The organism is Neisseria sp. P0008.S010, assembly GCF_051962715.1.
Taxonomy (GTDB): Bacteria; Pseudomonadota; Gammaproteobacteria; order Burkholderiales; family Neisseriaceae; genus Neisseria; species Neisseria elongata.
The window spans coordinates 1-115343 of sequence record NZ_JBQCVA010000002.1 but is presented as its reverse complement, the minus strand read 5'-3'; the positions used below and the strand labels follow the sequence as shown (position 1 = coordinate 115343).

Annotated in this window: 104 protein-coding genes, 3 tRNA genes and 3 pseudogenes (1 of these 110 running past the window's edge); 47 read left to right on the top strand and 63 right to left on the bottom strand. The window is 54.8% G+C overall.

Annotated elements, in window-relative coordinates; genetic code table 11:
* The 5 genes from ACTHSL_RS01435 to ACTHSL_RS01415 all read left to right on the top strand — a co-directional run.
* Positions 1–403, top strand: the 3' portion of a protein-coding gene (locus ACTHSL_RS01435; protein WP_440380061.1) for an aspartate/glutamate racemase family protein. Its footprint begins 290 nt before the window's first position; only the last 403 of its 693 coding nucleotides appear in the window; the start codon falls outside the window, past its left edge; its stop codon occupies positions 401–403.
* Positions 404–510: 107 nt separating this feature from the next.
* A complete protein-coding gene (locus tag ACTHSL_RS01430) occupies positions 511–1623 on the top strand; it encodes an ABC transporter permease (protein WP_308023664.1) in 1113 nt (370 codons plus the stop codon).
* An 89-nt stretch (positions 1624–1712) separates the two neighbouring features.
* On the top strand, positions 1713–2393 hold the full coding sequence (locus tag ACTHSL_RS01425) for a GNAT family N-acetyltransferase (RefSeq protein WP_440380060.1): 681 nt from the start codon (positions 1713–1715) through the stop codon (positions 2391–2393).
* 38 nt (positions 2394–2431) lie between these two features.
* Positions 2432–3322, top strand: a complete 891-nt coding sequence (gene ppk2 / locus ACTHSL_RS01420; RefSeq protein WP_440380059.1) for a polyphosphate kinase 2 — start codon at positions 2432–2434, stop codon at positions 3320–3322.
* Between the two features lie 94 nt (positions 3323–3416).
* Positions 3417–4883, top strand: coding sequence for an efflux transporter outer membrane subunit (locus ACTHSL_RS01415; RefSeq protein ID WP_440380058.1), 1467 nt, complete (start codon positions 3417–3419; stop codon positions 4881–4883).
* Positions 4884–5132: 249 nt separating this feature from the next.
* On the opposite strand, the pseudogene ACTHSL_RS01410 reads toward ACTHSL_RS01415, so the two are convergent.
* A pseudogene (locus tag ACTHSL_RS01410) lies at positions 5133–5276 on the bottom strand (DUF3616 domain-containing protein); the annotation flags it as partial.
* Complete coding sequence (locus tag ACTHSL_RS01405) at positions 5261–5425, bottom strand: hypothetical protein (protein WP_159070374.1); 165 nt, start codon at positions 5423–5425, stop codon at positions 5261–5263. The gene ACTHSL_RS01405 and the pseudogene ACTHSL_RS01410, both read right to left, overlap by 16 nt.
* A gap of 69 nt (positions 5426–5494) precedes the next feature.
* Between ACTHSL_RS01405 and ACTHSL_RS01400 the strand changes: the two genes are divergently transcribed.
* From ACTHSL_RS01400 to ACTHSL_RS01375, 6 genes are all read left to right on the top strand, one after another.
* Positions 5495–7312 carry a SurA N-terminal domain-containing protein gene (locus tag ACTHSL_RS01400; protein ID WP_440380057.1) on the top strand — a complete coding sequence of 606 codons (1818 nt, stop codon included), beginning with the start codon at positions 5495–5497 and terminating at the stop codon, positions 7310–7312.
* 130 nt (positions 7313–7442) lie between these two features.
* Complete coding sequence (locus ACTHSL_RS01395; RefSeq protein WP_440380056.1) at positions 7443–8024, top strand: hypothetical protein; 582 nt, start codon at positions 7443–7445, stop codon at positions 8022–8024.
* An 81-nt stretch (positions 8025–8105) separates the two neighbouring features.
* Positions 8106–9056 (top strand): thioredoxin-disulfide reductase, encoded by a 951-nt coding sequence (gene trxB / locus ACTHSL_RS01390; protein ID WP_440380055.1) that lies wholly within the window; start codon positions 8106–8108, stop codon positions 9054–9056.
* A 76-nt stretch (positions 9057–9132) separates the two neighbouring features.
* A complete protein-coding gene (locus ACTHSL_RS01385; protein ID WP_440380054.1) occupies positions 9133–9624 on the top strand; it encodes a peptidylprolyl isomerase in 492 nt (163 codons plus the stop codon).
* 96 nt (positions 9625–9720) lie between these two features.
* Positions 9721–10791 (top strand): recombinase RecA, encoded by a 1071-nt coding sequence (gene recA / locus ACTHSL_RS01380; RefSeq protein WP_440380053.1) that lies wholly within the window; start codon positions 9721–9723, stop codon positions 10789–10791.
* A gap of 238 nt (positions 10792–11029) precedes the next feature.
* Positions 11030–11758 carry a sugar ABC transporter permease gene (locus tag ACTHSL_RS01375; protein ID WP_440380052.1) on the top strand — a complete coding sequence of 243 codons (729 nt, stop codon included), beginning with the start codon at positions 11030–11032 and terminating at the stop codon, positions 11756–11758.
* A 308-nt stretch (positions 11759–12066) separates the two neighbouring features.
* Here the strand turns inward: ACTHSL_RS01375 and ACTHSL_RS01370 are convergent.
* Together ACTHSL_RS01370 and argH are read right to left on the bottom strand one after the other, a co-directional pair.
* A tRNA-Ser gene (locus tag ACTHSL_RS01370) sits at positions 12067–12157 on the bottom strand.
* 241 nt (positions 12158–12398) lie between these two features.
* Entirely contained in the window at positions 12399–13778 is a 1380-nt protein-coding gene (gene argH / locus ACTHSL_RS01365) for an argininosuccinate lyase (RefSeq protein WP_440380051.1), read from the bottom strand.
* A gap of 40 nt (positions 13779–13818) precedes the next feature.
* Between argH and ACTHSL_RS01360 the strand changes: the two genes are divergently transcribed.
* Entirely contained in the window at positions 13819–14868 is a 1050-nt protein-coding gene (locus ACTHSL_RS01360) for a sensor histidine kinase (protein ID WP_440380050.1), read from the top strand.
* 126 nt (positions 14869–14994) lie between these two features.
* Complete coding sequence (gene trxA, locus ACTHSL_RS01355; RefSeq protein ID WP_440380049.1) at positions 14995–15327, top strand: thioredoxin TrxA; 333 nt, start codon at positions 14995–14997, stop codon at positions 15325–15327.
* A gap of 115 nt (positions 15328–15442) precedes the next feature.
* Here the strand turns inward: trxA and ACTHSL_RS01350 are convergent, their stop codons facing one another.
* Positions 15443–16009, bottom strand: coding sequence for a peptidylprolyl isomerase (locus tag ACTHSL_RS01350; protein WP_214037399.1), 567 nt, complete (start codon positions 16007–16009; stop codon positions 15443–15445).
* Between the two features lie 209 nt (positions 16010–16218).
* Here ACTHSL_RS01350 and ACTHSL_RS01345 point away from each other — a divergent pair, with 209 nt between their 5' ends.
* The 3 genes from ACTHSL_RS01345 (at position 16219) to ACTHSL_RS01335 (ending at position 17779) form a co-directional block, all read left to right on the top strand.
* The gene (locus tag ACTHSL_RS01345; protein ID WP_440380048.1) at positions 16219–16677 is read left to right on the top strand and encodes a pyruvate kinase; all 459 of its coding nucleotides are present in this window, start codon (positions 16219–16221) and stop codon (positions 16675–16677) included.
* Positions 16678–16735: 58 nt separating this feature from the next.
* A complete protein-coding gene (locus ACTHSL_RS01340) occupies positions 16736–17149 on the top strand; it encodes a hypothetical protein (RefSeq protein ID WP_440380047.1) in 414 nt (137 codons plus the stop codon).
* Between the two features lie 87 nt (positions 17150–17236).
* Positions 17237–17779: a 5' nucleotidase, NT5C type gene (locus tag ACTHSL_RS01335; RefSeq protein WP_440380046.1), complete on the top strand. Its 543-nt coding sequence runs from the start codon at positions 17237–17239 to the stop codon at positions 17777–17779.
* 142 nt (positions 17780–17921) lie between these two features.
* Here the strand turns inward: ACTHSL_RS01335 and rnc are convergent, their stop codons facing one another.
* From rnc to recB, 7 genes are all read right to left on the bottom strand, one after another.
* Positions 17922–18650, bottom strand: a complete 729-nt coding sequence (gene rnc, locus ACTHSL_RS01330) for a ribonuclease III (RefSeq protein ID WP_440380045.1) — start codon at positions 18648–18650, stop codon at positions 17922–17924.
* 192 nt (positions 18651–18842) lie between these two features.
* Positions 18843–21260, bottom strand: a complete 2418-nt coding sequence (locus ACTHSL_RS01325) for a TonB-dependent receptor (protein ID WP_440380044.1) — start codon at positions 21258–21260, stop codon at positions 18843–18845.
* Positions 21261–21570: 310 nt separating this feature from the next.
* The gene (locus ACTHSL_RS01320) at positions 21571–22365 is read right to left on the bottom strand and encodes an ABC transporter ATP-binding protein (RefSeq protein ID WP_003770738.1); all 795 of its coding nucleotides are present in this window, start codon (positions 22363–22365) and stop codon (positions 21571–21573) included.
* On the bottom strand, positions 22362–23267 hold the full coding sequence (locus ACTHSL_RS01315; protein ID WP_003770739.1) for an ABC transporter permease: 906 nt from the start codon (positions 23265–23267) through the stop codon (positions 22362–22364). Before ACTHSL_RS01315 ends, ACTHSL_RS01320 begins: the two co-directional genes overlap by 4 nt.
* Positions 23268–23476: 209 nt before the next feature.
* A complete protein-coding gene (locus tag ACTHSL_RS01310; RefSeq protein ID WP_440380043.1) occupies positions 23477–24502 on the bottom strand; it encodes an ABC transporter substrate-binding protein in 1026 nt (341 codons plus the stop codon).
* Between the two features lie 100 nt (positions 24503–24602).
* Positions 24603–24875, bottom strand: coding sequence for an accessory factor UbiK family protein (locus ACTHSL_RS01305; RefSeq protein ID WP_003770747.1), 273 nt, complete (start codon positions 24873–24875; stop codon positions 24603–24605).
* A 78-nt stretch (positions 24876–24953) separates the two neighbouring features.
* On the bottom strand, positions 24954–28523 hold the full coding sequence (gene recB / locus ACTHSL_RS01300) for an exodeoxyribonuclease V subunit beta (RefSeq protein WP_440380042.1): 3570 nt from the start codon (positions 28521–28523) through the stop codon (positions 24954–24956).
* Positions 28524–28659: 136 nt separating this feature from the next.
* On the opposite strand from recB, the gene greB reads away from it, so the two are divergent.
* On the top strand, positions 28660–29148 hold the full coding sequence (gene greB / locus ACTHSL_RS01295) for a transcription elongation factor GreB (protein WP_049253613.1): 489 nt from the start codon (positions 28660–28662) through the stop codon (positions 29146–29148).
* A 72-nt stretch (positions 29149–29220) separates the two neighbouring features.
* Here greB and ACTHSL_RS01290 read toward each other — a convergent pair whose 3' ends face one another.
* The 4 genes from ACTHSL_RS01290 to pgeF all read right to left on the bottom strand — a co-directional run bounded on the left by ACTHSL_RS01290 (position 29221) and on the right by pgeF (position 33583).
* On the bottom strand, positions 29221–29676 hold the full coding sequence (locus ACTHSL_RS01290) for a WG repeat-containing protein (protein ID WP_107853346.1): 456 nt from the start codon (positions 29674–29676) through the stop codon (positions 29221–29223).
* Between the two features lie 92 nt (positions 29677–29768).
* Positions 29769–30629 (bottom strand): phosphoribosylaminoimidazolesuccinocarboxamide synthase, encoded by an 861-nt coding sequence (locus ACTHSL_RS01285; RefSeq protein ID WP_440380041.1) that lies wholly within the window; start codon positions 30627–30629, stop codon positions 29769–29771.
* A 203-nt stretch (positions 30630–30832) separates the two neighbouring features.
* Positions 30833–32152: a DUF445 domain-containing protein gene (locus ACTHSL_RS01280; RefSeq protein WP_440380040.1), complete on the bottom strand. Its 1320-nt coding sequence runs from the start codon at positions 32150–32152 to the stop codon at positions 30833–30835.
* A gap of 642 nt (positions 32153–32794) precedes the next feature.
* Complete coding sequence (pgeF, locus tag ACTHSL_RS01275; protein ID WP_440380039.1) at positions 32795–33583, bottom strand: peptidoglycan editing factor PgeF; 789 nt, start codon at positions 33581–33583, stop codon at positions 32795–32797.
* A 127-nt stretch (positions 33584–33710) separates the two neighbouring features.
* Between pgeF and ACTHSL_RS01270 the strand changes: the two genes are divergently transcribed.
* From ACTHSL_RS01270 to ACTHSL_RS01255, 4 genes are all read left to right on the top strand, one after another.
* Positions 33711–34460, top strand: coding sequence for a GNAT family N-acetyltransferase (locus ACTHSL_RS01270; RefSeq protein ID WP_440380038.1), 750 nt, complete (start codon positions 33711–33713; stop codon positions 34458–34460).
* 74 nt (positions 34461–34534) lie between these two features.
* Positions 34535–35281: a lysophospholipid acyltransferase family protein gene (locus tag ACTHSL_RS01265; RefSeq protein WP_440380037.1), complete on the top strand. Its 747-nt coding sequence runs from the start codon at positions 34535–34537 to the stop codon at positions 35279–35281.
* A 385-nt stretch (positions 35282–35666) separates the two neighbouring features.
* Positions 35667–38123, top strand: a complete 2457-nt coding sequence (locus ACTHSL_RS01260) for a TonB-dependent hemoglobin/transferrin/lactoferrin family receptor (protein ID WP_440380036.1) — start codon at positions 35667–35669, stop codon at positions 38121–38123.
* Positions 38124–38481: 358 nt separating this feature from the next.
* Positions 38482–39099: a biliverdin-producing heme oxygenase gene (locus tag ACTHSL_RS01255; protein WP_440380035.1), complete on the top strand. Its 618-nt coding sequence runs from the start codon at positions 38482–38484 to the stop codon at positions 39097–39099.
* A gap of 423 nt (positions 39100–39522) precedes the next feature.
* Here the strand turns inward: ACTHSL_RS01255 and ACTHSL_RS01250 are convergent, their stop codons facing one another.
* From ACTHSL_RS01250 to ACTHSL_RS01230, 5 genes are all read right to left on the bottom strand, one after another.
* Positions 39523–41055 carry an L-lactate MFS transporter gene (locus ACTHSL_RS01250; RefSeq protein WP_440380034.1) on the bottom strand — a complete coding sequence of 511 codons (1533 nt, stop codon included), beginning with the start codon at positions 41053–41055 and terminating at the stop codon, positions 39523–39525.
* Between the two features lie 197 nt (positions 41056–41252).
* Positions 41253–42053, bottom strand: a complete 801-nt coding sequence (locus tag ACTHSL_RS01245) for an NUDIX domain-containing protein (RefSeq protein ID WP_440380033.1) — start codon at positions 42051–42053, stop codon at positions 41253–41255.
* A 103-nt stretch (positions 42054–42156) separates the two neighbouring features.
* A complete protein-coding gene (locus ACTHSL_RS01240) occupies positions 42157–42753 on the bottom strand; it encodes a type II secretion system protein GspG (RefSeq protein ID WP_283140173.1) in 597 nt (198 codons plus the stop codon).
* Positions 42754–42834: 81 nt separating this feature from the next.
* Complete coding sequence (aroC, locus tag ACTHSL_RS01235; RefSeq protein ID WP_440380032.1) at positions 42835–43935, bottom strand: chorismate synthase; 1101 nt, start codon at positions 43933–43935, stop codon at positions 42835–42837.
* A 743-nt stretch (positions 43936–44678) separates the two neighbouring features.
* Complete coding sequence (locus tag ACTHSL_RS01230) at positions 44679–46472, bottom strand: ABC transporter ATP-binding protein/permease (RefSeq protein ID WP_440380074.1); 1794 nt, start codon at positions 46470–46472, stop codon at positions 44679–44681.
* A gap of 379 nt (positions 46473–46851) precedes the next feature.
* On the opposite strand from ACTHSL_RS01230, the gene ACTHSL_RS01225 reads away from it, so the two are divergent.
* The gene (locus ACTHSL_RS01225) at positions 46852–49065 is read left to right on the top strand and encodes a TonB-dependent receptor (RefSeq protein ID WP_440380031.1); all 2214 of its coding nucleotides are present in this window, start codon (positions 46852–46854) and stop codon (positions 49063–49065) included.
* Positions 49066–49525: 460 nt separating this feature from the next.
* On the opposite strand, the gene tehB is transcribed toward ACTHSL_RS01225, so the two are convergent.
* From tehB to ACTHSL_RS01200, 5 genes are all read right to left on the bottom strand, one after another.
* Entirely contained in the window at positions 49526–50386 is an 861-nt protein-coding gene (tehB, locus tag ACTHSL_RS01220) for an SAM-dependent methyltransferase TehB (protein WP_440380030.1), read from the bottom strand.
* A gap of 57 nt (positions 50387–50443) precedes the next feature.
* Positions 50444–51898 (bottom strand): TrkH family potassium uptake protein, encoded by a 1455-nt coding sequence (locus ACTHSL_RS01215; protein ID WP_440380029.1) that lies wholly within the window; start codon positions 51896–51898, stop codon positions 50444–50446.
* Positions 51899–51945: 47 nt separating this feature from the next.
* Positions 51946–53340 (bottom strand): Trk system potassium transporter TrkA, encoded by a 1395-nt coding sequence (trkA, locus tag ACTHSL_RS01210; RefSeq protein ID WP_049249577.1) that lies wholly within the window; start codon positions 53338–53340, stop codon positions 51946–51948.
* Positions 53341–53494: 154 nt separating this feature from the next.
* Positions 53495–53570: transfer RNA gene (locus ACTHSL_RS01205), tRNA-Asn, on the bottom strand.
* An 80-nt stretch (positions 53571–53650) separates the two neighbouring features.
* Positions 53651–54193, bottom strand: coding sequence for a type IV secretion protein Rhs (locus ACTHSL_RS01200; protein ID WP_440380028.1), 543 nt, complete (start codon positions 54191–54193; stop codon positions 53651–53653).
* 183 nt (positions 54194–54376) lie between these two features.
* On the opposite strand from ACTHSL_RS01200, the gene ACTHSL_RS01195 reads away from it, so the two are divergent.
* The 6 genes from ACTHSL_RS01195 (at position 54377) to ubiD (ending at position 62261) form a co-directional block, all read left to right on the top strand.
* Complete coding sequence (locus tag ACTHSL_RS01195; RefSeq protein ID WP_440380027.1) at positions 54377–55726, top strand: GTPase/DUF3482 domain-containing protein; 1350 nt, start codon at positions 54377–54379, stop codon at positions 55724–55726.
* A gap of 130 nt (positions 55727–55856) precedes the next feature.
* Entirely contained in the window at positions 55857–58487 is a 2631-nt protein-coding gene (gene leuS, locus ACTHSL_RS01190; RefSeq protein ID WP_440380073.1) for a leucine--tRNA ligase, read from the top strand.
* An 86-nt stretch (positions 58488–58573) separates the two neighbouring features.
* Positions 58574–59152: an acyltransferase gene (locus ACTHSL_RS01185; RefSeq protein WP_440380026.1), complete on the top strand. Its 579-nt coding sequence runs from the start codon at positions 58574–58576 to the stop codon at positions 59150–59152.
* A 39-nt stretch (positions 59153–59191) separates the two neighbouring features.
* On the top strand, positions 59192–60277 hold the full coding sequence (locus ACTHSL_RS01180; RefSeq protein ID WP_440380025.1) for a DegT/DnrJ/EryC1/StrS family aminotransferase: 1086 nt from the start codon (positions 59192–59194) through the stop codon (positions 60275–60277).
* 121 nt (positions 60278–60398) lie between these two features.
* The gene (locus ACTHSL_RS01175) at positions 60399–60719 is read left to right on the top strand and encodes a hypothetical protein (RefSeq protein WP_074894372.1); all 321 of its coding nucleotides are present in this window, start codon (positions 60399–60401) and stop codon (positions 60717–60719) included.
* Between the two features lie 63 nt (positions 60720–60782).
* Entirely contained in the window at positions 60783–62261 is a 1479-nt protein-coding gene (ubiD, locus tag ACTHSL_RS01170; protein ID WP_440380024.1) for a 4-hydroxy-3-polyprenylbenzoate decarboxylase, read from the top strand.
* Positions 62262–62379: 118 nt separating this feature from the next.
* Here the strand turns inward: ubiD and ACTHSL_RS01165 are convergent, their stop codons facing one another.
* Positions 62380–62646: a SemiSWEET family transporter gene (locus ACTHSL_RS01165; protein WP_040665672.1), complete on the bottom strand. Its 267-nt coding sequence runs from the start codon at positions 62644–62646 to the stop codon at positions 62380–62382.
* Between the two features lie 209 nt (positions 62647–62855).
* Here ACTHSL_RS01165 and ACTHSL_RS01160 point away from each other — a divergent pair.
* Positions 62856–62942, top strand: a pseudogene (locus ACTHSL_RS01160) (IS1595 family transposase); the annotation flags it as partial.
* Between the two features lie 172 nt (positions 62943–63114).
* Positions 63115–63477 carry a hypothetical protein gene (locus ACTHSL_RS01155; protein ID WP_040665674.1) on the top strand — a complete coding sequence of 121 codons (363 nt, stop codon included), beginning with the start codon at positions 63115–63117 and terminating at the stop codon, positions 63475–63477.
* A gap of 251 nt (positions 63478–63728) precedes the next feature.
* On the opposite strand, the gene ACTHSL_RS01150 is transcribed toward ACTHSL_RS01155, so the two are convergent.
* Complete coding sequence (locus ACTHSL_RS01150; protein ID WP_440380023.1) at positions 63729–65525, bottom strand: bifunctional chorismate-binding protein/class IV aminotransferase; 1797 nt, start codon at positions 65523–65525, stop codon at positions 63729–63731.
* Between the two features lie 247 nt (positions 65526–65772).
* On the opposite strand from ACTHSL_RS01150, the gene ppk2 (ACTHSL_RS01145) reads away from it, so the two are divergent.
* Positions 65773–66702 carry a polyphosphate kinase 2 gene (gene ppk2, locus ACTHSL_RS01145; RefSeq protein ID WP_107918563.1) on the top strand — a complete coding sequence of 310 codons (930 nt, stop codon included), beginning with the start codon at positions 65773–65775 and terminating at the stop codon, positions 66700–66702.
* Positions 66703–66830: 128 nt separating this feature from the next.
* A complete protein-coding gene (locus ACTHSL_RS01140; RefSeq protein WP_440380022.1) occupies positions 66831–67583 on the top strand; it encodes an endonuclease/exonuclease/phosphatase family protein in 753 nt (250 codons plus the stop codon).
* A 114-nt stretch (positions 67584–67697) separates the two neighbouring features.
* On the opposite strand, the gene ACTHSL_RS01135 is transcribed toward ACTHSL_RS01140, so the two are convergent.
* The 5 genes from ACTHSL_RS01135 to ACTHSL_RS01115 all read right to left on the bottom strand — a co-directional run bounded on the left by ACTHSL_RS01135 (position 67698) and on the right by ACTHSL_RS01115 (position 72193).
* Positions 67698–68072, bottom strand: a complete 375-nt coding sequence (locus ACTHSL_RS01135) for a hypothetical protein (protein ID WP_440380021.1) — start codon at positions 68070–68072, stop codon at positions 67698–67700.
* Between the two features lie 67 nt (positions 68073–68139).
* Entirely contained in the window at positions 68140–68961 is an 822-nt protein-coding gene (locus ACTHSL_RS01130; protein ID WP_440380020.1) for a CPBP family intramembrane glutamic endopeptidase, read from the bottom strand.
* A 134-nt stretch (positions 68962–69095) separates the two neighbouring features.
* Positions 69096–70742 (bottom strand): phosphatase PAP2/dual specificity phosphatase family protein, encoded by a 1647-nt coding sequence (locus ACTHSL_RS01125; protein WP_440380019.1) that lies wholly within the window; start codon positions 70740–70742, stop codon positions 69096–69098.
* Between the two features lie 4 nt (positions 70743–70746).
* The gene (locus tag ACTHSL_RS01120) at positions 70747–71340 is read right to left on the bottom strand and encodes a hypothetical protein (RefSeq protein ID WP_440380018.1); all 594 of its coding nucleotides are present in this window, start codon (positions 71338–71340) and stop codon (positions 70747–70749) included.
* A 64-nt stretch (positions 71341–71404) separates the two neighbouring features.
* Positions 71405–72193 (bottom strand): tetratricopeptide repeat protein, encoded by a 789-nt coding sequence (locus tag ACTHSL_RS01115; RefSeq protein ID WP_440380017.1) that lies wholly within the window; start codon positions 72191–72193, stop codon positions 71405–71407.
* A 322-nt stretch (positions 72194–72515) separates the two neighbouring features.
* Between ACTHSL_RS01115 and ACTHSL_RS01110 the strand changes: the two genes are divergently transcribed.
* Positions 72516–72878 carry an ACP-like domain-containing protein gene (locus ACTHSL_RS01110; RefSeq protein WP_440380072.1) on the top strand — a complete coding sequence of 121 codons (363 nt, stop codon included), beginning with the start codon at positions 72516–72518 and terminating at the stop codon, positions 72876–72878.
* A gap of 231 nt (positions 72879–73109) precedes the next feature.
* Here ACTHSL_RS01110 and murB read toward each other — a convergent pair whose 3' ends face one another.
* The 7 genes from murB to hscB form a co-directional block, all read right to left on the bottom strand.
* Positions 73110–74132 (bottom strand): UDP-N-acetylmuramate dehydrogenase, encoded by a 1023-nt coding sequence (gene murB / locus ACTHSL_RS01105; protein WP_440380016.1) that lies wholly within the window; start codon positions 74130–74132, stop codon positions 73110–73112.
* Positions 74129–75508, bottom strand: a complete 1380-nt coding sequence (locus ACTHSL_RS01100) for an MATE family efflux transporter (RefSeq protein WP_440380015.1) — start codon at positions 75506–75508, stop codon at positions 74129–74131. Before ACTHSL_RS01100 ends, murB begins: the two co-directional genes overlap by 4 nt.
* Positions 75509–75599: 91 nt before the next feature.
* Positions 75600–75797, bottom strand: a complete 198-nt coding sequence (iscX, locus tag ACTHSL_RS01095; protein ID WP_440380014.1) for a Fe-S cluster assembly protein IscX — start codon at positions 75795–75797, stop codon at positions 75600–75602.
* 216 nt (positions 75798–76013) lie between these two features.
* A complete protein-coding gene (gene fdx / locus ACTHSL_RS01090; protein ID WP_049248467.1) occupies positions 76014–76355 on the bottom strand; it encodes an ISC system 2Fe-2S type ferredoxin in 342 nt (113 codons plus the stop codon).
* 77 nt (positions 76356–76432) lie between these two features.
* Positions 76433–76795: a TIGR02328 family protein gene (locus ACTHSL_RS01085; RefSeq protein WP_440380013.1), complete on the bottom strand. Its 363-nt coding sequence runs from the start codon at positions 76793–76795 to the stop codon at positions 76433–76435.
* 238 nt (positions 76796–77033) lie between these two features.
* On the bottom strand, positions 77034–78887 hold the full coding sequence (gene hscA / locus ACTHSL_RS01080; RefSeq protein ID WP_440380012.1) for a Fe-S protein assembly chaperone HscA: 1854 nt from the start codon (positions 78885–78887) through the stop codon (positions 77034–77036).
* 41 nt (positions 78888–78928) lie between these two features.
* The gene (hscB, locus tag ACTHSL_RS01075; protein ID WP_107884181.1) at positions 78929–79429 is read right to left on the bottom strand and encodes a Fe-S protein assembly co-chaperone HscB; all 501 of its coding nucleotides are present in this window, start codon (positions 79427–79429) and stop codon (positions 78929–78931) included.
* 198 nt (positions 79430–79627) lie between these two features.
* Here hscB and arfA point away from each other — a divergent pair.
* A pseudogene (gene arfA, locus ACTHSL_RS01070) lies at positions 79628–79866 on the top strand (alternative ribosome rescue factor ArfA).
* On the opposite strand, the gene iscA reads toward arfA, so the two are convergent.
* The 6 genes from iscA to iscR all read right to left on the bottom strand — a co-directional run bounded on the left by iscA (position 79826) and on the right by iscR (position 83488).
* Entirely contained in the window at positions 79826–80146 is a 321-nt protein-coding gene (gene iscA / locus ACTHSL_RS01065) for an iron-sulfur cluster assembly protein IscA (protein WP_440380011.1), read from the bottom strand. The pseudogene arfA and the gene iscA overlap by 41 nt on opposite strands.
* Positions 80147–80192: 46 nt before the next feature.
* A complete protein-coding gene (locus ACTHSL_RS01060; protein WP_440380010.1) occupies positions 80193–80447 on the bottom strand; it encodes a recombinase RecA in 255 nt (84 codons plus the stop codon).
* A 141-nt stretch (positions 80448–80588) separates the two neighbouring features.
* The gene (gene iscU, locus ACTHSL_RS01055; protein ID WP_003770455.1) at positions 80589–80975 is read right to left on the bottom strand and encodes a Fe-S cluster assembly scaffold IscU; all 387 of its coding nucleotides are present in this window, start codon (positions 80973–80975) and stop codon (positions 80589–80591) included.
* A 69-nt stretch (positions 80976–81044) separates the two neighbouring features.
* Complete coding sequence (locus tag ACTHSL_RS01050; protein ID WP_002234986.1) at positions 81045–81173, bottom strand: hypothetical protein; 129 nt, start codon at positions 81171–81173, stop codon at positions 81045–81047.
* 633 nt (positions 81174–81806) lie between these two features.
* Entirely contained in the window at positions 81807–83021 is a 1215-nt protein-coding gene (locus ACTHSL_RS01045; RefSeq protein ID WP_440380009.1) for an IscS subfamily cysteine desulfurase, read from the bottom strand.
* Positions 83022–83044: 23 nt separating this feature from the next.
* Positions 83045–83488: a Fe-S cluster assembly transcriptional regulator IscR gene (gene iscR, locus ACTHSL_RS01040; RefSeq protein WP_204812377.1), complete on the bottom strand. Its 444-nt coding sequence runs from the start codon at positions 83486–83488 to the stop codon at positions 83045–83047.
* Between the two features lie 200 nt (positions 83489–83688).
* Here iscR and ACTHSL_RS01035 point away from each other — a divergent pair, with 200 nt between their 5' ends.
* Positions 83689–84861 (top strand): alpha-hydroxy acid oxidase, encoded by a 1173-nt coding sequence (locus ACTHSL_RS01035; protein WP_440380071.1) that lies wholly within the window; start codon positions 83689–83691, stop codon positions 84859–84861.
* 128 nt (positions 84862–84989) lie between these two features.
* On the opposite strand, the gene ACTHSL_RS01030 is transcribed toward ACTHSL_RS01035, so the two are convergent.
* The 3 genes from ACTHSL_RS01030 to mnmA form a co-directional block, all read right to left on the bottom strand.
* Positions 84990–86027: a histone deacetylase family protein gene (locus ACTHSL_RS01030; RefSeq protein ID WP_440380008.1), complete on the bottom strand. Its 1038-nt coding sequence runs from the start codon at positions 86025–86027 to the stop codon at positions 84990–84992.
* 267 nt (positions 86028–86294) lie between these two features.
* Positions 86295–87980, bottom strand: a complete 1686-nt coding sequence (locus tag ACTHSL_RS01025; RefSeq protein ID WP_440380007.1) for an AMP-binding protein — start codon at positions 87978–87980, stop codon at positions 86295–86297.
* 78 nt (positions 87981–88058) lie between these two features.
* Positions 88059–89162, bottom strand: coding sequence for a tRNA 2-thiouridine(34) synthase MnmA (gene mnmA, locus ACTHSL_RS01020; protein WP_440380006.1), 1104 nt, complete (start codon positions 89160–89162; stop codon positions 88059–88061).
* 182 nt (positions 89163–89344) lie between these two features.
* Between mnmA and ACTHSL_RS01015 the strand changes: the two genes are divergently transcribed.
* Positions 89345–89420, top strand: a tRNA-Ile gene (locus ACTHSL_RS01015).
* Positions 89421–89679: 259 nt separating this feature from the next.
* Here the strand turns inward: ACTHSL_RS01015 and pntB are convergent.
* Together pntB and ACTHSL_RS01005 are read right to left on the bottom strand one after the other, a co-directional pair.
* Positions 89680–91065 (bottom strand): Re/Si-specific NAD(P)(+) transhydrogenase subunit beta, encoded by a 1386-nt coding sequence (gene pntB / locus ACTHSL_RS01010; protein ID WP_440380005.1) that lies wholly within the window; start codon positions 91063–91065, stop codon positions 89680–89682.
* A gap of 98 nt (positions 91066–91163) precedes the next feature.
* Positions 91164–92705, bottom strand: a complete 1542-nt coding sequence (locus ACTHSL_RS01005; RefSeq protein WP_440380004.1) for a Re/Si-specific NAD(P)(+) transhydrogenase subunit alpha — start codon at positions 92703–92705, stop codon at positions 91164–91166.
* 289 nt (positions 92706–92994) lie between these two features.
* Between ACTHSL_RS01005 and gloA the strand changes: the two genes are divergently transcribed.
* Positions 92995–93402 carry a lactoylglutathione lyase gene (gene gloA, locus ACTHSL_RS01000; protein ID WP_440380003.1) on the top strand — a complete coding sequence of 136 codons (408 nt, stop codon included), beginning with the start codon at positions 92995–92997 and terminating at the stop codon, positions 93400–93402.
* 84 nt (positions 93403–93486) lie between these two features.
* Here gloA and serS read toward each other — a convergent pair whose 3' ends face one another.
* The 11 genes from serS to ACTHSL_RS00945 all read right to left on the bottom strand — a co-directional run bounded on the left by serS (position 93487) and on the right by ACTHSL_RS00945 (position 106079).
* Complete coding sequence (gene serS / locus ACTHSL_RS00995; protein ID WP_440380002.1) at positions 93487–94779, bottom strand: serine--tRNA ligase; 1293 nt, start codon at positions 94777–94779, stop codon at positions 93487–93489.
* A gap of 122 nt (positions 94780–94901) precedes the next feature.
* The gene (locus tag ACTHSL_RS00990) at positions 94902–96314 is read right to left on the bottom strand and encodes an SLC13 family permease (protein ID WP_440380001.1); all 1413 of its coding nucleotides are present in this window, start codon (positions 96312–96314) and stop codon (positions 94902–94904) included.
* Between the two features lie 184 nt (positions 96315–96498).
* Positions 96499–97215, bottom strand: coding sequence for a DUF6882 domain-containing protein (locus ACTHSL_RS00985; RefSeq protein ID WP_440380000.1), 717 nt, complete (start codon positions 97213–97215; stop codon positions 96499–96501).
* 60 nt (positions 97216–97275) lie between these two features.
* Positions 97276–98058 carry a WGR domain-containing protein gene (locus tag ACTHSL_RS00980; RefSeq protein WP_440379999.1) on the bottom strand — a complete coding sequence of 261 codons (783 nt, stop codon included), beginning with the start codon at positions 98056–98058 and terminating at the stop codon, positions 97276–97278.
* A gap of 64 nt (positions 98059–98122) precedes the next feature.
* Positions 98123–99748 carry an ABC-F family ATPase gene (locus ACTHSL_RS00975; protein ID WP_440379998.1) on the bottom strand — a complete coding sequence of 542 codons (1626 nt, stop codon included), beginning with the start codon at positions 99746–99748 and terminating at the stop codon, positions 98123–98125.
* Between the two features lie 100 nt (positions 99749–99848).
* Complete coding sequence (locus ACTHSL_RS00970; protein ID WP_283113191.1) at positions 99849–100340, bottom strand: DUF456 domain-containing protein; 492 nt, start codon at positions 100338–100340, stop codon at positions 99849–99851.
* A gap of 137 nt (positions 100341–100477) precedes the next feature.
* Positions 100478–101584: a rod shape-determining protein RodA gene (gene rodA / locus ACTHSL_RS00965; RefSeq protein ID WP_440379997.1), complete on the bottom strand. Its 1107-nt coding sequence runs from the start codon at positions 101582–101584 to the stop codon at positions 100478–100480.
* The gene (gene mrdA / locus ACTHSL_RS00960; RefSeq protein ID WP_440379996.1) at positions 101581–103635 is read right to left on the bottom strand and encodes a penicillin-binding protein 2; all 2055 of its coding nucleotides are present in this window, start codon (positions 103633–103635) and stop codon (positions 101581–101583) included. Before mrdA ends, rodA begins: the two co-directional genes overlap by 4 nt.
* The gene (gene mreD / locus ACTHSL_RS00955; protein ID WP_440379995.1) at positions 103632–104135 is read right to left on the bottom strand and encodes a rod shape-determining protein MreD; all 504 of its coding nucleotides are present in this window, start codon (positions 104133–104135) and stop codon (positions 103632–103634) included. The genes mrdA and mreD overlap by 4 nt, the downstream gene beginning before the upstream one ends.
* A gap of 6 nt (positions 104136–104141) precedes the next feature.
* Positions 104142–105017, bottom strand: a complete 876-nt coding sequence (gene mreC / locus ACTHSL_RS00950) for a rod shape-determining protein MreC (RefSeq protein WP_440379994.1) — start codon at positions 105015–105017, stop codon at positions 104142–104144.
* A gap of 18 nt (positions 105018–105035) precedes the next feature.
* Positions 105036–106079, bottom strand: a complete 1044-nt coding sequence (locus ACTHSL_RS00945) for a rod shape-determining protein (RefSeq protein ID WP_049248438.1) — start codon at positions 106077–106079, stop codon at positions 105036–105038.
* A gap of 196 nt (positions 106080–106275) precedes the next feature.
* Between ACTHSL_RS00945 and gatC the strand changes: the two genes are divergently transcribed.
* The 10 genes from gatC (at position 106276) to ACTHSL_RS00895 (ending at position 114925) form a co-directional block, all read left to right on the top strand.
* Entirely contained in the window at positions 106276–106566 is a 291-nt protein-coding gene (gene gatC / locus ACTHSL_RS00940; protein WP_040665683.1) for an Asp-tRNA(Asn)/Glu-tRNA(Gln) amidotransferase subunit GatC, read from the top strand.
* Positions 106567–106591: 25 nt separating this feature from the next.
* Positions 106592–107080: a hypothetical protein gene (locus ACTHSL_RS00935; protein ID WP_440379993.1), complete on the top strand. Its 489-nt coding sequence runs from the start codon at positions 106592–106594 to the stop codon at positions 107078–107080.
* An 84-nt stretch (positions 107081–107164) separates the two neighbouring features.
* A complete protein-coding gene (locus ACTHSL_RS00930; RefSeq protein ID WP_440379992.1) occupies positions 107165–107917 on the top strand; it encodes a WGR domain-containing protein in 753 nt (250 codons plus the stop codon).
* Between the two features lie 242 nt (positions 107918–108159).
* Positions 108160–108738, top strand: coding sequence for a hypothetical protein (locus ACTHSL_RS00925; RefSeq protein WP_440379991.1), 579 nt, complete (start codon positions 108160–108162; stop codon positions 108736–108738).
* Positions 108739–108806: 68 nt separating this feature from the next.
* Positions 108807–110264: an Asp-tRNA(Asn)/Glu-tRNA(Gln) amidotransferase subunit GatA gene (gene gatA, locus ACTHSL_RS00920; RefSeq protein ID WP_440379990.1), complete on the top strand. Its 1458-nt coding sequence runs from the start codon at positions 108807–108809 to the stop codon at positions 110262–110264.
* Positions 110264–111136: a VirK/YbjX family protein gene (locus ACTHSL_RS00915; protein ID WP_440380070.1), complete on the top strand. Its 873-nt coding sequence runs from the start codon at positions 110264–110266 to the stop codon at positions 111134–111136. Before gatA ends, ACTHSL_RS00915 begins: the two co-directional genes overlap by 1 nt.
* A gap of 496 nt (positions 111137–111632) precedes the next feature.
* On the top strand, positions 111633–112253 hold the full coding sequence (locus ACTHSL_RS00910; protein WP_440379989.1) for a trimeric intracellular cation channel family protein: 621 nt from the start codon (positions 111633–111635) through the stop codon (positions 112251–112253).
* A gap of 22 nt (positions 112254–112275) precedes the next feature.
* Positions 112276–112728, top strand: coding sequence for a hypothetical protein (locus ACTHSL_RS00905; protein ID WP_440379988.1), 453 nt, complete (start codon positions 112276–112278; stop codon positions 112726–112728).
* 74 nt (positions 112729–112802) lie between these two features.
* Positions 112803–114248 carry an Asp-tRNA(Asn)/Glu-tRNA(Gln) amidotransferase subunit GatB gene (gene gatB / locus ACTHSL_RS00900; RefSeq protein ID WP_440380069.1) on the top strand — a complete coding sequence of 482 codons (1446 nt, stop codon included), beginning with the start codon at positions 112803–112805 and terminating at the stop codon, positions 114246–114248.
* 140 nt (positions 114249–114388) lie between these two features.
* Positions 114389–114925, top strand: coding sequence for a peptidoglycan-binding protein (locus ACTHSL_RS00895; RefSeq protein WP_440379987.1), 537 nt, complete (start codon positions 114389–114391; stop codon positions 114923–114925).
* 269 nt (positions 114926–115194) lie between these two features.
* On the opposite strand, the gene ACTHSL_RS00890 is transcribed toward ACTHSL_RS00895, so the two are convergent.
* Positions 115195–115343, bottom strand: a 149-nt coding sequence (locus ACTHSL_RS00890) for an integrase core domain-containing protein (RefSeq protein ID WP_440380068.1), incomplete at its 5' end; no start/stop codon positions are given.

The following is a 115343-nucleotide window of genomic DNA, read 5'->3' as shown; positions in this document are numbered from 1 at the left end:
CGGCATCCCCTTGCTGCACGTCGTCGATGCCACCGCCGCCGCCATCAAGTGGCAAGGCTTGTCCGCCGTCGGCCTGCTCGGCACGCGCTTTACCATGAGCGACGGTTTTTATACGGAGCGCATGGGTTCGCAGGGTGTGCAAACCATAGCTCCTACCGCCGCCGAACAAGACGAAATCCACCGCATTATTTTTGACGAACTGTGCCTGAACCGCATCCGCCCCGAATCCGCCCGCTACTTTTACGACGTGATAGGCCGTCTGAAAAACGAAGGCGCGCAGGGCGTAATACTCGGCTGCACCGAAATCTGCCTGCTTGTGAACGAAACCGACAGCCCGCTGCCCGTGTTCGACAGCACCGCCATCCATGCGCTCTCGGCGGTAGATGCGGCGCTGGCGGAATAACACGGCAAACGCCGTTTTGTTTAAAGGAACAGGCTGTAAAGCCGAAAAAACAGCCGGACGGTTTTTCAGACGGCCTTTGAGAAAGCAAGCTATCAACAGGAATCCCCATGCGTACCCTGAAAAACATTCTGACCCTGATGCTCAAAGAGTTCCGCAGCGTGCTGACTGATCCGGTGCTGATGGTGCTGATTGCGTATATCTTTACCGCTACGATTTATCAGATGGCGCAGGTCGGGGCGGATTTGAAAAATGCCACCGTCGGCATCATCGACCAAGACCGTTCGGTTTTGTCCATGCGTATCCGCGATGCCGTGCAACATCCGTTTTTCAAACCGGTAGAGGACGTGCGGCGCGAAGATTCGGACGAATTGATGGATAAGGGCGAGTTCACCTTTATTTTGGAAGTGCCGCCCAATTTCCAGCGCGACATGGCGGCGGGGCGCAATCCTGATTTGCAGCTTTTGGTTGATGCGACGTCGATGACGCAGGCGGGGGTGGGCGCGTCTTATCTTTCGCAAATTATCAACCGCGAAATTTACGAATTCACCGGCGTGACACGGCCGGAGTTAATCAGCCCCGTCATTAACACTTATTACAATCCCAACGGCGAAAGCGCGTGGTTTATGCCGACTTCGCAAATCGGTTCGATGTCGTGTATGTTGCTGATTTTATTGACGGGGGCGGCGGTTATCCGCGAACGCGAACGCGGCACAATCGAGCATTTGCTGGTGATGCCGGTCAATGCGTTCGAACTGATGATGGGCAAAGTGCTGGCAAATGCCGCCGTGATTTGGGTGGCGGCGTTGTCGTCGCTGTGGTTTATCGTGCATTTGAGCATAGGCGTGCCGCTTATCGGCTCGGTGCCGCTTTATGCGGTAGGGCTGGCGTTGTTCCTGTTTTCGGTGGCGTCGCTGGGCATCATGATTGCCACGTTCGCATCGACGATGGGGCAGTTCGGTATGCTGATGTTGCCGGTGTATATCGTGATGAACCTGTTTGCCGGCGGCGCATCCCCGCGCAGCAATATGCCGCACGCGGCGCAACTGATCAGCGAATATTGGCCGCTGACGCAGTTCGTCAAATTCTCGCAAGACATCCTGTTCCGCGGCGCGGGGATTGAAATCGTGTGGGGACATATGCTGATTATGGGCTGTATCGGCGTAGGATTCTTATGGCTGGCATTGCTTCGGTTTCAAGGGATGTTGGAGAGGCAGGGTTAGATAGGCCGTCTGAAAATGAGCAGCGAAGTGAGTTTCGCTAAAATTACAAAGCGAACTTCTTCACAATCTATTCTTGAAAGATTGAAAAGATGATTGAAAACGAATACGGCCAGCCGGTCGGTGAAATCGTGGAAAAATTGAGTGCGGGCAGCCTGCCGCAGGTGCAATTATTGCAGGGACGTTTCTGCCGTTTGGAAAAGCTGTCGGCAGAAAAACACGGCAGCAGTTTGCGGGAAGTATATGCTTCACCGCCGGAAAATTGGACTTATCTTTCCATAGGCCCGATAACGGATGCAGACGGCTTGGCGGCTTATTTGGCCAAGCTGGAGCAATCTGCCGACCCGTATTGGTTTGCCATCGTCGAACAGGAAAGCGGACGGGCTGTCGGCACGGTTGCCCTGATGCGTACCGACACCGCCAACCGCACGATTGAAGTCGGCTGGGTGGTGTACGGGGAGAAACTGAAACGCACCCGCGCGGCTACCGAAGCGCAATTCCTGCTGATGCAGTATGTATTCGAAACCCTGCATTACCGCCGCTATGAATGGAAGTGTGACGCGCTGAACGCACCTTCCTGCCGTGCTGCCGAACGGCTGGGTTTCACTTACGAAGGCACTTTCCGCCAAGACCGCATCAACCGCGGCCGCAGCCGCGATACCAATTGGTATTCGGTAATCGACAGCGAATGGCCGGAACGCAAACGGTGTTTCCTTGACTGGCTGTCCGATGATAATTTCGATGCACAAGGCAGGCAGAAAAAACCGTTATAGCGGATAGGGTGGCCGGCATAATCAAAGGAGACCGAAAAATGAACCAGAAAACCGAAGGCAAACCCGCCAAAATCAGCCTGAAAAAATACCTGCGAGAATTGAAGTATCTGCATGGCGAACTGGTCGCCCTGCAACGCTGGGTACAACGCGAAGGCCTGAAAGTCTGCATTATCTTCGAAGGGCGGGACGGCGCGGGAAAGGGCGGCACAATCAAGGCGATTACCGAACGCGTCAGCCCGCGCGTCTTCCGCACCGTCGCCCTGCCCACGCCCACCGAGCGCGAAAAAAGCCAGATTTACCTGCAACGCTACATCCCGCACCTGCCCGCCGCCGGCGAAGTCGTCATCTTCGACCGCAGCTGGTACAACAGGGCCGGCGTGGAGCGCGTGATGGGCTTCTGCACCGAAGAAGACTGCTTCAAATTCCTGACCATCATGCCGTTTTTTGAAAAGGCGCTCACCGACAGCGGCATCATCCTGCTCAAATATTGGCTGGAAATCGATATGGGAGAACAGGAACGCCGTCTGAAAAACCGCATCGCCGACCCGCGCAAAGTCTGGAAACTCTCGCCCATGGACACCGAGTCCTACCGCCGCTGGTACGATTATTCCCGCGCCCGCGACGAAATGATGGCCGCCACCGACACATCATGGGCACCGTGGTTCGTGGCCGACAGCAATGACAAACGCACCGCCCGCCTGAACATCATCCGCCATTTGTTGAGCCAAATTCCCTACGAACACCTGCCCATGCCCGAAGTCGAATTTCCGCCGCGTCAAAAGGCAGACGGCTACCGCGAAACCGATCGCAGCCGCCGCATGGTGGAGGACTGGTACGGCAAACAGGCGCAAGCCGACAGAGAATATAAAGAACAACGCAAAAAACAAAAACGGCAGACAAAAGCCGACAATGCAGTCTCGGAAGAGTAGGGATGAATAAATCTAAAGGCCGTCTGAAAACGGTAAAACACCTTGCCCCGATTTGCTTTCGCCGCCGTCAAAAGCAACAAACAAAGGAAAACCCATGTTCCGACCGCAAAAAACAGCCTTGGCTTTGGCCGTCTGCATCCTGACTGCCTGTCAAAGCACGCAAATCCCCCTGAAAAGCGAAATAAACCTGCCCGAATCCTACGGCCAAAACCGGGCCGCCCAAGGCAGTGCCGAAACCGCCCGCTGGTGGCGGAATTGGCACGACCCCGTATTAAACCGCCTGATAGAACAAGGCTTGGCGCAAAGCCACGACATCCGCATCGCCCGCAGCCGTCTGGACGAAGCCCGCGCACAGGCAAGGCTGGCCGCTGCCGACACGGGCATCAACAGCGGCATCAGTGCCGAAACCCGCGCCACGCACAGCGAAATAAACAACCCATTGGATGACGGCATACGCGGCCGGCTGGCGCAAAACCCCCAAACCGAAAAACTCGGCCGCGACACTTTGAGCGGCAGCCAAAACCTGCTTGCCACAGGCATACAGGCATCTTGGGAACTCGATATTTTCGGGCGTAAACGCAGCGACGCCGATGCCGCAAACTATGCCGCACTGGGGCAGCAGGAAGCCTTGTACGGCGCGCAACTCCTGCTGAGCGGCGAAATTGCCGCCAATTACCTGAACGCCCGCGCCGTGCAGGCGCGGCAGCAGACTGCCGCCGCCAACATCGCCGTCCTGCAGAAAATGCTGCAATATGCTGAAGGACGCTTCCGCGCCGGACACGTTGATGCCCATGCTGTCAAACAGGCGCAAAGCGCGTTGGCCGCGGCCCAAGCCGCACAAAGCACACTTGATGCCGAATATGGCGCATACGTCCGCAACATCGCCGTATTGACCGGCCAAGTGCCGCAACACTTCCGGCTGCCCGACAGCCCCGCCGACATCCTGTCCGCCCAGCCTGCAGCGCCAAGCGGGCAGACACCGCAGGGATTGATCGAACGCCGTCCCGACCTTCGGGCCCGCGCCGCCGAAGTCCGCGCCTATGCCGCCAAACTCGCCGGCGCGAAAGCCGACCTGCTGCCGCGTTTCACCATACAGTTTCTGGGGCAGGGCGGCCGCATCGAACTCGAAGGCGACCACGGTCTGCACGGTTGGAACAGCCTGCTCAAAATCGGCATCAGCATCCCGCTGTTTACCAACGGCCGCATCAAGGCCAACATCGATGCCGCCGATGCCCGCCTAAAAACCGCCCTGCTGAATTACGACCGCACCCTGCTGACCGCTTTGGGCGAAGTCGATTCCGCCTACCAAAGCCAAACCGCCCTGACGCGGCAAAGCAAACTGCTGCAACAATCCCTGCAACAGGCGCAAAGCCGTGCCGACGGGGCGCAAAAATTATTCCGTTACGGCAGCCTGACGCTGGACGAGGCCCTGCGTGCCAGGCTGGACGAACAAGAAGCCCGCGAACGCCTGATACGTTCCCAACTGGCTAGGGCGCAGGCGGCGGTAGGCCTGTACAAGGCATTGGGCGGCGGCTGGGAAGAAACGGCTCAGGCGGATTAGCGGATGGTGTCAGAAGATGGTAACGCCGCAGCCGGGCAAATGAATCCGAAACGATTCGTCAATTTTTGCGGATGATGTCTTTCAGACGGCCTCCTGCCTGAAAATGCACGGCTGGCTGGCTGGTTTGTCCCGTCTTTCATCTATGGCCGATGGCATCATTGCCGCCATCATCCGTCCGCAGAACGAAAGGCCGTCTGAAAACCGATATTATGGTTTTCAGACGGCCTTTATCTGCATCGCCTGCTTGGCTTAATCCTTGCTCAGCGTGCTGTAATCGACCATCAGGAATTTGGCGGTCAGTTTTTTCGAGGCGTTGCCCTCGTCGCCCATCACAATCAGACGCGGCTTGCCGTTTACGGTAATGGAATCAATAGTTTCTACGGTTTTGATGTGCGGTGTTTGGTATTGCGTTTTTTGCGTTTGCTTTTTTGGGAGGGCTGCATTTTGGGAGCAGGTTCGGCTGCATGGGAATCCGCACCGTCGGGCTTATGTTCGGGTTTGTTGCCGAAAACACCGCCGATACCGTTTTCAGACGGCCTCACGCTATTTCTGCCGTGGGTAAAATCAGTTACAATGACGGCCTTTTTATTCTTTGATTTTACTTGGAAGCTATGTTTTCAGCCGTAGAGAAATACAACGGCCCGGCCAAGATAATGCTGGGTTTGATTGCACTGACTTTTATCGGTTTCGGCGCATCTACCGTCGCCGCTCCCGGTTCGGACTACATCGTCAAAGTGGGAGACGAAAAAATCAGCACGCAAAATGTGCAGGCCGCCGTGCGCGAAGAGGGATTGGAGTCCAATCAGGACGCGCTGACCGTGCTGACCGACCGTGCCTACCTTTACGAAGGCGCGCGCGCAATGGGCATCAATGTTTCGCTGGAGCAGTTGAAGCAGGTCATTATGGACGACAAAGGCTTTCAAGACGAAAACGGCCGTTTCAACGAGCAGAAGTTCCGAAATTTTCTGGCGCAAAGCGGCATGACCGAAGACCAGCTGATTGAAAAACTGCGCCATCAGTTTGAATTGCAGAATGTGGCCAACCTTGCCGCCAACGGCAATATCGTCAGCAGCCAGCAGCTTGAACGTATCGCCAAACTGATGCAGGCCGAGCGCGAAATCCGCACCGCCGTGGTCGACCCGCGCAATTTTGCCGCCGGAATCAAAGTGGACGATGCCGCGCTGAAGGCCTATTACGATAAAGACAAAAGCAAATACCTCATCCCGAAAGCGGTGAAATTTGAATATATCGAATTGTCGGCCAAAACTTTGGCCGACAGGCAGACCGTCAGCGAAGAAGAAGTGAAAAAAGCCTTCGCCGAACAGCAGTCGTCCGCGCAGCCGAAGCAGGAAGTGTCGCACATCATGTTTGCCCTGACTCAGGGCGGCGACAAAGCCAAAATCAAAGCGGAAGCGGAAAAAGTGCTGGCAGAAGTAAAAGCTTCGCCTGACAATTTTTCCGCCCTGGCGCAAAAATATTCGCAAGATACCGCCACGGCCCAATCGGGCGGCGCATTGGGCGTGGTGGATAAATCTTCCGCCCTACCGGAAGAGTTTAAAGCTGCAATCGCCAAGCTGAACAAAGGCGACATCACCCTGGTGGAAAGCACGGCGGGTTTCCATATCGTCCGCATCACCAATACGCAGGGTCAGCAGAGTTTTGACGAAGCCAAAGCCTCGCTGGAAGCGGAATTGAAGCAGAAAAAAGCGCAGCAGGCCTTGGCGCAGATGCGGCAAACCCTATCGCAAACCACGTTTGACTTCCCCGACAGCTTGAAGGCTGCAGCCGAGAAAACAGGGCTGCCCATCCAAAGCCACAACGAATGGTTGAGCCGTCAAAATGCCGTGCAGCAAAATATTCCTGCCGAATGGCTGGAGGTGTTGTTCAGTGATGAAGTGTTTAAGAAGAAACACAATTCCGACGTGATTACGGTTGGCGATACTTCTTGGGTGCTTCGTGCCACGGAAACGCGGGAAGAAAGCACGCCGGCTTTCGAGCAGGTAAAAGAACAGGTACGCACGGCCTATGTAAACAGCGAATCAGCCAAAGCGGCGATGGAGCAGGCGAAAAAACTGTTGGCGGAACTGCAAAAAGGCGGCAAGCCCGAACTGGCATGGTCGGAAAAAGAAACACTGAGCGCGTCCGACGCACGATTGCGCCTGTCTCCCCAAGCATTTGCCGTGCTGGCAAAAGCACACCCGACAGACGGAAAACCCGCTTACGTGCTGCTGGAAGGACAGCCTGCGCCACTGTTGGTGGAAGTCTTGTCGTCAAAAGTGCAGAAAGCCGATGCGGATGAAAGTAAAAAACTGAAAAACGAATTGGCGCAGCGTACCGGAATCGGCATGTATACCGGCCTGCTGACCTATCTGAAAACCAATATTCCCCTGAAGCAGGGCGCGCAAAAGTTGGATTCAGACAGACATTAAGCATGATGCCGCAACCATTTCAAAGGCCGTCTGAAAATACCTTATGCCGGATTTTTCAGACGGCCTTGATTTTCCCGCCTCCCGCCTAATATTAGGCCTTCGTCCACATCCGTCATCACAAAGGAAAACGATGAAAAAATCCCGCCTGACACTGCTTGTTTTCACTGCATTCGCCTTGGCTGCCTGCGGTAATGACAAACAGGCCGAACTCGAACAACAGCTTAAAGCGCAACAGGAGCAAATCGCCCAATTGAAGGCGCAGGCTGCCTCGGCCGCCGACCAAACCGTTTACCAGCTCCTACCCGATGCCGTTAATGAAACCCTGTCGCCCGAAGCCCAGCAGCAGGGCAAAAACGGCGAAATCGTAACCGGCAAAGACGGCCAGCAATATATGTATGACTCCTCAACAGGAAGCTGGTTCCTGCAAAGCCTGGTCGGAGCGGCGGCCGGTGCCTTCATCGGCAACGCGCTGGCCAACAAATTCGCCCGCGCCCCGGCCAACAGCCCGGCCGCGCAACAAGTACGCAGCCGCTACGAGCAGCAATACAAAGGCAAACGCCCCACCGCGCCGACCAGCCTGCGCCCGCAAAATGCCGGACAACGCGGCCAACAGACCGGCGGCTACCGGCCGACAGACCGCACCCAATCCAACTATCAGCAGCCGCGCCGTCCCACCATGCCGCGCCGCAGCGGATTCGGCCGCCGCCGCTAACCGTTTTCAGACGGCCCCTTAACAGATGAGGCCGTCTGAAAAACATTGCACCGCATCCCTAGATACAGCAAGGAATAAACCATGAGCAGCAAGCACCACAAACTCATCATCCTCGGTTCCGGCCCCGCAGGTTACACCGCCGCCGTTTATGCCGCCCGCGCCAACCTCAATCCCGTCATCATCACCGGTTTGGAACAAGGCGGCCAACTCATGACTACCACCGAAGTGGACAACTGGCCTGCCGATGCCGACGGCGTGCAGGGCCCCGAACTGATGGCGCGCTTCCTCGCCCACGCCGAACGCTTCGGCACGGAAATCGTTTTCGACCACATCCACACCGCCCAACTGCGGCAACGCCCGTTCAAACTTATCGGTGATGCGGGCGAATACACCTGCGACGCGCTGATTGTGGCCACCGGCGCATCGGCCAAATACCTCGGCCTGCCGAGCGAAGAAACCTTTGCGGGCAAAGGCGTTTCCGCCTGCGCCACCTGCGACGGGTTCTTCTACAAAAAACAAGACGTAGCCGTAGTCGGCGGCGGCAACACCGCCGTGGAAGAAGCACTCTACCTGGCCAATATCGCCAATACCGTAACCCTGATACACCGCCGCGACAGCTTCCGTGCCGAAAAAATCATGGTGGACAAACTGATGCGCCGCGTGGAAGAGGGCAAAATCATCCTGAAAACCGAAGCCGTATTGGAAGAAGTATTGGGTGACGACAGCGGCGTAACCGGCGCGCGGTTGAAATTCAACGACGGCCGCAGCGAAGACATCGCCGTCAAAGGCGTATTCATCGCCATCGGCCACAAACCCAACACCGACATCTTCAAAGGCCAGCTCGATATGGACGACGCAGGCTACCTGAAAACCAAAGGCGGCAGCGGCGGCGACGTCGGCGCAACCAACATCGAAGGCATTTGGGCAGCGGGCGACGTGAAAGACCACACCTACCGTCAGGCCATCACCAGCGCGGCCTCCGGCTGCCAAGCCGCTCTCGATGCCGAACGCTGGCTCGACGGCCAACACTGATTTCCACGCCGTCTGAAAAAACCTTTACACGGAAAAGTTTTCAGACGGCCTTTACCTCAACCGAAAGGATTGCAAAATGATTAAACTGACCACCAACAAAGGCGTGATTACCCTCGAACTGGATCACGACAAAGCCCCGATTACTGCCGCCAACTTCGAACAATACGTTAAAGACGGCTTTTACGACGGCGTGATTTTCCACCGCGTCATCAAAGGATTCATGATACAGGGCGGCGGCATGACCCCGGACATGAGCGAAAAAGCCACCCGCGACAGCATTCAGAACGAAGCTCAAAACGGCTTGAAAAACGACAAATACACCATCGCCATGGCGCGTACCCAAGCCCCGCATTCCGCATCCGCCCAGTTCTTTATCAACACCAAAGACAACGACTTCCTCAACCACACCTCGCCCAGCCTGCACGGTTGGGGTTATGCCGTATTCGGCAAAGTAACGGACGGTTTCGATGTGGTTGATGCGATTGAAAACGTCGCCACCAAACGCCACGGCTACCACGACGACGTGCCGGTCGAACCTGTTATCATCGAGAAAGCGGAAATCGTTTAATCCGCACATATAGGCCGTCTGAAAACTTGGGTTTCAGACGGCCTCCCCTTATGAGATAATCGCCCCATTTGACAAACCTCAACGAGAATACCCACCATGGCAGACGAGAAAAAAAGCAGCAAATCGGAAGACAAAAGCAAAGCCCTGGCCGCAGCTTTGGCCCAAATCGAAAAACAGTTCGGTAAAGGTTCCATTATGAAAATGGACGGCAGCCATCAGGATGAAGACCTCGAAGTCGTCTCTACCGGCTCGCTCGGCCTCGACTTGGCGCTCGGCGTCGGCGGTTTGCCGCGCGGCCGCATTGTTGAAATTTTCGGGCCGGAATCTTCCGGTAAAACCACCCTGTGTCTGGAAACCATCGCCCAATGCCAGAAAAACGGCGGTGTGTGCGCCTTTATCGATGCCGAAAACGCCTTCGACCCGATTTATGCGCGCAAGCTGGGCGTGAAAGTGGAAGAATTGATGGTTTCCCAGCCGGATACGGGCGAACAGGCATTGGAAATCTGCGATATGCTGGTGCGTTCCGGCGGTGTAGACATGGTGGTTATCGACTCGGTTGCCGCGCTTGTACCGAAAGCGGAAATCGAAGGCGATATGGGCGACAGCCACGTCGGCCTGCAAGCCCGCCTGATGAGCCAGGCACTGCGCAAACTGACCGGCCACATCAAAAAAACCAATACTTTGGTGGTGTTCATCAACCAAATCCGCATGAAGATTGGCGTCATGTTCGGCAGCCCGGAAACCACCACCGGCGGTAACGCCCTGAAGTTCTATGCATCCGTCCGCCTCGACATCCGCCGTGGCCTCCAAATTAAAAAAGGCGACGAGGTTATCGGCAACGAAACCAAAGTCAAAGTCATTAAAAACAAAGTTGCCCCGCCATTCCGCCAGGCCGAATTCGATATCCTCTACGGCGAAGGCGTGAGCTGGGAAGGCGAATTGATAGACCTCGGCGTGAAATACGATATTGTTGAAAAATCAGGCGCATGGTACAGCTACAACGGTGCGAAAATCGGACAAGGCAAAGATAATGTACGCGTTTGGCTAAAAGAAAATCCCGATGTTGCAAACGAAATTGACAGCAAAATCCGGGCTGCCGCCGGTACCAATATCGAAATTACCGAAGGCGTGCGTGATGAAACCGACGGGGAAGAACCGGAAGAATAAACTTTGGGTTCGGTTTGAATAGAATCGGTATCGGCAGTCTGTCTGATTCAAAACGACCACTCCCCAATATGGAAGCGGTTGTTTTAAATTCAGACAGGCCGTCTGAAAAGCATGAATCGGAGTCCGAAAACGGCTGTTCAAACAAACAGGCAATTGCCTCTGCAATTGCCTGTTTTAACATAACTTGATAGAATTACGCCAAATATTATATTGTCAATTACTCACTTTATCTAAAATCATGTCTAAATTTTCTAATTCATTAACCAAGTCGCGCAATCCTTTCGATCAGCAAAAAAACAAAAAAAATGCCGCGCCGGGCAGTACGGCGGGTGCATTGGGATTGTTGTTGTCCATTCTTGCCTTTGCCGTTTTGCCGCTGTTGAAAACGCTTGAGTTAGGCAGCGTTGTTACCGACTTGGGCGTGCCGCTGTATGTATTGCCGATCGCTTTGGCAGTCTTAGCGGTAGTGTGTGGATTCAAAGGACGGGGCGGAGTGGCCGCAATCGGATTGTTGCTGGGCATCGCGTGCCTGTTGTTGGCGGGTGTCTGTGTCGGCATCGATCGCTTTGCACCGCAGTTTAATACGGCATTGAAGCCTGTTTACGAATTGTCCGGTTTGGAAATGCCGACAGCCGTTTCCCCGGTAACAGGAACCCCCGTCCCCAATATCGAACAGAAAAGCAGCCCTAATCCTGATTCTGCTGCCGATGCCTTGATTTTTACGCAAAACCTAATTGCTTCCAAGCTATCGGAAGGTTTGGAGTTGAATCAGATTACAGAAGCATTGATGTTGAATGAAACGCAGCATAAGTATTGGCAAAATATCAGCATCCTGCAGGGCACGATTACCGCCATTCCGGTTGGCAGCGATCAGGCTTTGGCCATGCTGCCGTTGCAGGAAGGCAATAAAATTACATGGGCATGCAGTGGCAATATTCCCGAGAGTGTGAAAGAGTTATGTGAATAACTTGCTCGCAAACTCGATTTAAATCAGGCCGATTCAATAAAAAGCTTGTGGCTCATAAACCAAACAGTGCTGGATAATCTACTTTGATTGTTCAGCATTTTGCATGAAGAAAATGATTTTCTTTGGATGTGTGCAAACGGCTGGATTTTCTGAATTTTAAAGTTAATGTATAGATTTACTGACTACCTATTGTCGGTTTATCTTGCCTACATTCTTTATATTGTCAAAGGTTAGAACTTTGTGTCAGTTGATTAAAATGGAGATAAACAAAAAGCAGACTGTATAAAACAGTCTGCTTTTTAAATTTGTGGCGGAAAGGAAGGGATTCGAACCCTCGATACGCTATTCACGTATACACGCTTTCCAGGCGTGCGACTTCAACCACTCATCCACCTTTCCTGACATAAGAGGCGCATTATAGGGAAATTTATTGTTGAAGGCAATACTTTTTTCAGACGGCTTTAAACAGGGAGTATCTAAATATGAAAATAATCAGGCCGTCTGAAAATCAGCTCAAATGATGCCTCTGGCTTTTTCACATAAATCATCAGGATTTTCCCAATATTGCCCGTCTAAATCCTTCAGGAAATATAAAAGGCCGTCTGAAAAAGTTTTCAGACGGCCTCTTCCATTACTTGAATCAAGCCAACAATTCCCGCCAGCGTTTCACTTGGAAGCGCACTTGCTCCGGCGCGGTCCCGCCCAAGTGGTTGCGCGCGTTCAGGCTGCCTTCGGGTGTCAGTACGCCGTACACGTCTTCTGCAATCAGGTTGCTGAATCCTTGCAGGACTTCGAGCGGCAGTTCGCTCAAATCGACGCCCGCTTGATCGGCGTGGCGCACGGCTTGGGCGACAACTTCGTGGCTGTCGCGGAAAGGCATGCCTTTTTTCACCAAGTAATCCGCCAAATCGGTGGCGGTAGCGAAGCCCTGCATCACGGCGACGCGCATATTGTCGGGTTTGACGGTCACGCCGCGCATCATGTCGGCGTAAATCCGCAGGGTGTCGATGAGCGTATCGGCGGTGTCAAACAGCGGTTCTTTGTCCTCCTGATTGTCTTTGTTGTACGCCAAGGGCTGCGATTTCATCAGGGTAATCAGGCCGATAAGGTGTCCGATGACACGGCCGGATTTGCCGCGCACGAGTTCGGGCACATCGGGATTTTTCTTCTGCGGCATGATGGACGAACCCGTACAGAAACGGTCGGCAATGTCGATAAAGCCGAAACGCGGACTCATCCACAAAATCAATTCTTCAGACAAGCGGCTCAGGTGAACCATAACCAGCGAGGCGGCAGCGGTGAACTCGACGGCAAAATCGCGGTCGGATACGGCATCAAGCGAGTTTTGGCAGATTTGTTCAAAGCCCAGCAATTCGGCAGTGATTTCGCGCTGAATCGGATAGGTTGTACCGGCAAGGGCGGCAGCGCCGAGCGGCATACGGTTGACGCGTTTGCGACAGTCGGTCATACGCTCAAAATCGCGTCCGAGCATTTCGACGTAGGCGAGCATGTGGTGTCCGAAACTGACGGGCTGGGCGACTTGCAGATGGGTGAAACCGGGCATGACGGTTTCGGCGTTTTGTTCCGCCAAATCGACCAAGGCCGTCTGAAGGCTCCGAATCAGGTCTTGAATAACGGTAATCTGGTCGCGCAGCCACAGGCGGATGTCGGTGGCAACTTGATCGTTGCGGCTGCGGCCGGTATGCAGGCGTTTGCCGGCATCGCCGATTTTTTCGGTCAGGCGGCGTTCGATGTTCATGTGGACGTCTTCCAAATCCAGCGACCATTCGATTTTGCCGGCTTCGATTTCTGCCAAAATCTCGGCCATACCCTGTCGGATGGCATCCAAGTCGGATGCGGGCAACACGCCGGATTGGCATAACATTTCGGCATGAGCGAGTGAGCCTTGGATGTCCCATTGTGCCAAACGTTTGTCGAATTCGATGGAGCCGGTGTATTTTTTTACCAGTTCGGATACCGGCTCGTTGAATCTTCCCGACCATGTTTTGTTGCTATTCATATATAATCCGCAGTTTACGTTGGTTAATGATAATAAAGAAATGGGTATTATACGTCAAATGGGCAGCTGGTTTGCAGTTCCCGATATGCGCAATTTGGGTACGACGATCAGGATAGTCGCATTCGGTATCATTGCAGCGTTGATACTGCCTTTGGTGTCCGGCGACGGCGGTTCGTATTTCAATAAAGTTTTGAAGGAGCTCGAATGGATTGCCCCGGTTATTCTGATAAACGGATTGGTCGGCTGTTTTACAGACCGTTTTTTAGTCAGGTACAGTCATGGCGTGTTGATTAAAATCATTGCCTGCATGGCCCAGTTTTTCATTGTCGATTACATATTCCTGGGCACGCGGGGTGAGTTTGTCAGGCATTTGGTTCTGTATGGGACGGGATTGCTCTTCATGATGTATGTCGAGGCCAACCGTTTGCGCGCGTTGTCTCCCGCAGTATCGGAAGCACGATTAACGGCCTTAACGGCGCGTATCCGGCCGCATTTTCTGTTTAACAGCCTCAATGCCGCCATCAGCCTGATACGTTTGCGGCCTTATGATGCCGAAACCCTGCTGGAAAACTTGGCCAACTTGTTCCGCGCCCAGTTGCGCGACGGCAGCCAGTACAGCACGTTGGGGCAGGAAATCGAATGGGCGCAGGAGTATATCGCCATCGAGCAAATCCGTATGGGGCACCGCAGGGTTCAGGTGGAGTGGCATCATGATGCGCCGGATGATGCGGAAACTCCGCAGCTGCTGTTGCAGCCGTTGCTGGAAAATGCGGTTTTCCACGGCGTGGAAACCACCCACAGGCCGGGCAATATTGTGGTTCAAACCGCTTTGCAGGGGCATTGGCTGTATATCCGCATTGAAAATCCCTTTACACCGCATGAAAATATGGAGAATACTCAGAAAGTCCACCGCAGTAATTCTATGGCCTTAAAGAATCTGAAAGAACGTTTGGACATTATGTATGACAATGATGCCCAGCTGAAATTGGAAGCATTGGACGAATTGGGTATTTACCGCGTCGATATCCGATTGCCTTACCGCAGCAAGGACAAAGAAACGGAATACCAAACCCTGTTCGGCGGCGATTAAGCCGTTGATAAAGCGTATGGCTGCCATACGCGAAAACTATTGTTTAATCCCGGGGCTTGAAATCGGCGGTCTTTCCCCATATTCTGTGCGCCGTATCATTCACAACTGAAAAGAAAAGGATAAATCATGAGCAGCGAATTGATTGTGCATACCAGTGATGCCGATTTCGAACGCGATGTTTTACAGTCTGACGTTCCCGTATTGCTGGACTTTTGGGCACCTTGGTGCGGACCGTGCAAAATGATTGCACCGATTTTGGACGAAGTGGCTGCCGAATTTGAAGGCCGTCTGAAAGTGGTTAAAATCAATATTGACGAAAATGAGCAAGCTCCCGCCAAATTCGGCGTTCGCGGTATTCCGACTTTGATGGTGTTCAAAAACGGCCAAAACGTGGCAACCAAAGTGGGCGCGCTGGCCAAAGGCCAATTAACCGCTTTTGTTAATGCCTCCATCGCCTAAGCGGATTTTTATTCATTTGAAAAAAACGGTATGCCGAACAGCATACCGTTTTTCGTTGTGCGCCGTATTGATGGCGGCAAATCGGTTAGGAATACCGCCATGTTTTTCAGACGGCCTATTTCAAAATATTGACACGGCGGATGATGACAGGTTTAACCGGGACGTTTTGATGAATGGCCTGATCAGTAGTGGAAACTTTGCCGATATTGCGAACAACGTCCATACCGCCGATGACTTTGCCGAATACGGCATAGCCGTAGCCTTGCGGCGATTGGTCTTTATGATTTAAAAAATCGTTGTCGGCTAAATTGATGAAAAATTGGCTGGTGGCGGAATGCGGGTTGCCGGTGCGCGCCATGGCGATGGTGCCTGCCGTGTTTTTCAGGCCGTTTCCCGCTTCGTTGCTGATGGCTTTATCGGTACTTTTTTGTGCCAGGTCGGCAGTAAAGCCACCGCCCTGAATCATGAATCCGTCGATTACGCGGTGGAAGACGGTATTGTTATAAAAGCCTTTTTCGGCATAGCGGACAAAGTTGGCCACTGTTTTCGGTGCGCGCTGTTCATCCAGGCTGAGTTTGATGGTGCCGTAGTTGGTGTCTATCTCGGCCAAGGTTTCGGCTTGGGCGGTCAGGCCGGAAACGGCAAAAGCGGCGGCCAGCAGCAGTTTGGCGGTTTTATTCATAAAATGACTCTCGTGTGAAAAAGGTGCAATCATGCGCGATTTTTTTGTGAGGAAGGGTAAACGGCGGTTAAAACCTGTTTGAGGCCGTCTGAAAATAGGGAAACGGCAAAAAGTCGGGTTTCAGAAAAGCCAACGTGCAGCAAAAGTCCGAAAGCAGCCTGAAAGTCGGCTATACTGCAAACCCTTATCCGTAAACAAGGAAACAAACCGTGGCGGTGAAGAATTACTGGCACATGCAGATGCACCCGACAGCCGGATTGGCGGATTTCGGCTGCCATATCGATTGGATTTTGGAACACCGGAGCTTTATCGGCATGGGCGAATGGGAAGGCGGGCGCGATACGATTAACACATTTGTCAATGAGATGGCGGTAAACGACATCGTCGCCATCAAGCGCGGAGGCAAACTGGTGGCTTTGGTTCAAGTAATCGGCGATGCCTATTTCGTTCCGCGTGAAAGCGATGCCGACCCGCGCACGCAATGGATGGAAAACCGCCGCCCTGTCCGCGTATTGGATTGGGCAATCAACGGCGAAACCCTGCCGCAACGGATGGGTACGTTAAACCGCTGTGCCAACCAACAGGCGGAAACCACAAAGATTATCCAAAACTGGCACGCGCGCGTGAACGAATCATTGAAAAAACGCGGAATTCCGATCGAAGTCTGACTGGTTTTGAAACCACCTGTAAGATTGGGAACCGATTTACCGTTAAAGCGGGATTGTTATGGGCATGCTGACAACCTTCATCATTGCACTTTTTTCCACATCGGAACCTAAAATTGCCGAAATCCGGCACACGGCGGAGTACGGCGGTTTGCTGCAAATCCGGATTGCGGCAGATAATAATCAGCCATGCGGCAGCATACACATGACGCCGGAGAGCTTGGATTACATCATTACTTGCGGCCGATACGCAGGCAAAGCCCTGATGCCGCATCATGACATCATATTGAACCATACCGGACAGCAGCTTGTCGCGCACTACCGTTCAAACGGAAAAATATTGTTCAAAATCAACTGTTCTACCGACGAATACAGAAAAATCTCGGCCTTTCTGCCCGAATCGGCAGAGGATGGGCGGATGGAGATTGGAAAGGAAAGCCCGCATCCGCCCCGCAGTCATCCGTCAGACAAATAACGGCCAACCAACTTATAATGCCCAATTTCCAGGTATGGCCGTTTCATCCCGCCTGCCGCTGTCCGACACACACCTGAAAGCCACAATATGCTTATCCTGCTTGATCAAGACAACGTACTTGCCGATTTTGAAAGCGGCTTCCGCCGGCATTGGCGCAACCGCTTTGGCGAAGACGCGCCGATAGAAGGCAAAGAACATCTCTTTTATATCCGCGACCGCCTGCCCGAACACCTGCAAGCACACGCGGCGGAACTTTACGGCACAGTCGGTTTTTTCGAGAGCCTGCCGCCCGTCTCAGGCGCGGTGGAAGCCGCCCGCGCGCTCTTGGCTGCCGGGCACGACGTGCGCATCTGTACCGCGCCGGTAAACCAATACCGTTACTGTGCCGGCGAAAAAATTGCTTGGGTAGAACAGCATTTGGGCACGGAATGGACACGGCGCGTCATCATCGCCAAAGACAAAACCTGGGTACGCGGCGATATCCTTATCGATGACAAACCCAATATCGAGGGCACATTGCCGCCCCTATGGCAGCACCGTCTCTACGATGCGCCGCACAACCGTCATCTTGATGTGCCCCGCATCGTATGGGCACAGCCGGACACTTGGGCGGATTTGCTGGTCGGTTGATGCCGCTTTTGTGCGAATGGTCGATATGGCGGATTCGCCGGGGTTGGATTGGTATTTGATTGATTTTGTTTCGATTGAAAGATTATCCATATGCCGAGAGGCCGTCTGAAATGGTTTCAGACGGCCTCTCGCTGTATTCTGCCTATTTGTTTTTCTTGCGTTTCGATTTGGCGGGCGGGTGGTGTTGTTCCAGCCATTCGAACGCCGTTTTTGCGGTTTGCTGTTCGGCGGCACGGCGGCTGTGCGCTTCTGCGGTGGTGATGAAGCCGAGTTCGCCCAAGTCGCAGGAAACGGTGAAGCGGGCGGTGTAGCCTTCGCCTTCTTGGTGTTCGATGCGGTATTTGGGCAGTGCGAGGCGGCGTGCCTGCAGTGCTTCCTGCAACATGGTTTTGGCATCTTTGCCTTCGTTATCGAAGCTGATGTTGCCGACCCGGCGGGCAAACAGGTGGCGGACGACTTGTTCGGCAGCGTTGAAATCCGTGTCGAAGCTGACGGCGGCAAACATGGCTTCCATGGCGTCGGAGAGGATGGAAGGCCGTCTGAAACCGCCGCTTTTGAGTTCGCCGTTGCCCAATAGCAGGGCATCGCCGACTTTGAGTTCCGTTGCGATTTCGGCCAGTGTGTCTTGATTGACGAGGTTGGCGCGCAGGCGGGACAGGCGGCCTTCGGGCAGGTCGGGGAAGGTGTCGTAGAGCATTTTGGCTATGGTGTAGTTCAAGATGGCATCGCCGACAAATTCGAAGCGTTCGTTATGGCGGGAGGAGTAGCTGCGGTGCGTGAGGGCGCGGGTCAGCAGTTCGGGCTGTTTGAATCGGTATTGCAGTTTTTGTTGGATGTGCTGCAATGCGGCGGTATGCAGTTTCGGGTTCATTTCGGTATCCGTCGGGAGGCCCGAATGCTTTTCCATACTCGAGGGGAATACGGAAAAGGATTGGGACGGTTTGCGGCATCAGAGGCCGTCTGAAAAGGCGGTATTGTAACGGATTTGTATGCGGATGTGCCAAAGAGGGGCCGTCTGAAAAGCCTTAATCGGTTTTCAGACGGCCTTTTGTGCGGCTGTAGTTTAGAAATTCAGCCGCAGTCCGGTGCGCAGGGAGCGTCCGGGAAGCGGGGCAAGATATTTGAGGGTGGAGTTGTGCGGCCGTGCTTCGACGTTGCCTAAGTTGCGTGCATCGGCAAACCATTCAAGTGTGAGCTCTTTCGGCAGTTTGCGGGTGTAGGAGAGGTAGGCGTCCCATATGTTGTAGCCGCCGAGGTTGGGCTCTTCATATATGGCGCGGCCGCGACGTTTTTGTGCGGTGTAGCGCGTCAGGCTGCTGTCGAGCAGCCAGTTGCCTTTGCTCCATTCCAAGCCGATGCCGTAGCGAGAGGTAGGCATGGCGGGCATGTATTTGCCTTGGTTGTGGGAGCGGACGCATTTCAGCCATTTTTCATGGTTTCTCGAGTCTTCCGGGCTGCAAGAGCTGTGATTTTCAGCAGGGTAGTTTTTGACCAGGTCGGCAAAGAGGCGTGCTTTCAAATTACCCGCGCGGTTGAGGTCGAAGAGGTGGGTGAATTCCAGTTCGAAGCCTCGGATTTTGGTGTCCCCCTGCTGCCAGTAGCGCAGCGGCATCCATTCTACTTCTGCGCCGCTGTCGTTGAGGTAGATGTAGTTGTCGAAGGCGGTGTGGTAGTAGGCGGCTTTCAGGGTGATGTTTTTCCATTTGAATTCATTGGACAGCTCCCAGGTTTTCGCGGTTTCTTTTTTCAGGTCGGTATTACCGCTTTCGTTGGCAAAGACGGCAAAGTGGCGGTTGGCGGCAAACAGCTCGTTGATTTCGGGTGCGCGCTGCGAGCGGCTGTGGCGGATGCCGATGCGCCAGGCATCAAAGGGTTTCCAAGACAATGCGGCCTGATTGCTGTTGAGGCTGTAGCGGTATTGTTTGTTCTCAAGTGAACCGCCGTAGTTACGCATCGGTTTGAAGCCGTTGAAGTTTGGGGTATGGCTGACACGGCCTATCCGGCTGCCGATTTCGGCTTCCCAGTTGCGGTAGTTGAATTTTTCCAAGGCGAAGATGCCGTAGGATTGTGATCGGGTGTCAGGCATGAGGCGGTCGATTCCTTCGCCGCCGGTACGGCGTTTTTTCCAATCCAGTCCGGCACTACCCCGTACCAGGCTGCCGATTTTGTGGTTGAGTTCGACGCGCAACTGCGTACTGCGGCTGTCGATGCTGCTGACGAAGTGGTCGGCAAGCAGTTCGCGGTTTTCGGCATCGGTGTAAGCCAGTTGTGTTTTGACGTTATCCAGCCAGTTGTTGTTCGGCCGGTATTGGGCCTCGGCCGTCCAGCGGGTTTGGTCGGCGGAGATGTTGGTCGGCAATGAGCCGTCCAGATGGCTGCGGGTGCGGAGGAAGGAATAGCCGGGCATGCCGTAGTCTGTCAGGTAACGGCTGACGCCGATGCCCGCATAACCTTGGCTGCCGATATAGCTGGCGCCGACGGAAAAGTTACGGGTGTGTTGGTGGCTGTTGGTAAGTTTGCCGTGTTCGTTGGGTGTGATGTGGGTGATGCTTTTGACGGTTTGACCCTTGCCGCTGGTGATGCTCGGATCATACAGCGGGTTTTCCGCCCAATTTCCCCACTGAGGCCGTTCTGTCCTGTAAATGTCGGCGTAATCCAGCCCCATCATGTCGCGCCATGCTTCGCCGCGGTCAAGGTAATTCTGCATGACATAACGGTAGTAGCCTTTATTGAAAAAAAAGTCGTACTGTACGTCGAATTGGCAGGCTTTCCCAAGAGGGAAGTAGTGCCTTTCGCCGACGGAATTGTAGCAGGCATCGGCTTTGCTGTTGCCGGGTATGCGATAGTGGGAAATTTTGCTGTTGATGCCGTCTACATGCCAGGCTATTTTGCCAATTTTGCCGTCTAGAGACAGCAGCTCGGTGTGGGGTGTGTTGTAACCGCCGCTTACTTCGGCTTTGCCCGTCCAGTTTTTTTCAGGCAGTTCGTCCGGGATTTGTCCGGTTTCTACGTTTACCGCGCCGCCGATGGCGTTGCCGCCGTAAAGTACGGCGGTGGATGATTTATGTACGGTGATTTTATCGGCCATAAAGGGATGGACAGCGGTAGGCAGGTTGCCGCCGAAGGCTGCCGTATCCGAAATGCCCAAGCCGTTTTCCATCAGTTTCACCCGTGTACCGCCAAGGCTGCGGATTTGCGGTGTGCCGTTGCCCGGACCGAAGCTGCTGTTTTGTACGCCGCTGATTCTTTCTACTGTCTGCCCCAATGAGGTGCTGCGGGCGGATTTCAATTTTTGTCCGTCCAGAATGTCCAGCGAATCTTTGCTTCCGCTGTCCAAGCGGCTGCCGCTTTGCGCCGGCCGTTTGCCGGATACGGTTACTTCGGGAAGTTCCCCGGTTTGCACATCTTCGGCATATGAGAGCGCAGGAAAGGCGGCAATGGTGAGAAGTACGGATAATTTGATTTTATTTGAAGGGTTCATACTTTTCCTAATGCTATAATCTATCAAAAACAGTTATATTATATCATTTAGCGAAAAAAAAATGTTAATAGGGAAGTAAAAAATATTTCTCTGCAGATGAAAAGAGAGGCCGTCTGAAAACATGGTTGGATGCTTTCAGACGGCCTCTATCGTTGATTCGGCAAATAACTTTACAGAGAATGTTTATCTAATTATATGAATTTCCGAGTAAATAAATTTTTAATTGCGTGTGTTTACGGGAAGTGGTTTGCCGTCTGACATGACAGGCGCACACATTTCCGATAAGTGGTTAGGCACTTTATCCTTATCGTTAATCTAGTAATAAAGAGTCGTCAGATATTTGTTCGCCACGCGTCCGTTCGAACAGGTCGAGCAGGTCGGGAACGTCCATGCCCGCGCGTTTTTCCCCGCCGACATCGAGGACGACGCGGCCTTGGTGCAGCATGACGGTGCGGCTGCCGTGGTCGAGTGCCTGACGCATGGAATGGGTAACCATCATGGCGGTCAGTTTGTTGTCGGCGACGATTTGTTCCGTCAGCTCCATCACGAAGGCCGCGGTTTTGGGGTCGAGGGCAGCGGTGTGTTCGTCCAGCAGCAGGATTTTGCTTGGTTGCAGGCTGGCCATCAGCAGGCTGACGGCTTGGCGTTGGCCGCCGGAGAGCAGGCCGATGCGGTCTGTGAGGCGGTTTTCGAGGCCGAGTTTGAGCAGGGCGAGTTTTTCGCGGAAGAGTTCGCGGTTTTGGCGGTTCAGGGCGAAACCCAGCCCGCGTTTGCGGCCGCGGGAGTAGGCCAGCGCCATGTTTTCTTCGATGCTGAGTGCTTCGCAGGTGCCGGCAAGCGGGTCTTGGAAGACGCGGGCGACGAGGTGGGCGCGTTTGTGGGCGGGCAGGCGGGTAACGTCGCGGCCGTCGATATGTATGCTGCCGCTGTCCACCATCAGGTCGCCGCTGACGGCGTTGAGGAAGGTGGATTTACCCGCGCCGTTGCTGCCGATGACGGTAACGAATTCGCCGTCTCTGATGTGCAGGCTCATGCCGCGCATGGCAGGGTTTTCGATGGCCGTGCCGGGGTTGAAGGTTACTTTCAGGTTGTCGGCGCGCATCATGGTGTCGGTTTCCTTTTCAGACGGCGTTTGACGGCCGGCAGTTGCAGGGCGAATACGACCAGTACGGCGGTAATCAGGTTCAGGTCGGTGGGGCGCACACCTATGCTTTGCAGTTGCTCGTTGCCGAGTGCGAAGGCAATCATCAGGCGATAGACGATAGAGCCGAGGACGGCGGACAGGGTGATGAGGAAGATGCGTTTTGCTGGCAGCAGGTTTTCGCCGATGATGACGGCGGCCAGGCCGATGACGATGGTGCCGATGCCGCTGCTCATGTCGGCGCTGCCGCTGGTTTGGGCGAAGAGTGCGCCGCCCAGGGCGATAAGGGCGTTGGAGAGGGCCATGCCGAGGACGATCATTTTAGAGGTGGGCACGCCCTGGGCGCGCGCCATGCGGGCGTTAATGCCGGTGGCGCGTACGGCCAGGCCGGTTTTGGTGTTGAAGAACCAGTCGAGCAGGAGTTTTGCGGCGATGACGAAAAACAGGACAATGAGCGGCTGTACCCAGAATTGGTTGGAAAAATCGGGTGCGGTAAAGGGGGAAAAGACGCTGGGCGTGTCGATAAGGGGCAGGTTGGGCGTGCCGCCGGTAATGCGCAGGTTGAGCGAATAGAGGGCGACCATGACCAGGATGCTGGCCAAAAGGGGCAGGATGTTCAGTGAAACGTGCAGCCAGGCGGTAACGGTGCCGGCGGCCGCTCCGGCCAATGCGCCAAGCAGGCAGGCCAGCCAAGGATTTACGCCTGCTCCGACGGAGACGGCGAAAACGACTGCGCCGAGCGGGAAGCTGCCGTCGGCGGTTAGGTCGGGGAAGTCGAGGATGCGGAAGGAAATCAAAACGCCCAAGGCGACTAATGCGTAAATCAGGCCGGTTTCGATGCCGCCGAAAAAGGCGATCAAGGTCATTGCTGCGGTGTTTCTTTCTGGTTGTTTCCGATGTGCCGGTATGGCGGGACGGCTGTTGGCAGTGGCTGGATTGGGGACGGAATGCGTTGTGCCGCCCTGCCCCGATTTAAGTTTTACCCGTTATGCGGATTCGGCCACTTACGTTTTCAGACGGCCTTTTTTCGGGAGGCCGTCTGAAAACGGTGTGGCCGGATATTTTGCAGGAGGGTTTATTCTTTAACTTCTTTGGCTTCTTTCAGCAGCTCTTCCGGCAGGGTGATGCCCAGTGCGGCGGCGTGTTTTTTGCTGAGGTAGAGGTCGAGCTGGTCGAGTTTTTCAGACGGCATATCGCCCGGTTTGCCGCCTTTCAAAACGGCTGCGGCGAGCTTGCCTGCTTTTTGGCCCGTGCCGAAGGAGTCCATGCCCAAGGCGGCAACTGCGCCGCGCGTTACCGAGTCGGCATCGGAGGAGACCAGGGGGATTTTCAGTTCCATCGAGGCTTTATACATGGATTCGTAAGAGGAGACGACGTTGTTGTCGAGCGAGGTGAAAATCACGTCGGCTTTGCCGCCCAGGCTGCGCGCGGCGGTTAATACGTCGGCCGAACGCTGTGCGGGTGCGGCGGCTACTTCGATGTTTTGTTCGGCGGCTTTGGCTTTCAGGCGTTCGAGCACGGTGGTGGAATTGACTTCGCCGGGGCTGTAGACGTAGCCGATGGTTTTCAGGTTGGGCACCAGTTTTTTCATCAGGTCGATTTGCGGGCCGACGGGCAGTTCGTCGGATACGCCGGTGATGTTGGTGTGCGAGGGTTCGAGCGAGGGCACGAGTTTGGCGCCGACGGGGTCGGTTACGGCGGTGTAAACGAGGGGGATGTTTTTAGTGGCGGCGGCGACTGCCTGCGCGCTCGGGGTGGTGATGGCGATGATGGCGTCGGGGTTGGCACCGGCGAATTTTTTCGCGATTTGGGCGGCGTTGGCGGTGCTGCCTTGCGCGCTTTGGAAGTCTACGGTGAGGTTTTTGCCTTCTTCAAAGCCTTCGGCTTTCAGGCCGTCCAGAACGCCTGCGCGGATGGTGTCGAGCGCGGGGTGGTCGGCGATGGCGGTGATGGCGATTTTTTTCTGTTCCGCCGCCGAAGCAGCCGGGGCGGGGGCGGTTTGGCCGTTGTCGGCCTGTTTGTCCGCCGGTGTGCAGGCGGCGAGGATGGTGGCGGCAATGATGCCGAATATGGAGCTGGTGTATGCGGTGCGCGGGGTCATGGTCGGTTTTCTTTCGCTGAAAGGGTTAAATTATAGCGGGTTTTGTATGTTTTTGTAATGACGGCAGGCGTTTTGCCTGCCGTTTGCCGGATGAGTCTTTTCAGACGGCCTCTGTGCCGTTTTCGCTGCCGCCGGATGTTTCCTGCGGGTTTTCCAGTTTGGCCAGCCGGGCTTCGAGTTCGGCCAGTTTGGTACGGGTTTTGATGAGGACTTGCTGCTGGATGTCGAATTCTTCGCGGGTAACCAGATCCATTTTGTTAAACGCGCTGCCGAGCATGGCTTTGACGTTTTTTTCCATATCTTTGGCCGGGCTGTTGGCGATGGTTTCGCCGATTTTGGCGGATACTTCTTCTAAGATTTTCGAACCGAACATGGCTGTTTCCTTCTTTAAACTGAACAGGGCGGATGACGCGGCATTGTATAGGCAAACAGGCCGTCTGAAAAGTTTGCGCTACAGCCATTCGGCCAGTGAGGCGGTGGGGATGTCCCACGACCAGATGCCGTTGCTGCCGCCGGAATCGAGTCCGCGCAGGAAGAGGTAGCGGATGTGGACGGTGCGGGGCATCTGTCCGCGCTGTTTGAGGTGGCGGGCGGCGGCAAGGGCGTAAATCCAGGCTTGGAGGTAATAGTGGTGGTCGGCGACGGCTTGGTCGAGGGCGGATTGGGTGTAGCTGCCGGTGTCCATGCCCAGGTGGTTGGATTTGTAGTCGATGATGCAGGGGGTGCCGTCGGGCAGCAGGCAGGTCAGGTCGATGAAGCCGTTGAGGAAGCCTTGCAGGGTGTGGAAGTCCAGCCGTTCTGCGGCGGCGGTGCAGGCTTCGGGCAGGCCTACGGCGGCCAGATGGTTTTTCAGACGGCCTAATTCCAAACGGTCGAAGTGCATGACGAAGCCCATTTCCGCTTTGCGGCGGGCGGCGGGGAGGGCTGAGAGGGTGGTGCCGCCGTGCAGCGGTGCGGCGGCGGTTTGGTCGGCCATGAGGCAGACGGCATCCAGCCATTCGGTTTCGATGCCGTGTTTTTCCAATATGGCGGCGATGTTTTCGCGCTGTTGTCCTGCGGGGCGGGTGAAGTCGTGTTTTTCGAGGATTTCGTGCAGGCAGATACCGGCGGTCGCGCCGCGGGGAAAGTGGAAGATGTTGCGCGGGGCGTTGTCCGTGTCGGGAAGCGGCAGAAGGCTGTCGGCGGACAGTTCGGCCGGGTCGAGCGCGGGTTGCAGTCCGTCGTCGTCATCGGGCCGGGCCGGGCCGTGGCCAAGGTGGCGGGTGAGGCCGGTAAAGCTGGTGTGGCGGACGAAGCTGAAACGGCGCGGCGGGTAAACGGCGGCGCGGTATTCGGTGCCGCTGCTGCGGCGGGTTTGCACGGCTGCCGAAAGGGGTGCGCCTTCCTGCCATTCGATGCCTTCGGGGGCTGCGTTTATCCAGCGCAGCCAGTTGCGGCGCAGCATTTCGGTTTGGTTTTCTTTCTCGGCTTCGTAGGCTTGGCGGGTTTTCAGACGGCCGTCTGAAGGCAGGCCTTCGAGCAGGTAGGCAAAGGTGTTGCGCGGGGTGCTGCTGCAGCGGGCGGCATAGATGACGAGTTGTTCTTCGGCGCGGGTGAGGGCGACGTAGAGCAGGCGCAGGCGTTCGCCCAGGTCTTCGTCGTCGAGCTGTTCGCGGTCGGCTTCGTCGAGCTGGCTGTCGGCAAGCAGTTCGCTGCTGTTTTCACGGTGGAGGATGTGCCATGCTTCGTTTTTCTTTTCGGCGGTATCCCAGGAGAACGGGCAGAAGACGAAGGGATATTGCAGGCCTTTGGAGGCATGGATGGTTACGATTTTGACCAGTGCCTCGTCGCTTTCCAGCCGTAGGACGGCGTTTTCGTTTTGGGGCGGGTCTTGGATTTTGGCCAGCAGCCATTGGTGCAGGGCGGCGGGGGTGTGGCTGTTTTCGTTTTCGTCGGCCAAAAGTTCGGCCAGCTGCCAGAAGTTGGTCAGGGTGCGTCCGCCGTCTGCGGCCAGCAGGCGGCCTTCGAGGCCGTAGCGGCGGGCGAAGGCGGTCAGGGCGGCGTAGATGCCCTGCCGCTGCCAAATTTGCAGGAAATCTTCGGCAGCGGAGATGTATCCGGACAGCAGGGCTTCGTCGCAGTTGAGGGCATGGAGTTGTTCGGCGGTTTGGCCGAATAGGGTGCCTGCGAGGATGAAGCGCAGGGGTTCGGTGCGGCGCGGTTCGAGCCAGAAGCCGAGCAGTGCGGCCAGGGCTTTGGCTTCTTCGCCGGCAAATACGGATTCACGCTCTATGGAGACGCTGGGGATGCCGCGTGCGGCCAGGGTGCGCTTTATCATCGCACCTTGGTTGTGGCTGTGGACCAAAACGGCGATTTGGCCGGCTTCCACGGGGGTGTTTTTGTAATTCAGACGGCCTTCCGCCGCTTGGTTGATCAGGGCGGCGATTTCGTCGGCGCAGTATTCGGCTGCGCGGCTACGGAGGGTTTCTTTGTTGGGGTCGGGTTCGCCGCCGTCGTTCAGCCAGCGGATTTTCAATGCCGCCTGAGGCGGGGTGAGGCGGCTTGTCTCGCGCGGGGCGGTAACGGCCGGGTAGCCGATGTGTTCGAGGACGAAGGGGCGTTCTTTCTGTTGGAACAGGCGGCCGATGTTGTCGATGAGCAGGCTGTGGCTGCGGTAGTTGTGCGCGAGGGTGTAATGGACGGGGGTGTCGGCGGCGGCTTGGAGGTAGGCGTAGATGTCCGCGCCGCGAAAGCCGTAAATCGCCTGTTTGGGGTCGCCGACGAGGAAGAGCGGGTTGCCGTGGGCGGCAAAGGTACGGCGGAAGATTTCGTATTGCAGCGGGTCGGTGTCTTGGAATTCGTCTATCAGGGCGACGCGCCAGTTTTGCGAGACGGCTTCGGCGAGTTTGTCTTGGTGCACGCCGGCGGTGAGGGCGTGGTAAACGTCGAGCAGCAGGTCGTCGGGGCTGCGTTCCTGCCGCGTCGCCCGCTGTTCGGCGGCGGTGCGGCGGACGTATTGCAGGCAGTCGAGCTGCAGGGCGATAAGTGCCTGTTGTTCGGCATCGAGCAGGGCGGATGCCGCGGTTCGGACTTTGTGGAGGAAGGACAGTGCGGCCAGGTCGGCTTCGGGGGCGGTTTGGCCTTTTTTGACGGCAGCGGTCAGGTAGTCGGCGGAAAAAACGCTTTCCCCGTTGGTGTTGCCCAGGTTTGTTTCCAGCCATTTTGCAGGCATCGCCGTTTGTTGCAGCAGTTTTTCCAGTTCGGCCAGTTTGGCTTCGTAGGTGTTTTTGCGGAATTTGTTGCCGTTCAACATGGGATGCACCCGCCAGAACAGGTCTTTCAGTTCGGAGAAACGCTGTTGCAGTTCCGTCCAAATCGCCTGCGCCCGCTCCGTTTCGGCGGCCAAATCGGTTTGAGGCCGTCTGAAAAGCAGGTCGGGGCGGCCCAGGTAGCGGGAAAACTGTTGCAATACTTGGTCGGGCGTGAGGTCGGCATGAAAGGCGAGGCGGGCGTTTTGCGCGTCGTGCGACACGTTTTGCCGCCAGAAATCCTGCGCGTAGGTGTTCAGATCGCGTTTGTCGTTGTCGTCGGTGGAGGAGGTTTCAAACGGCACTTGGCAGAGGAAGGCGTAGTCGCCCAGCAGGCGTTGGCAGAAGCCGTGGATGGTGTAGATGGCGGCGTTGTCGAACTGCGACAGTGCGGCTTTCAGGCGCAGTTCCAGCCGTTCGGGCGTTTCCTGCCGCTCCGCCTGTTCGAGCAGGCCGCGCATGAAATCGTCGGCTTCTTCGTCCATTTTGTCGCCGCGTATCCGGCGGAAAGCTTCGTCCAAACGGCCGCGCAGGCGGGTTTTCAGTTCGGCGGTGGCGGCTTTGGTGAAGGTAACCACCAGCACTTTGTCCACAGGCAGCTTTTCCAGCAGGATCAGGCGGGCGAAGAGGGCGGCGATGCCGTAGGTTTTGCCGGTGCCGGCGGAGGCTTCGATTAAGGCGGTGCCTTGTACTGGGACGGTTAGCGGGTCGAACGGGAGGATGCTGCGGGACATGGCGGCGGGTCGGAAGTGTGGAAAAGGCGCATTATAGCAAGGCGGCCGTCTGAAACGTTGCGGCGGCGGGTTGAACTTGTGGTTTTTTCGCCGCCTTTCGCGCTAAAATGCCGCTTTTTTTCAGACGGCCTTTGCTATGAGCGACACTCCGAACTACATCACGCCCGCAGGCTGGCGCAGCTTGAAAGACGAGTTGTACCGGCTGGTCAATAAAGAACGGCCCGAAATCGTGCAGATTGTGAACTGGGCGGCTTCCAACGGCGACCGCAGCGAAAACGGCGATTATCTTTACGGCAAACGTCGGATGCGCGAAATCGACCGCCGTATCCGCTTTCTCACCAAGCGTTTGGAGGCGGCGCAGGTCGTCGATCCGGAAACGCGCGAGGCCACCGACCAAATCTTTTTCGGCGCTACCGTAACCCTGCTGCGCGGCAACGGTAGCGAGCAGACGGTAAAAATCGTCGGCATAGACGAAATCGACACCGCGCAAAATAAAATTTCCTGGATTTCCCCGCTGGCGCGCTGCCTGATTAAGGCGCGGGAGGGCGACGAAGTGTCGCTGAACACGCCGGAGGGACGCGAGGACATCGAAATCCTCGAAGTGGCCTATGTCAGAATCGATTGAGTCCGCCCGTGGCGGGATAAGCAAACAGAGCCGGAAAATATCCGGCTCTGTTTGCGTTTCGGCTTGTCGGTTTTATTGTTTGACTTCACGGCCTTTGAGGTCGATTGAAAAATCACGGCCGTTTTGCCGCACTCTGGCGGACGTGCCGTATTGATCGATAAACGGCTCGGCCTCCTGATAGCGGAACGGGATGCGGGTTTTGCCCGACAAATCGATGTAGCCCCAAAGCTTGCCTTTTTTTACCGGTATTAGCAGTTCTCGGTTTCTCGGAAACCTTTCCGCCGGTTTGTCGGCTGCATCTTGATATTGCGGCGGGATAATAATTTTTCCGTCCAATTCGGCATAGCCGTAAAGACCGTTTTTTTGAATCAGCATCACGACGTTGTCGTAGCAGCCTACTCCGTCGAAGCGGGCGGCGACATCGGGGTCGGGTTTGACGCAGATGGAGGGCATGGCGATGGCGGCGGCGGGCAGGGTGGCGGCTGCTAAAAAGGCGGCGGAAAACAGTGCGGCGGTTTTCTTGTTCATATCGGCTTTTTCTGTGCGGTTCGGGTGTAAACGGGGAGGGAAAATGTTTTCAGACGGCCTCTTAGCGAGGGGAGGCCGTCTGAAAAACAGGTTCAGCGGGTCAGCAGGGTCAGGGCTTCGCGGTATTTTTCCACGGTTTTGGCGATGACGTCGGCGGGAACGCGCGGGGCAGGGGCCTGTTTGTTCCAGCCGCTTTGCTCCAGCCAGTCGCGGACGAACTGTTTGTCGAACGAGGGCGGGTTGGTGCCGACCCGGTATTGGTCTGCCGGCCAGAAGCGGCTGGAGTCGGGGGTCAGCACTTCGTCCATCAGGGTCAGCGTGCCGTTTTCGTCGAGGCCGAATTCGAATTTGGTGTCGCAGATGATGATGCCGCGCGATTTGGCGTATTCGGCCGCTTCGGTGTACAGGCGGACGGCTTTGTCGCGCACTTCTTCCGCCAGCTCTTTGCCGATGATGTTTCGGCATTCTTCGAAGCTGATGTTTTCGTCGTGGTCGCCGACGGCGGCCTTGGTGGACGGGGTGAAGATGACTTCGGGCAGCTGCTGGGCTTCCTGCAGGCCGGAAGGAAGCGGGATGCCGCATACCGCGCCGGTTTGCCGGTAGTCTTTCCAGCCGCTGCCGGCCAGGTAGCCGCGCACGATGGCTTCCACTTTGACGGGGGTCAGTTTTTTGGCGACGACGGCGCGTTTTTCCAGTGCCTGCGCCTGCTCGTGCGGTAATACGTCGTAAACGGTGTCGCCCGTGAAGTGGTTGGGCATGATGTGGGCGAGTTTGCCGAACCAAAAATTAGAGATGGCGGTGAGGATTTCGCCTTTGCCGGGAATGGGGTCGTCGAGGATGACGTCGAAGGCGGAGAGGCGGTCGGATGCGACCATCAGCATACGTTTATCGTCGATTTCGTATAAGTCGCGTACTTTGCCGGAATAGATTTTTTTCAAACCGATGTGGGTCATGGCCGGGTTTCCTGTGGGTTGAAAGGGTGTGGAAAGGGGCGCATTGTACTCCAAACAGCGTGTTTTGCAGCAGGAGGCCGTCTGAAAAAACGTGTGCGGCCGGGATTTTATGCAACGGTTTTTTCAGACGGCCTTCAATTGGGGAGGTGAAGGTGCAGCCTTGCGGCGGCGGAATGTTTTCAGACGGCCTTTAAAGTTTGTTTTTAAAACAGCCATTGCGAGAGGCTGTAAATCAAGAGGCCGGCTAGGCCGCCGACGAGGGTGCCGTTGATGCGGATGTATTGCAGGTCGCGGCCGAGGCCGAGTTCCAGTTTGTCGGTGATTTCTTCGCCGTTCCAGCGTTTGACCTGTTCGGCGACGAAGGCGGCGGCACGGCCTTTGTTGCTGCCCAATAGTTCGCGGGCGAGCAGGGCGAGGCGGATGTCGGCGCGGCGCATGAGGCGGGGGTTGTGTTCGATTTGCGCCGGGATGCGGTCGAGCAGTTTTTCTATTTGCGCGCGTATGCGCGAGCTTTCCGCCGCCGTGTCGCGCCGCGTCCATTCGGTCAGGCTTTGCCACAGTTGCGCGAGGCTGCGCTGTAGGGCGGGGGAGGCGGCGAGTTGCACCTTGCCCGCTTCGAGGCGGCGGTGCCAGCTTGCGGAGTGGCGCAGTTCGCCGATCATGCGGGTGTATTGGCGGTCGAACATTTGCCGCAGGGCGTGGTCGGGCTGTGCGGCGGCATCGGCCAGGCAGCCGTCCGCCCAATCCAGCACTTTGGCCGCCACCCAGTCGTCCACGCGGCCGACGAGGGCGGATTTGAGGGAGGCTTTGAGTTTGTCCCAGCTGCCGGGCGAACCGCTGTCGATTTTGGCCGCCCATTCGCGCAGGTTTTGTTCCAGCAGCACGCGGGTGCTTTCGCTTTGCAGCCATGTACGCGTGTGGCCGAGCAGGGCGAGGAACAGGCTTTCGTGCATGTCGCGGTTTTTCAGCAGTTCCATGCCGTCGGCCAACGTGCCGCCGATTTTGCCGCCGTCGTATTGTTCGGCCAGCAGTTTGGCGGCAAAGCGGGCGGCCTGTTCGGGCGGCATGGTTTGCAGCAGGTCGGGCAGGCGGGCGCAGAGCGGGGGCAGCCAGATGCGGCGGACAGCGGGGTCGGCCAGGCGGCGCAGTAGTTTTTCCGTCGGTGCGGCGCGGTAAACGCGCAGGGCGACCGGCCGTTCGCGCAGGAAGTTGTATTCGATGAAGCGGCCGAGTTCGTCGGCGATGCGGTTTTGATTGCGCGGCAGGATGGCGGTGTGGGGGACGGGCAGTCTGAGAGGCCGTCTGAAAAGGGCGGTAACGGCAAACCAGTCGGCCAGCCCGCCTATCATGGCGGCTTCCGAGAAGGCTTTGAGGTAGGCCAGTTGGGGATAACGGTGCAGGAAGGCTGCGGAAAGGCAGAACAGTGCGGCGGCGGCCAGAAGCAGGGCGGTGGCGAGGCGGCGGCTTTTTTTCAGGCGCAGCCGTGCGGCTTGGGTGCGTGCGGCGGCGGAAAGGGTTTGCATGGCGGTTCCTTGTGCTTATTTTTTGTGCAGTTTGTTTTTTGCCTGTCTCCCGAAAGGCTTAGGGGGTTTATCCACATTTTCTATACAGGGCGGCAAACAGCGGCTGTGGGTTTTGTCGCCCGCACCGCTTGTTCAGGCCGTCTGAAAAAGGTGTTTGCCGTTGTGGTGCGGATGTTTTAAGTTTGCCTGTTTTTTAGGCATTTTGTTTTTCTGTCGGCGTTTTAAGGGGTTATCCCGCTTATCCACATTTGCTGCACAGGGCGGCAAACAGCGGCTGTGGGTTTTGTTGCCCGCACTGCTTGTTCAGGCCGTCTGAAAAAGGTGTTTGCCGTTGTGGTGCGGATGTTTTAAGTTTGCCTGTTTTTTAGGCATTTTATTTTTCTGTCGGCGTTTGAAGGGGTTATCCCGCTTATCCACATTTGCTGAACAGGGCGGCAAACAGCGGCTGTGGGTTTTGTTGCTGTATCGCTTGTTCAGGCTGTCTGAAAAAGGTGTTTGCCGTTGTGGTGCGGATGTTTCAAGTTTGCCTGTTTTTTAGGTATTTTATTTTTCCGACGGCGTTTGAAGGGTTTATCCTGCTTATCCACATTTTCTATACAGGGCGGTAAACAAGGCTTGTGGACGGCCTTTGCACGGCGGTTTTCAGACGGCCTCGCCAGCCGGTTTTTCCAGCCAAATCATGCTGACCATCCGGCCGGTTTGGCCGTCGCGGCGGTAGGAGAAAAAGGTGTCGCGTTCCAATACGGTGCAGTGCGTGCCGCCGTAAATCAGGTTTACGCCTTCACGGCGCAGGATTTGCCGTGCGAGGGTGTAGATGTCGGCCAGGTATTTGCCGCCGCCTATGCCTTCAAAGGCGTTTTCGGCGGCGGAATGCAGGCGGCAGAAGGCTTCGCGCACGTCTTCGCCGACCTCGAAAGCGTCCGGGCCGATGGCGGGGCCGAGGTAGGCCATGATTGCGCCGGGATCGGCCTGCATCGCGGCCACCGTGTTTTGCAGGATGCCGCCTGCCAGTCCGCGCCAGCCCGCATGGGCGGCGGCCACCACCGTGCCCGCGCGATCGCAAAGCAGAACGGGCAGGCAGTCTGCCGTCATCACCGCGCAAGCCGCCGTGCCCGTGCGGTCGAATGACGCATCGGCTTCGGGCGTGCTGCCGGGCACGTCTGCGGCGGGCAGCACGATGCTGCTGTGGGTCTGGTTCAGGTAGGCGGGCGGCACGGGTACGGCGGCCTGCACGATTTCGCGGTTGCGCGTGACGTTTTCCGGCCGGTCGCCGACATGGCCGCCGACATTCAGGGAAGCATAGGGGGCTTGGCTCACCCCGCCGTTTCGGGTGCTGACCAATGTTTTCACGTTGGCGGGTGCCGGCCATTCCGCCTGAAAAAACGGCAGGCCGTCTGAAACGAGGTTGAGGGTTTGACTGATGGTTTTCACGGTGATTCCTTCATTGTCCTTGAAAAGGCAGAGTGTGTTTTCAGACGGCCTATCATACCCGATTTCCCGCCGCGGCGAGATGTTGGCTATAATGCCGCCCTTTTACATCCGGATTCAGACAAATCACATGAACAGCAGCCGTTTTAATTCCACCGGTCCCAAAATCGGCCTGAGCGTACGCTTGGCCGAAACCCAAGCCGAAATCGAAGCCGCGCAACGCCTGCGCTACCGCGTGTTTGCCGAAGAATTGGGCGCGGACATCCCGAACACCGACGGGCGCGACATCGACCCCTACGACGAGCACTGCCACCACCTCCTCGCCTTCGACGACGCCACGGGCGAAGTCATCGGCTGCTACCGCCTGATTACCGAAGAAACCGCCAAAAAAGTCGGCGGCTGGTACAGCGAACACGAATTCGACCTCTCGCCGCTGAAAGACATCCTGCCGCAAACCGTCGAACTCGGCCGCGCCTGCACCCACCCCGACTACCGCAACGGCGGCCTCGTCATGCTCCTGTGGACGGGCCTGGTCAAATTCATGAAAGACGAAAACCTGCGCTTCATGATAGGCTGCGGCAGCATCGAAATGCACGACGGCGGCAGCGACGCGGCCGCGCTTTACCACAGCCTGAAAGAAAAATACCTCGCGCCGGAACAATGGTGCGTCAAACCGCTCAACCCCCTTAAATGGAACGAAATCACGCCGTCTGAAGACCCGTCCGTGCCGCCTTTGATTAAAGGATATTTGAAAGCCGGCGCGTGGTTTTGCGGCGAACCCTGCGTGGACGAAGCCTTCAACTGTGCGGATGTCTTAATCATGATGGACATCACGCAACTGAGCGACCGCTACCTGCAAAAATTCGCCCCGAAAGTCTGAAACAGCCGACAAAAGGCCGTCTGAAAACCTTTCAGACGGCCTCCTGTCCGTATAATCATAAAAAAGCCCGATACATGGATCAAATACGCTTCATATACCGCCTGTTCTGCATAGGCGGCTGCCTGCTTTACGGCATGGCCGAAATGTTCTTCCTCTTCCCGTTTTACAGCAAAAAACGCAAATTGCGCGCCATACAGATATGGTCTTTGCGCGTCCTCGCCTCATGCGGCATGAAACTGAAAACCTACGGCAGCCCCCCCTCCGAGGAACACGGCCAAATGCTGATCTGCAACCACATTTCATGGCTGGACATCATGGCCGTAAACGCCGCCTTCCCCGGCCGCTTCGTCGCCAAAGACGACGTGGCCAAATGGCCGGTTATCGGCTACCTCGCCACACAGGCGCAAACCGTTTACGTCGCCCGCAACAAAGGCACCGAAGGCAACAGCGAAAAAATCCGCCGCGTTACCGAAGCCCTGCAAAACGGCGACACCGTAACCCTCTTTCCGGAAGGCACCAGCACCGAAGGCCGCAGCATCCTTCCCTTTAAAACCAGCTTTTTTCAGGCGGCCTATGAAGCAGGCGTCCCCCTGCTGCCCGTCCTCTGCCGCTATCCCAACCCCGATGGCAGCAGCCCGAACCCCCATGCCGCCTACTACGGCGACATCAGCCTGTGGCAATCCATCCGCGCCATTATTTCCCAACCGCAAAGCACGGTAGAACTGCACTTCCTCGAGCCGGTCGCCGCCACCGAAGCCAGACAGGAAACCGCCCGCGCCATCCATGCCTTGTTAAGTCAGAAACAGCAGGATTTAGGCTGATTGAATAGCAGATTCAAATATTCTCCCGTAATGGATAAAACGGCATGAGTTAAAGCTCATGCCGTTTTTTTTATCTCCAATTGTTGCAAAATATCAACAGAAAAAAGCAGATGTTTTTTATTCCAAAAAAATGTTTTTTAACACCACCGAAGAAAAAGCAAAACGGCACAATACAATAGAGAATACATCACATTCTACAAATAATGAAGAAGTGTGAAATTGAAGCGGAAAGGTGTAAAGAATAATTTGCATTAACAAAATTCATCGCCGATAATCCGCCTCCGATAAGAAAACCATTATCAATCCAATTATTACTTCGTATCCCAACCATCCGGCAAACAATGTGATGCCGGATACACGTCATTCTCAAAGGAAACAAAATAATATGAAGCACAACAAAATGACGCCGATAGCCTTGTCCGTAGGGCTTCTGTTCTGCTGCGCCGCCCATGCGGCCGACAGCGTCGAACCGGTGGAAAAATCAGACGCGCTGAAACAAGTAACGGTAAAAGGCCGTCGCAACGCTCCTATTGCAACCGAACGTGTCAATGCCGACGCTATTCAGGAGCAAATGATCCGCGACAACAAAGACCTGGTGCGCTATTCGCCCGATGTGGGTGTGGCCGACCAAGGCCGCCACCAAAAAGGCTTTGCCATACGCGGCGTGGAAGACAACCGTGTCGGCATCAGCATTGACGGTGTGGCTCTGCCCGATTCGGAAGAAAACTCACTCTACAAACGCTATGGCAACCTGAATACTTCGCGCCAAAGCATTGACCCCGAACTTGCCCGCACTATTGAAATCGTCAAAGGTGCAGATTCGTTCAATCAAGGCAGCGGAAATTTAGGGGGGGGGGTTAATTACCGCACACTTACCGCCGCCGACATCGTGCAGCCCGATAACAAGTTGGGTTTTCTGCTGCGCAGCGGCTACGCCAGCAAAAACCGCGAATGGGTCAATACCGTCGGTACGGGTTATCAGGGAGAGAAAGCCGAAGCGGTATTGCTGTATTCCCACCGGCACGGCCATGAAATGGAAAGCCGGGGCGGCTACACCATTCCCGAAGACAGCCCGAAAACCCGCGATTACGGCAGCAGCCGTCAAATCCCCGATGCGGCCAAGCATAAAAACCACAGTTTCCTTGCCAAATGGGCATGGCGTTTTAACGACAACCACCGCATCGGCGCATCTTTGAGCGGCCAACAGGGCAACAACTACATCATTGAAGATTCCGGCGTATGGGGTCCCAGCAAATACCGCGAATCCGACGACCGTGCCAAACGCCGCACTTGGAACGCTTTTTATGAATTCACACCCGATTCCGACTGGTTGGCGTTAGTCAAAGCGGATTTGGATTATCAAAAAGCCGTTTCTTCCGCCTACAACTATGAAGGCACGCGCGATCATTATGATTACTCGGGTAATTTTAAACCAAGAAAACCCAGCGACGATAATATCCGCATTTTCACCACCCGTCTCAAACGCCTGTCGCTGCGTGCTGACAGCCAACCTTTGCAATTATGGGGCACAAAACAAACCTTATCGTTTAAGACATCGGTTTCCGAGCGTAAATTTGACGTGTTGCACCGCGATAGGCTTTATGACAATGGCTGGCTGCCATATACCGAAGAAACCATGATGTATCCGACCAAAACAGTACAGTATAATTTCTCCTTACATGATCGGATTGTTTTTAATGATATTTTTTCAGGATATGCAGGAATTAGATATGACCATACCAAGGTCAGCCCCCAAGGTAATCCTGTATTGGATCATTTAAATAAATCCAATCCGTACTCTCGTCTTGTACCTTATCTGAACGGATTGCTTTGCCGAAATTGTTATTATCCCAAACCCGCCGACAGCACTTTCAAAGGATGGAGCTGGGTAGTGGGTGCGGATGCGAAGTTGAATGACGCATGGCAACTGGGTTACAGCATCGGCACAGGTTTCCGTGTGCCTAATGCTTCGGAAATGTATTTCGACTATCGCGACAATCCGGCGGGCGCATGGTTGTCTAATCCCAACCTGAAAGCCGAACGCAGTTTGACGCAAAACCTTAAGCTGACGGGTAGAGGTAAAGTAGGTAACTTAGACGTAAACTTGCACCATACCCGCTATAAAGACTTTTTGTATGAACAGGAAACGTTGGTGTCAGCAGCCAATCCTTCTTACAGTCCTTCATGTACACCTTTTTACGAACAATATGGTTATTGCAGCACCAAGCCATACCGCTACACACCGTTCCAGCAAATGCAGAATATGGACAAGGCCAAAATCTACGGCATCGAGATGACAGGCCGTCTGAATTTAAACAGCTTCACGCCGATTCCCGAGGGTTGGAAACTGTTCGGCACGCTTGGTTACAGCAGGGGAAATTTGTCCGGAGACGCGGATTTGCTGTCCATCCAGCCGTTTAAAACCGTTGTCGGCATCGATTACGAGCAGCCAGCAGGCAAATGGGGTGTTTTCTCCCGCCTGACCCATACCGGTGCGAAACACGCGGGCGATGCCAAATACAAAAACTGTAACCACCCCGACTATCGTGGCGAGGGTAAATGTGTTTACAGCGTGTGGCCGCATCTGAGCAAATCGGCTTGGGTATTCGATATGTTCGGTTACTACAAACCGGGCAAAAACCTCACTTTCCGTGCCGGCGTATATAACCTGTTCGACCGCAAATACCACACATGGGACAGTCTGCGCGGCCTGAACATTACCGGTGGTCTGGTCAACTCGGTCGGTAGGGATCCGCATAGTAGATACGGCGGCTATCCCGGCCTCGAACGCTTCTACGCCCCCGGCCGCAACTACTCCGTATCGCTTGAATGGAAGTTCTAACCCGAAACCAAACATTTCAGACGGCCTCTTGTCTGTAAGAAAAAGGCCGTCTGAAACGGCAGAAAGAGGCGGCAACCCGCCGTCTCTTTTTTATCGGCTGCGCCCGCCTGTGCGGATTGACAGGAGCGGCTCGCCCCACGCTGTTCTGATAATAAAAAAACGTGAAATTTGAATAAGTTGATGTAAAGAAAAATTTGCAGAGAACGCCGCAGTCGGGGATAATCCGCACCATATTCGCAGCGAAATATTCCTATTAGCCCGAATTTTTGCCGCAATACATCTTTTTCAAACCGTTTCAGACGGCCTCCGGAGTATCGGGAGGCCGTCTGAAAGCATACAACCCGAAAGGAAATATTGAATGAGCAACGAAACCACCTTTGCTAAAACACTCAAAGAAAAAACCACCACCGTGCACGACAGCGTGGACAATCTGGTGATGTCGGTCGAGCCTTTTGCCAACAATGAAAACTACATCAAGTTTTTGAAACTGCAATCCGTGTTCCACAAAGCGGTGGACCACATCTATAAAGACCCCGAATTGAACAAAGCCATCCCCGAACTGGAATATATGGCGCGTTACGATGCCGTGGTGAAAGATTTGGCCGACTTGGGCGAACAGCCTTACGAATACGATAAACCGCTGCCGCACGAAACCGGCAACAAAGCCATCGGCTGGCTGTACTGCGCCGAAGGCTCGAACTTGGGCGCGGCTTTCTTGTTCAAACACGCCAAACAGCTCGAATTCAACGAAGAAAAAGGCGCGCGCCATTTGGCTCCCCATCCCGACGGCCGCGGCAAACACTGGCGTGCCTTCGTCGAACTCTTAAACGCGCTGCCTTTGAGCGAAGAAGCTCAGGCCGAGGCGATTGAGGGTGCGAAAGAAGCCTTTGCGTTCTACAAAGTCGTACTGCGCGAAACCTTCGGCCTGGCCGCAGATGCGGAAGCTCCGGCCGGTATGCAGGCGCACCGTCATTAAGCAGTAAGCGGCAATAAACAGAGAGGCCGTCTGAAAACCGTGTTTCGGTTTTTCAGACGGCCTCTGATTGTTGTACGGACGGAATATGTATATCAACGATTCACTGAGTTTCAGATGTCGAATCGAGTGTTAAACGTCATTCCCGCGCAGGCGGGAATCCGGCTTTACCCAAACAGGAATTTATCAGATAACAACAAGATTCCCCCCACTTACACATTCTGGATTCCCGCCTGCGCGGGAATGACGGCATGGGTCTTCATTAAGCAGTAAGCGGCAATAAACAGAGAGGCCGTCTGAAAACCGTGTTTCGGTTTTTCAGACGGCCTCTGATTGTTGTGCGGACGGAATATATATCAACGATTCACTGAGTTTCAGATGTCGAATCGAGCGTTAAATGTCATTCCCGTGCAGGCGGCGCAGGCTTTAGTGGAACAAGTCCAACACTTTGGCCGCCACCATAATCACGCCGTAGGCCAGCGGGATGCCGACCGTGAGCCAGCGCAGTTTCACGCCCGTGCCGCTGTGGGCGATTTCTTCCGCCGCCTGTGCCGCTTCTTCAAACGCGCTTTCTTCCGGCACTTGGTGCGGGATGTGGAAGCTGCCGTCGGCATGGTGTTTTTCGTTTACCGGCCGCACCAGCAGGTTGCAGATCAGGCCGAGAATCAGAAGTCCGGCCATGATGTACATGGTGATGCTGTATGCCTGTGCTGCCGGTACGCCGCTGTCGATTTGTCCCTGCCGGATGTAGTTCACCAGCACGGGGCCGAGTACGGCGGCGGTAGACCAGGCCAGTAGGACGCGGCCGTGGATGGCGCCGACTTCCAGTGTGCCGAACAGGTCTTTGATGTATACCGGCATGGCGGCAAATCCCCCGCCGTACATTGAGATGATGACGCAGAAGCCGATGATGAACAGCGTTTTGCTGCCGCTTTCGCCCAACGAAGGGATAGCGAAATAGAGCAGTGCGCCGAGGATGAAGAAGAGGTTGTAGGTCGGTTTGCGCCCCAACCGGTCGGAGATGCTGGACCAGAAAAAGCGGCCGCCCATGTTGAACAGGCTCAACAGGCCGACGAAGCCGGCCGCCGCCGCCGCACCGACCGCCGCACCCGCGCCGACGGATTGTTCGGAAAACAGTTCCTGTATCATGACCGAAGCCTGTCCCAGCACGCCGATGCCGGCGGTAACGTTCAGGCACAGAATCCAAAACAGCAGGTAAAACTGCGGCGTTTTGACGGCCTGTGAGGCGGTAACGTGCTTGCTGCTGACCAGTTTCCCGCCCGCTTTCGGCACGAAGCCGGCAGGTTTCCAGCCTTCTGCGGGGATGCGGATGGTCAGCACGCCGAAAAGCATGAAGAAGAAATAGAGGATGCCGAGGACGACGAAGGTTTCCGCTACGCCAACCGAAGTCGCGCTTTTAAAGAAGTCCATCAGCACCACCGACAGCGGGGAGGCCAGCATCGCACCGCCGCCGAAGCCCATAATCGCCAGGCCCGTGGCCATGCCCGGTTTGTCGGGAAACCATTTCATCAGCGTGGAGACGGGGCCAATATAGCCCAAACCCAGCCCCACGCCGCCGAGTACGCCGTTGCCCAGGTATAGCAGCCACAGGTTGTGCTGCCGCACGCCCAGCGCGGAGACGAGGAAGCCCAACCCGAAGCAGACGGCGGCAACGAACATCGCTTTGCGCGGGCCGACGCGCTCCATCCATCTGCCGAACATTGCGGCCGATGCGCCCAGCACTGCCAGCGCGATGCTGAATATCCAGCCCACGGTGGCCAGCGACCAGTCGCCGGGTGCGGATTCGGTGATGCCGAGGATTTTCGTCAGCGGGGCGTTGAAAACGGAATAGGCGTAAATCTGCCCGATGGAAAGGTGTACCGCCAGCGCGGCGGGCGGCACCAGCCAGCGGTTGAAGTCGGCCGGCGCTACGGTGTTTGCTTTATCTAAGAAGGACATGAGAACGGACGCATATGGGAAGTTAATAAAGAAGAGGCCGTCTGAAAAGCATGAAAAGCATTTTTCAGACGGCCTTATTCTAACCAAATTTAACGCAGGTCAAGATGAAATATCTTGACTTTCAAAATGACTGAATTTTGTTTGCCCGACAACGGCAGCGGATGGGCGGGAAGACGCTGTTTTTCCGCTTATCGGCCTTATCCGCCTATCACGACGGCCTGCGCGCCGGCGGCCAGCCATGCGCTGCGGAAGGCGGCAGCCGTTTCGGCGGGCGCGGCCACGGCCAGCGGTACGGCGCAGCCTTCGCCCAAGGCTTCGAGTACGGCCTGTGCGTCCGAACCGTCCGCCATGCGCCACAACAAGACATCGGTTGCCGGATATGCCGCCGCCGTGCGGTATTCGTTTGCGTCCGTCACCTCTACCCATACGCTTTCGGCCTGCGGCGGCCTGCCGGAGGTTTGCAGTGCGCCGACGGGCAACAAAATATTCGCCTCCTGCGGCAAGGCCGACGCATACGGCACGACGCGGTATGCGCCCATGCCGTTTTCGCCGCAAAGCGCGCCGTCGGCGGAGAGTGCCAGTTCGGTCGGCACGGACAGGGCTTTGAGCAGCGGGCCGTTGGCGGGCAGCATGGGGGAAACGGTGAAGTCGCCCGCTTTCTGCCAAGACCATGCCTGGCCTTCGCGCGCCTGTATGCCGCCCGACCATTGGTCTGCCGCCACGCGGTAAAAACGCAGGCGGACGCGGGCGTGTTCGTAGGAATGGACGCGGCACAGCCACGGCACGGCGGCATGGATGCGGATGCCGAGTTCTTCTTCGAATTCGCGTTGCAGCGCGGCGGTTTCGCTCTCGCCAGCCTCGACCTTGCCGCCGGCAAATTCCCAATAGCCGGCATAAGGCTTGCCCGCCGGACGGGAAGACAGCAGGTATTCGCCTTGGCCGTTCAGGATGATGCCGGCGACGACGTGAAGCAACGGGCGGGAATCGGTTGTGCTCATATCGCTCTGTTCCTTGTCAAATGGTTTTCGTCAAATGGTTTTCAGACGGCCTCAAAGGATGAGGGGGCCGTCTGAAAAGCAGGTTGGGATGTTTGTCCGGCGTTTAATGCGCCCCTTTTTGCATCAGCAGGCCGATTTTACCGTTTTCGGATTGTCCGATGTCGGGCAGGATGTCGTCGCCGGTAAACGGTTCGCCGTCGTTTCCCACGCTGCGCAAGTAATAATGCGCGTCGCCGCTGCGTTCGTAATAAAACAATCGAAACGGCTCGGAACTCAAAGGCGTGCTACTTGTATCGTATATAAATATCGGCTTGTTCGGCTGGGATTTTTGGAGCTGCTCCAGTGATTCAGGATAAGCGCCGTGTTGCAGGCGGTAGAATTCGACTTCGGAAACCAAAGTAGACAAAGTATTGACCGCCAGTTGCCGTCTCATTTCGTCGTACACGCCTCCGCGCTGGACAAAGCCGAAATAAAACAATGCGCCGTATATTGCAACGGTGCATAACATTCCTGCGGAGGCAATGAGGGCAACGATTTTTGCGCCGCGTTTGCGCCGTTCCAAGGTGCCCCAAATCAAAGCCGCCAAGCCGAAAGGCAGGCCGAGCAGGGGGATGAAGGAGACGGCGGCCAAAATGTAGGCGGCTATGTGGATTTTGACCCGCGGTGCGGAAGGGGCGGTATTGTCGGTATTTTCTATCATGATGTTTCCGAATATGGGTTTTGAGGCCGTCTGAAAACGCTGCATCGCATCAGCGGGTATTTTCAGACGGCCTTTTCTGTTTTATCCGCGCTGTTTGGCGATGTCGGGCGTATCGACGGCTACGTCGGCATTTTGCGCGCGATGGCGTAGGGCGTGGTCGATAAGCACGAGCGCGAGCATGGCTTCGGCGATGGGGACGGCGCGCAGGCCGACGCAGGGGTCATGTCTGCCGTGGGTGGCGAGTTCGACGGGGTTGCCGTTGATGTCGATGCTTCGGCGCGGGGTGGCGATGGAACTGGTGGGTTTGATGGCGATGTTGACGTGGATATCTTGTCCGGTGCTGATACCGCCGAGGATACCGCCTGAGTGGTTGGACAGGAAGCCTTGCGGGGTGAGTTCGTCGCCGTGTTCGCTACCGCGTTGGACGACGCTGCCGAAGCCCGCGCCGATTTCCACGCCTTTGACAGCGTTGATGCCCATCATGGCGTAGGCGATTTCGGCATCGAGGCGGTCGAAAACGGGTTCGCCCAAGCCGACGGGGACGTTGGCCGCTTCGATATGCAGTTTCGCGCCGACGGAATCCAACGATTTGCGCACGCTGTCCATATAGCTTTCCAGCTCGGCGATTTGGCTTTGGTTGGCGGCGAAGAAGGGGTTTTGGGAAATGTGTTCGTAGCCTTCAAACTGAATTTCTTTATTGCCGACTTGGGTGACGTAGGCGGTGATTTCCGTGCCGAATTTTTCTTTCAGCCATTTTTTGGCAACGGCTCCGGCGGCAACGCGGGCGGCTGTTTCGCGGGCAGAGCTCCTGCCGCCGCCGCGGTAGTCGCGCGTGCCGTATTTGTGCCAGTAGGTATAGTCGGCATGGCCGGGACGGAAGCTGGTGGCGATGTTGCCGTAGTCTTTGCTGCGTTGGTCGGTATTGCGGATTAAGAGGGCGATGGGTGTGCCTGTGGTTTTGCCTTCGAAAACGCCGGAGAGGATTTCGACTTGGTCGGTTTCGCGGCGTTGGGTAACGTGGCGGCTGGTGCCGGGTTTGCGCCGGTCGAGGTCGGCTTGGATGTCTGATTCGGTTAAGGCCAGTCCGGGCGGGCAGCCGTCGATGATGCAGCCCAAACCTGCGCCGTGGCTTTCGCCGAAGGTGGTAACGGTGAAGAGTTGTCCGAAAGTGTTGCCTGCCATTGTCCGTCCTTTATGTGGTTTTGATGTGGTTTTGCGTGCCGTCAAACGGTGCGGATTTTAGCATAGGCAAACATCGGGAGGCCGTCTGAAAACATGTATTTCTTTATGATCCTTTAAAAGGATTTTTGCTTCCTAAGCCCTATTGAAATTTACAGCCCAATTTATGTTCTATTTTTATTAAAGCATAGGGCATGCTCGAGATTCTAACACAATGTTCAGTAATTACAATTCTATACTTTTTCGTAAAGGTATTTTTCAATTTCAATGTTTCATAACGCTTACAGTTTTTTTCCTTGCAGAAATGGAATTCATGTATTTTATATTTTATCATATCATCTAATAGGTTATATTGTGAAAGTAGGTAACTTACAAAAATATAACTAGTTACAATCCCCATAGGAATAAAAAAAATATATTTTGATGTGTATTTATTTTCATTATTTTTTCTATTTTCCCATGCATTTATAATTATAAAAATAGTGTATGAAAAATAATAAAGGGGTAGTAGTGCTATAAATATACTTACGAATGCCTCTTCATCTAAAGCCATTAAAGATAATAGAATAACGTTAGATGTAATATAATTTAGTGTGAAAATATTTAGTTTCATAGTATCCCCTTATTGGTGGCAGGAGCATTTTGAGTTGATAAAAGAATCAAGGCTATCATACCAAACAGCAATATTTGCCATATTTATGCCTCGTAGGATGCGGTGTTTTCAGACGGCCTCAAAAAGTGCGCGCTCAGGCGGGTCGGGCGGAGTCGCAGGGCAGATCGGGCAGGCTGCCGACGGTGAGGTTGAGGTTGTGGAAGGCGGCCAGCGAGCTCCTGTGGCCGATGCTGATGATGATGCTGTCGGGCAGGCGGTTGCGGATTAAGGTGTAGAGCATGGCTTCGGTCGGTTCGTCCAGCGCGGAGGTGGCTTCGTCGAGCAGGATGAGCTGCGGGGCGGCCAGCAGGATGCGGGCGAAGGCGATGCGCTGGAGTTCGCCGGGGGAGAGGCGTTGCTGCCAGTTGTCGGCGGTGTCGAGCAGCGGTTCGAGGTGTCCGAGGCGGCATTCGCGCAGGGCGGCGGCGACGTTTTGCGGGTCGGCGGCGATGTCGGGGTAGCAGACGGATTGCAGCAGCGTGCCTTGCGGCATATAGGGTTTTTGCGGGACGAACAGGGTGCGGCTGCGCGGCGGGCGGCTGATTTTCCCGCTGCTGCCGAAAGGCCACAGTCCGGCCAGTGTGCGCAGCAGGGAGGTTTTGCCGCAGCCGCTGGGGCCTTGGATCAGCAGTGAGTCGCCGCATTCGGCGCGGAAGCTGATGCCGGAGAGCAGGGTGTCGCCGTTGTTGCGCTTCAAGCCGACGTTTTCCAGTATCAGGCCGTCTGAAATTTCTTCTTCCTGCGGCCGTTCGGCGGTTTGCGGTGCGTCGAGGTAGTCCATAAAGCCGCTCAAGCGGTCGAGCCGGGCGCGGTAGACGGTGAAGTCTTTGTAGAAATTGCGGAAGAAGGACATCGATTTTTGCAGGCGGGCGAAGGATTGGACGGTTTGTTGGACGTCGCCGATTTTGATTTGTCCGGCAAACAGGCGCGGGGCCTGCAGCATCAGCGGCAGAAGCTGCATGATTTGGCTGAAGACGTCGTTAAACCCGCTGAGGCCGATGCTTTGCCGCGCGATGCGCCAGCGGTTGCGGACGATGGCGCGGAAGCGTTCTTTGAGCTGTTTTTCTTCCTGCCATTCGCCGTTGTAGAAGGCGATGCTTTCGGAATGGTCGCGGATGCGGACGAGGGAGTAGCGGTAGTCGCCGTTGAGGTGTTCGTTTTCATAATTGGAACGGATCAGCGGTTTGCCTATCCACATGGCCAGCGCGGTGGCGGCGAGGATGGCGATGTAGACGAGGAAGACGATGCCGTGCGGGATTTCAAAGCCGAACACCGGCAGGATGCCCGCCAGCCCCCACAGGACGATGGTGAATTCGATGGTGGAGACGATTGAATTGAGCATGCCGCGCAGGAAGGTGATGGTGGAAACGATGAAGTCCTGCGCGTCCATCTGGATACGCTGGTCGATGTTGTCGGGCGCGTCGCGCCGCATTTGGAGGCGGTAGTAGTTTTTCCGTGCCAGCCAGTTTTCGGTCAGCACGCGGTTGAGCTGCTCCGACCATTTGATGGCCAGGGCTTGGTCGAGGAAGTCGTTGATAATCAGGTTTACCGAACGGATCATCATTAAGGCGGCGTTAATCAATACCGCCTTCCAAAATACGTCGGCCAGCCTGTCCTGCATCGCGCTGTACGCGCTGCTGTTCAAAAACGTATTGAGCACATACAGTCGGATTTCGGTCAGCAGCAGGACAATCATCAGCAGCGATACCGCCAGCGTCTGCAGCGCGCCGCGCCTGCCCATGCACGGCTTCAATACCTGCCAAAACTCGCGGCCGAAACGGCTGCGGCCGATAAGGAACACCGCGCATACGGCTATCGAAACGACACCGAGCAGGGTTTGCAGCAGCCACAACGGTGTGGCACTCAATTCGGCCTGCCATTTCTGGATGGCGGCGACCGGTTGGATCAGGCCGCCGATGGCGGGCATTAGTTCGGCAAGACGGGCGGATTCTATGTTCATGGGGAAAAGGGAGGCCGTCTGAAAAGTCATCTGTCGATGCCAAACCTTTTTCAGACGGCCTGATGTGTGCTGAAAGGGGCGCAATGATAAATTATCTTATTTGGTGGCGACAAGTGTTCCATTAAAATTTTTTAGGATAAAAAAGAATTGCTTAGATGGCTTGAGAAACAAAATTACAACATATCCGGTTAATTTTTGTAAGTAATCGGATATTTTGTTTTAAGGTTTTCCGGGTTTGTCGGATAATGCACACCCTTATCATTTTCTTTTATTTTCCTTTGCAAACCTTGAGTTATAGGGTAACAATATGAATCAGAGATTAGCCATCCTCCCCTTGATGATTGCCGCCGCATTTGCCTGTGCCGATGATAATGTTTCCGAACAGTCGGGCCGGTTGCAGGACGTGGAAGTCCGCGCCGACGCCAAACGCGTCAAAGCCGCCCGTTCTTACTCCATCACCAGCGACGGCGACTTGCGCGACCGCGTGAACTTGGGCGTATTGGGCAAAGCCAACGCCTTTACCGCGCCGATTACCGTCGTCAATTACGACGAACAAGCCCTCAACAACACTGAAGCGCGCACTTTGGTGGATGCCGTAGCGAAAAAAGATGCTTCCGTTTGGCAGTTCGGCGGCGAAAGCAACACGCTGACCGGCCTGTATTTCCGCGGTTATCAGCTTGATGCACGCCAATTCAGCGTCAACGGTTTGGCAGGCATGTACGGCACGCAAGGCACAGCCAGCGTGCAAGTCGGCTCCGCACAACTGATTAAAGGCGCGTCCACCGCCGTAAACGGCATGGACCCCGAAGGCGCGGTATCCGGTTCCGTCAATATCGAAACCAAAAAAGCCGCCGATGAAGGCAACCGCAAAATCGGTTTGGGCTGGTTCAGCAACAACCGTGCCCAAGGCACATTCGATTTAGGCCAACGCTTCGGTGAAAACAAAGAATTCGGCGTACGCGCCAACGGCAAACTGCGCCACGGCGACACCCCGCGCCACGGTTACAGTGAAGACAACAAAGAATTTGCCTTGAATGCCGATTATCGCGGCGAAAAATTGCGCGTGGCGTTCGACTCCATCTACGCAAAACGTAAAACCAACGGCGGCCGCGCGCGTATGCAGGATATTCAAAATGCCAACGGCCGCTTGTTTGACGCACCTGAAGGCAAAGTGAATTTGGCGCCGAGCTGGCAGGCTCAAAATACGCGCGGTCAAACGAATATGCTGACCTTCGAATGGGATGCGTTTGAAAATGCCCAAATTACAGGCGGTATCGGCTACAACAATGCACGTTATTACGGTAATTTTGCCTCTCCTACCGTCACAAGCAGCGGTTTGACCTACAATTCAGGTCGCGCGCGTTTGACCGACCAGCGTTTCAAAACGCTCAGTATGAATCTGACTGCGCGCGGCGAATTTGAAACCGGTCCGGTGAGCCACAACTGGAGTGCCGCATTTGACCGTATCGACCGCAAACGTACTACTTATCAAGGCGCACGCCAGACTCAAAACCGCGTTATTAATCCGAGCCTTGATATTCCGACTCAATTAGCGAAATTGGATTCCAACTTAGGCAGCGCTTGGAGCCCAACCCCTTCATTGGATACCGTGATTAAAGTAAACAGTTTGGCAGTATCTGACACGCTTGGTTTTGCCGACAATAAATACCGACTCACTTTGGGCGGGCGTTTCCAAGCCGTCGATCAGAAAAACAAATTAAACGGCCGCAAAGCGGATGCGAACCGTTTCAGCCCGATGTTGATGGCGGCATGGGTTCCGAAGCCTGATTTGGTGGTTTACGGAAACTATATGGAAGATTTGGAGCCGTCCGACATCCGTACCGATGACGACGGTCATGTAACGATGGCTGATCCGCGCGTCAGCCGTCAGTTTGAAGTCGGCGTGCGCAAAAACTGGGGCGACTTTGTCACGACGCTGAACGCGTTTCAAATCAAACGCCCGGGTTACTGGCTCGGCAAAACGACTTCAGGTACTGACTTCGCAACGCGCAAAAATACAGGCTTGGCTTATAGCGGTTCCGAGCAAGGCATGGAGCGCAGCCGCGGTATAGAGTTCAATACCTATGCCAACTTGTTGAACAAAACCTTGCGTCCGACTTTCGGTCTGATGTATCTGCAATCAACCGTAAAAGATTATCCGAATTTCGCCGACAATTTGGTTAACGGCGTACAAGTCGCCAACCCGCGCGTGATTGCCAAAGCGGGCGTGGAATGGGATACCCCGTTTGCCAAAGGCCTGACGCTGAACGGCGGCGTGCAGTATTTCGGCAAGTCTTATCAAGACACGCAAAAACAATACGCCTTCCCGTCCTATACCTTGGTTGACGTAGGCGCGCGCTACAAAACCAAACTGGGTAAAAATACCCTGACCGTCAGCAGCGCGGTGGAAAACCTGTTCAACAAAAACTATTGGCAGGTACAGCGCGGCCAATACGACCGCAGCTTCGCCGTCGTCGGTATGCCGCGCACTTACTGGTTGAAAGCGGAATTGGATTTCTAAACCGCCGGTAATTTGTTTGTATTGAGGCCGTCTGAAAATAAAGTTTCAGACGGCCTCTTTGTTCATTGCCGCTTATTGCCTAATGAAGGACTTCCATGCCGTCATTTCCGCTGCTAGAGGATCGGCCTGCGGCAGCCTTCAGGTGTTCCCGAAAATCCGCGACACGGATTTCCCGCCTGCGCGGGAATGACGTTCAACGGCAGATTCGGTATCAAAAATTCAGTGAATAGGCGATATATAGTGGATTAAATTTAAATCAGGACAAGGCGGCAAGCCGCAGACAGTACAAATAGTACGGCAAGGTGAGCCAACGCTGTACTGATTTAAATTTAATTCACTATACATCTCCCGTCCGTACAACAACCGGCAGGATTTCTCAACCGCCGGCAGTTTGTATTGAGGCCGTCTGAAAACATGCTTTCAGACGGCCTTTTTGTCGTTTTACCTGTTGTCGGACGGATTAGGGTTTGCGCGCCAGCATGGTGACGAATTTGAGCCTGATGGGGTTGCCCGCTTCGTCGGTGGCGTGCATGTTGCCCGGCTCTTCGCGGTACTCGGCCAGTTCCCAGCCTTGGTAGTAGTCGCGCAGTTCGTTTTCCTTGAAGGTGAAGGAGAAGGGCATGGGGCAGGGGTAGTCGTCGGTATTCATGGCGGAGACGATCAGGTTGTAGCCGCCGCGCGCGGTGTTCTGCTGCATGTTGGCGATGATGTCGGGTACGCGGCCGGCTTGGAGGAACATGAAGACGACGGTGGCGACGATGAAGTCGTAGGGTTCGTCGAGGGCGGCGGCGTTGATGTCGTAGCCCGCGATTTGCAGCGGCAGGTTTTCTTGCGCGGCAAGGTCGGAGAGGGCGTAGAGCGGGTTGGGGTTTTGATCGACGGCGGTTACGTCGTAGCCTTTGAGGGCGAGGTAGAGCGCGTTGCGCCCTTGCCCGCAGCCGAGGTCCAGCGTTTTACCTGGCGGGACGGTGGCGGTTGCGGCTTTGACGGCGGAGTGGGTGGCTGTCATGCCGTATTTTTTGCGGAAATAATCGGCTTTGTCGCAGTGGAATTCGAGTTGCACGCGCAAGTCTTCGCCGAGGGGTTCGATTTTGTGCCACTGCTGCGGCTCGATGGTGTGGACGCCGCTATCGGGCGAAAGTTCTTGTTCGGACAGGATGTTGTCGTGTTCGTCCAAACCGTAAAATTTCAGACGGCCTTCCAAGACGTGCAGTTTGCCCCAAGTGCCTTCCTGCGTGTTGTGGCGGGAAAGGAAGGCGGCGGGGATGGTGTCGGCCGTCCAGACGGGCATTTGTTTGTAGCAGGTTAAGTCGTTGTTCATGATGGGCCTTTCGTTTGCGGTGGTTGAAGGGGCGGCAGGGCGTTTCAGACGGCCTGTTTATTTTTTCCAGTAGTCGGGTGTGAAGAGGATAAAGACGGTGAAGATTTCCAGCCGGCCGAGCAGCATGACGGCGGCGCACATCCATTTTTGCAGGCCGCTTAATGCGGCGTAGTTGTCGGCGGGGCCGACCGCGCCCAGTCCGGGGCCGGCGTTGGTGATGCAGGCGATGGTAGCGGAGAGGGCGGTGATGAAGTCCATGCCGCTGGCCAGCAGCCCCAGCGTGAAGATGACGACGGTCATGAAGTAGACGAAGATAAACGCCATCACGGCCATGGCGGTGCGGTCGGAGATGGAGCGGCGGTTGAGTTTTACCGTCCGCACGGCGTTGGGGTGCAGCAGCAGGGAGACTTCGCGCAGGCTGAATTTGGCCAGCACCAGCGCGCGGGCCATTTTGATGCCGCCGCCCATCGAGCCGGTATTGGCCAATACGTTGGATAAAAAGAACATCCACAGGGTAACCAGCAGCGGCCAGGTGGCGAAATCGGCGTTGGCAAAACCGTTAGCCAGGCCGATGGAAACGAAGTTGAAGCCGACGTAGCGCAGGGCTTCCAAAGGGGTGTAGTAGCCCTGTTGCCACATGTATACGCTGGCGGCGGCGATGCTGGCGGCAAGGATGGTGAGCATGGCGCGGGCTTCTTCGTCGCGCCAGTAGGGTTTGGGCGATTTTTCCCGCGCCATGGCGAAGTGGCTGGCGAAATTGACCGCGCCCAACATGGTGGCGGCGATCAGCACGGCTTCGATGGCGGGTGAGTCGAAGAAGGCGATGCTGGCATCGTGGGTGGAGAAGCCGCCGAGGGAAAAGGCGGACATGGCGTGGCATACCGCGTCAAACCAACCCATGCCTGCCCATTTCAAACCCATGCAGGTGAGCAGGGTGAAGTTCAGGTATACCAGCCAGAGGCGTTTGGCTGTTTGTGAAATGCGCGGTGCCATTTTACTGTCTTTGTCGATGCCGGGGATTTCGGCTTTGAACAGTTGCGTGCCGCCCACGCCCAACATGGGCAGGATGGCGACGGCCAGGACGATGATGCCCATGCCGCCCAGCCAGTTCATCATGTGCCGCCAGAAATTGAGCGACGGGGCGAGCGTGTCGAGGCTGGATATGACGGTGGCGCCGGTGGTGGTCAGGCCGCTGACTGCTTCAAAGAAAGCATCGGTGTAGCCGATGTTGGGGAAATAGAGGTAAAAGGGCAGGGCGGAGATGGCGGCAAAGCCTAGCCAGAGGAGGAATACCAGTGTGAAGCCGTCGCGCGGGCGCAGTTCGCGGTCGTGTTTGCGGGTGGCCGCCCAGACGGCGGTCGAACCGGCCAGCGTGGCCAGTGCGGTTCCGGCGAAGGCGTTGAAGGCGGAATCGTGGTAGAGGTAGGACACCAGCGTGGGGACGAGCAGCAGGACGGCGTAGAGCGCGGCGAGCTTGGACAATACGTGGACGATCGGAGCGATTTTATACATGGCTGTGTTTTCGTTTTTGCGGGCGCGGGGCTGTTTTTCAGACGGCCTCAACCGAAAAAGCCCACTTTTACCTGAATCAGTTTTTCCAGTTCGCGTACCACGCGGCGGCGGGACACGAAGAAAATCAGATGGTCGCCGTCTTGCAGTTTTTCGTCGCCCTTATGTCCCATCGTTACTTCTTCGCCGCGCACCAGTGCGGCAAAATGGCAGCCCGACGGCCATTTGACTTCGGACACGCGGCGGCCGACCAGGGCGGAGGTTTCGGGCGTGCCGTGGACGATGACTTCCACCGCCTCGGCATGGCCGCGCCGCAACGGGTGAACCGCCGCGACATCGCCTAAGCGGATGTGGGTGAGGATGTTGCCGATGGTCATCATGTGCGGGGAAACCACGATGTCTATCTGGTTGCCCTCCAGCAAATCCACATAGCGCGAACGGTTGATGATGGTGATGACCCGTTTCGCACCCAAATCTTTGGCCAAGAGGCTGGCCATGATGTTATTTTCGTCGTCGTTGGTTAAGGCGAGAAATACGTCGATTTCGTCGATGTATTCGTGCGACAGCAGGTTTTCGTCGGTGGCGGAACCTTGCAATACCAGGCTGGAATCGAGATTTTCCGCCAGCCATTCGGCGCGGTTGGGGTTGTGCTCGATGATTTTGATGTCGTAGAGGTTTTCCACCTGCTTGGCCAGGCGGTAGCCGATATTGCCGCCGCCGGCAATCATCACGCGGCGGGTGCGCTGTTCCAGCGGCCGCAGTTCGCGCATCACGGTTTTGACGTGGCGGCTGTCGGCGAGGAAGAATACTTCGTCGCCTTCGATAATCACCGTTTCCGCCGTCGGTACAATCAGGCGGTTGTTGCGGTAAATCGCGCAGATTTGGCAGTCCACGCCGTCGGGCAGGTGTTTGCCCACCAAAGAAATCGGCTGATTGACCAAAAGCCCGCCGTTGTGCGCCTGCACCACGGCCATCCGCGCCTTGTCGTCGGCAAAACGCAACACCTGCAATGCGCTGGTGTAGCTCAACAGCGAAGCCATGCGCTCGGTAACCAGCTGTTCGGGGTGGATGGAATCGGTAACGGCAAAGGCCTCCAATACGAGGCGTTCTTCCTCGTTGCCGAATTCCAGATAATCACTCAGGCGCACGCGGGCGATGCGGTTCGGAATGTTGAACAGGTCGGCGGCAATCCGGCAGGCGGCCAGGTTGGTTTCGTCGTGCCGCGTCAGGGCCAGCAGCATGTCGCAGTCGTCCGCGCCCGCCGATTGCAGGATGCTGGGCGATGCGCCGTTGCCGACGATGGTTTGCACATCTAGCCGCGTGCCGATGTTGCGCAGCGCGTTTTCGTCGGTATCGATGATGGTTACGTCGTTGTTGGGCATGGCCGCCAGATTCTGCGCCACGGTGGAACCGACCTGGCCGCTGCCGAGAATGATGATTTTCACGTTGTCCGCTCTGCCGGAAAAAGGCGGCATTATAAACCGAAACGGCAGACAGGGCTGCAACGGCGGGCTGCCGTTTTTCAGACGGCCTTCGGGATATTGTGGAATATTGTGTAAAAAAGAAAAAGCCAAGTTTGAAAACTTGGCTTTTTGAATTTGGCTCCCCGACCTGGGCTCGAACCAGGGACCTGCGGATTAACAGTCCGTCGCTCTACCGACTGAGCTATCGGGGAAGAAAGGCGGCATTATATCTCTAATTCCAATTTTGTCAATTCATTGCGGCGGAAAATGTATCAGGCCCGCTTTAAGTTCATCAATTTTCAGTAGATTTGGCCGGGCATATGCGGGCAAAATAGCGCGGCAGCGGGCGGTTTCCGCCGCTTTGGTGGAAAAAGGCATCCAAAATGCGGCGGTATTGCCCGAGTTCTTCGGCCGAAGCGGGGCGGTATCCGGCGGAAACGGCAAAATGGCGCGCCAGTATTTCCGCCTGCTGTTCCATATTCAGTTCGGCAAAACTGCCGATGCGGCCGAGGGCGGGGCAGTGGTAGGCGCGGCGGTCGAGGTAGCCGCCCCGCATCCACAAAAGCAGTCCGCCCAGCCAGGTTTGGAAACCGTGCTGCCATTGCCAGACGTGGGTCAGTTCGTGTATCAGCCAGATTTGGTAGGGCGTGCCGGCTTGGGAAAAATCGTCCAGATAATGCGGCGCAGGGTAGTATATTGACCCGTTGGGGGAAACGGCGGCCGTCAGCCATTTCGGTGCGCGGCAGATGCGGACGGCGGCGTAGTCGAGGTGGTTGCCGAATACGCTTCGGGCAAGGCGGGTTTCTCCGTCGGTCAGGCGGCGGGATTCGGGCATGGCGCGTTCCTTGTTTGCGGGCGGGCAGGGCGGTTTGGCCAGCGGCTGTGTGCAGGCCGTTGCCAAGAAGGGTTCTTTTTCCGACAATAGCGTCTGTTTTGCGGCAGGCCGTCTGAAAAACGGTTTCCGATTGTTTGCGAATGTTTTCAGACGGCCTGACATTGTACCTTTTATTAAATCAAAATGACCGACAGCAAATCTCTTTCGTTGGCCGTAGTCGGCCACACCAATACAGGTAAAACTTCGCTGCTGCGCACATTGCTGCGCGACGGCGGTTTCGGCGAGGTGGCCGATGCGTCCGCCACCACGCGCCATGTCGAACGGGCGGCAGTGTACGACGACGGCGGCACGTTGCTTTATTTGTACGATACGCCCGGGCTGGAAGACGCGGGCGGCGTGTTGGACTGGTTGGAAGCGAACACTTCGCCGCGCGAAGACGGCGTAGACCGCCTGCAGGCCTTCCTCGCCTCGCCAGCGGCCGCGGGGGAATTCGGGCAGGAGGCGAAAGTGTTGCGCCAGCTGCTGCAAAGCGACTCCGCCCTTTACGTTATCGATGCGCGCGAGCCGGTGTTGAACAAATATAAAGACGAGCTGACCGTATTGTCGTGGTGCGCCAAACCGCTGATGCCGGTGTTTAATTTCACCTCCGGCGGCGGCCTTTCGGCTTGGACGGATATGTTGGCGCGGCGCGGTTTGCACGTTTGCAGCAGCTTCGACACGGTGGCTTTCGATTTCGACGGCGAAATCCGCCTGTGGCAAAACCTGGCCACCATGCTGCCCGACGACGGCATGCTCCGCCGCCTCATTAGCTGGCGGCAGGACGAATGGCGGCGTTTGGACGGTGCGGCGCGTGAGGCTGTCGCCTCCTTCCTGCTGGATGCGGCCGCCTGCCGTCGGGAGTGTGCCGAAGGCAGCGATACCGCGCCCGTGCTGGAGGAAATGCAGGCGGCGGTCAGACAGGCCGAACGCCGGCTGCAATCGCATTTGCTTGAGCTTTACCGTTTTTATTACAGCGAGATAGACAACGACGGCGGTTGGGCGTTGAGCGCGTTCAGCCAAGATCCGTTCGACGGCGATTTGCTGAAAGAATACGGCATCCGCACCGGAACGGGCGCGGCGGCGGGCGCGCTGATCGGCATGGGGATAGATTTGGCCACGCTCGGCGGTTCGCTCGGGCTGGGCGCCGCCCTAGGCGGCCTGATAGGCGGCGTGTTGCCGAATATGGGCGATTTGTCCGACAAAATCAGCGGCAGGCAAACACTGCATATCGATTCCGCCACGCTGACCCTGCTGGCCGCCCGCGCCCTCGACCTGCTGCACGCGCTGCAAACGCGCGGCCATGCGGCGCAAAGCCCGGTGGTGTTGCAAAGCGGCAAAACGCCGTGGCCGGCCGACAAACTGCCGGCAGAATTGAACCGCGCCCGCCGCCATCCCGATTGGTCGCTGCTCAACGGCGGTTCGGAAATGTCGGCCGAACGCCGCGAGTGCGCACGCACGTTGGCCGAACGCCTCAAAAACGCAAAAACGGCTTGAGGCCGTCTGAAAAGCCGCTTTATCCGTTTTCAGACGGCCTCAGGCCGTTTTCCGTATGTTCAGGCCGTCTGAAAACGGTATAATTCGCCGTTTTCCCCTTTGAGATTTTCTTTTTTAAAGCAGAACCATGATACAAGAACACTATCATCCGTCGCTCATCGAGCCTGAGGCGCAGAAAAAATGGGTCGACGCCCGTATTTTCAACGTCTCCGAAGACGCTTCCAAACCCAAATACTACTGTCTCTCCATGTTCCCCTACCCCAGCGGCAAGCTGCACATGGGGCATGTGCGCAACTACACCATCGGCGACGTATTGAGCCGCTTCAAACTCTTAAACGGCTTCAACGTCATGCAGCCTATGGGTTGGGACGCGTTCGGCATGCCGGCGGAAAACGCGGCGATGAAAAACAACGTCGCCCCCGCCGCTTGGACCTACGACAACATCGAATACATGAAAACCCAGCTCAAAAGCCTGGGTTTTGCGATTGACTGGGAGCGCGAAGTCGCCACCTGCAAACCCGAATACTACCGCTGGGAGCAATGGCTGTTTACCAAGCTGTTTGAAAAAGGCATCGTCTATCGCAAAAACGGTACGGTGAACTGGGACCCTGTCGACCAAACCGTCCTTGCCAACGAGCAAGTCATCGACGGGCGCGGCTGGCGTTCGGGCGCGTTGATCGAAAAACGCGAAATCCCGATGTATTACTTCAAAATCACGGATTACGCCGAAGAACTGCTCAACGATTTGGACAAGCTGGAACACTGGCCGGAACAAGTCAAAACCATGCAGCGCAACTGGATCGGCAAATCTCGCGGTATGACCGTGCGCTTCGCCGTTTCAGACGACAGCAAACAAGGCTTGGAAGGCGATTACGCGAAATTCCTGCAAGTTTATACCACCCGCCCCGACACGCTGATGGGCGCGACTTATGTTGCCGTTGCCGCCGAGCATCCGCTGGCAACCGCCGCAGCCGCCGACAAACCCGAATTGCAGGCATTTATCGCCGAATGCAAAGCGGGTTCCGTTGCCGAAGCCGACATGGCGACGATGGAGAAAAAAGGCGTGCCGACCGGCCGCTACGTCGTCAACCCGCTCAACGGCGACAAGCTGGAAGTGTGGATTGCCAACTATGTATTGTGGGGCTACGGCGACGGCGCAGTGATGGCGGTTCCGGCGCACGACGAACGCGATTTCGAGTTCGCCACCAAATACAGCCTGCCGAAAAAACAAGTCATTGCCGTCGGCGATAGCGCATTCGATGCGAACCAATGGCAAGAATGGTACGGCGACAAAGAAAACGGCGTATTGGTCAACAGCGGCGACTTGGACGGCATGAGTTTTCAGACGGCCTTCGACGCCATCGCCGCCAAGCTGCAAAGCCAAGACGCAGGCGAACCGAAAACCCAATACCGCCTGCGCGACTGGGGTATTTCGCGCCAACGCTACTGGGGCTGCCCGATTCCCATCGTCCATTGCGAAAAATGCGGCGACGTCCCCGTCCCCGCCGACCAACTGCCCGTCGTCTTGCCTGAAAACGTCGTGCCCGACGGCATGGGTTCGCCTTTGGCAAAAATGCCCGAGTTTTATGAAACCACCTGCCCATCATGCGGCGGCGCGGCAAAACGCGAAACCGACACCATGGACACCTTCATGGAGTCAAGCTGGTATTTCTTCCGCTATATGTCGCCCAAGTTCGCAGAAGGCATGGTATCGACTGAAGCCGCGAAATACTGGGGCGCGGTCGACCAATACATCGGCGGTATCGAACACGCGATTTTGCACCTCTTATACGCGCGTTTCTTCACCAAACTGATGCGCGACGAAGGTTTGGTCAATGTTGACGAACCGTTTGAACGCCTGCTCACGCAAGGCATGGTCGTCTGCGAAACCTACTACCGCGAAAACGCCAACGGCAGCAAAGACTGGATCAACCCCGCCGATGTCGAATTGACTTTCGACGACAAAGGCCGCCCCGTTTCCGCCGTCCTCAAAGCCGACGGTTTGCCTGTCGTCATCAGCGGCACGGAAAAAATGTCCAAGTCCAAAAACAACGGCGTCGATCCGCAAGAACTGATTAACGCCTACGGCGCGGACACCGCCCGCCTGTTTATGATGTTCGCCGCACCGCCCGAACAGTCCCTCGAATGGAGCGACAGCGGCGTCGAAGGCGCACACCGCTTCCTGCGCCGTCTGTGGCGTACCGTTTACGAATACCTGAAACAGGGCGGCGCGGTCAAAGCGTTTGCAGGTAACCAAGACGGTTTATCTAAAGAACTCAAAGACCTGCGCCACAAACTGCATTCCACCATCGCCAAAGTCAGCGACGACTACGGCCGCCGCCAGCAGTTCAACACCGCCATCGCCGCCGTGATGGAACTGCTCAACCAATACGACAAAACCGACACCGGCGGCGAACAAGGCCGCGCCGTCGCCCAAGAAGTATTGGAAACCGCCGTACGCCTGTTGTGGCCGATTGTGCCGCACATCTGCGAAACCCTGTGGAGCGAATTGAACAGCGCGAAACTGTGGGAAGCAGGCTGGCCGACAGTCGACAAAGCCGCTTTGGTCAAATCCGAAATCGAAGTCATGGTTCAAGTCAACGGCAAACTGCGCGGCAAAATCACCGTCGCCGCCGACGCCTCCAAAACCGACCTCGAAGCCGCCGCACTCACCACCGAAGGCGCGGTGAAATTCATGGAAGGCAAGCCTGCGAAAAAAATCATCGTCGTGCCGGGCAGACTGGTGAACATCGTGGTGTAAAGCCCGTCGGCGCAATAAAGGCCGTCTGAAAACTTAATTCGGGTTTTTCAGACGGCCTCAATCAATCAAAACGAAGGAAACGGAAAATGGACTACACCGTCCACCCCACCGCCATTATCGACGAAGGCGCGCAAATCGGCGCGGGCAGCCGCGTTTGGCATTTCGTCCACATTTGCGGCGGCGCGAAAATCGGCAAAAACTGCTCGTTCGGCCAAAACGTGTTCGTCGGCAACAATGTAACCATCGGCGACGACTGCAAAATCCAAAACAACGTTTCCGTGTATGACAACGTTCACTTGGAAAACGGCGTATTTTGCGGCCCCAGCATGGTGTTCACCAATGTCTACAACCCCCGTTCGCTGATCGAACGCAAAAGCGAATACCGCGACACTTTGGTCAAAACCGGCGCGACGCTGGGCGCAAACTGCACCATCGTCTGCGGCACCACCATAGGCAGGTTCGCCTTTATCGGCGCAGGCGCGGTGGTCAATAAAGACGTGCCCGACTACGCCCTGATGGTCGGCGTGCCCGCCCGCCAAATCGGCTGGATGAGCGAATACGGCGAACAGCTCGAACAACTGCCGCTCACAGGCAGCGGCAAAGCCGTCTGCCCGCACAGCGGCGAAACGTATATCCTTTCAGACGGCCTCCTCAGCAAAGCCTGAGGCCGTCTGAAAAATGCCCTACCCACCATGAGAAATACCATGCAATTTATCGACCTCGCCGCCCAGCAGGCGCGCATCAAACCCCAAATCGACGCAAACATACAAAAAGTCCTCTCGCACGGCCAATATATTTTGGGGCCCGAAGTGGCCGAACTGGAAGACAAACTGGCGGCCTACTGCGGCGCGAAACACTGCATCAGCGTCGCCAACGGAACCGACGCGCTGCAAATCGCCCTGATGGCCCTAGGCGTAGGCGCGGGCGACGAAGTGATTACCCCCGGGTTTACCTACATCGCCACCGCCGAAACCGTCGCCCTGCTCGGCGCAAAACCGGTTTACGTCGATATCGTCGAACAAACCTACAACCTCGACCCCGCCAAGCTCGAAGCCGCGATTACCCCGCGCACCAAAGCCATCGTGCCCGTATCGCTCTACGGCCAGTGTGCCGATTTCGATGTGATTAACGCCATCGCCGCCCGCCACAACCTGCCCGTCATCGAAGACGCGGCGCAGAGTTTCGGCGCATCGTACAAAGGCCGAAAATCAGGCAGCCTGACCACTGTTTCCTGCACCAGCTTCTTCCCCAGCAAACCTTTGGGCTGCTACGGCGACGGCGGCGCGGTTTTTACCGACGACGACAATCTGGCCACCGTCATCCGCCAAATCGCGCGCCACGGCCAGGACCGCCGCTACCACCATATCCGCGTCGGCGTAAACAGCCGTTTGGACACGCTGCAAGCCGCCATCCTGCTGCCCAAACTGGCGATTTTGGAAGAAGAAATCGGCCTGCGCGGGCAGGTTGCCGCCGTTTACGCGCGGGAACTGGATAAAGCCGGTATCGCCGCACCGTTTGTCGAAAGCCACAATATCAGCGCGTATGCCCAATACACCGTGCGCGTGAAAAACCGCGATGCCGTTCAGACGGCCTTGAAAGCGGCAGGCATCCCGACCGCCGTCCATTATCCGATTCCGCTCAACAAGCAGCCCGCCGTCGCATCCGATGCCGTGCTGCCCGTGGGCGATTTGGTGGCTGAAGAAGTCATCAGCCTGCCGATGCACCCGTATATGACGGAGGAACAGGTGCGGCAGGTAGTCGGCGCGCTGGCACAGGCATTGTCCCGATAATCTTCCATACGCGGTTTCAGGCCGTCTGAAAACGGATATCGCTTTTTCAGACGGCCTCTGACGGCAGAAACCGTATCCTGACCCGTTCAAACCGAATAAAGCCGAAATAAGGGAAGCTGCCATGAAACCGAGTACCGCCGCAATCCTTGCCGCTTTGCTGCTCGCTGCCTGCTACAACAACGAGGCAGACGGGGAAAGGCTGAAGGCGCAGTGGCAAAAGCAGCTGGCCGCGTTGCCCGTCGGGGCGGACAGTGCGCAAATCAAGGCGTGGGCGTGGGAGAACAGGATTTTCTTAACCGCCGACCGGCAGGGTTATACCGCCGCGCGCGAATTTTTGGGCGGCGGCGATGCCGCATGTCAGAGATGGCTGGTGACTTTAACGGTCAAAACCGATGCCGAAGGCCGCGTGCTCGACAGCCAAGTCGAAAGTGCCTGCGACTGAACCGTTCAGGCCGTCTGAAAGCCCGACCGACGTTTTCAGACGGCCTCTAAACAAGGATAAAACATGAAATACAAAGACCTACGCGACTTCATCGCCATGCTCGAGCAGCAGGGCAAACTCAAGCGCGTCGCGCATCCCGTTTCCCCGCATTTGGAAATGACCGAAATCGCCGACCGCGTGCTGCGTGCCGAAGGGCCGGCGTTGTTGTTTGAAAACCCGATTAAGCCCGACAGTACGCGCTACGATTATCCTGTGTTGGCGAATCTGTTTGGTACACCTGAACGCGTGGCGATGGGCATGGGCGCGGACAGCGTGTCCAAGTTGCGCGAAATCGGGCAGACGCTGGCGTATTTGAAAGAACCCGAACCGCCCAAAGGCATCAAAGACGCGTTTTCCAAACTGCCGCTGCTGAAAGACATTTGGAGCATGGCACCGAACGTGGTGAAAAACGCGCCGTGTCAGGAAATCGTGTGGGAAGGTGAAGACGTTGATTTGTATAAACTTCCGATTCAGCATTGCTGGCCGGAAGACGTTGCGCCGCTGGTAACATGGGGCTTGACCGTAACGCGCGGTCCGCACAAAAAACGCCAAAACTTAGGCATTTACCGCCAACAACTAATCGGCAAAAACAAGCTGATCATGCGCTGGCTGTCGCATCGCGGCGGCGCGTTGGATTATCAGGAATTCCGCAAACTCAATCCCGATACGCCGTATCCCGTCGCCGTTGTGCTCGGCTGCGACCCCGCCACCATTTTGGGCGCGGTAACGCCCGTTCCCGATACCTTGAGCGAATACCAATTTGCCGGACTGCTGCGCGGTTCGCGGACGGAGCTGGTGAAATGTATCGGCAACGATTTGCAAGTGCCCGCACGCGCAGAAATCGTGCTGGAAGGCGTGATTCATCCGAACGAAACCGCGTTGGAAGGCCCATACGGCGACCACACGGGCTATTACAACGAGCAGGACCATTTCCCCGTGTTCACGGTCGAACGCATCACCATGCGCGAAAACCCGATTTACCATTCGACCTACACAGGTAAACCGCCCGATGAACCCGCCGTTTTGGGCGTGGCATTGAACGAAGTGTTCGTACCGCTCTTGCAAAAGCAGTTCCCCGAAATCACCGATTTCTACCTGCCGCCCGAAGGCTGCTCCTACCGCATGGCGGTGGTGAGCATGAAAAAACAGTACGCCGGACACGCCAAGCGCGTGATGATGGGCTGCTGGTCGTTCCTGCGCCAGTTTATGTACACCAAATTCATCATCGTGGTCGATGACGATGTGAACGTGCGCGACTGGAAAGAAGTTATCTGGGCAGTAACCACGCGCATGGACCCCGTACGCGATACCGTTTTGGTGGAAAACACGCCCATCGACTATCTCGACTTCGCCAGCCCCGTCAGCGGACTCGGCGGCAAAATGGGCTTGGATGCAACCAACAAATGGCCGGGCGAAACCGACCGCGAATGGGGACGGGTGATCCAAAAAGACCCTGCGGTTACGGCTAAAATTGATGAGATTTGGGGGGAATTGGGGTTGTAAATTCAAGTGCAGGCTGCTTTTATTGCGTAGATAACCGAGAGAAGCAGCCTGTACAGCATTTGACTGATTTAAAAGATGCTATATTAAATAAAGGGGCTGACGTAGATTAGCCCCTTGTTTAAAGCGAAGTCAGAAAAGTCAGAAATCCCAATATCACGCCGACTGCGTTGGGTATAATCAGAATCCAGTCTTTCCGGGGTTCTTTGCTCCAACCGTACAAAACCCAAATCAGACAGGATACTGCTGCAAACAGGGGTTGCCACGGCTGCGCCTTTGCCCCTTGTATATTGGCGATAATTTGGGGGATATAGGCGACAAATACGAAAATACCCATTGCCGCCCCTATACTGCCGACAACGGTATTGAATTTTGCCTTGCTTATCATGGTGGTAAGTCTCCTTTTAATATGAAAATCGAGGCGGTAGATAATATAGGCAGGCTGACTCAGCCGAGGGAACAGCCGCAGCCGCAATGATGTTCGTGGCCTTGGCCATGTTCGTCCGAATCTTCGGCAAGCAGGGCTTCGTAGTCGCCGCTTTCAATCAGGCTGACCAGTTCTGCCGGACTTTCCGCACCTTCTACCTAGTCGCAGAATCGACAGCTCTATTCTACCGCAAAATCCGTATGGTTATCAGCCATCATTTGGCCTTGGCTGCCGATGAGGTTTTTGAGGGCTCTGTTTGTTTCTTAATATATCTTAATTCTTAATGAAGAAAAGGGATGGATGCCTTATTCTGCCTGCTATTGGTTTGGACTTTGTTATCCAGCAGGCACTTATTACGTTTTTTTGTCCCGAGATTATAAACGTATCCAACCATAGCACCCGTCCAAACTCTGATTTGAAAGGAATGCCGTGAAATCATCCGCCCATATCGCCGCTGCCGTGCTGCTGTGCGCCGCTTCCCCGTTTGCCGCCGCGTTGTCGCAACCGATGGGGCAGACGGTGGAAATCGTCAATCAATGCCCGCACGACATCGCCATCCGTGCCAAAGGGCTGTTCAATCCGTGGCGCAAAGTCTTCAATCGCCGCACGCTGGAAGCAGGCGGGCGCATACAGGAAACGCAATTTTTCTGCTTGCTGTTTTCCTGTAAAATCAAGCCGCTGCCCCAATGGACATTCAGCGGCGGCGGGCAGGACGAGCTGCCATACGAAGCCGTTCTCCTCCGCAACAGGCCGTCGCCCGGCCACACGCAAGTGGTTGTCTGCCCAGAGTAAAAGCAGCCTGCACATTTGAAAGGCCGTCTGAAAACCTGATTTCAGCCTATTATCAGTCTGCTGTCTTCCGGTGTTTTCAGAAACACCGGCGGTATGTGGCAATGAAATCCGGCAGGATTCGGCAAGACGGCAGGGGCGGTTTTGCGGATTTTTGTTTGGAGGATGGCAGAGGCCGTCTGAAAGTCAAGCAGGCTTTCAGACGGCCTCTTTTTTACAGATTGCGCGGAACAAAGGCGAACAGTAGCCTGCCGTTATCTCAGGCGGACGGCGAACAGGCCGCGCAGGGCGTTAGACAGGCGGATTTCGTCGGCCTGCATGAGTCGGGCGCGGCTGATTCGGCTTTCAAAAACGCGACTTGTGCCGAGATATTGCTGCGGCTGCTGCAGGATTTGCCGCCGCATGATGCCGTCCAGAATGTCCAGCTCCAGCGGCGGGGTGTGCCATTCGCTGCCGAAACGGACAAAAACGCTGCTGCGCCCGCCTTCGAGCAGTTCGCCCGCGCGGTTGAAAAACAGGCTGTCGAACGCGCCTTGCGCTTCGGCCTGCCGCCAGCCTTGGTCTAAGGTTTCGCGGTGCGTGGTTTTGAAGCGGCGCAGGAAGTCGCGTTCGGGCAGGGCGGTGTCGGAGAGGATGACGCTTTGGTTCGGCGGCAGGTCGGACAGCGGAGCGTGGCTCAGTTGCAGGCCGTCTGAAAACAGGGCGGCTTTGACGCGGTATGCGCCTTGGCCGGGCAGTTCGGCCAGATGGCGGCGGATTTGCTGTCCGGCATCATCGGGCAGGCTGAGGTTTAGGGCGGCCGCGGCGGTTTTCAGACGGCCTAAATGGTCGTCCAACAGCGGGATGCGGCCGGCTTCGGCGCGCATGGTTTCAAACAGGCCGAATTCGGGGGAGAGTTCGGTCAGGAAGCGGGCTTTCCAGCCGCATTCGCGATATTCGCTTTCGGGGTCGCTGTCGGCCACGATGCCGGAGCCGACGCCGTAAACGGCGCGGTAGGGCGGCAGGCCGCTTTCGGGCGGCGAGGGGCTTAGTTGCAGGGTGCGGATGACGACGTTGAGCGTGCCGCCGAAGCCGAGTCCTCCCGCGCAGGGTTCGAGGTGGCCGATGCTGCCGGTGTAGAGGCCGCGCGGTTCGGTTTCGAGTGTGCCGATGATTTCCATGCTTTTGCGCTTGGGTGCGCCGGTAATGCTGCCGCAGGGGAAGGCGGCGCGGAAGATGTCGGCGGCGGACGTGCCTGCCTTTGCCTGCGCTTCGATGCGGCTGGTCATCTGCCATACGCCGCCGAAGGGGCTGACTTTGAACGGTTCGGGGACGCGCACGCCGCCGGTTTGGGCGATTTTGCCCAAGTCGTTACGCAATAAATCGACAATCATCACGTTTTCGGCACGGTTTTTCGGGTCGGATTGCAGGGCGGCGGCGCGTTCGGCATCGCGGCCGTCGTTTAAAATCGGTGCGGTGCCTTTCATGGGTTCGGTGGCAATCAGGCCGTCTGAACGGATGTTTAAGAAGAGTTCGGGTGAGAAGCAGAGCGTCCATGTTTGGTCGTTCTTTTCATCGAGCAGGCAGGCGAGCGCGGCGTAGGGGACGGGTTGGCGCAGGCGGCGGTAGAGGCGGACGGGGTCGCCGTAGGCACTCAGGTGCAGGCGGACGGTGTGGTTGATTTGGTAGCAGTCGCCGCGTGCGATGGCGGCCTGGATTTCGGCAATGTCGTTTAAATACTCAGTATGGCCGCGCGATATTTCCGGCCGTGAGATGCCGGCAGGCGAACCGTCTTCCTGTGCAGCAAGCCATTCGGCGGCATCGACGTTTTGCTTGTCGGCAAACCAGTGCAAGGTGAGGGTGCCGCTTTCGGTTGCCGGCAGGTTTTGCAGCGGCAGCCCGAAGCCGTAATCGGCGGTGAGGAAGAGGTGCAGGCCGCGCCGCCAGCCTTGCGCCAGCAGGCCGTCCAAATGGTTGAGGCCGTCTGAAAGGATGCGGTCGCTGTATTGCAGGTTTTGGAAGAGGACGGCGCGGCCGGAAACGACATCGTCGAGCAGGGCGAAATAGGGCATGGGCTTGCTGGGAAAAAAGGCGGATTATAGCTTATAAGCCGTCTGAAAAACGGAAAGGCGGGGCGTGTCGGCGGTTGATTGAGGGTTTGCTCCGGTTTGGGGCGGAAAGCGTTGCATCAGGCGGCCTAAATATGCTTAGGTATTTGTTTGTTTTTGTCAAAGAGCGTAAAATCGGGATATAGATTATTCCTGCGTCCGAATACGGGAAACCGTTCGGGCGTACTTTAAAACTTTGAAAGGACGAACCATGACCGATCATCAACTGAAACCGTTCGAGCAAGTCAATGTGGGCGAGGGTAAAGACCGCCTGCAGATTTTTGAAGAAGAGGTTTTGCAGCATCAAGGACGGGTTTCCAGTGAAGATTCCAACACTGCGCCGCTGCCCGAAAGCTATCCCTACCGCCTGCGGATGAACCGCCGCGTGTATGAAAAAGAAAAAGCCGTCCTGCAAATCGAATTGCTGAAAGTGCAAAGCTGGGTGAAAGAATCAGGCCAGCGTATCGTTAGCCTGTTTGAAGGACGCGATGCGGCAGGTAAGGGCGGCACCATCAAACGCTTTATGGAACATCTGAACCCGCGCGGCGCGCGCGTGGTGGCCTTGGAAAAACCGACCGAAACCGAACGCGGTCAATGGTATTTCCAGCGTTACATCCAAAACCTGCCCACTGCGGGCGAAATGGTGTTCTTCGACCGCTCGTGGTACAACCGCGCGGGCGTGGAACGCGTGATGGGTTTCTGCGAACCGCAAGAATACCTGCTGTTTATGCGCCAAGTGCCCGAGCTGGAAAGAATGCTGGTAAACAGCGGCCTGCACTTGTTTAAATTCTGGTTCTCCGTATCGCGCGAAGAACAGCTGCGCCGCTTCTTGTCCCGCCGCGACGATCCGCTGAAACACTGGAAACTGTCGCCGGTGGACATCCAGTCGCTCGACCGTTGGGACGACTACACCGAAGCCAAAAACGCCATGTTCTTCCACACCCACACCGGCGATGCGCCATGGACGATTATCCGTTCCGACGATAAAAAACGCGCCCGGTTGAACTGTATCCGCCACTTCCTGCACCAGCTCGACTATCCGGGCAAAGATGTGAAAGCCATCGGCAAAGTGGATAACAAAATCGTGTTGGTTCCCGATACGCGGTATAAAGAAAAAAATCTCGACCTGGGTCACGATTAAAGGTGTAGACTGAACAAGGGGCCGTCTGAAAAACGTTTTCAAGGGTTGAACTCGCGTTTTCAGACGGCCTTTTTCTTTCAGTTACCGATCCGAATACCGGAAACCCATTCGAGCAGGTGTAACCCATCATGACCGAGCCGATTACCATCGCCACCTACAATATCCATAAAGGCATGTCGCCGCTGAACCGCAAAGTACAAATTTCGGACATGGCGCGGGCATTGGAAAGCTTGAAGCCCGACATCCTGTTTTTGCAGGAAGTGCAGGGACAAAACCTGTCGCGCGAATTGAAACTGCCCGATTTTCCCGCCCGTCCGCACGACAACATCATTGCCGAGCGTCTCGCCTATCACACGAGCTATGGTAAAAATGCCGTTTTCCCGCAAAAACACCACGGCAACGCCATCCTCAGCCGCCTGCCGATACAGATGCGGCAAAACGTCAATATCAGCGTGAACCGCCTGGAAAAACGCGGCGTCCTACATTGCGAAATCCTGCCCGAAGGCTGGGAAATGCCCATCGTCTGCCTTTGCGCCCACCTCAACCTTTTGGAACGCGACCGCGTCAAACAATATGTGGCGATTTTCGAATACGTAACCACCTACATCTCGCCGGAAGCCCCGCTGATACTGGCCGGCGACTTTAACGACTGGCGGCACAAATCGACACTCAATATCGGCAGCACCTTGGGGCTGACCGAAGTTTTCCTCGACCGCCACGGCGCGCTGCCGAAAACTTTCCCCGCCCGTATGCCCGTGTTGAGCCTGGACCGTATCTATACGCGCAATCTCGATATCCTCAACGCCACCCTGCACAGCGAGGAACCATGGCAATACCTGTCCGACCACCTGCCGTTGAGTGCCACCGTGCGGATGCGTTGAAGCGGGCAGTGTGTCTGTATAGGAAGGCCGTCTGAAAAGGTTTTTCAGACGGCCTTTTCCTTTTTATCATGTGTGGTTGGGAGGTGCGGCTTTGTATTGAAACATTTTGGAAAATCAAACGGACTGCACCAGCAGGATGAGCAGTTGTGCAGCGGTCAGGTAAAGGCTTTTGCGCCACAAGGCGAGCGCGCCCGCCACACGTTCCGGCAGGGAGGGGTCGTCTGAAACACGGCGCAAGCGGGTTTGCCGCAGAGTTTGGTCAAAGGCTGCGGGCGTATAGCGGCCGTCGGCAAAATCTTGGAACACGCGGCGGTCGAATTCGATGCGGATGTGGTAGTACAACAGCGCCGCCGCCAAAACAAGCTGCACCGCCGACCACGCGTCGCCGCGTTGCGCGGACAAAACGAATAGCAAGACGTTGAACACGGCGGTATAGCGGGCGGTGGCAAGCAGGCGGGCGGTAATCAGGCTGTCAGTGGAATTGTCCATTCACATTCCTTTTAGGTATGGAAACCGTCTTTCGGGGCATATCATGTCCAAGGGTCGTCTGAATTTGTTATCGGGATGGCACAGGCTTACCTAAAAACAAATTCTTTTCTGCAATCAAAATATAAATGGCTACTGCCGACAAAATGGCCGTCTGAATAACCTTGCTGTCGGGGTGGGTGGCGAAAATCTCGTTACCCAGATTGGCGCACAGGTGGAATATCGTCGCCACGGCGATGCTGCGCCCGCTTTTGGCGTACAACCAGTTCATCAATAGGACGAAGACAAACATGCTGACCACGAAATTAACCGTGTAGAGTGCGCCTTCGGAAACGATTTGGCTGTGATAATAGCCTTTGATGAAGGCAAGCGGCATGTGCCAAAACGCCCAATACACGGCAAATAGCAAGGATGCGACAAACAGGCTTCTGCGTGCCGTGAGCGCGTCGGTGCCATAGCTGTGCCACGCCAATTCTTCGGCAACAGGCGCAATAAGGAGCATGAACCATGGCGACAGCAAGGCGGACGTAAATGACGGATGTCCCGAAATGTGAAACTGCGCCCAACTGTGTCCGAAAGCGATGGAAATGAGTTGCGCCAGCACCAAGGTAATCGGGCCGAGCAGCGCGGCAGCGAGCAGGTATCGTTTGGGAAAATCTGTCAGGCGGAACAGGCGGTGTTTCGCGTCCGTCCACAATTTGGGCTGTTTGTACAACAGAAACGCCGCCACGAGCATGGGTGCGAACAGCCCGGCCAGCCCTAACGCAGCCTGTGCCCACTGGTACTCAACAGCATCAGGACGGTGGCTGATGTAGGCGGCAGCAAACCATAATGTCCACGGAATCAGCAGGGATAAAGTGTAAAACGTAACGGGGCGGTAGCTTTTAGTCATAAGATTCCCTCCTTACTTTGGTTCGGCACAGATGAGTCGTCGTATCGTGAATTTACTTTAAACTAGGACTGCATTGCCTTGCACAAGCTCAATAGAGAATGATTTGCTCAGCTTGGGCTTTTCATCTACTTATCTTAGCTATCTCGATTAGCGTCGCGGAAACTCGCTTCGCTCATTTTCAGACGACCTGCCGCCGCTTCTACCGCCTTTGCCGTTTCCGGCGGCAGCACCATCTGTGGGCGAGCCTGTTTCAGTTCCGCCGTTGCCTGTGCCAAATCCCGACAGCCGCCGTAAACCAGCAACCAAGTAAGCACCACTGCCGCGCTGCGTCCGTAGCCCAGCGCGCAACAGGTCAAAACCTTGCCGTGTTGCCGGCGCAATACTTCCAGCAACGAAGCCGCCTGCACCAAATCGTTTTCAGACGGCGCAACCATGTCCAGCAGCGGCAGAACGCGGTATGCGCCGCGATAACGAGGGCGGGGATATTCGGCGCATACGTCCAATACGGCGGGGAGGTCGTCTGAAATTGCCAGGGGGTGCGGAGATTTTGCTTGTGAAGCGGATTTTTGTGGCAAAAAATGGTAGATGCAAGGCAAAAAGCGCAGCAAGGTTGAACACCTTGCGAGCATTTTTAACACAGCAGATGCCGTTTTTTTCCCAAAAACTCCGCCACAATGCTGAATCTCCGCAACCCCTGAGATACTGCCAATCCACACACCATCGCGCACCTGCGCCGTCTTCGCCTTGCCGCTCAGCCAATAAGCCATGTTCAGCCGCACGCCTGCCAGATAGGGCAACAGCAAAATTGTTGCCGCTGCCGACAGCCTGCCGTCTGCCTGTTTTTGGAATACCGCCGCGTTGCCGGTTAGATAGGCGAAAGCGACCATCAATAAGGACACGCTGACCCACAACATCCACAACCACGCACCGCCGAAAAAGGATGGCAGTGCCGACAATACCGCACCTGCCAGATACAGCATGGCGATTTTGATTTCGCGGGAACGTGTTTCGGGGGGAGTTTTGGCTTCGCGGAAACTTGCTTCGCTCGTTCTAGCGAAATTCACTGTGTTCGTTTTAGCTTCGCAGAAACTCTCTTCTCTCGTTTTGGCGAAACTCTCTTCGTTCGTTTTCAGACGACCTGTTTGGTTGTCGGGCTGTACTACGGACAGACTTCGTCTCCTGAAAGGCGATACGCCGCGTTGCGGTATGGCCCACAACACCAGCCAGCCCAACAGCGCGCCGGTCGGCACGTCGATAAAATGGTGTTGGTAAGTTGTCAGCACCGACAAAGCAATCAGGCTTTGCCACAGAAAAATCGGCAAACGGATTTTGGGAAACCGCGTCCAATAAAACGCGCCGACAATGATAGACAGCGCGATATGCAGCGACGGCGCTTGGTTGTACGGCAAGTCAAACGCTACCAACGAATCAAAAAGCCAACCCCACAACCCGTCGGTAGGCGGCTTCGGCCAGCCGAAATGCAGCGGAAACAACATAAAGCAAGTAGTGGCAATAATTTGCGCCAATACCAGCCGTGCGACGTAGCGGTTTTGTTCACACGCATTTCGGCAAAGGAAAAACGCCGCCGCATACATCAGATTCAGCGACCAATAAGGCACAATCGTCCACGCCCAAAACGGAATGCTGCGCTCCCACGCAAAAGCGACTTCCGGCACATAGGCTAGCGATGCCGCGTAATGGTTGGACAGGCCGTAGCTGGTGTAGAACAGCGCACCGACCAAAGCAAGCTTGCATAGGGAGATTTTCAGGCGGGGAGTCATGATTCTATTTCGAGCATCCCAATTCATCGCCGTAATGATCAGAACGCAGGCAGGATAAAGCATTTTCTCTTGGATGGTAGCGGAATTCCTGCCACGGACCATCAGACGAAACGGCACGCCAGTGATGCGGTGAAGATTGGTATTGCTTCAATGTATCGTGTGCACCTCCTTTGATACAAAAATTCTGCGCCCTACCTGCTACCAACATGCCGTGTCGTTTATCGGTTGGTGTTGTAAACAAGGGAATAAGCTTAGACACATCGGCATTTCGGGCAAACTTCATTTTGACATAACCGTATCCTTCATTAGATTCAATAACTAAGGCTGACAACGGCTGCCCAAAAGCAACAGAATTTTTCAATTCTATGGTCAATACTTCACCATCTGACGCTGTCTGCTTACTGTAGCTATGGGCAACGGATGCACGGTATTTGGCAGGCAGCCTGCCGATATCGGATTTTTCATAAGGCAAGGTTTCTAAATCAAGAAAGCAGCTTTGCTTCATGGATTGTAACAACGGCGTCCAGTCAACCGCAGCGGCATGGCCGACGGTTGTTGAAAATATAGAAATAAGTAATATAGGAATAGACTTAATCATAAGGAAACTTGTTTTGAGCAGTGGCTAGGAGATGGAGAAAGTCATCCGAGTAGTTGTTACCTGGTCAGTGTGTTTCTCCGTTTATTTCCTTCTGTAAGGCATCGCTGAATTTCTCATGATATTCATCTACTTTTTGTTGCCATTTGGCTGCTTCCGCCGCATCTTTTTTAAAGCAGGCCGAACCGTTTTGATACCAGTGAACCAGCAGTTTGTAGGTCTCGCCGTCATTTTGTTCCGCAGCCCGACGAATCCAGCCTTCGGCTTGTTTGCAGTCGCGTTTAAGGTATTTACCTTCGTCCAAACCGATTGCCAACCGTCGCTGTGAGTCGGCATTGCCTTGTTCGGCGGCTTTGCGCGTCCAGTAGTAATATTTGTCGTGGTTTTGGTTGCCGAGTGTGAGGTAGAGGTAGGCCAGTTGGTTTTGTGCCAATTCATGTCCCTGCTCTGCGGATTGTTCCAAGAATTTCATGCCGCGCAGGCGTTCTTTTTCGGGGCGCCCGTCTCCCGACAAATAGTCTCCCAGCAGATATTGAGCTTGGATGATGCCTGCTTGTGCTGCTTCTTCCAGAAGAGGGATGGCTTTTATATAGTTAAGTTCGGGGCGGCCTTTGGGATTGTAAGGACTGGTGCAGCCTCTAAGGTACAGGTAGCCTAAATTGCTTTTTGCACGGGGATTGCCTTGTTCAGCCCATTTTTGCCAGATTTTTTCGGCGGTAACATAATCTTGTTGATAGTAACAGGCTAGCTTGGCAACAGTGTTTTCGGATTCAAACTCAGCATTTTGCCGTTCTGTTTGTGCAAAGGCATTGACCGAGAGAAGGGCGGTAAGGGCAAAGGAAAGATACTTAGGCATGTGGCCTCCATGTTTGGGTGGGATAACGGCGGAATTTTGCTGGTGTGTATGGTTAAACCGCCGAGTTTCATGGTTAAAAGTATGGCATTTTCGGCCGGTGGAAGGAAGTTTTTTTTGTAAGAACCGTATAATTTCAGAATATTATTTATAATAAACATAAAGTTAATAATAAATAAACATAAATTTTCAATTTGACCGATTGAATGTTCAATCGGAAGGTTTACAATGCGCCCCGTTGCATAGGCAACCGAAGGAAAACCGCTTTCGGATTTTCCGGTTGAAAAGCAAACTCTTCCAATATATGAATATGGAGTACACAATTATGAAATTATTGCCTGCTTTTGCCGCTGCCGCTTTGGCTGCCGTTTCATTCGGTGCCGTTGCCGCTCCTGCCGGTTATGTGTCTTACCGCTGCGACAGCGGTAAAAAACTGAATGTAATGTATGAATTCGACCGTAATGGCAATGCTGTCGGCGCCGATGTCAATGCAGCCGGTACTAAAGCAAACCTGCGTATTGACAGAAATCGTTCCGACGATACCGGTACGACTTTTAGAAACAAACGCGGTTATGTAATGTCTGCCGGCTATATCAGCCAAGATACGCACACCACTTCCGAAGTGGTTGGCTTGAACGCTCCGGGCGGACGTTTCATTGTGAAAAACTGTGAACCTACCAGTCGTTAATCTTGCTTGATATTAAGAGGCCGTCTGAAAATTGTTTTTCAGACGGCCTTTTTGTTGCTGGTTTTGAAGATAGGGCAGTAAAGGTTTTATTGTATTGGTTATGGTTTTGCCGCTTGCCTCCTGCCGCCTTGTATCGGTTTACCGGCTGTTTTACCGTATTTTTATTGGAAACGGTTCGGAGGGCAGTAATATTGGGGATAGAGGTAATCCGTTATGGCCAAATGTCGGCAGTTAAACCCAGTTGGGTTCGGTTTCCAATTCGACGGCAAAAGTTTGATGAACCTGATTACGGATTTCGTCTGCCAATGAGGCAACGTCAGCAGCGGAGGCTTGTCCGAGATTGACGATGACCAATGCCTGTTTTTCGTGTACGGCCGCGTTGCCGATGCGTCGGCTTTTCAGGCCGCATTGGTCTATCAGCCATCCGGCGGCGAGTTTGACTGTTCCTTCTGCCTGGGGATAGTGCGGCATGGTTGGATGGGCGGCGAGCAGTTCGGCAGCACGGTGTGCGGAAACCACGGGGTTTTTGAAGAAGCTGCCGACATTGCCTTGAATTTTAGGGTCGGGCAGTTTGCTGCGGCGGATGGTGCAGACGGCTTCGGAAACGCTGCCGGCAGTCGGCTGCCGTCCACCGCATTGTTCGGCCAATACGGCAGCCAGGTCGCCGTAAGCGGCTTTCAGGATGAAGTCGGTGGAGAGTTTGAATACGACGGCGCAAATGACGTAACGGCCTTTGCCTTCCTGCTTGAACAGGCTGTCGCGGTAGGCGAAGCGGCATTCGGCGTTGGAAAATTCGACAAACCGCCGTTCGGCCAAATCGAAGCATTTGACGGTGTCGATCAGGTCTTTCACTTCTACGCCGTAGGCCCCGATATTCTGTACGGGCGCCGCGCCGACCGTGCCGGGAATCAGGCTCAGGTTTTCCAAGCCGTTCAGGCTGAGGGCGACGGTGTGGCAGACGAAGTCGTGCCAGATTTCGCCTGCTTGCGCTTCCAGCAGCACCAGGCCGTCTGAACGCCCGATTTCGCGGATGCCTTTATTGTTGATTTTTACCACCAGCCCCGGATAGTCGCCCCGGAGCAGGATGTTGCTGCCGCCGCCCAGCCAAAGGACGGGATGCTTGGCCAATATTTCGCTATCGCAGAGGGCAGGCAGTTCGGCTGCATCGTTCAGTTCGGCAAAGTAGCGGGCACGTCCCGGCAGGCCGAAGGTGTTGAGGGTTTGCAAATCAATGTTTTTTTGGATGTTTATCATGATGACCTCGAATGATTGGCGATGGTCCTGCTGTGTTTTTCAAGCAGCCACACGAGCAGGACGGCGGCAGCGGCGAGGGAAACGATTAGTGCCGCCCAAAAGCCGTAAATCTTCATTCCGGCCAAATTGGCCAACAGCCAGCCCGGTATCAGTCCCAAGCCCCAGAAGGCGGCGGCGTGCACCAGCATCGGCGCACGGGTGATTTTATAGCCGCGCAGGGCATATGATGCGATGCATTGGGTAAAGTCAAACAGTTGGAACAGCGCGGAAAAAAGCAATACGGAAGCCACCAACTGCAAAACGGCGGCATCTTTGGTGTACATTCCGGCCAATGGGGCGCGCAGTAAGGAGAGCAGCAGCATGGTGCATAAGGCCAGCATCAGGCCGCAGGCGATGCCGACGCCGGAAATATAACGCGCGCGCTGTTTCTGCCGCCGCCCGATAGAGTAACCGACGCGTACGGTTACCGCCGCTCCGACGGCCTGGGGAACCATGTAGATAATGCCGGTGAGGCTGATGACGATTTGTTGCGCCGCCACATAATCATTGCCGAATTTGGCAATCAGAAACATGATGAAGGTAAACAGGCTGGCTTCGAGAAAGTACGACAGGCCGGCCGGTTTGCCCAGTTGCCAAAATTGCTTGAGCATCGCCAAATCCGGTTTGGAAAAGCGGCCCTGCAGGCCGAAGCGGTGGAAATAGGACGATTTTTTCACATACAGCCACAATGCGACCGTGCTGAACCAGCAGACCAGCATGGTGGCCAAGCCGCAGCCCGCGCCGCCCAATTGCGGCATGCCGAACTTGCCGTATACGAAAACATAGTTCAGCGGGATATTCAGCAACAGTGCGGCCCAGGAAACCCACATAATCGGTTTCGGCCGGTTCAGGCTGGAGGCGTAGGCGTGCAGGGCGCGGTGCAGCATCATGGCGGGCATGGCGGGCGCGGTAAACATCAGATATTGCGCCAGCATGTTTTCCACATTGTCCGACAGTTTCAAATACCATAAAAAAGGCGGAATCGCGGCCAGCAGAAGCACCATGCCGGCCAAGCCAAGCAGCAGGCCGAACCACAGGCCCTGACGGCCGGTTTCGCCTACCTGTGCCGTTTCGCCCGCGCCGTGCTGCTGCGACAAAATCGGGTTCAACGCAGTCATCACGCCCATCCAGGTAATGAATACGGTGGCGAAGGCCGCACTGCCCAACGCCACGGCGGCCAAGTCGTCTTTGCCCGCGCCCCCCGCCATGACGGTATCGACGAACCCCAGCCCCACTGCCGCAATCTGCGCCAGCATCATCGGCCAGGCCAAGGCAGCCAAAGCTTTGGCTTCTTTGGCGAAAACAGCGGGGGAATAGCGGTTCAAATCAAGCAGCATGGGAATTCCGATACGGTTCAGACGGCCTGTTGTGCAGGCCGTCTGAAAAATAAAAAAGGGGCGTATTTTAACAAATTCGGGCGGTTAAGGCCTATTCCGTTTCCTCAATCCATGCCTGCTGTACGGCTTCGAGGATGCGCTCGCCGCAACGGTCGGGGTCGTCGTTAAAATCGGGCAGCGCCATAATTAAGTCGCGCAGTTGGGTGAAGCGTACGGTTTTCGGGTCGATGCTGTCGCCGTGCAAATCGTAGAGTTCTTCGGCGATGCGTTGGGTGTCTGTCCATTTCATCAGAATTTCCTTCACGGTTGAAACCCCGCCCTTCAGGGCGGTGGAACCTTGGTTTATTTGGGATGGGTGTAACCCTTTCCAAATCAGGGCTGCACACAGGGCTGCGCCTTATATGCGGCCCTATGTGTTGAAAAATGGTTTGTCCTTCGTGTTTCGGGATTACGTTGTCAGGCCGTCTGAAAGCCCTGTTTGGGTTTTCAGACGGCCTGTTGCCGTTTAATGGTCTTCACGCGCGTGGTTGATGGTGTATTTGGGGATTTCCACTACCAAATCTTCGTCGGCGACAACGGCCTGACAGCTCAGGCGCGAGTCGGCTTCCAAGCCCCATGCCTGGTCGAGCAGGTCTTCTTCCAGTTCGGTCGGCTCTTCCAAACTGTCGAAGCCTTTGCGGATGATGACGTGGCAGGTGGTGCAGGCGCAGGATTTTTCGCAGGCGTGATCGACTTCGATGTCGTGGTCGAGCAGCACGTCGAGGACGGTTTTGCCTTCGGGCGCGTCTTCGATGACTGCGCCTTCGGGGCAGAGTGAAGCGTGGGGGAGTACGGTGATTTTCGGCATTTTTATCTCTTTTTTTAAGTGGTTGCGGTTTGTTTGTTTTCAGATGGCCTGATGGTTTGGAGGCCGTCTGAAACCATTTATAGCATGATGCCCTTGCTTTTTAAATTTTCCAGACATTCGTCCAGATAAGCATCATCGTGTTCGGGGTAAATCGGCGAATCGGCGGATTCGGTATCGTGTGCGGGATAAGGGGCAACCGCTTTGCCGCGGTACAGCGGGTCTCTCCACAACGGGTCGGGTTTGTAGCCGCGTTTTTCCATTTCTTCCATAATCAGCACGTGATACAGATAGAGCTTATGAGGAGAATGGGTGAAGACGTAATTCACCGTCGCGTGCGGCCTGCCCCAGCCTGCTCCGCGTAAGGCGGCGCATTCGCGGTGTTGCCCTAAAAGTTGGGCGCGGGGGAGTAGCGGGATAAGGGTTTGGTGCCAGAATCTCATTTTGATTCAAATAATGTCAGGTATTCGGAATAGGCTTGTTTTAAACCTTGTTTGGAGTAGGTGGTATAAATATGGAGCCCGTCTTCGATTTCAGTGGTTAATTTTGTTCCGCTTTTGCCGAAATATTTATCAGATAGACAATGCCGGACTTTTCCATCTCGACTCTTTATTTCGTTTTTACAGACGATATCTTCAGACGGCCTATTTTGTTGTATAGGCCGTCTGAAACCTTTTACCGTCAAATGTTATCAACATTCTGCCCTGTCAGCGCGCGCTGTATGGTGCGGTTCATGCGTTTGGCGGCGAAGTTGTCGGTGCTTTGTCCCAATTTGGCGACGGCGGCGCGGATTTCTTCGGCCGTGCCTTCTTTCAGACGGCTTTGCAGTTCGGCGATGCAGCCGCGTATATCGGCTTGTTCGTTCTCGTCCAGCAAGTCGCCGTCCAGTTCGAGTGCGGCGGTTACGGCGGCGGTGATGCTTTCGGCTTCGACCAGGGCTTCGGCGCGGGCGCGGGCGGCCATGTCTTCGGCGGCATTGGCCATGCTGTCTTTGAGCATTCGGGTGATGGTTTGGTCGTCCAAGCCGTAGGAAGGTTTGACTTCGATTTGCGCCTGTACGCCGGTGGTCTGTTCTTGCGCGGATACGGACAGCAGGCCGTCGGCATCGACTTGGAAGGTGACGCGGATACGCGCTGCGCCCGCACTCATGGGCGGGATGCCGCGCAGGGTGAATTTGGCCAGGCTGCGGCAGTCGGCGACGAGTTCGCGTTCGCCTTGGACGACGTGGATGGTCATCGCGGTTTGGCCATCTTTGAAGGTGGTGAATTCTTGTGCGCGGGCGGTGGGGATGGTGGTGTTGCGCGGTATGATTTTTTCGGCCAGCCCGCCGTAGGTTTCGAGTCCGAGCGACAGCGGGGTTACGTCCAAGAGCAGCCAGTCGCCGCTGTTTTTGTTGCCGGCGAGTATGTCGGCCTGCATGGCCGCGCCCAGTGCGACGACTTGGTCGGGGTTGAGGTTGTTGAGCGGGGTTTGGCCGAAATAGGTGGCGACGGCTTGTTGGATGTGGGGCATACGGGTCGAGCCGCCGACCATAATCACGCCTTTGATGTCGGCTTTAGACACGCCCGCATCTTTGAGTGCCTGTTTGACTGGCTCTATGGTTTTTTGGACGAGTTGGCGGGTCAGGTTTTGAAATTCCTGGCGGGTGATTACTGTGCTGATGCTGCGGCCGTCTGAAAGAGTGGTTTCGACCGTGGCTTGTTCGTGCCCGGTAAGTTGTTCTTTGGCACGGCGCGATAGGGAGAGCAGGTTTTGGCTGTCTTGTTCGTTCAGGGCGGAGAGTTTGTTTTGTTCGAGCAGGTGGCAGAACAGGCGGTGGTCGAAGTCGTCGCCGCCCAGCGCGCTGTTGCCGTTGGTGGATTTGACGGCAAACAGGCCTTTGCTCAGTTCGAGTACGGATACGTCGAGCGTGCCGCCGCCCAAGTCGTAAACGACAAACGTGCCTTCCGCGCCGTTGTCCAGCCCGTAGGCGATGGCGGCGGCGGTGGGTTCGTTCAGCAGGCGCAGGACGTTGATGCCCGCCAGCCGTGCCGCGTCTTTGGTGGCTTGGCGTTGGGCTTCGTCGAAATAGGCGGGAACGGTGATGACCGCGCCGACAAGTGTACCGCCCAAGTTGGCTTCGGCGCGTTCTTTCAGGTGGCGCAGGATGTCGGCAGAGACGTCTATCGGGGTTTTCGCGCCTTGCCGCGTGTTGATTTCGATGATGTTTCCGCCGTTGCCGAAGCGGTAGGGCAGGTGGGCGGTGTCGATGTCTTCGAGTTTGCGCCCGATCAGGCGTTTGGCGGAACTGACGGTGTTTTGCGGATCGGCTTTTTGCGCGTCCAGGGCTTCGCCGCCGATGACTAGGCCGTCTGAAAGGTAGCGGACGACGGAGGGCAGGGCGGTATTGCCCTGTTCGTCTTTCAGGCAGGTTGCGCTGCCGCTTTTGACGGTGGCAACCAGGCTGTTGGTCGTGCCCAAGTCTATGCCGACGGCAAGGCGGTGTTGGTGGGGGGCGGCGGATTTGCCGGGTTCGGCGATTTGGAGTAGTGCCATGATGTGTTCTTTATGTATTCGGTGTTTGGGGCGGATTCGGTTTAAACGGCGTTTTCGATTTCCTGCCGCATTTTATTGAGAAAACGGCCTTGTCGCACGAGTTGGGCGGCAGTTTGATATTGTTGCGCATCGAAGGCGGCAGCCAGTTGGCCGTATAGGGCGGTTTGCTCCGCAGATACTTGGCGCTCCAAGGCATTCAGGGCGGCGGTGTCGCCTGCCGCACGGGCTTCGGCCAGCGTTTCGCGCCATTCCATCTGCTGCATTAGGAATTCGGGCGCGAAGGCGGTGTGTTCGGGGGCGTCGGCATCGATGTTTTGCGTCATGAGCAGGCTGGCGGCGCGGTCGATGGGGTTTTTCAGGATGCGGTAGGCTTCGTTTACGGCGGCAGCCATCATCACGGCCTGTTTTTGTTCGAAAGCCGATGCCGAGGCAAATTTGTCGGGATGGCAGCCGGCAGCCAGCGCGCGGTAGCGGGTTTCAAGCGCGTTTTCGTCGATTTGGAAGGTTTCGGGCAGGCCGAACAGGGTAAAGTGTTGGTTCATCGAAATTTCCTTAATGCTTGAAACTCCATCTTTCGGGACGGTAGGGCAGGGTTCGTTCGGGCGGGGTGTCGGCGTTTCCGGCAGGGCTGTACATGGGGCTGTGCCTTATATGCGGCCTTTTTGTTGAAACATCAGCTTGTTACGTTTTTTTGTTTTGGCTATAATCCGCCGCTTGTTTTAATATGAAAGGACTGGCAGATGGCCGGAAAGGTTCAGCTCAATAAGGGCAAAATCCGCGATAATGCGTTGAAGGCTTTGGTTAAATCCAATTTGTTCCGTCATAAGGCGGAGCGCAAACGGAAAGGCAAAGGCAGTTATAACAGGCAGGAAGCGAAAAAATGGCGGGACGGTTTTGATACTGTCCCGTCTTTTTTATTGCCCGTTTCCCGACGGATGTCAAACGTGGAAGCTTTCGCCGCAGCCGCATGAATCTTTGACGTTGGGGTTTTCGAATTTGAAACCTTCCTGCAAACCTTCTTTGGTGTAGTCCATTTGCGTGCCGTCGAGATACACCAGGCTTTTAGGGTCGATGTAGACTTTTGCGCCGCTTTGTTCGAATACCAAGTCTTCAGGATCGGCTTCATCGACAAATTCGAGATTATAAGCCATGCCTGAGCAGCCGCTGGTTTTCACGCCCAAGCGAACGCCTAAGCCTTTGCCGCGTTTTTCAAGGAAGTTTTTGATGTGGTTGGCGGCGTTTTCTGTGATGGTAATCATGTTTTTCCTTTGTTTTCGAGTGGAAGCGGGTTTCAGACGGCCTGATTTACTTTGAAAGGCCGTCTGAAAGGTTTTGGCGTGCCCATTGGATTGCGGCGTTTACGGCGGCTTTGGCCTGCGGGCTGTTTTTCCAGCAGGTTGAGCCGGTCAGTGCCGCACCGTGCTGTAAAACGGTGTCTGCATCGGCTGCCGCAAGTTTGGCTACGTCATCCAAGCCCATTTGCCGCAACCGCTGCAATACGGTTTTGCCTATGCCTTTGACGGCAAGCAGCGATTGGGTTTGTTCTTCGGTAAAAGGCATGGGTTTCTTTCTTTGCCGTGCGCTTGTCGCCGTGGTCTCTTGATGGTTTGCCGGCCTGTCTCGTGTGGAGGGCGGGCTGTTTGGGTGCGGCATTTTGTTTTTCAGACGGCCTCTCGGATAGCAGGCCGTCTGAAAACGGCATCAGGCTGTTTCGCGTTTTTTGCGGTAGTCGGACACGGCGGCTTTAACTGCGTCTTCGGCCAAAATCGAACAGTGGATTTTTACCGGCGGCAATTCCAATTCTTCGGCGATTTCGCTGTTTTTAATTGCCATGGCTTCATCCAAACTCTTGCCTTTCAGCAATTCGGTAACAAGCGAAGACGAAGCGATGGCAGAACCGCAGCCGTAAGTTTTAAATTTCGCATCTTCGATGATGCCCTCGTCGTTCACTTTGATTTGCAGGCGCATCACGTCGCCGCAGGCCGGCGCGCCGACCATGCCGGTGCCGACAGACTCGTCGTCTTTGTCGAATGTGCCGACGTTACGGGGGTTTTCGTAGTGATCGATGACTTTATCGCTGTATGCCATGGTGTGGTTTCCTTTATGTTTTTTGATGGTTGAAAATGGTTTGTTTGCCGATTTCAGACGGCCTGAAGTTTAGATTTTGCACGCGCCGCCTTCGCAGCCGTCGTCGTTTTCCGAATCGACGCCGCCTTCTACGGTAACGCCGTCAAAATCTTCAAGCAGGTTGTCGAGATTGTCCAAATCTAAATCTTGTTCGTTCATGGGTTGTATCCTTGATTTTAATGTGGTGGCTTTTAGGTCGTCTGAAAAGGTCTTTTAGGATTTTCAGACAACCTTTTTTGTTATTAATGTATTAGGTAGGTCGGGTTATTAAACCCAACATTTCGGGTGGATTAATAGGCTTGTTAGGTTTTCAACTCAACCTACGCTTGCTAAAAGTCTATGTCAAACGGATATGAAGTCTGCCACTGTGTATTACAAGCTGATTTTTGGTTGCAGTATATTTTTAATAAGGATGCAATCCTAAACTTGGCTGATCATATTCCAAACAGTATTCTTCATAACAGAAAGGGCATTTTAAGTATCTCTCACATTCTCCGCTCCCTTTAGGCACATTTCGAGAAAAACTATTTTCACTCTCTTGATATGTTTGGCCACATTTCTCACAAACAATATCATTATCCTGATGACCATATTCACCACAAATTCCCATTTGTGTTGCCTCCTTATTAACAATTTAAGAATCATTACATTAAGGTTAGATTACCAAATTTGATGTTTCAGGCAACTTGGTGGATTTATTTGGATTACTGACCCAGTCTACACCTATTTTCACGCAGTCTAAGAACTCGAATCCACAAATCCGTGTTCCATTCCACCAAGTGCAAACAGCTCTTAATGCGCCGCCCATTCAATCGAGTTCAAATCAATCCCGTCTTTGAACATTTCCCACAGCGGCGACAGTTCGCGCAGTTTGCCGATTTTGGATTTGATCAGTTCTGCCGCAAACTGCACTTCTTCTTCGGTAGTCATGCGACCGAAGGTGATGCGCAGGGATGAGTGCGCCAGTTCGTCGTTGCGGCCGAGGGCGCGTAGGACGTAGCTGGGTTCGAGCGAGGCGGAGGTGCAGGCGGAGCCGCTGGATACGGCGAGTTCTTTCACCGCCATAATCAGGCTTTCGCCTTCGACGAAGTTGAAGCTGACGTTCAGGTTGTTCGGGGCGCGGTGTTCGAGGTCGCCGTTGATATAGACTTCTTCGATGCCTTCGATGCCTTTGAGGAAGATGTCGCGCAGTTTGGTGTAGTGCGCCATGTCTTGCTCGAGTTCTTCTTTGGCGATGCGGAAGGCTTCGCCCATACCGACGATTTGGTGGGTCGGCAGGGTGCCGCTGCGGAAGCCGCGTTCGTGGCCGCCGCCGTGCATTTGGGCTTCGAGGCGGACGCGGGGTTTGCGGCGGACGTACAGTGCGCCGATGCCTTTGGGGCCGTACACTTTGTGGCCGGACATGGACAGCAGGTCGATTTTGGCGGCTTCTACGTCAACAGGCACTTTACCGCAGGCTTGGGCGGCATCGACGTGGAAGATGATTTTGCGTTCGCGGCAGATTTCGCCGATGGCGGGAATGTCTTGCACCACGCCGATTTCGTTGTTCACCCACATTACGGAAATCAGGATGGTGTCGTCGCGGATGGCGGCTTTGAGTTCGTCCAAATCAATCAGGCCGTTTTCTTTCACACCGAGGTAGGTTACTTCAAAACCTTGGCGTTCGAGTTCGCGCATGGTGTCGAGCACGGCTTTGTGTTCGGTTTTGACGGTGATGAGGTGTTTGCCTTTGGTTTTGTAGAAGTTTGCCGCGCCTTTGATGGCGAGGTTGTCGGACTCGGTCGCGCCGCTGGTAAAGATGATTTCTTTGGGGTCGGCGTTAATCAGGGCGGCGATGTCGGTGCGGGCTTTTTCGACGGCTTCTTCTGCCGTCCAGCCGAATGCGTGGCTGTTGGAAGCGGGGTTACCGAAGGTTTCGGTCAGATAGGGAATCATTTTTTCGGCAACGCGTTTGTCAACGGGGGTTGTGGCGGCGTAGTCGAGGTAGATTGGGGTTTTGATAGCCATTTTGTTTTTCCTTTTGATTTGTGTCAGTTTATGTGGGTCAGATGGATTACCTGTCCCGAATGGTGATCTTTTTGATTAAGCACGGTTTGCAGGGTTACGCTGCTGAGATATTGGTTGATGGTGCGGTTCAGGTTTTCCCACAGGTCGTGGGTTAGGCATGGCGCGCCGTTGTGGCAGTCGGCCTTACTGCTGCATTGCGTGGCATCGAGTTTGTCTTCCGCAGCGGTAATGATTTGGGCAATGTTGATTTGGTCGGCACTTTTGGCCAAAACGTAACCGCCGCCAGGCCCGCGTATGCTGTCCACCAGTTTGGCACGGCGCAGTTTGCCGAACAGTTGTTCCAAGTAGGATAGTGAAATGTTTTGGCGTTCGCTGATGTCGTTTAGTTTGACCGCGCCGTTTTGGGCGTTCATAGCCAAATCGAGCATGGCGGTTACGGCGAAGCGTCCTTTGGTAGTCAGTCGCATGGTGGTTTTGTGATGTTATGTTTTAGAAGTGGGATTTTGCGATAGTTGAGTGAATTAGTCAAGTATTTGCACTTTGTTTGATTGAAGTCAATTATTTATGATATTTTTAATAATATTCATTTGCAAATAAGTATGACTTACGATAGAGTCCGCAGCTTCTTAGTTGCCTCCCATTTTATAAAAAAATTTACTATGAAAAAATTATGCGAAATTTAGAAAAAATAACCTGCATTGAAGATTTACGAAAAATCGCCAAACTAAAGATACCAAAAATGTTCTTTGATTATGTGGATTCAGGCTCTTGGACCCAGACGACCTATCATGCGAATACTGCCGACTTCGCACCGATAAAACTACGCCAAAGGGTATTGGTTAATATGGAAGGGCGTTCTTTGGCTGCCAAAATGATAGGGCAGGATGTCAATATGCCAATGGCAATAGCGCCTACAGGTTTTACAGGTATGATGTGGGCTGACGGCGAAATCCATGCGGCACGGGCGGCGGAAAAATTCGGCATTCCGTTTTGCCTGTCCACAATGTCGATTTGTTCGATTGAAGATGTGGCTGAAAACACTTCCGCGCCGTTTTGGTTTCAGCTTTATGTGATGCGCGACCGCGAATTCATGGAAAATCTGATTAAGCGGGCGCAGGCGGCAAAATGCTCCGCGCTGATTCTGACCGCCGATTTGCAGGTTTTGGGGCAACGCCATAAGGATATTAAAAACGGTTTGTCCGCACCGCCCAAACCGACGTTGTTGAACTGCATCAATTTGGCGATGAAATGGGAATGGTGTTGGAATATGTTGCACACCGAGCGGCGAACTTTCCGCAATATCGTCGGCCATGCGAAAAACGTCGGCGATTTGTCTTCGCTGTCTTCGTGGACTTCCGAACAATTCGACCCGCGCCTGAGCTGGGACGATGTTGCCCGAATTAAGGATTTGTGGGGCGGCAAGCTGATTATTAAAGGGATTATGGAACCTGAAGATGCGGAGTTGGCGGTCAAACACGGGGCGGATGCGATTGTGGTGTCCAATCACGGTGGCCGCCAGTTGGACGGTGCGCCTTCGTCTATTCATGCATTGCCTGATATCGTGCAGGCGGTTGGCAGCAGGACCGAAGTGTGGCTGGACAGCGGTATCCGCAGCGGGCAGGATATGCTGAAGGCTTGGGCGATGGGCGCGCGCGGCTTTATGACGGGCAGGGCGTTTTTATACGGACTGGGCGCGTACGGCGAGGATGGCGTGCGCCGTGCTTTGGAGATTATGTATAACGAAATGGATATTACGATGGCGTTTACCGGTCACCGCAATCTGCATGATGTTGACGAAAATATATTGGTGGAAGGCACTTATCCGCAGTCTGCGCGCTGATTGCCTATTTTGTTTTGCCGATTCCGCAGGATTTTCCGCAAACGGAGTGTGCCGCAGCCGCAGAATGATGAGGGTTGCTGCAGTTGCGGATAGCCGATATTGACTGTTCAGGCCGTCTGAAAGTTTTTTCAGACGGCCTGATTTTTTTCTTCTTCCCGTTTCAACAGCTGCTCATATTCGACGGCGCAGGGCGGTTTTCCCAGCCCGGCGAGTACGTACAGGTGGGCGGCTGCGGCGGCGGCCAGCGAGGGCGGGTGATAGCCGCCTTCAAGGACGGAAACGATTTTTCCGCCGCATTGCGGGGCGGTTTGCATAATTTTATGCGTCAGCCAGGCGTAGTCGGCCTCGTGCAGGCGCGTGTCGCCGAGGGGGTCGTCGCGGTGTGCGTCGAAACCGGCGGAGAGCAGGATCAGTTGCGGTTTGAAGGCGCGCAGGCGCGGCAGCCATTCGTTGCGGACGGTATGGCGGAATTCGCGGCTGCCGCAGCGTTCGGACAGGGCTGCATTGAAACAGTTGCCGTTCTTCGGCAAGGGATGGTCGTCGTAGGGGTACAGCCTATTTTGACTCAAACCCAGCAGCAGGATGTTGGGTTGTCCGTGCAGAATTTCTTCGCTGCCGTCTCCTCTGTGCACGTCGAAATCCAGTACGACGACCCGTTGCAGGTGGTGCCGCGAAACGGCGTGCATGGCGGCGACGGCCGTGTGGTTGATGAGGCAGAAGCTGCCGCTTTGTTTGCTTTTGGCATGATGTCCAGGCGGGCGGGTGGCACAAAAGGCGTTGCGTATTTTGCCGGCCAAGACGAAATCGACGGCTTTTATCACGGTGCCTGCGGCGATTCTGGCGGCTTCCAATGCGTTGTTGGTTAAAACGGTGTCGTCGTCGATGCGGCGTATTTTGCCTGCCTGAGGCTGCATACCTTCCAGCCGGAAGAGGTAGCTGCGCGAATGGGCGAGTGCGATTTGACTGTCGGTTGCCTCTTTTCCCTGAATCTGCAACAGATGCGGCCAGATGCCCTGACGGCGCAGTTCGGTCTCGACGGCGGCCACGCGTTCGGGGCTGTCGGGGTGTTTCGGCGGCCGGTAGGCATGCATCGTCGGGTGGTCAAACCAGCCGAGGCGCAAAGGGCGGCCGAACAGGCGGCGCAACCGCTGGGAAAGGAGTAGCATGATTTATTTTTCGGCAGTCTGGTAGGGAAGGCGGCACGACGGTTGTGGCCGTCTGAAAAAAGAAGCCGGATTGTAATCAAATTAGAGTAGTTTGTCAGATTTGGGGCGCGGATAAGGATAGGCCGTCTGAAAACGGTATCGGGTTGAAACGAGACAAACCCGCAGGATATGTATCTGCGGGTCTGTTGTCCTGCACCGTCAGGGATTCAATCCCTGAAGGTTGGCACAGTTGTGTTGCTTCGTGTTTTCAGACGGCCTTCGGAGATATTAGGCGGATGCCGCGTTTTGTTCCGCTTCTTTGCGCAGTTCGCGGCGCAGGATTTTGCCTACGTTGGACTTGGGTAGTTCGTCGCGGAATTCGATGTCTTTCGGCACTTTATAGGCGGTCAGCTCGGTGCGGCAGAAGGCGATGAGCTCTTCCGCGGTCAGCGATTCGTCTTTTTTGACGATAAACAGTTTCAATGCTTCGCCGGTTTTCGGGCTTGAAACGCCAATGCAGGCGGCTTCTAAAACTTTCGGGTGCGAGGCGGCAACGTCTTCGACTTCATTCGGATAGACGTTGAAGCCGGAAACGACAATCAGGTCTTTTTTGCGGTCTACCAGTTTGAACCAGCCTTTTTCGTCCATGACGGCGATGTCGCCTGTAGCAAGGAAGCCGCGCGCATCCAGTACTTTGGCCGTTTCTTCGGGGCGGTTCCAATAGCCTTTCATCACTTGCGGGCCGCGTATCCACATTTCGCCCGGTTGTCCTTGTGCGACTTCGTTGCCGTCGGCATCGCGCAGTTCGATTTCGGTGGAGGGGATGGGTAGGCCGATGCCGCCGGTGTAGGCGGGGATGTTTAGAGGGTTGGCGCATACGCCGGGGCTGGCTTCGGTCAGGCCGTAGGCTTCGACAATGGGCGTGCCGGTGATGTTTTTCCATTTTTCGGCAACGGCTTTTTGAGTCGCCATGCCGCCGCCCAAAGTCAGGCGCAGGTTGGAGAAATCGACGGTGGCGAAATCGGGTTGGTTGACCATGCCGTTAAACAAGGTATTCACGCCGATGAAGACGCTGATGCTTTCTTTTTTCAGCTCGCCGATAAAGCCCTTCATATCGCGCGGGTTGGTAATCAGGATGATTTTGGAACCGGTATTGGCGAAAATCATCAGGTTCACCGTCAGGGCGAAGATGTGGTAAAGCGGCAGCGCGGCGATGACGGTTTCTTTGCCTTCGCGCAGTTGGAATTTAATCCATTCTTTCGCCTGAAGCATATTGGCGCAGATGTTGCCGTGGCTGAGGATGGCGCCTTTGGCGACGCCGGTCGTGCCGCCCGTGTATTGCAACAGCGCGGTGTCTTCGCGGGTCAGGGTAACGGGGCGGAAGGTATGCGCCGCACCTTCTTTCAGGGTTGTCTGAAAAGGAATGGCACCGGAAATGCGGTATTCGGGCACCATTTTTTTGATTTTGCGCAGCACGAAATTCATCAGCGTGCCTTTGAAGAAGCCGAACATTTCTCCGACAGAGGCGACGATGACGTGTTTGATTTGCGTGCGCGGCAGCACCAGCTCCAGCGTGTTGGCAAAATTTTCCAAAACGATGATGGTGGTCGCGCCGCTATCTTTCAACTGATGCTCCAGCTCGCGCGGGGTGTAGAGCGGATTGGTGTTTACCGCCACCAGCCCCGCCTGCAGGATGCCGAAAAGCGCAATCGGGTATTGCAGCAGGTTGGGCAGCATAATCGCCACGCGCTCGCCGCGCGGCAGCTTCAGGACGTTTTGCAGATAGGAAGCGAAATTTTCCGCCAGCTTGCCGACCTCGGCGTAAGTGAGCGTTTTGCCCATGTTTTGAAACGCTGGTTGGTTCGCGAATTTTTCCACGCTTTGACGGAATACGTCGGGGATGGATTGGTAGAGTGTCTCGTCGATTTCGGCTTTTACGCCTTTTTCATAGCTGTCGAGCCAGGGCTTTTCCATAATGTTCGCTTTCTAGGTTGAGGCCGTCTGAAACGTTTTGGCGAAATGCGCCAATCGGTTTTCAGACGGCCTGATGTTTTATCGGGTGATGATGACGGGCTTGTCTGTGGACATGATAATGCCGCCGCCCAAGCAGACATCGCCGTCGTACAGCACGGCGGATTGACCGGGCGTTACTGCCCATTGCGGTTCGTCAAACACCAGCTCGACCGTTTCATCATCGAGATAACGCAATTCGCAGGGCGCATCCGCCATGCGGTAGCGGGTTTTGCAGGTGTAGCGCCCTTCTTTCGGACGTTCGGACAGCGTGAAACTCAAATCGTTCATGACGAGGCTGCGGGTGTAGAGCAGTGGATGGTCATGACCTTGCACGACGATGAGTTCGTTTTTCGTCAAATCCTTCGCGGCAACAAACCACGGTTCACCCGCGCCGCCGATGCCCAATCCTTTGCGCTGTCCGAGCGTGTAGAACATCAGCCCGACGTGTTCGCCGACGGTTTTGCCTTCGGGCGTCACCATTTTGCCGTTGTTGGTCGGCAGGTATTTTTGCAGGAACTCGCGGAACGGACGTTCGCCGATGAAGCAGATGCCGGTACTGTCTTTTTTGGTGGCGGTCGGCAAATTGAATTCGGCGGCAAGGCGGCGGACTTCGGGTTTTTCCAAACCGCCCAGCGGGAAAATCGCGCGTTCGAGCTGGAAGGGTTGGAGGCGGTGGAGGAAATAGCTTTGGTCTTTGTTTCGGTCGAGGCCTTTGAGCAGGTAGTGCACGCCGTTTCGGACTTCTTTGCGTGCATAGTGGCCGGTGGCGATGGTGTCCGCGCCTTGCTCTAGGGCGTAGTCCAAAAAGCATTTAAACTTGATTTCGGCGTTGCACAATACGTCGGGATTCGGCGTCCTGCCTGCACCGTATTCTTTGAGGAAATAGGCGAATACTTTGTCTTTGTATTGTGCGGCGAAATTGACGATGTCGATGTCGATGCTGAGGATGTCGGCCACGGCGATGGCGTCGAAAGAGTCTTGTTTGATGCTGCAATATTCATCGTTGTCGTCGTCTTCCCAGTTTTGCATGAATACGCCGTGCACTCGGTGTCCCTGCTGTTTGAGCAGGGCGGCCGTTACGGAGGAGTCGACGCCGCCGGAGAGCCCGACGATGATGTTTTGCTGTGTGTGGTCGATGTTCATGCCTGGGAGGTGGAAATGAGATGAGGATAAGGGGTTCGCAAATTACACAAATTACTGATTGCGCCAGATTTTATATTTTCAGACGGCCTTTGTATAGCAGGCCGTCTGAAAATATAAAATCTATGCTTGTTTCAATGCGAATTTAAGGATACAATCGCGCCCTTATTTGTTTTGTTCTAGCCGGGTCTGTAGCTCAGGGGTTAGAGCAGGGGACTCATAATCCCTTGGTCGTGGGTTCGAACCCCACCGGACCCACCATATCTAAGCCGCATGGAATATAGGTTCCGGCGGTTTTTTTGTATCTGAACAATTGGTTTGGCGGATGTCGGCATGATACAAAGCGGGCCTGATCGGACTGTTTTCATCTGCCGTATCTTAAAATGGGCTGGTCGGCTGCTATTGGGTGTTGAAATTCGAATGACGTTAAAAAATCGCTGCAAGCCTTCATGGATAGGGTTTGCAGCGATTTTGTCCAATCAGACGGATTTAAAATCTTAGCCGAGCTTTTCAGACGGCCTTATTTCTTCAATTCCGCCAAAATCTCGTCAACGGTTTTCTTCGCGTCGCCGAAGCACATCACGCTGTTTTCGTTGAAGAACAGCGGGTTTTGTACGCCTGCGTAGCCGGTGTTCATCGAGCGTTTGAAGACGACGACTTCTTTTGCCTTCCACACTTCCAATACGGGCATGCCGGCAATCGGGCTGTTCGGGTCGGTTTGGGCGGCGGGGTTGACGGTGTCGTTCGCGCCGATGACCAGCACTACGTCGGTTTCAGGGAAATCGTCGTTAATTTCGTCCATTTCCAACACGATGTCGTAGGGGACTTTGGCTTCGGCAAGCAGTACGTTCATATGACCGGGCAGGCGGCCGGCGACGGGGTGGATGCCGAAGCGTACTTCGGTGCCGTTTTTACGCAAAAGCTCGGTGATTTCGGCAACAGGGTATTGCGCTTGCGCCACTGCCATGCCGTAGCCTGGGGTGATGATGACGCTGCTTGCGTTGCGCAGCATTTCGGCGACTTCGGCGGGTTTGGCTTCGCGGTATTCGCCGATTTCTTCGCCGTCTGCCGCTGCCGATGAGCCGTCGGTACCGAAACCGCCTGCAATCACGGAGATGAAGGAGCGGTTCATGGCTTTACACATGATGTAGGACAGAATCGCGCCGCTGGAGCCGACCAGCGCACCGGTGACGATGAGCAGGTCGTTGGAGAGCATGAAGCCTGCCGCTGCGGCCGCCCAGCCGGAGTAGGAGTTCAGCATGGACACGACTACGGGCATATCCGCGCCGCCGATGGAGGCGACCAAGTGCCAGCCGAATGCGAGCGCGATCAGGGTCATCAGAATCAGGATGAAGCCGCTGCCGTCAACGGATACGAACACCAGCATCAGGATAAAGGATAAAACCAATGCGGCGAGGTTGAGCTTGTGTTTGGCGGGCAGTTGCAGCGGCGCGCTGCTGATTTTGCCGTTGAGCTTGCCGAACGCGACCAGCGAGCCGGTAAAGGTTACTGCGCCGATGAAGATGCCCAAATACACTTCGACCAGATGGATGGTGTGCGTATCGGATGAGATGTCGCCCGGCTCGATATAGCTGTTGAAGCCGACCAAAACCGCCGCCAAGCCGACGAAGCTGTGCAAGAGCGCAATCAGCTCGGGCATTTCGGTCATTTCTACTTTTTTGGCTTTGTAGATGCCGATGGCCGCGCCGATAAGCATGGCGATGATGATCCAGCCCAGTCCGTTGGTGTTTTCGGAAAACACGGTAACGAACAAGGCGACCGCCATCCCCGCTACGCCGGAATAACAGCCCTGCTTGGCGGTTTCCTGCTTGGACAGCCCCGCCAGCGAGAAGATGAACAGTATCGCGGCTACGATGTACGCCGCTGTAACGAGTCCTGAAGACATGGTGATTCTCCAATTATTTGTGAAAGTAAATGTATTTTGAAACTCGGAGGCCGTCTGAAAACTTGATTCAGACGGCTTTGACAGTCTGAAAACCCGTTTTACCCTTTCCTAAACATATTCAACATCCGGCGCGTTACGAAGAAGCCGCCGAAGATATTGATGCTGGCAATCAGGATGGCGATGAAGGCTAGTAGGGTAACGAAGCCGTTGCCTTGGCTGATTTGCAGCAGCGCGCCGACAACGATGATGCCGGAAATGGCGTTGGTCACGGACATCAGCGGGGTATGCAGCGAGTGGCTGACGTTCCAGACGACGTAGTAGCCGATGACGCAGGCGAGGACGAACACGATAAAGTGGTTCAAGAATGCTGCGGGTGCAACCGCGCCGACCCACAGTACCAATACGGCGGCGATGACGGCGGGAGCGAGTTTTTTCCACAGGGGAACGGGTTTCGGCTCGGGCTTGGCGGCAGGCGCGGCTTTTTCAGACGACGTTTGCTGCGGCTGGGCGGAAACTTGAATCGGCGGAGGCGGGAAGGTGATTTCGCCGTCGCGGGTAACGGTCATGTTGCGGATAATCACGTCTTCGAAGTCCAGCGTGATTTCGCCGTCTTTGTTCGGGCTTAACAGCTTGGTCAGATTCACCAAGTTGGTGGCGTAAAGCTGGGAAGACTGTCCGGCAAGGCGGTTTGCCATGTCGGTGTAGCCGATGATTTTCACGCCGTTGTCGGTTATGAACAATTCGCCCGGTTTGGTGAGTTCGCAGTTGCCGCCCGTCGCCGCCGCCAAATCGACGATGACGGAGCCGGATTTCATGCTTTTCACCATTTCTTTGGTAATCAGCTTGGGCGCGGGTTTGCCCGGAATGGCGGCGGTAGTGATGATGATGTCCACTTCTTTCGCCTGTTCGGCAAAGAGCTTCATCTCGGCGGCGATAAATTCGTCGCTCATCACTTTGGCGTAGCCGTCGCCGCTGCCGCCCGATTCTTGCGGGAAGTCGAGTTTCAGGAACTTGCCGCCCATCGATTCGATTTGTTCCGCCACTTCCAAGCGGGTGTCGAACGCGCGCACCACTGCACCGAGCGAGTTTGCCGTACCGATTGCCGCCAAACCTGCCACACCTGCGCCAATCACCAAAACCTGCGCGGGCGGCACTTTGCCTGCGGCGGTAATTTGACCGGTGAAGAAACGGCCGAAGGCGTTGGCGGCTTCAATCACGGCGCGGTAGCCGCTGATGTTTGCCATCGAAGACAAAGCGTCTAAAGCCTGCGCGCGGGAAATGCGGGGCACCATGTCCATCGCCAATACATTGACCTTTTTATCGGCCAGTTTTTTAACCAGTTCTTCGTTTTGGTTCGGATAAAGGAAGCCGACCAAAGTCTGGCCTTCTTTCAGACGGCGGCATTCGTTGCCGTTCGGCGCGTTCAGCTTGTAAATCAGCGGGCATTTCCACACTTCGGCGGCTGCGGCAACCGTGGCCCCCGCTTCTTCATAGGCTGCATCGTCAAAACTCGCGCCCAAGCCCGCGCCATGTTCCACCACTACATCGAAGCCCAGTTTCTGCAATTGGGCAACGGTGGCGGGGGTGCAGGCCACACGGGTTTCACCGGCAAGGGACTCTTTTGGGATACCGATTTTCATGTATTGTTTCCTTTCAAATATTCAGGATATGGAAAGCGATAAAAGGCAATTGATGCAGTGGGATTCACGACTGCAAGACCGCCGAAAATTAAGGCATAGCGTTTATCCGAGGATATTGATTAACTTTATAACTGAAAGCCTGAACAGGGGCAACCGCTTTGGCTGAAAAAAACGCATTTCGGCATCGTTTATTGCCGCCCGGCAGCCGCTTGCCGTACAATGTTGCCGCTTGAAGTGCGGGATTGGAAGCACTTTTGTCGATTAAACAGATAAAAAAGGAAACACAATTATGCGTATGCTCCACACCATGCTGCGGGTGGGCGATTTGAAAAAATCGCTCGAGTTTTATCAGGACGTATTGGGGATGCAGCTGCTGCGACAGAAGGATTATCCCGAAGGGCGGTTTACGTTGGCTTTCGTCGGCTACGGCAGCGAGGCTGAAAGCACGGTTTTGGAACTGACACACAACTGGGATACCGAAAGCTACGATTTGGGCAATGCTTACGGCCACATCGCCATCGAGGTCGACGATGCTTATAAAGCCTGCGACCGTGTGAAAGAGAAGGGAGGGAAAGTCGTGCGCGAAGCCGGACCGATGATGCACGGCACGACCGTGATTGCCTTTGTGGAAGACCCCGACGGTTATAAAATCGAGTTCATCCAGAAAAATACGGGCAAAGATTCCGTGCAATATTAAAGGTCGGCAGACTCTGAAGAGAGACCGTCTGAAAACCCGTTTCAAGGTTTTCAGACGGCTTCTTTATTCGACGGGACGGCTTGCTTATGCTTCCAGTTTTTCCAAACCACCTAAGTAAGGACGCAGGGCGGCGGGGATGTTGATGCTGCCGTCTGCGTTTTGGTGGTTTTCCAAAACGGCCACCAAAGTGCGGCCGACTGCCAGGCCGGAGCCGTTCAGGGTGTGCACCAGTCGGTTTTTGCCGTTTTCATCTTTGAAGCGGGCCTTCATGCGGCGGGCTTGGAAGTCTTCGCAGTTGGAACAGCTTGAGATTTCGCGGTAGGTGTTTTGCGCGGGCACCCAAACTTCCAAGTCATACGTTTTGGCCGCACCGAAGCCCATGTCGCCCGTGCAGAGGGTGATGACGCGGTAGGGCAGTTCCAAGGCTTTCAGGATGTTTTCGGCGTGGCCGACCATTTCTTCCAGTGCGTCGTAAGACGTTTCGGGGCGGACGATTTGCACCATTTCCACTTTGTCGAACTGGTGTTGGCGGATCAGGCCGCGCACGTCTTTGCCGTGCGAACCGGCTTCGCTGCGGAAGCAGGGGGAATGGGCGGTCAGTTTCAGCGGCAGTTTTTCAGACGGCACGATGCTGTCGCGCACGGTGTTGGTGAGGGTAACTTCGGCGGTAGGAATCAGGTATTGCGTGGTTTTGCCTTCGTCGCCGCCTCGGGTAACGTGGAACAGGTCTTCGCCGAATTTAGGCAGTTGCCCCGTGCCGTAGAGCGTGCTGTCGTTCACGATATAGGGCGTGTAGTATTCGGTGTAGCCGTGTTGCTGCGTGTGGGTGTCGAGCATGAATTGCGCCAGTGCGCGGTGCAGGCGGGCGATTTGGCCTTTCATTACGGTGAAGCGGGCGCCGGAAAGTGCCGCGCCGCCTTCAAAGTCCAGGCCTAAGGGTGCGCCCAAATCAACGTGGTCTTTGATGTCGAAATCAAATGTGCGCGGTGTGCCGACGCGGCGTACTTCGACGTTTTCCGTTTCGTCTTTGCCGACGGGTACGCTTTCATGCGGCAGGTTGGGGATGGCGGACAGCCAGGCTTCGAGTTCTGCCTGCACGGCTTCGAGTTCGGCGGCGGCCTGTTCCAAGTCGGTTTTGATTTGTGCCACGGCATTCATGGCACGTTCGGCTTCTTCGTGTTTGCCTTGGCCTTTGAGCATGCCGATTTTTTTCGATTCGCTGTTGCGCTCGGCCTGCAATTCTTCGGTTTTGACCTGAAGCTGTTTGCGTTTGTTTTCCAGGGCTTCGAAGCGGGCGGTGTCGAATTGGAAACCGCGTGCGGCCAAGCGGGCGGCGACTGCGGCTGTGTCGCTGCGGAGTTGTTGGATGTCTAACATGGGATGTCCGTTGGATGGTTTGTCAAGGAATGTGCGGTATTGTAAACGATTTTACAGCGGCAAAAAACCGAAAGGCCGTCTGAAACTCACTTTCAGACGGCCTTTAATACGGTTTCAGGATTTTAGCGCAGGAAGAAGTATGCCCACATTGAAACTAGGACGATACTGAGGATGTTGAGCAGCATACCGACCCGCAGCATATCTTTCTGCGTAACCAGCCCCGTGCCAAACACGATGGCATTCGGCGGTGTGGCCACCGGCAGCATAAAGGCACAAGACGCGCCGATACCGATGATGAGTACCATCACCTCTTTCGGCATGCCCATTTGTTCGGCCACGCTGGCAAAAACGGGCACGAGCAAGGCGGCGGAGGCGGTGTTGCTGGTAAATTCGGTGAGGAAGATGATAAAGGCGGATACGGCCAAAATCACGACAAACGGATGGGCGGCAACGAAAGCGGAAGCCATTTCGTTACCCAATGCGGCCGATGCGCCCGATTTTTGCAACAGGTTGCTCAAAGCGATACCGCCGCCGAACAGCAGTAAAACGCCCCAGTCGGTATTGCGGGCGACTTCGCGCCAGCGCACTACGCCGAAAATTACCACGGCAACGGCTGCCGTAAGGGCGACGAACGCATCCGGGCTGTCAATGCCGAATTGTTTTTTCAGCTTGTCGCCCAACACCCAGGCTACGGCGGCGGTGATAAAAATCAGCATGGCAATCACGCGGTGCAGTGTCCACGGAATGTCTTCTTTTTCCACTTCGACCCGTTGCGACAGATTGGGTTTTAAGACGACGAACAGGGAGAACAGCATCAGCGGCAACAGTGCCAGCATCATCGGCAGGCCGAATTTCAGCCAGCCGGCGAAATCCAAATTCAAGGCTTTGGCGGCGATGGCGTTCGGCGGAGAGCCGACTACGGTTCCCAAACCGCCGATACTGGCGCAATAGGCGATGCCGAGAAGGACGAAAACGAAGGTATTGCGGTCTTTTTCCTTATCCAGATGGCTCATCAGACCCATGGCCAGCGGCAACATCATGGCGGCAGTGGCCGTGTTGCTGATCCACATGGAAAGGAAGGCGGTAACGGCAAACAGGAGATGCACGGCGATAAAGGTGTTGCCGCGCGAAAGGGAAATCAGCCAGATGGCGATTTTCCGGTCCAGCTTCTGCATGTGCAGCGCGGTGGCCAGAGCAAATCCGCCGAAGAAGACATAAATAATCGGGTCGGAAAATCCTGCCAATGCTTGTTTCGTGCCCATTTCGGGAACTTGGAACAAAATGGCGAAAAGCGGCACAATCAATGCGGTTACCGTGATGTGTACGGCTTCGGTAAACCACATAATGGCGACAAATGCCAAGATGGTCAGACCTTTATTGACATTTTCGTCATAAGGCAGGATTTGATAGAGCACGGCGCTGATAATGGTGGCAACGATGGCGATAACCAGGCCTCGGAAATTGGTTATCGGCGCTTGCGCGCTCAATAGTTCCACGTTTTCCGGCTGTTGGTCGGTTTGAGGTTTGTTTGTCATGGAAAATCTCTCCTAATGAGTTCTTCTTGCCGAAAGACTAAGCTTCGGTGTGCGCACGATAACATGAATTTACATGAAATGGCAAAAAATTAAAGTAAGGGGATTTTCAGACATCGCAAATATTATTTCAGACGGCCTTTACAGCGGTTGCTGCTTTTGATACGTCTGGAGGCCGTCTGAAAAATTATTTTTGCAGTTGGGCAGACAAATCACGAAAGAAGCCGTCTTCAAAATCGGCTTTCAGCACGCTGCCATTGCGTTGCGCCGTGATGCCGATGTGTTTGCCGTTTTCGCTCTGCTCAATTTGATAACCTGCTTGGCGCAGATATTCGGCAACGGCCTCATGCTGCCGATACAGCACAAACGTTGCCACCATCTCGGGAATGACGACAGTGGCGCGGGCAGGATTCTCGGCGGCCAATGCTTGTTTCAAACGCGGATCGCGCAGGGCAAATACGGCAATACCCGCATCGTGGAATGCCAAATAATAGCCGTCCGCCTGCACGATGCCGACGGCAACGGCAGCCACCGCTTCCACATCGTCCTGTTCCAGTTCAAACGTACGTTCGGTTAGCCATGCGATGCCGTTTTCCTTGCCGTATCGCTGCAATGCAAAGCTGTCGCGCACGATGTTTTCGGCAAAATCCGAACCTTGGTTGCCCCAAGCCCAAAGCCAAGTGCCATCGTCGAAGGCGTAAGTGCCGATGATTTGGATGTCGCGGAATTCGGTTTCATTCAGCAGCAAAACTGCCGATTCCAAATCCGCCTGCCATGTCTCCACATCGCCAACGATATCGTGCAGGGCAAATTTTTTGGCAATCGCCATACCCGCCATGGGGCGCAGAACGGCTTCGATGTCATCCACAATGTCGGTGTTTGAACCGTTGAATAATCCGAACATAATTGTTCCTTTATCAATGTGAAAATAATGTTTCAGACGGCCTCAATAGGGTGGGCGGCCTTACCCGTTCATGCCGCCGAAGGACATTTCTTTGTCTTCGTCCACTTCGATGGTGAGTGTGTGTCCGCCGAAATAATCGGGCTGTTCGGTGGATAAATCGATGCTGAAATCGCTGACGGTTTTGTCGTCAAAATCCACCCATAGGGATACGCCGGATAGGCAGATGCTGTCGATGACGGCCTGCCTGTCCGTTTCGGCAGTCAAAACCGTGCCGTCATGCAGGACGGCTTTGCCTTTTTGTGCGATTTCTTGTGCGGCCCAATCGTTGAACACATCGACAAAATCTTCGTAATCCAGTGCGAAATCAATCATCTTTTTACGGTTCTTTTCAATCCATTTCAGCACCGCTTCAATCTTTTTATACGGGATTTTGTTTTTGAATAGTTTTTCCACGGCGGCGGGGTCGTAAAGCGCGTCTTCGTCGCCGTCGTATTCGTCTAACAATTCGTCAGCATCCAGCACGACGGGGACGGCGTTGCCCCAAAGCGTTGCTTCGGCAACCAAGCCGTCATATTCGTCTGACAAGGCAAAGCGTTGTTGCAGCAGGCTTTTGGCAGGGGCTTTGGGTTGCGGCGTTTCGCCCGGCGCGGCATAGCCTTTGGCTTTTTTGGATTGGATGAGTTTGGTGGCATCTTTTTCGCATTCTTCCGCGCTGGCGAAAGATTTGGTTTTGCTCTGCCCTTTCGTGCCGATGCGCCCGAAGGTAACCGTGTGGCTGTTGCCGTCTATATCGATTTGCCAGAATTTTTCGGATTGCTCATCGCGGTATTCCAAATATGTCATCCAATCAGTCTCCATTTATTTTGAAAAAGTGCAGGCTGCTTTTTTCAGGCAGCCTGCACTTGTCTTACTCAATCCCTTTTTTCGCCAGATAGCTCTCGTAATCGCCCAGATAATATTCATATCCGCCTTTGCCGTCCAGCTCGATAATCTGCGTGGCGAGCGATGAAACAAACTGGCGGTCGTGCGACACGAAAATCAGCGTGCCTTTGTATTTTTCCAGCGCCATGTTCAGCGACTCGATGCTTTCCATGTCCATGTGGTTGGTCGGCTCGTCCATAATCAGCACGTTGGGGCGCAGCAGCAGCAGTTTGCCGTAGAGCATGCGGCCTTTTTCGCCGCCGGAGAGCACTTTCACTTTTTTCACCACGTCGTTGCTGCCGAACAGCAAACGGCCGAGCGTGCCGCGAATCACTTGTTCGTCGTCGCCTTCCTGCCCCCATTGGCGCATCCATTCGGTCAGATCCATGTCGCAGTCAAAATCGTTTTCGTGGTCTTGCGGGTAGTAGCCGATGGTGGCTTTTTCCGCCCATTTGATGCAGCCTGCATCGGGTTTGACATCGGAAAGTTTTTCGTCAAACGCGCCGGCCAAGAGTTTCAGCAGGGTGGATTTGCCTGCACCGTTCGGGCCGATGATGGCGAGGCGTTGCCCTGCTTCCAGAATATAAGACAGTTTTTCAAACAGGGTTTTGTCGAACGATTTGGCCAGGTTTTCCACTTCCACGGCCTGGCGGTGTAGTTTGTTTTTCTCGTCGGTTTCAAAGCGGATATACGGGTTTTGGCGGGTGGACGGTTTTACTTCCACCATCTCGGCTTTGATTTTGTCGGCCTGTTTCAAGCGGCTGGTGGCTTGGCGGGCTTTGGATTTGTTGGCAGAGAAGCGCGCCACAAATTCTTGCAGTTCCTGCAATTTTTCTTTGGCTTTGGCGTTGTCTTTCAGCGCGCGCTCGCGGGATTGGGCGGAGGCGAGCATGTAGTCGTCGTAATTGCCGGGGTAAACGGTGATGGTGTTGTAGTCCAAATCCGCCATGTGGGTGCAGACTTCGTTCAGGAAGTGGCGGTCGTGGCTGATGATAATCATGGTGCTGTCGTATTGGTTCAGCACGCCTTCCAGCCAGCGGATGGTGTTGATGTCCAAGTTGTTGGTCGGCTCGTCCAACAGCAGCACGTCGGGTTTGGAGAACAGGGCTTGCGCCAGCAGCACGCGCAGCTTGAAGCCGGGGGCAACTTCCGCCATGGTGGCGTTGTGCAGTTCTTCGGCAATGCCTACGCCGCTCAACAGCTCGGCGGCGCGCGCTTCGGCGGTGTAGCCGTCGTATTCGGCGAACTTGGCTTCCAGTTCGGCGGCGTGCATATAGTCTTCTTCGGTGGCTTCGGGGTTGGCGTAAATCGCGTCGCGTTCGGTCATCGCCGCCCACATTTCGGTGTGCCCCATCAGCACCACATCCAGCACGCGCATGTCTTCATAGGCAAACTGGTCTTGGCGCAGCTTGCCCAGCCGCACACCGTGTTCAATCGCCACTTCGCCGCTGGTCTGCTCCAAATCGCCGCCCAAAATCTTCATGAAGGTGGATTTGCCCGAACCGTTCGCGCCGATTAAGCCGTAGCGGTTGCCTTCGCCGAATTTGACGGAGACGTTTTCAAACAGCGGCTTCGCGCCGAACTGCATGGTGATGTTGTTGGTGGAAATCATGGAATAGCTCTTTCAAATAGGGAAATCAAAAATCGGCGGATTGTAGCATAAGAGGGCATACGCCCGATAACGTGCCGGATTTGGAATTTTTCAGACGGCCTTAAAACAGGCTGTAAAGCCATACGCCCAACAGGGTCAGGAGAATGGCGACGGCACAGCCGACTTTCGCTACTACGCCCAAGATGAAGCCGATAAAGGCTCCGATGCCGACTTTCCCTGCCAGCCAGGCATCTTTGCGGGCGAGGAATTCTCCGATTGCGGCACCGAGCAGCGGGCCGAGCAGCAGGCCGGGAATGCCGAAAAAGGCACCGGCAATGCCGCCGAAAAACGATCCCCAGACGGCCTCTTTACTTGCGCCGGTGAATTTTGCGCCGAGCATACCCGCTACGAAGTCGGTTGCCGTGCCGACGGCGGTAAAGATGCCGATGGCAATCAGGGTGCCGCCGCCGATGGTGGCGTAGTCGTCCGCATATCCGAGCAGCCAGGCTCCGACGAACATGAGGATCAGTCCGGGAAGGGCGGGGTATATCGTGCCGAGGAGGCCGATAACTAAGGCGATCAGTCCGAGGATGATGAGCAGGGTGGGTGCCATGATGCGGGTACTTTCTAAACGGCTGGTGGGGAAATATGTTTTTCAGACGGCCTTGATGGTGTGTTAAAGAGGGAAAACCATATCAAGGCCGTCTGAAAGAGCCGGGAGAGCCGATTGCAAGGGTGGTTTCAGACGGCCTAATGCCGTTTGTTTTTCTGATTGGCGATGCCCATCAAGAGGGCGAGGATGATCATAATGGACAACGTGGATGTGCCGCCGTAGCTGACCAGCGGCAGCGGTACGCCGACCACGGGTAGGATGCCGCTGACCATGCCCATATTGACAAAGGCATAGCAGAAGAAAGTCATGGTCAGCGCGCCAGCCAGCGTGCGGCTATAGAGGTTGTGTGCCTGTGAGGCGATGTAGAGCCCGCGGCCGAGGATGACCAGGTAAATCAACAGCAGAAGGAGGTTGCCGATCAGGCCGAATTCTTCGCCATATACCGCGAAGATGAAGTCGGTGGTGGATTCGGGGATGTAATCGAGATGGGTTTGCGTACCGTTGAGCCAGCCTTTGCCCCAAACGCCGCCCGAACCGATGGCAATCATGGATTGGATGATGTGGTATCCGTCGCCAAGCGGGTCTTTTGTCGGATCGAGCAGGGTGAGGACGCGGGTTTTTTGGTAATCGTGCATGCCGTAGTTCCACATCAACGGCAGGGCGCAGATAAAGAGGACGACAGAGGCGAAGATGACTTTCCACGGTAGTCCGGCGAAGAAGACGACGAACAGGCCGGAAGCCATAATCAGGGTGGCCGTGCCGAGGTCGGGCTGTTTGAGGATCAACATGACCGGCACCATGACCAATATCAGTGCGATCAGGTAGTGATGCCAGCGCAGGCTGCCGCTATGGCGTTGGAAATACCAGGCCACCATCATCGGCAGGGCTATTTTCATGATTTCGGAAGGTTGGATGCGGATACCGAGGTTCAGCCAGCGGGTAGAGCCGTTTACGGTAATGCCGAAAAAATGCACGCCCAACAGCAGCAGTACGCCGAGAATGTAGGCGGGCGGTGCAAAGGCAGCCAGTGTTTGCGGCTTGATACGGGCAATAATCCACAGCAGGACAAAGCCGATGATGGTGTGCATGGTCTTGCTTTCCAGCCGGCCGATGTCTTGGCCGTCGGCCGAGTAGAGCAGGAACAGGCTCATGATGTAGATGATCAGCATGGCGTAAAAGAGCCAGGCATCCATCGGATCCCAAATCAGGCGTTTGAGTTTCAACAGGATGTTTTCTTCTGTCATGGTGCGGCTTCCGAGGCGGCCGAATGTGCGGCTTCAGGGTTATGGATGGTGCGGAAGGCTTCGGTGATTTTGTTTTCAGACGGCCTCACGGTGCCGCTGCCTGCCAGCAGGGGGTTATCCACGCCTGTTTTGTTGTAGTTGTCCACCGGGGTGTCGTGGTCTCCACCTGATTTGAGTTTGAGCAGGTAATAATCGCTCAGCCCGCGGGCCAAGGGGGCGGCATTGGCACCCCAGCCGCCGTTTTCCAAAATCACGGCAATGGCGATTTGCGGTTTTTCCGTCGGTGCGAAGGCAATGAACCAGGCATGGTCGCGGTGTTGTTCGGCCAGTGCGGCGGCATTGTAGTTTTTACCTTGGGCGATTTGCACTACTTGGGCAGTGCCGGTTTTACCACCCATGCTGTATTTCAGACCCACGCCGATTTTTCGTGCGGTTCCGCCCGGCTGCAGTACTTTAGTCATTGCCGCTTTGACGTAGTTGAAATTACTTTGCTTGAACGGCAGGATGCGCTGCGGTTTAGGGTCGATCAGGGTGATTTGCTGTTTATTGTGATCCAGCAGTTCTTTGACCAAGTGCGGACGGTAAACCACGCCGTTGTTGGCCAAGGTGGCGGTGGCGTGCGCCATTTGCAGCGGGGTATAGGCGTTATAGCCCTGGCCGATGCTGATCGGCACCATCTCTGCCGTGTTCCAGCGCCGCCGTTCGGGCGGTAACTTGGAAAACCGTTTTTCTTTCCATTCGGGCGAGGGGAGAACGCCGCGGTATTCGTTCGGCAAATCGATACCGGTTTGTTGGCCGAAATCGAATTCCGCCAAATACGGACGGATTTTCTCAATGCCCATTTCAAATCCGAGGCGGTAGAAAAAGGTATCCGAGGAAACTTGGATGGCTTTGCTTAAGTTAGCCGAACCGTGGCCGCTGCGGACAGAGTCGCGGAACATATGTTTGGTTCCTGGAATGCTCCATGCGCCGGGGGCGGGAATCACGGATGATTGGGTAATTTTGCCGCTTTCGAGCAGGGCCATGGCCATAAATGGTTTGAAAGTGGAACCCGGCGGATACAGGCCTTGGGTAACACGGTTGATGAGCGGCTTTTGCCAGTTTTCGTTCAATGCTTTCCAATTCTCGCTGTCGATGCCGTCGATGAAGAGGTTGGGGTTGAAAGACGGGTTGGATACAAAAGCCAGTACGCCGCCTGTTTGCGGGTTGATGGCCACCATGGCCCCGCGTTTGCCGCGCATCAGGCGGACGGCTTCTTGTTGCAGGCGGATGTCCATTGCCAGTTTCAGGGTTTGGCCGTTTTGCGGTGGGACGGTGCGCAGGGTGCGGATGATGTTGCCGTAGGCGTCTTTTTCCACTTCGCGGTAGCCGGGCAAGCCATGCAGCTGGCGTTCGTAAAAACCTTCCAAGCCGGATTTGCCGATGTGGGTGCTGCCCCGATACAGTGAGCCCATTTTTTCTTCGGCCAGTTTGGATTGGTCTTTATCGCTGATGCGGCCGATGTAGCCCAGGAAATGTGCGGTCAATTCCCCATAAGGGTATTCGCGGAAGGTTCGGGCGTTGATTTCCACGCCGGGCAGTGCATATAAGCGGGCGGCGATACGTGATGCCTCGTCCGGTGTGAGTTTCAGCTTGAGCGGGATTTTTTCGTAGGAACGGAATTCGGTGCGGAATTTCTGAAAACGGTTTAAATCAGCTTCGGTAATGTCGGCCAGTGTTTTTAAGACGGCGATGGTGTCATCCAGCTTGCCTTTGATTTGGCTGGGTACGATTTCCAATGAGTAAGCCGGATAGTTGTGCGCCAGCACGACGCCGTTTGCATCGACGATTTCTCCCCGTATCGGTGCCGTAGGAATTAAGGAAATACGGTTGGAGGCTGCTTGGGCGGTAAATTCGTCCCGTTTGTGGATTTGAAGATGGACAAAGCGTGCCGCCAAGATGCTGAATAACACGAAGATAAACAGAAAGGCGGCAAGTAGTCTGATACGGAAGTCACGCTGGATGGAGGCATTGTCATTGCCTGGACGCGAAATGTGGCGGAGTGTTTTCATCGGCGGCGGCGGTGCAGGTTCAGGACGGCCAGCATCAATTTGTTCAGCATCGGCCAGGCCAATGCGCCCACAACAGGGGCTAAAAGTCCGGATAGGCCGATGAGGCGGTGTTCGCTTATCAGGCGGATAATCAGCAGTGTAAGCTGACTTCCGGTTAGTGCGATAAAGACAGTAACCGATTGAAAAGCATAGCTTTGCAGGATAATGCGCCGTTGGTATTTTTGAATGAAGAATACCATCAGGACATAGGCCAGCGCATGTTGTCCGAGTGGTAGGGCAATACCGGTATCCAGAAATAGGCCGCAGGCGAACGCGGTAAACAGGCCGACCGATTGCGGACGGTTAAGCCCCCAATACAGCAGGCTCAGGGCAGTCATTTCGGGCAGCCAGAAAGACAATGCGGCAGGAAACGGAATCAGGTCAAACAGCAGGGAAGCAGCAAAAGTGGCGGCAATCAGACGTTTGGGAATCCGGTTGTGAAAGTCGTCAAAATCAGTCATGGGTTCTTATTGGGGAGAGGATGCCGCAACGGAAGAGGCCGTCTGAATCGACAGTTCTTCAATTTGCGGCAATACCAAAACATATTTGCTGCTGCGAATGGCGGCAGGAATGGATAAGGTTGTGCGGTAGTAAGGCGTTCCGGAAGAACGCAGGGCACTTTCCACTTTGGCCACGGGAATGCCAGCAGGGTAGACAGAATCCATTCCTGATGTAACCAGTAAATCGCCAGGCTGCAAATCGGCATCTAATGGGAAATAGCGCAGGGAAACCTGGTTGCTGTCGCCATAGACCAAACTGCGTACGCCGGTACGCGCCACCATTACGGGAACGACTGTCTGACTGCTGGTGAGTACGGTTAATTCGGCATTAAAAGGCTGCACTGCCGAGATCTGGCCGATTAGGCCGTATTGGTCGATTACCGCATCGCCGGCCTTCAGTCCGTCGTTGCTGCCTTTGTTTAACAATAATTTGTCAGACAAGGGATTTTTGCCGTTTGAAACAATTTGTGCCGCCGTGCTGTTGCCGATACCGCTGCCGGCTAAAAGGTTGAGTTTTTTCAATTCTGCCAGCTGAAGCTGCTGTACGTCGTTTTGCCGGATGGCGGTGCTCAGGCGCATATTTTCGGTTTGCAGTCTTTGATTTTCCTGAATGAGCGTTTGCTGTGATTGCAGGAATGTACTGCCGTAGTCATACAGTGCGACAGGCTGGTCGGCCAGCCATTGCAAAGGTTGCAGTGCGGTGGCCAAGTAAGCTTTGAGTTGGCGGACGGCTGCATAGCGGTTGTCCAATACCATCAACAGGATGCTGATTATCGACAGGATAATCAACCGATTGACGGGACGCTCGCGATAACTGCGGGTAAAACTAAGCGATTTGGACATGGCGGGTAACGGCGGAAATTAGGGGTTCGGAGCAAAAATGGAATTCAGACGGCCTATCAAGTCCAATGCGCGGCCTGTGCCGCGTGCCACGCAGGTCAGCGGATCTTCGGCAATCATAACGGGCAATCCGGTTTCTTCAGCCAAAAGCCGATCCAATCCTTTCAATAATGCTCCGCCACCAGTCAGTACCAAGCCGCGTTCGGCAATGTCGGCCCCCAGTTCGGGCGGGGTTTTTTCCAGTGCGGTTTTTACAGATTGTACGATTTGATTGATCGGCTCTGTAATGGCTTCAAGTATTTCGTTGGAGGAAATGGTAAACGAACGCGGGATGCCTTCGGCAACATTGTGGCCTTTGACTTCGATTTCTTTGACTTCCATGCCCGGGAATGCCGTGCCGATTTCTTTTTTGATGCTTTCGGCAGTCGCTTCGCCAATCAGCATCCCGTAATTGCGGCGGACATAGTTAATAATCGCTTCGTCAAAGGCATCTCCGCCGACACGTACCGAATGGGAATATACCATGCCGGATAAAGACATTACTCCCACCTCGGTTGTACCGCCGCCGATATCGACCACCATTGAGCCGGTCGGCTCGTCAATCGGCAAACCTGCACCTATCGCTGCAGCCATAGGTTCTTGAATCAGATAGACAGCTGATGCACCGGCTTCTTCGGCTGAGTTTTGAATCGCTTTTCTTTCTACCTGGGTAGAGCCGCAGGGAACACAGATGACGATACGCGGGGTGGCGGCAAAACGGCTATTGGTTACTTTTTTAATGAAATGCTTCAGCATATCAGAGGTTACGGTAAATTCAGCAATAACGCCGTCCTTCATGGGGCGGATGGCTTTGATGCTGCCCGGCGTGCGGCCGAGCATTTTTTTTGCATCAGTGCCGACGGCCAAAACCGAACGTTGTCCTGTGTCGGGGTGAATCTGCATGGCCACCACTGAAGGTTCGTCCAAAACGATGCCCTTGCCTTTGGAGTAAATCAAAGTGTTGGCGGTGCCCAAGTCGATAGCCAAATCATTGGAGAAATAACGTGTGATGAAACGCAGAAACATGAGTAATCCTGAATGGTAACAATGTATTGAACACATTTTCAGACGGCCTGAATCAAGCGCGACAGGCCGTCTGAAAAGCGGAAATCTTTAATGGCAGGGAAGGTTTCGGTTATAATCCCGCGCCCGAAGTAGTTCGGAAAACGCGCTATCATACCTTAATTCGCCAATATTGCTAATTATCTTTAAGGAATTTTTCATGGCCTTGAATTTGTCTGATGTGGAAAAAATTGCCAAGCTGTCACGCTTGAGTTTGACAGAAAACGAGAAAACGAAAACTTTGTCCGAGTTGAACGACATTTTCGCTATGGTTGAGAAAATGCAGTCTGTTAATACAGACGGAGTAGAGCCTATGCCGCACCCGCATGAAACCGCGCTGCGCCTGCGTGAAGATGCCGTTACCGAAACCGACCATGCCGCCGAATATCAAGCTGTGGCCCCCGAAGTTCGCAATCGTCTGTATATCGTGCCTCAGGTGATTGAAGAATAAGTTGAATTTAATTTTTAGGGAGTCAATGATGAACAAAATCTTAACAGCATTACTGCTCGGCACATTTGCCGTTAGTGCTCATGCCGCACCGAACCAGGGTGGTAACGACAAATCCGCTGCCCTGCTTGCCAGCCGTTCGGGTAAAACCGTGCATTTGTATGACTACGAAACCCCGGATGGCACATACAGTGCATCGCTCTATCCGGCCAGTGTAAAAAATCTTGGCAACGGTTGGTATTCAACCGTCACGCTGCATCAGCCTGCCCGCGCAGGCAAACATGCCCATATGCTGATTTTGGATTGGGTGCACTGCCAAGAGCCCAAGCAGTCTGTCATGAGTGCGATTGCACTGTTCGGAAAAAACGGCAAGCTTGAAGAGCGCGCCGATATCCACGATTACGATAGCCCTGAAAAAATGCCGCAGGAAGTCATTGAGCAGGTGCAAAAAGAAGATTCCGAAGAAGCAATGCACAGCGGCAAAATGGTGGAAACCGTGTGCCGCCGCGTGAAATAAACAAGCATCAGATGTTTTGCTTTGCATAAGCAGGCCGTCTGTAAAGCAATATCTACTCTTTCAGACGGCCTGAAAGGCATTTCTATGAAGCAGGCTTTCATATATACCGACGATAAATCTCAAAAATTTTGGATTATTGATTCTGCCGGCAATGACATCATGGTTAATTTCGGCAAACTCGGTACAAACGGACGTTTCCAAATTACCGAATACGCCGATGAAACCGAGTGTCAAAAAGCTGCTGACAAACTCATCCTACAAAAGACTAAAAAAGGCTACAAACCTGCATCCGATTTTAATTTCATCGACCGCCTTTATTTTGACGATGAAGATTACGGTCCACATCGCAAAACCTCGCACCCACACTTTGTCCGATACTTAACCGATGGTTTCTACTACGATTGCGGTAACGAAGAGGCTCCGTTCGGTAGTGACGAAGGCAGCGATGCTTTGTATGAGCTTGAACAAGCTTTCCGCAAAAATGCCGATTTGGATACATTAGCTTTTCCGCAGAAATTGATTTGTGAATATTGGGGTATGGACTACCTGCCTCCCCAGTTAGACCAAGCTGCAGAAAGTATTGCGGAACTATGCAAACAGCAAGAAACTGAAGTTTACCCATCCGATAAAGTGATTATTGCCACTGCATTTGGCAGCATTAAAATTACAGGCCGCCTGAAACTTGAATTGCAACAGCTCACCCTGCTTGCCATACAGAGGCTTGACGTGCTGGCACAACTACGCGATTGGTGTGCTGCGAATACGCGGTCTGAAATCAGTCGCCAAATGGCAGATGATTTGCAACGCTTCGCCACTGAAACTACAGCTTTCAGGTAGTCTGAAAAAAACGGATTGGCCAAAGGATGGTACGGCAGCCTACTGCGCCCACAGGATACGGATTAGTACAAGTCCCGAAGCAGGCCGGATTTCGGCTACCACCCATCTATGAAAGAAGATTGGGGAAAGAGTGGAAAACTGCAGGTTCGCCTTGCCGGTATTTCTCGTTTTCAGGCAGCCTGTTTGCAAACCGCCGCTATCAGGATTTTCAGACGGCCTATAAATGAACCGAAGGAATCATAATGACCCCGTTAAACCTCGATACCCCCGAAGTTTTCGAACCCGTCATCATCCACCTTGCTGACCGCATCCGCGCGTTCCGGCAGAAAACCGGCAGTGCCAAAGCCTTTGCATGGCTGTTTGTACACGGCTGCGAAGAAGGTGCGAGTTTCGAACTCGGTATCGGCGAAGCCCTGCCCGACCCGCAGGCGTTTATGGCAGATATTGCCGACTACCAAGAAGAATGCTGGGATTACGCCGACGATTGGGAAAACGGCGAATGCACAGAAGGCATCGGCGGCGAGGCGGAATTGGCACAGCTCGGCGACTGGTATCAGGCATGGTATGCTGCCGATGAAGGAGAAACCGACCTGCCGCCGCCACTACAATACCGAGACTGGCAAATCGTACCACTGGCAGACGGTGAAGCCGATTTGGTTGGATTTGATGTGGAAAGCGAATTTGAAAACATATTCATCCGGCGCATCTACCGCGACATTTTGGCCGAAATCCTGAAACGCTATCCCGATGAAATACAGGGATTTGTTTTGGAAATGCACGATAGTGCACTGCCTGCCGAATGGATTGGCAGACAGAATTAGCTTTCAGGCAGCCTGCACCCCATCCCCCCCTTTAAATTCCCAATTATTTTCAACCGAAAGACCCGAAAATGACCCGATACACCCTCAAACAAGCCAACCAACTGCTGCAATCCAAACAAATCTCCGCTGTCGAACTGGCAACCGAATACCTCGCCGCCATTGCTGCGCAGAACCCGGCTATCAACGGCTACATCACCCTCGACCAAGATAAAACTCTCGCCGAAGCCCGTGCCGCCGATGCTCGTATTGCACAAGGTAACGCTACGGCGCTCACCGGCGTACCCATCGCCTACAAAGATATTTTCTGTCAAACAGGCTGGCGCAGCGCGTGCAGCTCCAAAATGCTGGACAACTTCGTCTCCCCCTACACTGCCACCGTCGTCCAAAACCTGCTCGACGAAGGCATGGTAACGCTCGGTCGTACCAACATGGACGAATTCGCCATGGGTTCGACCAATGAAACCTCGTTCTACGGCGCAACCAAAAATCCGTGGAATCCTGAGCACGTCCCAGGCGGTTCATCCGGCGGTTCCGCAGCCGTCGTTGCTGCACGCCTTGCTCCTGTTGCGCTCGGTTCAGATACCGGTGGCTCTATCCGCCAGCCTGCTTCACACTGCGGTATCACCGGCATCAAACCCACCTACGGCACGGTTTCCCGCTTCGGCATGGTTGCCTACGCATCCAGTTTCGACCAAGCAGGCCCAATGGCGCAAACCGCCGAAGACTGCGCGATTTTGCTCAATGCGATGGCGAGCTTCGATGAGCGCGATTCCACCAGTTTGGAACGTAACAAAGAAGACTACACCCGCGATTTGGACAAACCCCTCAAAGGCATGAAAATCGGTCTGCCTAAAGAATATTTCGGCGAAGGCGCGGATTCCGATGTGCAGGCTGCTTTGCAAAACGTCATCGACCTTTTAAAAGCGCAAGGTGCGGAAACCATTGAAGTTTCCCTGCCACAAACTGCCCTGTCCATCCCCGCTTACTATGTCCTCGCTTCTGCCGAAGCCAGCACCAATCTTTCACGGTACGACGGCGTACGCTACGGCCACCGCGCCGCCCAATTCAGCGATATAGAAGAAATGTACAGCAACACCCGCGCCGAAGGTTTCGGCAGCGAAGTCAAACGCCGCATCATGATTGGCACTTATGTGTTGTCGCACGGCTACTACGATGCCTATTACTTGAAAGCCCAAAAACTGCGCCGCCTCGTTGCCAACGATTTTCAGACGGCCTTCACACAATGTGATTTCATCCTTGCCCCGACTGCGCCCACCGCCGCCCCCAAACTCGGCAGTGACATCCACGATCCCGTGCAGATGTACCTTTCCGACATCTACACCATCGCCGTGAATCTGGCCGGATTGCCCGCCCTGACCCTGCCCGCAGGTTTCAGCAGCAGCGGACTGCCCATCGGAGTGCAATTTATCGGCAACCACTTCTCTGAAGCCAAAATCCTTGGCGCAGCGCATCAAGTGCAGTTGGCGAGCGATTGGCATACCAAAACCCCTGATGGAAACGCATGATGCCGGAGCAGTTTGTTTTTCCCGATTTCAAAACCGTATATGAGGATGCGCCGAAATTTCGAATCCAGCATTTGAAATTCTCCTTACGCAGGTTGTTTGCACGACAGCATGTCAAAGATTTTGAAACATTTGTCAACGCCTCTGCGCCGCGCCGTACCTTTTTCCAAAGGCGGCCGCAAGATGCCTATCCGTTGATACATGCCTTTGTCGATCAGCGTTTCAACAGACGGCGCAGGCTGCAAGTCATGAAAGAAGACCTGCTGACAGCCGAAAAACTGTTCGGGCAGGAAACGCTCGCCAATATGACGACGCGCAAATTCCATATCGTTCTGGCGCATCTTTCAGACGGCCTGACTTTATGGCTGAACCGAAACGATAATTGCGTGGATGAAGGAATGTGGTCGCTATCCTTGCGCGACAGCGAAGGAAAACGTCTCTACATGGCTACTTTCGCCCTAGTTGACGGCAAACTGCTGGCCGCTTCTATCCAAGGCCCCGCAGGGGAAGAAGCTAAAGACCTTGTCCGCAGCCTGACCAAACAACTCCACGGTCTGCGCCCGCAGCAGCTGATGGTAACTGCCCTGCAATATTTTTCGACATCACTCAATTTGGGCGGCGTTATCGGCATTGCCCAAGAGCATCAGGTCAAACTGCGCTGGCGGCTGAAGAAACGGGTCAAAATGAATTACGACCTGTTTTGGCAGGAGAACGGCGCAACGCTCAAAAGCGATGGCTACTGGCATCTGCCGCAAATCCCGCCGCGAAAAGACTTGGCGGAAATCGAAAGCAAAAAACGTTCGATGTACCGCAAACGTTACCAAATGCTGGATAACATGGCGGCCGAGATGCAGGCTTGCTTTCAGAAGACTTGACTCTGCGTTTTCAGACGGCCTTTTTCATCCGGAGAAGTAAACAGGTCGTCTGAAAAGGAGTGGCTGGCTTGCCTTGTTTTACAGTATTGAAATCATTGGGGAACAGATATTGTTGCAACCCAATGGCAAGATTACTATAAAAAAATTAATTTAACCAATCATTTAATATCCATGCTTAATGTACCCGGCTATATTGCTGCCATGGTATGGAAAGTGGATTGAAAAATCCGATGAAATACCGACGCACGGCATGGCCGAATGGTGCATCGCCGGCGATGTTTGGCTGCAACTGGATGCCGCTGTAGAAACGGTAAAGCCCTCGGCTGATATCATCGGTGTGGATAACATTGCCTCCTACCGTACCAATTCTGCAGGAAGCAGGAATTGCCGTTGGCAAAACCCAAGATTGGAAAGTATATTAAGCTGTGATTTTCACGATCTGGATTGCGATAGAATTTCGCTGACATATCAGCCAACAATAAGGTTACCTGAAACCATGACCACCACCGACTTCATCCAAATCATCGGCACCGCTGCCTTCACTGTGTCCGGCTATCTTGTCGGCTACAGCAAGCGGCTCGACGTGCTCGGCGTGGTCATCACCGCCCTGCTCACCGCCGTGGGCGGCGGCATGATGCGCGATGCGCTGGTGGGGCATGTGCCGCAGGTGTTCCGGCACACCGACGCGCTGATTGTGGTATTTGCCACCCTCGTTATCGCCTGGCTGCTGCACGTGCAACGCTACCGCCGTACCCACCTTGCCGCCGCCTTCCTAATTGCCGACGCCATCGGCCTGGCCGCCTTCAGCATCACCGGTGCGCAAATCGGCATCGGCCTGCAGCTCAACCTGTTCGGCGTAATCGTGCTCGCCTTCGTCACCGCCGTGGGCGGCGGCATTGCCCGCGATATTTTGGTGAACGACGTGCCCATCATATTGCGTTCCGACCTCTACGGCAGCGTCGCCATCTTTATCGGCGGGCTGATGTATTTCCTCGCGCGGATCGGCTGGATAAACGCCTTCACCCTGCACCTGCTGTTTGCCGCCGGCCTTGCCCTGCGGCTGGCCGCCTACCGCTTCCACTGGCAGCTGCCCGGCTTCCAGCCGCGCAGAAAATAGCGGCAAAACAAGGAAAATCAAAATGTACCCCTGCCGGAAAATATGGCGCGGCTTCACGCTGACCGCACTCGCCATGCCGATTACCTTGTTTGCATTTTTGCTGTTGGTCGAACTGTTTGACCGCGACTCGTTTGACGGCATGGCAGGCCTGCTCAACACGGGCTTGGCGTTGATACTGGTATTCGCGCCGCCCATTGTGCTGCTTGCCTCATGGTGTTGCCGAACACAATGTACACGCTGGCAAAAACGCTTTGCCGCCGCCGCGTTTTTCATCAGCCTGCCGTATTCCGTTGCGCTGTTTTTCATCTTGACCTCGAGCCTGTTTAATCCGGAATATTACCGCCCCATAAGCTTTGCGCTTTGGATACGGGGGGACGGATGGCTGTTCCATCTGATATACGCCGTATTCATGACGGTGTACGCCGTGCTGATACCGCAATGGCTGCTGCCCGATTCACAGCCGCACAAAAAATAGCGGCAAAAGGCCGTCTGAAAGATACAATACGGTTTTTCAGGTAGCCTCTAGCCAAACCGATTAACCCTTCTTTAATAGAAAGACCCCTTATGACCTGGGAAACCGTAATCGGACTGGAAATCCACGTCCAACTCAACACAAAATCCAAAATCTTCAGCGGCGCATCGACCGCATTCGGTGCGGAACCCAATGCGCACGCCAGCGTGGTGGAATGCGCGCTACCGGGCGTGCTGCCGGTAATGAACCGAGAAGTCGTTGAAAAAGCCATCAAATTGGGCTTGGCTTTGGATGCGAAAATCAACCAGAAAAACGTGTTCGACCGCAAAAACTACTTCTATCCCGACTTGCCAAAAGGCTATCAAATCAGCCAGTTGGATTTACCGATTGTCGAACACGGCAAATTGGAAATCGTGGTCGGCAGCGCGGTGAAAACCATCAACGTAACCCGCGCACACATGGAAGAAGATGCGGGCAAATCCGTGCATGAAGGCTTGAACGGCGCGACCGGTATTGACTTGAACCGTGCCGGCACGCCGCTGTTGGAAGTGGTCTCCGAACCTGAGATGCGCTCCGCCGCCGAAGCCGTTGCCTACGCCAAAGCCCTGCACGGTTTGGTTACTTGGCTGGACATTTGCGACGGCAATATGGCGGAAGGCTCGTTCCGCGTCGATGCCAACGTATCCGTGCGCCCGAAAGGTCAAGCGGAATTCGGCACGCGCCGCGAGATTAAAAACCTCAATTCCTTCCGCTTCTTGGAACAGGCGATTAATTACGAGGTGGAAGCGCAAATCGAGATTTTGGAAGACGGTGGCAAAGTACAGCAGGCGACCATGCTGTTTGACCCAGAAAAAGGCGAAACCCGCGTGATGCGTTTGAAAGAAGACGCGCACGACTACCGCTACTTCCCCGACCCTGATTTGCTGCCCGTCATCATTTCAGACGACCAGTTGCAAAAAGCAAAAGCAGAAATGCCCGAGCTGCCAAAAGAAATGGCGGCGCGTTTCGTGGCGGACTACGGCGTGTCCGAATACGACGCGCGCCTGCTCACCGCCAGCCGCGTGCAGGCTGCCTATTTTGAAGAAGCCGCCAAAGCCAGCGGACAAGGCAAGCTGACTGCCAACTGGATGAACGGCGAACTCGCCGCCACGCTGAACAAAGAAGGCATGGAACTTGCCGACAGCCCGATTACCGCCCCACGCCTCGCCGCGTTGGTGGGCAAAATCGCCGATGGCACATTAAGCAGCAAGTTAGCGAAAAAAGCCTTCGAAGCCATGTGGGCTGAACCCGAAGCCTCCATTGCCGAAATCATTGAAAAACACGGTTTGCAACAAATGACCGATACCGGCGCGATTGAAGCCATGGTGGACGAAGTGCTGGCAAACAACGCCAAAGCGGTGGAACAATTTAAATCCGGCAACGAAAAAGCCCTGAATGCGATTGTGGGACAAGTGATGAAGGCCAGCAAAGGCAAAGCGAATCCCGCGCAGGTGCAGGAACTGATTAAAGCGAAGTTGGCTTAAGTAAGATAAAGGCTGCCTGAAAATCATTCATCTGTTTTCAGCCAGTCTTGCCAGGCCGTCTGAAAGCAGGGCATAGGCTTTAATTCTGTTAAAGCTTGATTTTCAGACGGCCTTTAAGCCATTACAAATCAAGGGATAAGATGAAAATAGTATTACCTGCAGTGCTATTGCTGGCAACGGCTACCTCATTTGCAAAAAATGACGACAATCAGCCTTTTACTCCTCAAGCAGTACAGGATGTATTGCATTGCAAGGCGTCATCGTTGGATTTTTCGCGTTGGATTCCGGAAAATTTCACCGGTTATCTTGATCCGAATGAACGTGCAGAAGAAGAAAATGTGGGACGTTTTGTCAATAAGATCGACAACATTACTTACCGTTACCGCTTGCCGTTTAAGGTGCACCTTGCCAATCCCTTAGATGGAAAAGAAGTAGAAGGGCAGTATGTCGCTATTCGCAACAACGCCATCTATCTGGAAATTGATTGGCCGCAATATCCCAACCTGCATTCACGATACCGTCAGAAATATCAGGAAAACCTTCAAGAGCTGACGCAACAGCTAATGGGACAAAACATCACACCCAAAACGACAGCTAAAAAACGGGATACATTGGGCTATGATGTCCCTGCTGTCGAAAAATCGATAGCGGACCCTAGAAAAAAGTTAAGATATTGAAATATTTTGGCTTTGCTGCTGTCTTTAAAGCAGATGTACTAAGGGGTGATTCAGATAAAGGCTATATCGGCTGCCGTTATCCGTTGTAGACTGTATTCCGAAGATAGAGGCCGTCTGAAAGTTGATTTTTTAGACGGCCTTATTCATCCGAGTCAATAATTATGATCAACTTTTCAAACGATGAAGCATTAGGCGCAGCTGCCATCGCCGCACATAAATTTTCCTTTAAAAATAGAGAGTATCTTATATGTAGAAAATAACCGCGTTGTTTACACCACAGGTTGAGAAAAGTAAGCCTGCAAAACCTCAAACGGCGTATCGCCGCCCAAGCTACCGTGCGGCTTCACGGTGTTATAAAAGTTCACAAATCGGCACAGCTCCTTTTGCCGGTGTTCCGGACTGTCAAAACTCTGCTTTT

Excerpts from the sequence above, each read along its gene's own strand:
- ACTHSL_RS01245 (WP_440380033.1), bottom strand. The coding sequence starts at position 42,053 with ATGAGCACAACCGATTCCCGCCCGTTGCTTCACGTCGTCGCCGGCATC.
- hscA (WP_440380012.1), bottom strand. The coding sequence starts at position 78,887 with ATGGCACTACTCCAAATCGCCGAACCCGGCAAATCCGCCGCCCCCCAC.
- ACTHSL_RS00915 (WP_440380070.1), top strand. The coding sequence starts at position 110,264 with ATGCCGGAGCAGTTTGTTTTTCCCGATTTCAAAACCGTATATGAGGAT.
- fdx (WP_049248467.1), bottom strand. The coding sequence starts at position 76,355 with ATGCCGAAAATCACCGTACTCCCCCACGCTTCACTCTGCCCCGAAGGC.
- ACTHSL_RS01395 (WP_440380056.1), top strand. The coding sequence starts at position 7,443 with ATGAAAAAATCCCGCCTGACACTGCTTGTTTTCACTGCATTCGCCTTG.
- ACTHSL_RS01050 (WP_002234986.1), bottom strand. The coding sequence starts at position 81,173 with ATGAACGAACAAGATTTAGATTTGGACAATCTCGACAACCTGCTTGAA.
- gloA (WP_440380003.1), top strand. The coding sequence starts at position 92,995 with ATGCGTATGCTCCACACCATGCTGCGGGTGGGCGATTTGAAAAAATCG.
- ACTHSL_RS01270 (WP_440380038.1), top strand. The coding sequence starts at position 33,711 with ATGAACAGCAGCCGTTTTAATTCCACCGGTCCCAAAATCGGCCTGAGC.
- ACTHSL_RS00945 (WP_049248438.1), bottom strand. The coding sequence starts at position 106,079 with ATGTTTCTGCGTTTCATCACACGTTATTTCTCCAATGATTTGGCTATC.
- ACTHSL_RS00990 (WP_440380001.1), bottom strand. The coding sequence starts at position 96,314 with ATGACAAACAAACCTCAAACCGACCAACAGCCGGAAAACGTGGAACTA.
- ACTHSL_RS01045 (WP_440380009.1), bottom strand. The coding sequence starts at position 83,021 with ATGGCTATCAAAACCCCAATCTACCTCGACTACGCCGCCACAACCCCC.
- ACTHSL_RS01165 (WP_040665672.1), bottom strand. The coding sequence starts at position 62,646 with ATGATAAGCAAGGCAAAATTCAATACCGTTGTCGGCAGTATAGGGGCG.
- ACTHSL_RS01195 (WP_440380027.1), top strand. The coding sequence starts at position 54,377 with ATGACCGACAGCAAATCTCTTTCGTTGGCCGTAGTCGGCCACACCAAT.
- ACTHSL_RS00930 (WP_440379992.1), top strand. The coding sequence starts at position 107,165 with ATGAAGCAGGCTTTCATATATACCGACGATAAATCTCAAAAATTTTGG.
- recB (WP_440380042.1), bottom strand. The coding sequence starts at position 28,523 with ATGTCCCGCAGCATCCTCCCGTTCGACCCGCTAACCGTCCCAGTACAA.
- ACTHSL_RS01135 (WP_440380021.1), bottom strand. The coding sequence starts at position 68,072 with ATGGACAATTCCACTGACAGCCTGATTACCGCCCGCCTGCTTGCCACC.
- mreC (WP_440379994.1), bottom strand. The coding sequence starts at position 105,017 with ATGTCCAAATCGCTTAGTTTTACCCGCAGTTATCGCGAGCGTCCCGTC.
- hscB (WP_107884181.1), bottom strand. The coding sequence starts at position 79,429 with ATGAACCAACACTTTACCCTGTTCGGCCTGCCCGAAACCTTCCAAATC.
- greB (WP_049253613.1), top strand. The coding sequence starts at position 28,660 with ATGAGCGACACTCCGAACTACATCACGCCCGCAGGCTGGCGCAGCTTG.
- iscX (WP_440380014.1), bottom strand. The coding sequence starts at position 75,797 with ATGAAATGGACAGACACCCAACGCATCGCCGAAGAACTCTACGATTTG.
- ACTHSL_RS01360 (WP_440380050.1), top strand. The coding sequence starts at position 13,819 with ATGGGTATTATACGTCAAATGGGCAGCTGGTTTGCAGTTCCCGATATG.
- ACTHSL_RS01310 (WP_440380043.1), bottom strand. The coding sequence starts at position 24,502 with ATGACCCCGCGCACCGCATACACCAGCTCCATATTCGGCATCATTGCC.
- ACTHSL_RS01180 (WP_440380025.1), top strand. The coding sequence starts at position 59,192 with ATGCAATTTATCGACCTCGCCGCCCAGCAGGCGCGCATCAAACCCCAA.
- ACTHSL_RS00895 (WP_440379987.1), top strand. The coding sequence starts at position 114,389 with ATGAAAATAGTATTACCTGCAGTGCTATTGCTGGCAACGGCTACCTCA.
- trxA (WP_440380049.1), top strand. The coding sequence starts at position 14,995 with ATGAGCAGCGAATTGATTGTGCATACCAGTGATGCCGATTTCGAACGC.
- ACTHSL_RS01125 (WP_440380019.1), bottom strand. The coding sequence starts at position 70,742 with ATGACTCCCCGCCTGAAAATCTCCCTATGCAAGCTTGCTTTGGTCGGT.
- ACTHSL_RS01265 (WP_440380037.1), top strand. The coding sequence starts at position 34,535 with ATGGATCAAATACGCTTCATATACCGCCTGTTCTGCATAGGCGGCTGC.
- ACTHSL_RS01120 (WP_440380018.1), bottom strand. The coding sequence starts at position 71,340 with ATGATTAAGTCTATTCCTATATTACTTATTTCTATATTTTCAACAACC.
- murB (WP_440380016.1), bottom strand. The coding sequence starts at position 74,132 with ATGATAAACATCCAAAAAAACATTGATTTGCAAACCCTCAACACCTTC.
- ACTHSL_RS01430 (WP_308023664.1), top strand. The coding sequence starts at position 511 with ATGCGTACCCTGAAAAACATTCTGACCCTGATGCTCAAAGAGTTCCGC.
- ACTHSL_RS00970 (WP_283113191.1), bottom strand. The coding sequence starts at position 100,340 with ATGGCACCCACCCTGCTCATCATCCTCGGACTGATCGCCTTAGTTATC.
- ppk2 (WP_440380059.1), top strand. The coding sequence starts at position 2,432 with ATGAACCAGAAAACCGAAGGCAAACCCGCCAAAATCAGCCTGAAAAAA.
- trxB (WP_440380055.1), top strand. The coding sequence starts at position 8,106 with ATGAGCAGCAAGCACCACAAACTCATCATCCTCGGTTCCGGCCCCGCA.
- ACTHSL_RS01225 (WP_440380031.1), top strand. The coding sequence starts at position 46,852 with ATGAATCAGAGATTAGCCATCCTCCCCTTGATGATTGCCGCCGCATTT.
- ACTHSL_RS01285 (WP_440380041.1), bottom strand. The coding sequence starts at position 30,629 with ATGACCCACATCGGTTTGAAAAAAATCTATTCCGGCAAAGTACGCGAC.
- ACTHSL_RS01425 (WP_440380060.1), top strand. The coding sequence starts at position 1,713 with ATGATTGAAAACGAATACGGCCAGCCGGTCGGTGAAATCGTGGAAAAA.
- rnc (WP_440380045.1), bottom strand. The coding sequence starts at position 18,650 with ATGAACCCGAAACTGCATACCGCCGCATTGCAGCACATCCAACAAAAA.
- ACTHSL_RS01140 (WP_440380022.1), top strand. The coding sequence starts at position 66,831 with ATGACCGAGCCGATTACCATCGCCACCTACAATATCCATAAAGGCATG.
- ACTHSL_RS01340 (WP_440380047.1), top strand. The coding sequence starts at position 16,736 with ATGGGCATGCTGACAACCTTCATCATTGCACTTTTTTCCACATCGGAA.
- ACTHSL_RS01025 (WP_440380007.1), bottom strand. The coding sequence starts at position 87,980 with ATGGAAAAGCCCTGGCTCGACAGCTATGAAAAAGGCGTAAAAGCCGAA.
- ACTHSL_RS01215 (WP_440380029.1), bottom strand. The coding sequence starts at position 51,898 with ATGTATAAAATCGCTCCGATCGTCCACGTATTGTCCAAGCTCGCCGCG.
- ACTHSL_RS01030 (WP_440380008.1), bottom strand. The coding sequence starts at position 86,027 with ATGCTACTCCTTTCCCAGCGGTTGCGCCGCCTGTTCGGCCGCCCTTTG.
- iscR (WP_204812377.1), bottom strand. The coding sequence starts at position 83,488 with ATGCGACTGACTACCAAAGGACGCTTCGCCGTAACCGCCATGCTCGAT.
- gatA (WP_440379990.1), top strand. The coding sequence starts at position 108,807 with ATGACCCGATACACCCTCAAACAAGCCAACCAACTGCTGCAATCCAAA.
- argH (WP_440380051.1), bottom strand. The coding sequence starts at position 13,778 with ATGAATAGCAACAAAACATGGTCGGGAAGATTCAACGAGCCGGTATCC.
- ubiD (WP_440380024.1), top strand. The coding sequence starts at position 60,783 with ATGAAATACAAAGACCTACGCGACTTCATCGCCATGCTCGAGCAGCAG.
- ppk2 (WP_107918563.1), top strand. The coding sequence starts at position 65,773 with ATGACCGATCATCAACTGAAACCGTTCGAGCAAGTCAATGTGGGCGAG.
- ACTHSL_RS01280 (WP_440380040.1), bottom strand. The coding sequence starts at position 32,152 with ATGCAAACCCTTTCCGCCGCCGCACGCACCCAAGCCGCACGGCTGCGC.
- ACTHSL_RS01185 (WP_440380026.1), top strand. The coding sequence starts at position 58,574 with ATGGACTACACCGTCCACCCCACCGCCATTATCGACGAAGGCGCGCAA.
- ACTHSL_RS00980 (WP_440379999.1), bottom strand. The coding sequence starts at position 98,058 with ATGACATATTTGGAATACCGCGATGAGCAATCCGAAAAATTCTGGCAA.
- ACTHSL_RS00975 (WP_440379998.1), bottom strand. The coding sequence starts at position 99,748 with ATGATTTCCACCAACAACATCACCATGCAGTTCGGCGCGAAGCCGCTG.
- ACTHSL_RS01150 (WP_440380023.1), bottom strand. The coding sequence starts at position 65,525 with ATGCCCTATTTCGCCCTGCTCGACGATGTCGTTTCCGGCCGCGCCGTC.
- mrdA (WP_440379996.1), bottom strand. The coding sequence starts at position 103,635 with ATGAAAACACTCCGCCACATTTCGCGTCCAGGCAATGACAATGCCTCC.
- recA (WP_440380053.1), top strand. The coding sequence starts at position 9,721 with ATGGCAGACGAGAAAAAAAGCAGCAAATCGGAAGACAAAAGCAAAGCC.
- ACTHSL_RS01290 (WP_107853346.1), bottom strand. The coding sequence starts at position 29,676 with ATGAACAAGAAAACCGCCGCACTGTTTTCCGCCGCCTTTTTAGCAGCC.
- aroC (WP_440380032.1), bottom strand. The coding sequence starts at position 43,935 with ATGGCAGGCAACACTTTCGGACAACTCTTCACCGTTACCACCTTCGGC.
- pntB (WP_440380005.1), bottom strand. The coding sequence starts at position 91,065 with ATGTCTTCAGGACTCGTTACAGCGGCGTACATCGTAGCCGCGATACTG.
- ACTHSL_RS01335 (WP_440380046.1), top strand. The coding sequence starts at position 17,237 with ATGCTTATCCTGCTTGATCAAGACAACGTACTTGCCGATTTTGAAAGC.
- iscA (WP_440380011.1), bottom strand. The coding sequence starts at position 80,146 with ATGATTACCATCACAGAAAACGCCGCCAACCACATCAAAAACTTCCTT.
- mnmA (WP_440380006.1), bottom strand. The coding sequence starts at position 89,162 with ATGAACATCGACCACACACAGCAAAACATCATCGTCGGGCTCTCCGGC.
- ACTHSL_RS01315 (WP_003770739.1), bottom strand. The coding sequence starts at position 23,267 with ATGACCTTGATCGCCTTTTTCGGCGGCATCGAAACCGGCCTGATTTAC.
- ACTHSL_RS01085 (WP_440380013.1), bottom strand. The coding sequence starts at position 76,795 with ATGAGATTCTGGCACCAAACCCTTATCCCGCTACTCCCCCGCGCCCAA.
- mreD (WP_440379995.1), bottom strand. The coding sequence starts at position 104,135 with ATGACTGATTTTGACGACTTTCACAACCGGATTCCCAAACGTCTGATT.
- ACTHSL_RS01260 (WP_440380036.1), top strand. The coding sequence starts at position 35,667 with ATGAAGCACAACAAAATGACGCCGATAGCCTTGTCCGTAGGGCTTCTG.
- ACTHSL_RS01175 (WP_074894372.1), top strand. The coding sequence starts at position 60,399 with ATGAAACCGAGTACCGCCGCAATCCTTGCCGCTTTGCTGCTCGCTGCC.
- ACTHSL_RS01400 (WP_440380057.1), top strand. The coding sequence starts at position 5,495 with ATGTTTTCAGCCGTAGAGAAATACAACGGCCCGGCCAAGATAATGCTG.
- ACTHSL_RS01110 (WP_440380072.1), top strand. The coding sequence starts at position 72,516 with ATGAAATTATTGCCTGCTTTTGCCGCTGCCGCTTTGGCTGCCGTTTCA.
- serS (WP_440380002.1), bottom strand. The coding sequence starts at position 94,779 with ATGTTAGACATCCAACAACTCCGCAGCGACACAGCCGCAGTCGCCGCC.
- ACTHSL_RS01415 (WP_440380058.1), top strand. The coding sequence starts at position 3,417 with ATGTTCCGACCGCAAAAAACAGCCTTGGCTTTGGCCGTCTGCATCCTG.
- ACTHSL_RS01255 (WP_440380035.1), top strand. The coding sequence starts at position 38,482 with ATGAGCAACGAAACCACCTTTGCTAAAACACTCAAAGAAAAAACCACC.
- ACTHSL_RS01100 (WP_440380015.1), bottom strand. The coding sequence starts at position 75,508 with ATGCTGCTTGATTTGAACCGCTATTCCCCCGCTGTTTTCGCCAAAGAA.
- ACTHSL_RS01375 (WP_440380052.1), top strand. The coding sequence starts at position 11,030 with ATGTCTAAATTTTCTAATTCATTAACCAAGTCGCGCAATCCTTTCGAT.
- iscU (WP_003770455.1), bottom strand. The coding sequence starts at position 80,975 with ATGGCATACAGCGATAAAGTCATCGATCACTACGAAAACCCCCGTAAC.
- ACTHSL_RS01130 (WP_440380020.1), bottom strand. The coding sequence starts at position 68,961 with ATGACTAAAAGCTACCGCCCCGTTACGTTTTACACTTTATCCCTGCTG.
- ACTHSL_RS01305 (WP_003770747.1), bottom strand. The coding sequence starts at position 24,875 with ATGTTCGGTTCGAAAATCTTAGAAGAAGTATCCGCCAAAATCGGCGAA.
- ACTHSL_RS00910 (WP_440379989.1), top strand. The coding sequence starts at position 111,633 with ATGACCACCACCGACTTCATCCAAATCATCGGCACCGCTGCCTTCACT.
- rodA (WP_440379997.1), bottom strand. The coding sequence starts at position 101,584 with ATGACAGAAGAAAACATCCTGTTGAAACTCAAACGCCTGATTTGGGAT.
- ACTHSL_RS01005 (WP_440380004.1), bottom strand. The coding sequence starts at position 92,705 with ATGAAAATCGGTATCCCAAAAGAGTCCCTTGCCGGTGAAACCCGTGTG.
- ACTHSL_RS01385 (WP_440380054.1), top strand. The coding sequence starts at position 9,133 with ATGATTAAACTGACCACCAACAAAGGCGTGATTACCCTCGAACTGGAT.
- ACTHSL_RS01115 (WP_440380017.1), bottom strand. The coding sequence starts at position 72,193 with ATGCCTAAGTATCTTTCCTTTGCCCTTACCGCCCTTCTCTCGGTCAAT.
- ACTHSL_RS01240 (WP_283140173.1), bottom strand. The coding sequence starts at position 42,753 with ATGATAGAAAATACCGACAATACCGCCCCTTCCGCACCGCGGGTCAAA.
- ACTHSL_RS01250 (WP_440380034.1), bottom strand. The coding sequence starts at position 41,055 with ATGTCCTTCTTAGATAAAGCAAACACCGTAGCGCCGGCCGACTTCAAC.
- ACTHSL_RS01060 (WP_440380010.1), bottom strand. The coding sequence starts at position 80,447 with ATGCCTTTTACCGAAGAACAAACCCAATCGCTGCTTGCCGTCAAAGGC.
- ACTHSL_RS01200 (WP_440380028.1), bottom strand. The coding sequence starts at position 54,193 with ATGCCCGAATCCCGCCGCCTGACCGACGGAGAAACCCGCCTTGCCCGA.
- ACTHSL_RS00985 (WP_440380000.1), bottom strand. The coding sequence starts at position 97,215 with ATGTTCGGATTATTCAACGGTTCAAACACCGACATTGTGGATGACATC.
- ACTHSL_RS00935 (WP_440379993.1), top strand. The coding sequence starts at position 106,592 with ATGATGAACAAAATCTTAACAGCATTACTGCTCGGCACATTTGCCGTT.
- gatC (WP_040665683.1), top strand. The coding sequence starts at position 106,276 with ATGGCCTTGAATTTGTCTGATGTGGAAAAAATTGCCAAGCTGTCACGC.
- ACTHSL_RS01320 (WP_003770738.1), bottom strand. The coding sequence starts at position 22,365 with ATGATGCGCGCCGACAACCTGAAAGTAACCTTCAACCCCGGCACGGCC.
- ACTHSL_RS01325 (WP_440380044.1), bottom strand. The coding sequence starts at position 21,260 with ATGAACCCTTCAAATAAAATCAAATTATCCGTACTTCTCACCATTGCC.
- ACTHSL_RS00925 (WP_440379991.1), top strand. The coding sequence starts at position 108,160 with ATGACCCCGTTAAACCTCGATACCCCCGAAGTTTTCGAACCCGTCATC.
- ACTHSL_RS01350 (WP_214037399.1), bottom strand. The coding sequence starts at position 16,009 with ATGAATAAAACCGCCAAACTGCTGCTGGCCGCCGCTTTTGCCGTTTCC.
- ACTHSL_RS00905 (WP_440379988.1), top strand. The coding sequence starts at position 112,276 with ATGTACCCCTGCCGGAAAATATGGCGCGGCTTCACGCTGACCGCACTC.
- tehB (WP_440380030.1), bottom strand. The coding sequence starts at position 50,386 with ATGAACAACGACTTAACCTGCTACAAACAAATGCCCGTCTGGACGGCC.